We start from the raw sequence: 115,343 nt of genomic DNA, 5'->3' as shown, positions 1-115,343 counted from the left end.
ATCCATGGCTGGTCGGTTCGTTACAACGACTCACGTCATCGCCCCTGTGGAGTTTGGTTTGCGTTCAAGCAGGGATATGGCTGGCGACGGTGATGCTTGCGGCTAGCTTGGCACGGCAGTTTGTCGATGACATGCGTGCCGCCGCGGTGGTGCTCGCGATCGCTGCCGTGATGGTTTCATCGCTGACTTATGTTAACGCAGTTTTAACGGAGACGCTGTTCACGTTTGCCGTGCTAGTCCATCTATGGTTTGTGGCCAGGTTCGTCCGCCAGCCGAATGTCATGCTTGGGGCATTGGTAGGGGCAACATTAGCGGCGGCCATGTTGATCCGCCCCGTCGCGATGCTGTTGTGGGTTGCAGATGTTGGGTTTCTGTTAGTGTCCCGGTGGGCTCCTTTGACGCCAGAAAAACATCAACATTGCTGGCGTCGTACGTTGATCAGTGTGGCAGTCGCCGGTGTGGTCACGCTGGGCTGTGTGACGCCTTGGTTGGCTCGTAATCACGCGATGTTCGGGAAATGGATGATGACGGAATTCGTCGGTCGTAACATCTGGATCGTGACTTTTCAGGACGGCAGCGGAGCAGGCCTGCCGATGCCAACGTCTGACAGTGCGACAAAGTTGAAGTCGGTGATCGGGCAGGCCGGCTGGGAAAAGCTCCGCCAAGCGGACCGCTGGCGAGAAACATGGATGGTGTCCAAGACGCTGACTCGATCGGGGTTGGACGACGCGCAAACCGACCAGTTAATGAAAGCGGTCGCGTTCGACGCCATTGCTCAAAATCCGACATCGTACGCAAAGAAAACGATTCGGCGCTGGCTGAATTTTTGGCGCACCCGGGCGACCGAACTGCCCGAGCCGCTTTCGGTATTGGAACACTCCGGTGGTGGGTTTGATGGCCAGACGAATCGGCAGGAGATCGTCAAGCAATACTTTGCCGGTGAGCGGATTTGGGGAAGGCAAGTCGCGATAATCGATACAGCCCTTCGCCACCGGGCCAGCAATTCGTTGATGGCGACGACCTTGGTGATGGTTCTTTCGGGACTAGCAACGATGCTGGTCGTGCTGCACCGACCGACGCGGCCGGCGGGTGTTTGGTTCGCACTCATCCTGGCATACTTCTCGGCAGTCACCGCGGTTTTGGAAATCCCCGGCTACCGCTACCGGATGATTGTCGAACCGATGATGCTGATCGTGATCGCAATGGCCGTGGTGCTGCTGATCCGGAAATGGGACTCCCGTAGACTCGCACGATGATTCTTGTCTGTAGATGGTTTTATGAATTCAACGCCCGAGTTATCTGTCGTAATGCCGTGCCTAAATGAGGCGGATACGGTTGGGATCTGTGTCGAAAAAGCGGTCCGGGCGATGCGGGATGCCGGTATCAATGGCGAAGTGGTCGTCGCCGACAACGGCAGCACCGACGGTTCCCAGGAGTTGGCACGTGAGCAAGGCGCGAGAATCGTCGATGTCGCCGAGCGTGGTTACGGGGCGGCGCTGATGCACGGGATCGAAGCGAGCGATGGGAAATACGTCCTGATGGGGGACGCTGATGATAGCTATGACTTTCTAGAGCTTCCGAAATTCGTCGATCGTTTGCGCGAAGGTCACGATCTAGTCCAAGGTTGTCGCTTGCCGCGTGGCGGAGGAAAAGTCCTGCCTGGCGCGATGCCGTTTCTGCACCGCTGGTTCGGGAACCCAGTGCTTAGCGCCCTCGTGCGATTGATGTTTCGAATCCCAATTAACGACGTTTACTGTGGGATGCGTGGGTTTACGCGGAAGCATTATGATCAGCTTGACTTACGTTCGCCGGGAATGGAGTTCGCGACCGAAATGATCATCAAAAGCGGGCTTCATCGAAATAGCCATGGAACATCGATGAGCCAAGTGCCGATTACGCTGCATCCCGACGGCAGGCAACAACATGGGCCGCATTTGCGCACGTTTCGTGACGGGTGGCGAACGTTGCGTTTGTTTCTCGTGTTCAGTCCGAAGTGGACGTTCTTCCGTCCCGGCATGGTCTTGTTGGCGATCGGTGTCATTGGCTACGCGATGGCGCTTCCTCAAGTGCACTTGTTCGGTGCGGCACTCGACGTGCACACCTTACTGGTTGCCAGTTTATTCATACTGATGGGGTGGCAGTGCATCTTGTTAGCGACGCTGGCAAGGATTTTTACCGGGCGCGAAGGGATGATGCCGCCGCACGAAAAGCTTGAACATGTCACCGTCGAACGTGGATTGTTGTTCGGGATCGTTAGTAGCGTCGCCGGTGCGGCAATGGTGGCAACGATCGTTTACCAGTGGTGGCAATCGGGGTTTGGTGCCCTTGATTATCCCGAGACGATGCGGTGGGTCGTTCCCGGAGTCACATTGCTGGCGATCGGTTTTCAAACAGCGATGGCGTCATTGATGGCAGGCGTCTTGATGATGCAACGCTCCCGGCGAATCCGGCCGATCGAGTGACCCGTTCTTTCAGACCTAATTTCGCAACGAAGTGACTCGTATGCATGACACCAGCGTGACTCGTCCAAATATTATCGAGCATGTTCCGGCCGGGCAGATGTGTTGCGACCCGATCTGGGAAGCAGCTTATGCGCGATTCGAAACTCCGGAAGAAGAGGTCGCGAAGTTTGTCCGCCGACTCAAACAATTCGGTTTCGAAGGTCTCGACCGAAATTCAAAGATCGTTGAAATTTTTTGCGGACGCGGGAACGGATTGGTAGCGCTTGAGCGATTGGGGTTTGTGAATGTCGAAGGGGTGGATCTAAGTGATACCTTGCTTCAGCAGTACAACGGAACGGCACAGCTTCACTTAGCCAACTGTTTGGATCTGCCTTTTGAAGACAACAGCTATGATGTCGTTATCGTTCAGGGTGGATTGCATCATTTGCCTCAGATGCCCGGCGATTTGGATCAAGCCGCCGGTGAAGTTAAGCGAGTGTTGCGTCCCGAGGGGGCATTCTTTGTCATCGAACCATGGCGGACGCCGTTTCTAACGTTTGCCCATTTCGTCACCGAACTTCGCGTGATGCGATCGCTGTATCCAAAGGGCGATGCCTTGGCGGTGATGACCGAACAGGAACGCGTGACGTATGAACAATGGTTGGCGAAGCCAAGCAAAATCCGGGAAGTTTTCCGGCGGCACTTCCAAGAAGTGCAGTGGAAAACACGATGGGGAAAGCTGGCCGGGGTTTTCCGAGTTGGCTGATCGGAGCAGGCCTGAGGGGTATCGTTAGCTGCTCGCACTGCGGTAGCTAAGCAGGCTGCGACGGAACATCCAGCGACTTGCTGTGACGCTTAGGACGGTCGCGACCGCTGCCCAGATGACAAACCAGTGACCACCTTGCTGGTCCGAAACCGGTTGCGCTAAAATCCTTGCCGGGACGTTAACGACTAACAAAATCGGAATCACAAAGGTAAAGAATCCATACAACGGTCGGCCCCATGATCGATTGTAAATCTCCATCGGGTAGCGACTGAAGTTGGTGATATAAAACCAAAAGTTGTACAACGATTGATTTCGTCCCAGCCAAACACTCGTCGCACTAAGTGCAACCATCAAGCTGTACATCATCATCACGCCGCAGACGACAAAGATGACATACAGCACCACCGACAACGGCGAAGGGATCATCGGGTCGACGTCGCGTGTTCCCAGATTCCACAGGGAGACAACCGCGATCAGGCCGCCGGCGAAAAAGTTCGAAAGTTGGCTCCAATCGATCCGCCGAAACGAAATCAAAAACTGTGTGTCGATCGGTTTGAGGAGTGCGAAGTCTAAGCCGCCTGTTCGAATCATTTCACTGAATTCTTGGGCGTTGGGCATGAAGAACGCCTGTACCAGCGAATTGATAAACCATGTCGTTGCGATAAACAGAAAGAAGCGGTCGCGATCCCAGCCGGTTCCTTCGCCGATTGACCCGGTGTGTTCAAAGATGATCAAGTAGAAACCGACGTTCATCGCCGTCCAACCTAGGCTGCTAACGCACTGCAGCAGAAAGTTGGTGCGAAACGTCATGTCACGCACCAGACTGTTGCGCGCGAATGTCAAAAACACTCGAAGGTAACGCCCGAGTTCATTCATCGTTTTAACCTCCGAATCCACTGTAGCGTTTGACTCCGCGTGCGTAGGCGACGCGACAGAGAACGATAAAGAACACCAGCCATGCCGCTTCGATTCCGATTTCGATCCACAGTTCATCCTCAGGGATCTTGCCCAAGAACACCGCGGCGGGGAAGTATGCCAAGTATTTGAAGGGCAGGAATTGCACAACGGCTTCGATGCCAGATGGCAGCATCGTTAGCGGAAACATGTGCCCCGATAAAAAGAAACTGAACAGCATGACGACAAATAGAAGTGACGTGACTTCTAAGAACCAAAAACCGATCATCCCGATCGCCGCTTCGAGAAAAAAGCCGATTAGGAAACCCATGATCAAGGAAGCACAAAATGCGATCATCACTGGGAAACTCGGCCAGCCATCGACGAAGTAGTCGCGGGCCAGGTAGAAAACCAACGCAAACGGTGCCGCGGCAATCACGTAATAGGCAATTTTATGGGCGACGCGTGTCAGAAGAAGAAATGCGATAAAGTCGATCGGCTGGATGAGATAGCGTTTGATCTCACCATCGCGAATTTGCAGCGCGATACCAGATGCCAGTCCTGGCATACTGGAGAACGCCCGGGCGATCATGGTTAGCAGGTAATAAGCCACCATGTCACGGAACTGAAATCCACCGATCGTCGTCGCCTTTTCTCCCTCGGCGGCACCGATCGCATCGAAGACGGCATACCACAAGAAAATCTGCGTGATGATTGGCAGGAACCGCATTAGCGTGCCAAGGGCAAAATCACCGCGGTAGACCAGACGCTCGCCGAGCGAGGTTCGCAAGATCATTCCCCAGACCGAAAACCGCTGCCAGAAATTTGGCGGTGGCAACGTCGAATTCTCAGCAGTAACGGTGGCTGCGGCGGGCAAGGGGGCACTCGTGATGTCGAGGAAATTCTAATGGTCGTACAATTTAGCTTCGTCCCGCTTCTCTTAGGGAGAACGGAGCGTCGCGAGGAATTCGACTTGCAGGGCTAGTGCTTTGACCTTCTTTAATCTTCGGATTCGGTTCATCAGCCGAAGAGCGTTAGCACCGGTTATTGCATCGAAACCGTGTCGAACGTCATTTGGCTAATCGTAATTTCGAATGTCGACGAAACACTAACTACTACCGAGATTGATGTTGTACGTTGAATCGGTCGCAGCGAAAACCTGGTCGCGGACGCAACACACCGGCCGCCGGGCACTGGCACAGATTTGCGCGGAAGAACCGCACGCTATCGCGTTTACGGCTGATCAAATCGACGAGCTGCCTAGCGAATACCCACCTCGCGTTGATCGAGACGTCGATTCCATCGCGCCCCGACGATGATCAGCCCGCCGACAATCGCGCCGGTAACCAAGGTGGGCCACCAGATCGACACCCGTTCTAAGACCAGCAGGGGCAACGCGATGGTGATGATTCCGCCACCGATAAAGGGGGCCGAAATCGGGACCGCCAACGCGTAGTCATTCGCCGCAGTGGTTTTCAAATCAGGATCGACCACCCGTAGCAGGACAAACCCCGTCGCCGTCGTTCCGGTTGACATACCGTAGTTGATCAGCCCTAGCGGAAACCAGCACTCTGGAGGCAATACCCAGCGTGAGACCACGATCAAACAGATGGCCGTCCAAATTGCACCAAAAAGAAAGAGGACCGCGAATGCCGATGCGTATGAGACGATTGTCTCGATCCGAAGAGAGGTGATCGCAGCGACCACCAAAACCTCCATTGCGGTGGCCGCCAATCGTTGCAGCGTTAGGTTGTCCAGCCAAGACGCGAGTCCGACTTTGGTTAACGTGCGACGCAGTCCCAGCGCCGCCAGCATTGTGTAGATAAATAGCGGGAATCCCAGCAACGTCGACAGGCTCATCCGCTGGCTCAGCTCGGCGTCCGCACCCTCGGCCTCGGCGTATGCCCCCCAGCCGAAACGCAAGTCAAGTCCATCGGCGATCGACCGAACTGTGAGTTGCGCCAACATTCCTAGTCCGACGGCCAATCCAACCCACATGGCTTGTAGTAACAGCGGATCGATCGATTCCGGCGCAATGACTTGGTAGCCGATCGGTTTCTGTTTGGTTGCCGGGACATCGGACTTTGGTGGTTCATCACCAGCATCGCCCGAGCCTTCATCGTGCACGCCGTTGGTTACAGAAGCAAACCAGCCGCGTCGCGAGCCAAGGTTGATCCACAAAATTCCACTGATCACGCCATAAACTAAACCGCAAGTGGCCATCAACATGCCGAGGTCCAGTCCGGCGTCAAGGCCGACGGCGTCACTGGAAAAGACAACCCCCATCGCACCGGCGGTTCCATGTCCGCCGGCGAATCCCGCTTCGATCAGCATGCCGAACGAGTTGGGCACATCCATCATCGGTTGAATCACCAGAGCGGTGGCCAGCAGCCCGACAAACGATTCTCCGAGCACGATGATCCAGACCATTAAACCTTGGCGGGCGACACGAGATGAAGTCGATCGATCCATCGGGCCTCCCGATGATTCTGCCGATTGCAACATCATCGCCGCAAAGACGACGGCGATCAGAGGACCCGGCCATCCGCTTAAATCGTTGGCGAGATGTTGAGCCCAGTCGCGGAAGGAGTTGCCTCCGCTGTGTGGGAGATCGCTGTTTGGAAAATTGAAATTGCTGTGCAGCAGCAACTGCACTACCGCCAAGCCAATAAAGCCGGCAACCACTGATCCGGGAATGAACAACCAGCGAAGCGGTTTGATAAAGTGACGCGCAACGACCCCCATCAATAACAGCACCGCGACCATTGTGAGCGAGACGCTCATCCTGCCGTTGCACCGGAGCGTCGAATTGGACCAGGGCGTTCCATCGCTGGGCGGACCGATGGGGTGCGTTGGCCGACGATTTCCGGCCGTCCCATGCAACGCGCCGTGATCCGCTCGACTTCATCCGGATCGTCGATCTCCGAAAGTGTCACCGGGTCACCCGTTTGAGCTTGGCCGATCACAAGGACTTTGTTGCCGACGCGCAGGAATCTGACCTGGGTGCGTGCATCTAAGCTCGCGCCGCCTAGGACACGAAAGACGTCTTCCGGCATCGTGCCGCCGACCTTCGCCCCTCCGCCATACTTTCGCGAGACCCAGACCAATCCGCCGAAAATCGCTAAGACAATTGCGAGGGCACTCGCGGTGGTGACTAGCGGCCTGAAATTGCCATCGGCGTTCGGATCGCCGGGAGCATCCGGCGCCCCACCCGCTTGTTCGGGGTAAACGAATTCGGGAAATTCAGCAAACGCGGCCGGTCCGACGAACAGTCCGAGCAGCAGCAAGCCACAAATCGACAGGAAAAGGGATCTCGACATAGCCCATTGTTTCGCCGAAAGACGCTCAAAAATCAAGGTCAACGCGTCGGTAAGCGAACCAGCCTATCCGCGGGTAGGACGATATAAATCCAAATCCGCTCGTCCGCCAAGTGAGGCGTAGACGGCGACAATCTCTTTCAGTCCGGTCCAAAACTCCAGTTCGGCATCGCGCCCTTCGCCACCGGCGGTCTGCTCTCCGAGAGAGTTGCCGATCACAAAAAAATAGTCTTGGGGAAGATCAAAGGCTAATTCGATCGCATTCTCGGTGCGGCCCGTCGCTACGATCACCGCTTCGGTGTCGCTGAAGTCGAGTTCACTGGCTGTGTCTTGGCCGGCTGTGTCTTGGCTGGATATGTTACAGAGCACGCGAAAATCCGGAGGCAACGCCTCGCCGGTTTCCTCGTCGCTGACCTCGACTTGTTCGATGCGTGAAACGGTGGTTTGTTCGTGCACGCGCCCACGCAGCAAATCGGTTTGGGCCAGCGGGAGCCATACTTGTTCGATCCAGTCACCGATCGTGACGGGACCGCTCGCAGGTGCGCCACCGGACGATTGGGCCATCAACGCGTTCTTGGCGAGTGGCGACGCGCAGCGATCGGGGCTCATTGGAATCGGATCGGACTCCCGTCCCCGCAGCGAGCGGACAAGTTGATCCGCTTCCAAAAGCGTGACTTGATATCCGAGGAAGCGTCCGTAAAGCGCCGCTTCGATCCCCAGTGGGCCACCGCCAATGATCGTGATCGACCCTGGTGGTTCGAGGGTAGGAAGGTCGTTCAATTCTGGTTCGTTCTCGTGTTCGTTTTGCATGGCGGGGATTGTAGGCATCCGCGCCGGTCGCGAAAGACGTCTGCGAAGAAGCCGAAGACCGCGAGCTGGAAACCAAACACAGAATGGGCGAACGTCCGGCCAGTGCCGCAAAACTTAGCAATCATTGGGCCACACGCAAACGTCTTCGGCTGGCGGGGTGATCGCCGTGTGAGGTTCTTCAATTGATCCGATACCCACGGTCAACCACTCAGCATGCCGTTGTCTGTTGTTGTTGTTTGCCGACCGAAAACGGCTGGATCGAAAGCGGTGGTGTCGCACCTTCGATGGTATCGGCGATGCAGACGGCGGTTGCCGGGGCCAAATGAATCCCGCTCCGGTAGTGTCCCGATGCGACATAGATTGCGTCGCTGTCGGGTAGTTTGCCGATCATGGGAAAGCCATCAAAAGTCATCGGTCGTAGTCCGGACCAAGCGGTGATTTGGGTGGCGCGTGCGAGCTCGGGACAGACGTTGCGAATAAACTCGCGAAGGTCAGCCAGGATCGACGGAGTTGTCCCGTGTTGATGACCGACTTCTTCTTCGCAAGATCCGACCAGCACCGATCCATTTTGCCTTGGCACCAAGTAGCGGTTTCCGAAGTTGATCACACCGGAGAGTTGGCGGTGTCCCATGTCCAAAAGTAGAATCTGCCCCCGAATTGGGATCAGGCTGTGCGAAAGCTTTAGACGCGCGGCGACTGATCCGGTCCACGATCCACCACAGACAACGGTGGCATCGGCAATCAGCTTCGATCTTTTGCCTGTGTGATCGATCGTGACGTGAGTGCTCGCGCCGGTTTCATCAACATCGATGACGTTGGCGCCGCCGATCAGTTCGGCGCCGTTTGCCTGGCAAGCCGCGGTCAGCGCGGCCAGCAGCGACGGCGTTCGGATTTGGTACTCGTCGGGCACCCACCAGGCTTTCGCTTTCGCCGATGATGCCCAGGGGCTCAATAACGGTTCTTTCGTCGCAAGTTCGGCTAGCGATTTTGCTTCGCATTCGATCGCCAGTTCCTGCCAGTAGTTTACCATGCCCATCATGGCGGCAATTTCGCCCGGCGTGTCCGCAAGGTACCAGCCGCCGCAGCGTTCCAATTGGCAATCGATCCCGGTGGTTTGACGCAATTGATCTGCCCACCTTGGGAAGAGTCGATGGCTGTACCCACGCAATTGGTCGATCGGATCGGTTGCGGAGTCAAAATTGGCCGGCGGAAGGATTCCCGAAGCAGCCCAAGACGACGCCGAACGTCGTGTCGCGACCGCGCTTCCGCTGTACGTAGAACTTGACGTCGAACTCGCACGCGAGTCGAACACGTGGTCGCGATCGACCACGGTGACCTGGGCACCACGCTGGCACAACTCGTATGCGATCGACAGACCGATGGCGCCTGCCCCCACGACGATCACCTTTTCTTTCACCCGCGTTTCTCCGCCGATAGGATGGATTCGATTTGTTCGTTCAGTCTTTTTAATCGCTGGTGTGCTTGCGGCGAACCCGCCCCGGCATCGATCGCACCGCGGAGGTCGTCGAGATCGGCTTCGGTATCGACGTCACTGAGTGTGTCCAGCATCGCCACGGTCAGTCCGGCACGGTTGGCGCGATCAAGCGTCGCTTCGAGCACGGATTCGCTGCTCCATGGGATGTCCTCGAACAAACTTTTAAATCGACCGTTCCAAGTCTGTAGACCAATGAGATAGTACCCGCCGTCTCTGGCCGGGCCGAGGACGACGTCATGGGCTTTTGGGGCATTGGTTCCGAGCAGTCCGATCGCTTCGCCGATCAGGTCGGAATCGATCAGCGGGCAGTCGGCACCGATCAGGATTCGGCACGTCTCGGATCGTGTCGATGAGGACGAGCTTTCGAACCAGTGTTTCATGCGATCTCCAAGGTCACCTGGGCTTTGGACTTCGATGTCCCAGTTTGCTTCTCCGGGTGGGCTGACGATAGCGGAATCGAGCCAGTCGCGGAGCAAGGCGGCATCCTCGGGGGGCCAGACCACGATTTGACGTCGGTCGCAGCAGTCGGCTAATGATTCGATCAGATGATGGCAGAAAAGCCGATGCAGCTGCGCCGCCGTTGTGAATCCGATCGAGGCACCGAGTCTGGTTTTCACCCGTCCGGGACGCCAGTACTTGGCCATCAAGCCGAGAGTTCGAATTGCCAAAGGAAGGCGTCTCCGTCGGTGGGTGGGAGGGACAGTGTTAGCAAAAACAATCGCGGCAACCGTTGGATTAACCGGGGGGAGCGAACCTTTATCCGGCGGGCCGGCAATCGATGCAATCACTACTGGGGCGAAAGATCACGGTGAATTCTCGGGAACTTCGTTGTACCGCGAGGTTGCAATCTGGTTACGATGAGAATTGAAACGCGAGTGAAGTTCCGTCGTTTTTTCAAAAAAACTGTTCGTGTTCCTGCCCAACCCTCTCATCCGTCTGGGGTTGTCGCTTAGACTTCGCATCACAAATCATGTCCGACTCGGAAAAAAATCCACGTCAGAACCTTCACACTCGTGGTGACCGACGCATTCGCAATTGAGTTGTCGGAGGACGCGACCGCGCATCGCTCCTTGGATTTCGTACCCTGACCGCCTATGTCCACCTTGTCTCCTGAAAAGTTCTTGGAACTGGTCGAGAAAAGTCGCTTGGTCGATCCGGCCAAACAGCAGCGGCTGGTGGAGAAGATTCGCGAACAACTTGATGGGAAGTTGCCGGGGGACGCAAAAACGTTGGCTCGCGTTTTTGAAAAGAAGGGGTTATTGACCGATTGGCACCTCGAGAAATTGCTTGCCGGAAAATACAAAGGTTTCTTTCTGGGCAAATACAAGCTGCTCGGTCATATCGGCACCGGAGGGATGAGCAGCGTTTATCTGGCCGAGCACACGGGACTGCACGATCGCCGTGCGATCAAGGTACTGCCGAAAAAACGCGTTGCCGATTCGTCCTACTTGGCGCGGTTTCAATTGGAAGCCAAGGCGATCGCGTCGCTGAACCATCCTAACATTGTGCTCGCGCACGACATCGACAACGAGGGTGACGTCCATTACATCGTGATGGAATACGTCGACGGACTGGACCTGCAGGCGTTGGTCAAACGTGACGGTCCACTTGATCCGTCAACCGCCGCCGACGTGATCGCCCAAGCCGCACGTGGACTGTCGCATGCCCATTCCAAAGGCATCATTCACCGCGACGTCAAACCGGCCAACCTGTTGCTCGATTCGAACAACGTCGTTCGATTGCTGGACATGGGGCTGGCATTGATGGGAGCCGAAGATGACGAATCACTGACCGTTGCGAACAACGAAAATGTCTTGGGGACGGCCGATTATTTGGCCCCCGAACAGGCGCTCAACAGTCACTCGGTCGATCATCGCGCCGACATTTATGGGCTCGGCTGCACGATGTATTTCGTACTGACCGGCCAACCACCCTTCAATCAAGGGACGTTGGCGCAGCGGATCGCAATGCATCAAAAGGAGATGCCCAAGGCGATTCGCCAATTGCGCGCGGATGTTCCCGGTGAACTCGAAGGCATCTGTGTCAAGATGATCCAAAAGGATCCAAAGTTTCGTTATCAAACAGCGGATGACGTCGCCGAGGTGCTCGAAAAATATGTCGCCAAGGTGCCCCGAGGCCAAAAGGTCACGATCGGACTTGGTGACAAACCCCAGTTTATCGACGACGGGTCTTCGTCGATTTCACTCGATGACGCGGATCTGCGTCCCAACACCGGGGGCGACACGGTTTCGAATAAGAACAATGATACCTTGGCGAGCAGCCGTAGTCGTTTGATCCAAGGCGAAGGGCTAAGTGCGAGTGACAGCGGTAAAATGGTCAACGTTGCCCGCCGTGATTTCGATTTCAACGAAGGCAGTTTTCTGGATCTACAGGTCGAATCGGGGTATGCCGGCGGGCGAACTCCACACGGATCTCACCCCGGTAGCCGATCTGGTGTCGGTGGGCGGTCGGGGGTTCGCGTCGGCGAGGAGTCCGGAGTTCGCGGGCCAAAGAGTCGCAAGCCACAGCGACAGCCCGGCATGGACAAGTGGTTGATCGGGTCACTGCTGCTGGCGTTTTTCATTGTCGCCGTCGGACTCGGTTTCATTCTTGCCAAAGCGACATCGCAGTAGCGCCTCGAGCCCGTTTCGGGGGCGTTCGAATTGGACGTCGTGTCTGGTGTCATCGACCGCCGCGGTAAATCGCGGTCGGAATATTCCTGATCGATTGAGCTCATCAGCTTCACCAAGATTCGGGCAGCACGACGGCATGCCATGCGTTTGTGCGATCCCCCAGACGCCCGAAATTGGAAACGTCATCACTTCACCGCTGACTTATCAGTGCAATAGGCAGTGATCGGCAGGCTCTTTAAACTCTTGTGGGGAACGCTTTCCGTTTTCGATCGTCGTTGCGGTTGATTTCCTATTCGAGGTCGCCGGGTTCGGACGTTCAAAAGCGAGAACCAATCCGATAAATCGTAAACCGAGCGAGTCTGTCCTGCCAAATGTGTTCGCAGCCGGCCTATTTTTTCGGGCCCATGCGCAAACGGCGGCAGCGGACGGGCCGTGTGGCTCGCGTCGTCGGCTTACAGGTAGGTGGCGCGCCGTGTAGGACTGGTTCAGAGTTTGCCAACCTGCCGAGAGTGTGTCATCGGTAGATCCATCCACTATTGTCTTCAACGTTCCTTACGCCCGACTTGGTTAGTATGACTGTCGTTTTCGATCGGCCTTATGAATTTGTCCCACCGATTCGGTCGACCGTTTGGCCTTGGGTGATCCAACGTCTCCGCTTGTACGATTTTTACTTGCGGCGCAAGGAGGGTGTCGTCGACTACGAATTGCGTGGCATCGAACATCTAAAGGACGCGGTCAATGCCGAGCACTCGATCTTGCTCGCGCCAAATCACTGTCGTTACGCCGATCCGTTGGTGATGGGGTGGCCGGGACGGCATCTGGGAATCCATGTTCACGCGATGGCTTCGTGGCACTTGTTCAACGAAGGAAAACTCGATGCATTTGCGATTCGACGAATGGGCGGGTTCAGTGTGTTCCGCGAAGGGAATGACCGCAAAGCACTCGAGGCGGCGATCGAGATCTTGGTTGACGGACGCCGTCCGCTGATCGTTTTTCCCGAAGGCACGACCAATCGGACCAACGACGAATTAAAGCCGTTGCTCGACGGTGTCGCCTTCATGGCTCGGACCGCCGCGAAGCGACGACAAAAGCTAAAGCAAGATCCGGCGACCGAAGCCACCGCCGGAAGCGGGCAAGTGGTGATCCAGCCGGTTGCGATTAAGTACCTGTGCGTCGAAGAAATTGATCGCTGGGCCAAGGAACAACTTGATCGATTCGAAATGCAAATTGGTTGGAACCGAATGCCGGATCGGGACCTGCGGACGCGGACGATCCAACTCGCCGAAGCGATGTTGGCGCTCAAGGAAACGCAGTACTACGGGCATTCATGTGGTGGCCCGCTGCCGGAACGCCGCGACAAACTGATCGATCATATCTTGACGGTCACCGAGGCAGAGATGGAGATCGAACGCCCCTCAGAGATAGTCCGCGAACGGGTTCGCAACCTTCGCGCGACCGCTTCCAGTCGTTTCTTTAGCGATGCCTACGATGGTCAAGCCAAGCTCGACTTGCGGCGGTACGTCGAATCGGCCGACTTGGCCCAGGATCTGTCGTCATATCCGGACAGCTACTTGATGGAAGATCAAGCTACCGACACCCGGATTGTCGAAACGATTCAGCGACTACAGGAAACGATCAACGGCAAAGCGGACCATTCGATTCCCTTGAAAGCCGTGATCCAATTTGAAAAGCCAATCACAGTCGAAACCGGACGGCCACCCAAAGGTCAACGCGATCCCATGATGCAGTCCCTAGAGGATTCACTGAAATCGATGTTGTCTGACTTATCACAGGAAGCTCGACGGGTTTGATCCAGCAAGAGCTGAGGACGCAAACGGTGATCGCAGGGAATGCTTCCAACGATCGGCTTGGCAGGCAAAGAGGCGGCTCGTTGGCGGCCGATGCGATCATGTTACTGTTTCGCGATGTCGCACCGTTGATCGTGCTGAGTTCGCTACTATTGCTGATGACTTTGCTAATGGGGCCTGGCAACGTTGCTGACGTTCGAGTCCAGCTCATCTGGTTTGTCTTTTTGCTCAATGGTTGGTTCTGGTCGCCGGTCTGGCAACGGTCGACCTCGTCTGTTTTAACGCGTTTTTCAGCAGCCATGATCACATCGCTGGCGTTGTATTCAACGTTGATCGCGGTCTTGGTCGTTGCGGAGCAGCGAATGACAACGGCGCTTGCTTTGTGGGGCATTTTGACTGTGGCGGGGATTTGGCATCGGCTTCGGCAGCTGAGTTCAAGTCAATCAGCTGCGTGGCGGATTACATGGCCGCAGAGCATCATCTTCATGGCGTTGATCGTGGTGTCGGTCTGTCTTTACCAGACGCCGCGGTCAAACGACATACGACAGTTCATCTTGCAGCAACAAGACATGACATTTGTCGGTGACTTGCAGGTTTCGAGTATTGGCATGGATGCGATGGATGTCGAACAACCGATGCCACGGTGGCGAGCACATCACTATCACTTGTTGTCATGCGTGGTCAGTCGAGCAAGTGGAGTAGCTGTTGATCAAGTCTTGTATCGCTACCTCACCATTCCGATGGCGTTTGCGGTCTTGGTTTGTTTGATCCGCTTTACCGAAGTGTTGGCGTTACGGAAAGTCGGCCACGGATTTTGTCTGCTGGCAATTTTCGGACCTGTCTTAATTTGGTTTAGAAATTTTAATGCGTTCAATTACTCGTTTCGCCTGACGAACAATTTTTTGCTTGACAAAGACTTTGCATTGTTCTGGCTGGTGCCCGCAGTCACAGCGCTGTCGCTCTGGTGGATTCGCGGTCGCGATCGGGTATTGATCCCGTTGGTGATGCTGCTCCCTGCAGTCGTCAAGTTCCATCCGATGACGGTCATCTATTTATTACTGGTCTTTCCTGCAGTCGTCGCATGCACTTGGCGATCACGGCGAGCCAGTCGCGGGCGCATGATTTTGGTGATGGCCACGATGTCAGGGCTGTTTATAGTTGTCCTGTTGTTGGGCGACGCTCAGGGCAACCATCAAGAAATTCGAAAAATCATTTTGATGGACTATTGGCAGTCACTTCAGGGAAGACCGTTGCACTATTGGGTTGGTTTTTACAACACGATCCCATCGACCGGACTGCCTTCGGATACGTTGATTTACCGTGATCGGTGGCTGGTGCTACGACCAAGCGTCATCGTTGGCTGCGGTGCATTGCTAGCGATGCATTTGGCGCTCTTGGTACTGGTAGTGAAACAAATTGTCCATAAACGCAAGGATTCGGCGGCCCGTTTGTCTCCTGTGATGGTTGGCGGTGGAGTCGTGATGCTCATCCTATGGGGGATTTGGTGTGCGACGCCCCTTGTTTTGTCGCGAACGCCCTATCTCAGTGGCGGGTATGAGCGACTTCACTGGTTTGCGTATCCGTTTGCCATCGTCACCGTGGCTGTTGGGATCGAAAGCATCGTGCCACGATCGATTCGGCGCATCGCCCAAATGCTCATCGTCGTGTTCGTACTCCTATCGACTCTTGCGGTTCGATTTGATTTTCCAATGCCGTTTGAATCGCTTCGCGGCTGGAACAGCGTGTATGAACAGCGTCGTGCCGAAGTACATTCTCGCCAAGTCAAATGGCAATCTATCTCACCGGAGCGAACGTTGGTTGATCTGCGTCCTTCGTGGCTAAATTCGGTCGACCGGGTTTTGCTATTAGATCTAGCCGCAACGCAAGATTACTGGCTGACCAAGCAGGGAACGTATTGGCCAGACTGTTACGTCGAAGCTTTTGCATGGGATCGAAGGGGAGACGCATTTATAGAAGATCGTGAAAACTTCTACCATTTGCTCGATCGTCAGCCGTTCAGCGACCCCACGGAGGTTAGCGACTTGCGTCGCTGGCTTCATTCAAAACGGGTTACACTGGTGGTCGATCGGCGGCCAGGTGCCGCAGACTATTTAGAGCAGATTGATCCAGCCATGACACGTGTTGACGGCACGACGTTTCGCCTCTCAGAGATCCAAGAGACACCCCTGGAGAAGAAAGCGGCTTCGGCTGAATCAATCGACGTCTCGGCCGCAACGCCGTGAAAAACCTCCGGCACCGTGATTCAGGTTCAAACGCGATGGAGACCAATCCTTATCAACCGCCGTCGACTGGTGTTGATGATGCGTTGGGGGGTGACCAAGCGGACGAAGTCACACCACCTCGATACCGCGGCACCATCACAACGATTGTCGGATCGATTGACCAATACGAGGCAATTGAGGTGTCTCGAAAGTGCCGTCCCGCGACGGCCCCCGGTCAAGATGCTGCCCCACCGAATAGTAAATTCAATGGCTGGGGTGTTGGCATAAGTTCTATCGTCGCGGCGCTGTTGTTTTTTATGATGGATATGCCTTCGTCGCTGCTTTCCTCGCTGGCGTTCTTTAGTCCTTCGATGATCGTGAGTGTCGTGGTTATCACGACCATCTTTGTCCTGCTTTTGTTCACATTGACGTCGCTTCATTCAAGACGTTTTTCACTTGCCGATCCGCCATTGGGTGGTCTGACAACCATTCACCTCAATCGTCTCGGTTACTCTGTCGAAAAAAAAACGTTCGACGGCCGATTGGTCGAAGTGTTTTGTTCGTGGCGACAAACCCAGGTTTTTGTTAGCGAGAAAGCTTGGTTGTTGAATATGAACTATTCCAGCCCCGTATTAATTCTTCGTGATTGGATCGACGATGCAAACGAGCGGACTGTATTCGACGCTCTGATAAACGAGGTCGCTCGATGGCAGGCCGCGCAGCCGATCGCGCATGATATCGAGGTCGTCACGCCAGAGGCTTCGGAGTCGTTTCCAGATTATGCGAACGGCGCGGTAACGCTGGTCGTTTCGACACAAGCCGAACAGAAGACGCGAAGGAAACTTCGACGTAAATTGCAGGCTCGGTTGCCCGAATTTCGTGTCCGTCCGGTCAACTCACCATTGATGGGGTTCGCCATCGGACTTTGGCGACTGTTCCTAGTCGCGTTGGCGGTGTCGACCGTTTGGACCGTGGCCGACCATTGGTGGATCCACTTTGGACAGGGCTATCGTCGACTGGTGACGTTCTTGGCGCCGCAGGTGATGCTACTTGCGATCAGTCTTTGGTTGACGATGAAGGTGGCTCGGCCGGTTGAAGTTGCCGCGGCGATATCATCAAAGGACCTTTGGTTCGATCACCGTAGTTTGCTGATAAGAATCCCATTGGCGACGCTCAAGCATCGCTGGAAAATCGAGAAGGCATTGGTATTGGCGACCGAAAACGGGGCCACGACACTGGTCCTTCCGCGAGAGTCGTTTGCGTCTGGGGCCGATTTTGATCGGGCGGCGGAGTGGATCGAGTCGGACGAGAGGCAAGGGACCGACGCAGGAGAGAAGGACTGACGCGACGAATTCTTCGCCGAACGGTGGGCGAGTGATGATTCGCTCCAAACATGCTTGCCAGCACAGTCCATGCTTGCCAATTCGGTCTTTGGCTCCTAACACTACAGCATGCCTATTCAACCAAGTCGCAACCGATTTCGCCTCTATCGAGAGATGGTCCGCAAACGCAATGCGGAAAAAAAGCCACGCAGTGAGCGTGGGGGTGGATTTCATGGCTCTTCGCGTCCTACCAAGAAGCTTGGGGATCGTGAGCGAGGGTTTCGGGAATTGGTCGGTCAGTTCTGGCGATTGGTGCGTCCCCACAGGCGGCAAATTGTCACTGCACTCGCGTTGCTGACAATCGCGGTTGGCTTGCGGCTGATCCCTCCGCTCGGGACCAAGTTAGCCATTGACTGTGTCTTGACCGATCCGCCGAAGCCGCTCCCCGGTTATTTGTCTGCGGTTGACTTGCCGAGCGATAAGATGTCGCGGTTGGTTTGGATCTCCATTGCAGTCGTCATCACAACCGCGGTTGCCACGGCGGTGCATTTGGTGAGTCGTTGGACGGCGACTAAATCGGTCAATCAAGCCCAGATCACGATTCGTCGAAATGTCTTCGAGCATGCGATTCGGCTGCCGTTGGACAAAGTTTATGATTTGAAGAGTGGCGGTGTTGCCAGCCTGATCCGCGAAGATGCTGGCGGAGTCGCCGAGTTGATCTTCTCGATGTTGTACAACCCGTGGCGGGCGGTGATCCAATTTGTTGGTAGCTTAGTGATCTTGATCTTCGTCGATTGGAAATTGATGGTCGGCGGGATGCTGCTGCTGCCGATCGTTTGGGTTACCCACCGGACTTATATCAACCGAATTCGTCCGCTCTACCGCGACATTCGCAAACAACGCCAACAGATCGACTCGGGGGCGACCGAAACCTTTGGTGGGATTCGTGTCGTCAGGACGTTTTCGCGGTCTCGTAGTGAATCCAACAAGTTCGTTCATGAAGGCGGCTTTCTCGTTCGCCAGCAGTTATTCACTTGGTGGTGGACTCGAATCATCGAAACGATTTGGGAGGTCTTGATTCCGATCGCATCGACGGGGCTGTTGCTTTACGGCGGTTACCAGATCATTCATGGCCAACTGACGCTCGGCGACATGATGATGTTTCTTGTCTATCTGACGATGCTGCTTGACCCGCTGGCGACGATCGCGGCGAGCGCGGTTGGATTTCAAAATAACCTCGCCGGTTTGGATCGCATTTTGGATGTGCTTGAGTCGGACAATGAACTGCCGACCAATCCGAACGCCGTGCATGTCAGCCGGGCGACGACCGATGGATATCTGGAACTTCGCGACGTTTCCTTTCATTATCCCGAGACATCAAGCGAAGTGTTGCAGAGTGTTTCGCTCGAAGTAAACGCCGGAGAAACCGTGGCACTCGTCGGCCGCAGCGGAGCCGGGAAAACGACGCTGACTAATCTGATCGCCCGTTTTTATGATCCGATCGCAGGCAGTGTTCTGTTGGACGGGCGTGACCTGCGCGAAATCAACTTGGAATCCTACCGCAGTTTGCTTGGGATGGTCGAACAGGACGTATTTCTGTTCGACGGAACGATCGCCGACAACATCATGTACGCCCGCCGCGAGTGCAGCCGCGAAGAATTGATCGCGGCGGCGACGGCGGCGGCGGCGCATGACTTTATCGAAAAGCTGCCCGAGGGGTATGACAGTGTGATCGGCGAACGCGGGGTAAAGCTTTCCGGTGGCCAGCGTCAGCGTTTGGCGATCGCCCGCGCGATCTTGGCCGATCCAAAAATACTGATCTTGGATGAAGCAACCAGCAATTTGGACAGCGAAAGCGAACGGCTGATTCAGCAATCGCTTGAGCGGCTGTTGCAAGATCGCACCGCGTTTGTGATCGCGCACCGGCTGAGTACGATCCGAAACGCCGACAAAATCGTGGTCCTGGAAGAGGGCAGGGTGGTTGAAGTCGGCACGCATCAAGAGCTGCTCTCTCGGCAGGGGCGCTACGAGCAAATGGTGCACTTGCAAATGTCCGAAACCCACCCGGCCGGATAGCGGTATTCCCGCCAAAGGCGACCTAAATTGCTCGTTGGACAAAGATTGCGCGTCGGCACGGCGTGTCTGGATTAGCTATGATGCGTCTTGGGCGACCCAGCTGTGTCGGCCAAGCATTCGTGTCGACCAGCCCAATAAGTCTTTCCTCCCCGCCTCCCCCCTACGCCGCTAACCAGTGACGATGATGAAATCAATCCGATTCTTTTGCTTGGTCGCAATGCTTTGCGTCAGCACAATCGCAGAAGCTCAGGATGCCAATTGGCCCCAGTGGCGTGGCGTCAATCGTGATGGCCACGCGGCAAAACAAAACCTACTGCAGTCGTGGCCGACCGATGGCCCCAGTTTGGCATGGTCGGCCAAAGGTCTCGGCACTGGCTATTCGGCTTGCGCGGTGGTCGGAGATCTCGTTTACACGATGGGATCAAAGGACGGCCAAGCGGTGGTTGATTGTTTGTCACTCACCGACGGAACCACGCGTTGGTCGCAAGCGATCGGGCCTGCCGGTCAAGACGATGATTACAACACCGGTTGGGGGGCCGGCCAACGCTCGACACCAACGGTCGATGGCAACCAAGTGTTCGCGTGGACTGACAAAGGCGTGGTGGCCGCACTGAATCGAAACAACGGTGACGTGCAGTGGAGCGTTGACCTGGTGGCAAAGTATGGCGGCAAGGTTCCGACGTGGGGCTACAGCGCTTCACCATTAGTTGACGGTAACCGTGTGATCGTGTGTCCCGGCGGAGATAACTTTTTGATTGGACTTAACCGTCGCAACGGCAATCAAGTTTGGGGAAGCAAAGGCGTCAGTGCATCCGCCGAGTACGTTTCGCCGATCAAAGCGACCGTCGGGAACAAAACCTTCTATGTAACGGCCAGCAAACCTGGTTTGTATGGGTTCGACGTAAAGACGGGCGAAAAACTCTTCGAAGATTCTGCAACGGGCAATAACATCGCGGTGATTCCGACACCGATTGTCTCTGGCGATTTGCTCTATCACACAAGTGCCTATGGTGCCGGAAACGTCTTGCTTCGTTTGGTGCCTTCGGCCGACGGTTTAACATCGGTTTCGGTCTACGCATTGAATTCAAAATCGATGGAAAACCATCACGGTGGCGTCGTGCTTGTCGACGGTGTGATCTACGGGTTCACCAAACAAAGCGGCGGTTGTTGGATGGCTCAAGATCTTGCGTCGGGCGAATCGTTGTGGACCGAGCGGGCACGTCCCAACCGCAGTGGATCGATCTGCTATGCCGACGGGCGTTTGTACTGTTATGGCGACAAGGATGGTAGTGTTGAGCTAGTCGAACCCTCGCGCGACGGATTCAAATCGCACGGCAAGTTGGTCATTCCCCAAGAAACTTCGGTGCCACGGAAGCAAGGTGCGATCTGGGCGCACCCAGTCGTTGCGGGCGGCAAGTTGATCATTCGCGATCAAGATTTGTTGTACGCGTTCGACGTCAGCGCCAAGTAAATGGCTCGCTAACCAGAGCCGCACACGAAATCGCGAGCGGCATGGGAACGCGTTGAGCTAGCGTTGATAGATCGGGAGATAGCCGTAGTCGAGTTGCATCATGATCAGGTTACAGGCGGTGACGTAGACGGGGTGGATTTGGCCCTGGTCCCAAAACCCATCCGAACGCTGCTCGCTGGCGATACGGTCGTACAACCGCGTGCGAAACGGTTTCCAGAGGTCTTCGCCTTGGCGATACACGACTTGGCTGTAGTAAAGATACGTGTAGTGCCAGTGACCAAAGCTGCGGGCGCCGTCGCTGATTCCGTGCAGTTCTTTCTTGGTGTACTGCCACATCTCGGGAACGTGCTCGCTATCGTAATCGCCGGCGTTGTAGAGCGCCGCCAAAGCGGCTGCGGTGATTGCCGGACGGCTGCTGCCACGTTGTCGGCTGCTGTAGCTGATTCCGCCGTCTTTGTTTTTGCATCCATAGATGTAGTTCTTCGCGCGGTCGATGACTTCGCCGCTAACGGGGATCCCCGCGTTGCGACACCCGCGAAGACCTTGGACTTGAGTGATGGTCGTTGAGCCTTCGTCAAAGTCGTTGCCTTCGGCCGCCGAAACGTACCCCCAGCCTCCCGCTTCGGTTTGGGCATAGCCGCTGAACTGAACCGCGCGGGTGAGTACGTCAACGATTTCTTTGCGGCGGTCGAGCAAGCCTTCTTCGCCGAGCACTTGCGACAGGAACAGCATCGCGAAACCGTGTCCGTAGGTGTAGCGTTGATCGGTTTTTGGGTCACCGATCAACCCGTTGCTGCGGCTTTTGCTGATCAGGAAGTCGGCGGTCCGAGCGATTTCATTGGCATACGGTCCCTGAGTGGTTGTTGAACCGTTGCCGATCATCGCGGTGCCCGCCAAGGCCGCGATCGCGGTGGGGTAAACCTGCGTGTTCCAATGACCGCGCGACGATTGGGTGCGGCGCAGCCACGCGAGTCCTTTTTGGGTGGTCGTTTCCCAGTTTGCGTTGCGTTGATCTTGTCCGTTGGACGTCTTCCGGCCGAGTAAGCCCGAAGCAGCCATCGCGGCAGAACCGCCGATCCATGTTCGTCGGCTGAAAGTTGTATTCATCGCAAACTCTTCTCAAACGGACTTTGGTTGGCAAACATCAACACCGGATTAGGCAAGGCGGTACGGCTTGTCGATTCAGTGATCATCGCAGTTCATGCCTCGTGCTCCGTCTCGACCAACGGTCTTGGATTCGACTTATTCACCGACGTGAATTGGCGATCGATGATCGTTTGCCCGGTTATCGCGCGAAAACCGTGGCGCACGCGAAGCGGTTGGTTTCACCCGACACGATGTCCCCAGTTTAGCCGCAAATGCTAGTTCGGCGACACTTCGATTTCGGCAACCTGGGGGTGCAGGCCCCGCTTTTTCTGGCAGCACGGGCAGAAAAAAGTACTTCGTTGGGCCTGGACGATCCGCCGGATGGTGCCGATGCCACAGCGGATACATCGTTGATCTGCCCGATCGTAGACGCGGTGATAGTTCTGATAGCCACCGGACTCGTTGAGCGCGTTACGATACGTGCCGTCGGACAGCGTGCTACCTTCGTGATCGATCGCTTCGTACAAAACGGCGCGTGTGGCGGCAACGATTCGCTCGAACTGTGGCTTCGACAGTTGGTCACAACGACGACGCGGATCGATTCCGGCGACAAACAGAATCTCGGCGGCGTACAAATTACCGATCCCGGCGACGGCGGTTTGATCGAGCAAGGCGACTTTGATTGCCCGTCGGCTGCGAGCCAATTTTTCGCGCAATTCTTCTGCCTCGATCACCAGCGCGTCTTTGCCAAGTTTTGCGCCGACGCGTTGTTCAAGTTCGCGTGGAGTGAGTAGACGCAGGGTGCCCAGTCCGCGTCGATCCCAAAACAGCATCTCCTCGCAGGCGTCCCCTTGGAGTCGCAAACGAAACCGAAGGTGATCAACCGTCGGTGGGTCCGCCAATAAGACCAGTCCGGTCATGCGAGGCTCGATGACAATCGTGGAACCATTCTCAAATTCGATCAAGACGCGTTTTCCCAGGCGATTGATGCCGTTGATTCGTTGCCCGACCAGTTTGCGATTGATCGTCCGGATCGACGGTTCCATTAGGATCGGGCGTCGGTCGCAAGGCGGGCACTCGGCGGCTAGCACCCGGTGTCCGACAATCGGCAAGATTCCGCGCCGCATCGTTTCGACTTCGGGTAATTCAGGCATACATGCGTTTCTTCGTTAGTCGCTCAGGCTCATGTGGCATGTTTTGAGAGGTTCGTTTTCCCGGCCTGATGTGTCAGGCTGGGTGGAATGAGGCAGCCTAGGTGGAAACTGTTCGGGCGGTTTAGCATCGGTCAGCAATAAACATATCCTTCGCGCGGATAGCGGCGATGGGCGGCGATTTGAGAATGATTGACGCGCCGGAACGCTGACCAGGCACCGAAACCGGCGAGCACGGCGTCCAATGCGTCACCGCCCGGATCGCTGAGTAAACAGCGGCGGCGATGGGCGGAGATGTCGACGTACTGTGAAAGCACCGCGAGGATTTCGCGGCGAACGGCACGCTGTGATTTCGTCGGCAATTGGCCGCCCGACTGTTTGTAACCTCGATACGGCAGTTTAAGCCGTTTGAGCGTTGACGAAGGGCATGCTTCGACAAGAATCGAACTGAGCGAAGGGTTCGTCATTCGCCTGTATTGAAATGGAAGGATCGCAACGTTGGGTTCACGCTGAAGGTTGGATAAGACGTCACGCATCCCATGGAACGTTTGGTAAATGATCCGGTAGTGGTAGCAATCAAAGGGCGTCTTGGTTTCTTTGTCGGTGGTGCGGCGAACGTGTAGCGATCCGGTCTGTTGCAGCGATCGCTCGACCAGTGACAATCCAAATTCTTTGGCGTTTCCGTCGAATTGTTGGGTGTGTTTAAGTTGGGCGTTCCAACTTCCGAGTGCGAGTTCGATCGGCAGTCCGAACGGAAAATCGCATCCCCACAGTGTTTCCTTTTGGATCCGAATTCGGTCTGTCAGGTACGCGTTGACCCGTTTACGATCATCACCGGCGGCAAGTCGTCCGAGCGGTTGCAGCGAAACGAGTCGAAATCGAGGGGTGGGGTGGTCGAGCTTTTCCGTCAGATCGCCCTTTCCTAACCAGAACAGTTCCGCGGCCCAGGCGGTCCTCCCGCTTTTGGCCGCGCCGCTGTAGTCGATTCCCATCACGGTATTGATCGGGATCGACGAAACCGCCGAGAGAACCTTTTCTTTTTCCGGTTTCACCCCCGGCTGGCAGCCGGGGGGATGGGATTTCGTTGGCTTACCGATAGCTGCGTTGACCACGGGACTTTAGCGGGGGAAGATGTGCAGGCGAGATGTGCAGGGGGATCGATTCCGGCGGAACCTTTTGTCGGCTTGAATTGTCCGAACCGATGACCGTCCAACTCGTCTCGTGCTTCGGCGATTATTGAAATTCGGATTTGCCGCGTGGAGTTCGCCACGGTTTCGGCGCAATCGCCGAAACTGACGTCCGTCGACTGATGAGCCGGACCTCACCTTTAATCTAGATGAAGCACTAGAACATAACCACAACAAACGATAGCAGTATGAGTACCGTCCCTTCGACCGGCGCCGCATCGGCGTCGGTTCCTGATGAGCGTGGCCGATTCGGAGATTTCGGCGGCCGGTTTGTCCCCGAAACGTTGACCCGCGCCCTCGATCAGCTGATCGACGAATATGAGATCGCGAAAAAAGATCCCGAATTTCAGCGTGAATTGAACGGGCTGCTCAAGACATTCGTCGGCCGTCCGAGCCCATTTTACCATGCCAAGCGATTGACCGAAGCGTGCGGCGGGGCCCAGATATGGCTCAAGCGAGAGGATCTCAATCACACCGGAGCCCACAAAATCAACAACACGCTCGGCCAGGCCCTGCTGACGTTGCGGATGGGAAAAACACGTGTTATCGCGGAGACAGGAGCGGGCCAACACGGCGTCGCCACCGCAACCGCGTGTGCACATTTCGGATTGCCGTGCGTCGTCTATATGGGATCCGAAGACATTCGGCGGCAAAAACCGAATGTGTTCAGCATGCGTTTACTCGGCGCCGAAATCAGTCCCGTCGAAAGCGGTTCGCGAACCCTTCGGGATGCGGTCAACGAGGCGATGCGTGATTGGATGTCGTCGGTCGAGGACACGCACTACATCATCGGCAGCGTGATCGGCCCGCACCCATTTCCCGCGATGGTCCGTGACTTTCAATCGGTGATCGGTCGTGAAACTCGCGACCAATCCCGCGAAGTGTTCGGGAAATTGCCCGAATGTGTGGTCGCTTGCGTCGGTGGCGGTAGCAACGCCGCGGGCATGTTCTATCCATTTATTGAAGACGATGACGTGCGATTGGTCGGCGTCGAAGCCGGCGGCCGGGGAACGAATCCGGGGGACCATGCGGCCCCGATGACCTATGGGGCGCCTGGCGTCTTGCACGGAAGTTTCAGCTATGTGATGCAAGACGGCGATGGCCAGACCTGTGATGTGCACAGCATGAGTGCGGGACTGGATTATCCCGGTGTCGGTCCCGAGCACAGCTACTGGAAAGACACCGGCCGTGTCGATTACGTCCAGTGCGGTGATCACAACGCGATGGAAGCGTTTGACAAATTAGCACGCACCGAAGGCATCATTCCCGCGCTCGAATCCAGTCACGCGTTGGCCCAAGGCATGAAGTTGGCTGCCGAGATGAAGCCCGACCAGCATCTTGTCGTCTGCCTTTCTGGACGCGGCGATAAAGATGCGATGGAGATTGCCCGATTACGTGGTGAAGAGTACTGAGCCGGACCCGCGTAGCCGATAAGTTGTTACGTTGGTGTTCACGGCAAACAACTTGACGCCGCGGTTGCACTGGCGATGTCGAGTGTCCCTCATCGAGTCCACGATAACTGACGCAGAAAGCAAATGATTAAACTGACATGGCTGTCGCACGCGAGCTGGTTGATCGAAACGAAAACCATGCGAATTTTGCTGGACCCGTTTTTCGCGGACAATCCCAAGGCAACCGTCGGCGCCGATGATTTCGCCGACTGCACCCACGTTCTGGTATCCCACGGACACTTTGATCATGTGGGCGATGTTCCCGCGGTGGCGAAAAAATCAGGTGCCCAGGTGGTCGCGATTTTCGAAATCGCCCAGTGGTTTCAAGAGAAGCACCAACTGACAAACGTGGTCGGCATGAACATCGGTGGCCAGATCGAGCTTCCCGACGGATCGCTGAAGATGGTGCCGGCGATCCACAGCAGTGTACTTCCCGACGGCACTTACGGCGGGATGCCCGCCGGTTTTGTTTTGAACCTCGGCGACCGCCGGATTTATTTCGCTTGTGACACGGCCTATTTCAGCGACATGAAGTGGTACGGAGGCGGGGTGGACATCGCGGTGCTGCCGATCGGTGATCTTTACACCATGGGGCCACACGATTGCATTGAAGCGATCAAGATCATTGAGCCGAAAATTGTGTTGCCAACGCACTACGGAACTTGGCCTCCGATCGAACAAAATGCGGCTCATTGGGCCGCAGAAGTTCGGGCCGAGACCGATGCCAAACCGGTCGTGCTTGAAGTCGGCGAGTCCTTTGAGGTCTAGCGTTGGTTTCGCGCGTGACGCCGCGATCTATTCCTTTTCCTTTTCGCGGACGAGCACGTCATCGCCCTCGATTTTGACCTCGAAGCAATCGACTTTGACACGGGGGTTGTCTTCCCAGGTTCCGTCAGCGACACAGAAACGCCAAGCATGCCATGGGCACGTTACCGAATTGCCTTCGACGTACCCCTCGGCTAAAGAGGCACCCATGTGTGGGCACAAGTCATCGATCGCGTGCCAGTCCCCGTCTTCTTGACGAAAGACGGCGACCATGCGGCCGTTGACCGGGACGGCCCGCCCGCGGCCTTTCTCAAAATCATCTACTTTTCCGACTGTTTCGAAATCACTCACCGGTCGATTGCCTGCATCTATTGAGTTTGCCTTGCGTAAATAGCCCCCCAGCAGTCACACTTTAGGCGTTCGCAGCCCGACTGCCCACTCCCGCAAAAACTGTGCGTCTCGCATGATCAATCAAATTCGGCGAAAACAACTTGAATCCCGAGTCTGGCCCCACGTCCAAACGCCCGCCCAATATGTCGGCGGTGAGCGGAACATCGTTGTCAAAGACCACCGCACGTTGCGCGGCAAATTGGCGATCGGATTCCCCGATGCTTACACGATCGGGATGAGCCACCACGGATTGCAGGTGCTGTATTCCTTGATGAATCGTCGCGAGGACTGGTGTGCCGAGCGTGTATTCACGCCCTGGCCGGACATGGAGCAACTGCTGCGTGAGCAGGAGATCCCCCTGTATACCCTGGAAACATTTACGGCACTCTCCGAGTTCGACGTCGTTGGTTTAAGTCTGCAGTACGAAATCAGTTCGCCCAACGTGTTGACGATGATCGATTTAGGCGGCATCCCGCTAGAGTCGAAGGATCGCACGATGGCAGATCCGCTCATGGTCGCTGGGGGACCTTGTTGCCAGAATCCCGAACCGATGGCGGACTATTTTGACGTGATGATCACCGGCGATGGAGAACCCGCCCTGCCGGTGATTTGTGATCTGTGGTTAAAGTTAAAGAATCGTTGTCGCCGCGAGGATGGTTCGTTCGCCGATGGCGAAGCCGGACGCCGGCAACGTGAGGATGCGCTCGCCGAAGTCGCTAAGACGCTGGAATATGCTTACGTCCCACGTTTCTATCAACCCACATACGCCAACGGACGGATCGCGGGGCTGAAGCCAACGCGTGATGACGTTCCTGCCACGATCGCACCGAGTGTGATTAAGGACCTTGATGGCATCCCGCTACCGACCTCGCCGATCGTTCCGTATATCGATTGTGTTCATGATCGAATCGCGATCGAGATCATGCGCGGCTGTCCCCACTTGTGCCGGTTCTGTCAAAGTACCGTGATCAAACGCCCGCTACGAATTCGCGAAGTCGAAACGATCGTCGATGCCGCTTGGGAAAGTTACCTCAATACCGGGCACAATGAAATCAGCATCCTGTCGCTTTCCAGCAGCGACTATCCGCACTTCGAACCGCTGGTCAAACGATTGCATGAGGTTTTTAAACCCTTGGGGGTCAACATTAGCGTGCCCAGTTTGCGCGTGAATGATCAACTGCGATCGTTGCCGCAACTGATCGGAACCGATCGACGAAGTTCGCTGACGCTCGCACCCGAGGTCGCGCGTGACGACATGCGAGAACAGATTCGCAAGAAGATCAAAAACAGTGACTTGATCGAAGGTTGTCGCAATGCGTTTCAAAACGGATTCGATAGCGTCAAGCTGTATTTCATGTGTGGGCTTCCTGGCGAACGCGAAGTCGACCTGGATGGGATCGTTGACCTTGCCGAAACGATCGCCACGGTCGGCAAAGAAGTTCGCGGTCGTTACGCACGTGTGACTGCCAGCGTTTCGAACTTTGTCCCTAAGGCTCATACGCCTTATCAATGGAACGGGATGCGACACCGCGAGTACTTCAAATGGGCCCATAAGTATCTGTGGAATCGACGCAAGATTCGCAGCGTGAATGTCAAATGCCACAACATCGAAACCAGTTTGCTCGAAGGTGTGCTCAGCCGTGGTGACCGACGTACCGGCCATGCGATTCGAATGGCATGGGAACGCGGTGCTCGAATGGACGGCTGGACCGAATACCTTGATCCGGAACGCTGGTGGACCGCGATCAACGATGCCGGTATTGATATCGAACGCCAAGTCCACGAGAACTACGAGATGATGGACAAGCTGCCTTGGGATCACGTTAACGTCAAATTTGGACGTGCGTACCTGGAAAAAGAGCAGGGCAGGGCGACGGTTCAATTGGCTGCAATGGCGAACGCCGTTTAGTCATCTCGTGGCATGCGGTGAGCTTCTAGACGATCGATCCGGCGGCGGTTGATACGTGATTAACAGCGGCTGCTAAGGCCGTGCCGCTGAGCTGGGAATGTGCTCTAAGTGGGGCACCTGCTGATCCGTGGCGGTGCGGTTTGAGGTTACGGTCGGCCTCGGCGTTCGCGTCGCATTTCGCTCCGATCGGCAAATTGTTTCGTCAGGGTGGGTTTCGCGACCTACGGTTGAACTGATTCGTCGGTTTTCCCTTCGTCGCTTCCCCCACGAGTGCCCTTGATCGATGTCTGTCGCCCGTCCACTGCCGCCGCCCATCGCGTCGACAACACCAGGCGTCGGGCTGCAGTTTCGCTTCGCATCCAATCACGAACTACTGACGCTATTGCCGCGATGGGAATCGTTGGTGAATCATTGTTCGTGGTCTAATCCGTGTTACGAGCCGGAGTTCTTGTTGGCGGCTCTCAGAACGCTTGATGACGGTGCGGTCCAAGTTCTCGTCGCCGAGCGAAACGACCGTTTGGTTGGATTGCTTCCGATCGTGACAAAGTCGTTGGGGCCGATTCCTTTACGCATTGCGCAAGCGTGGCGACCGGAAGTAGCGTTTGATTCGACGCCGCTAATCGATGCGGAATGCGTCGTGGAGGTCTTGGAAGGAATTTTGCAGACGCTGCGCGATGTTGGTCACCGGATGTTGGATTTCAACACCGTTTCCGGCGAGCCAGCGTTTGATCTGGCCTTGTTTGAAGCCGCGAGACGCGGGTCACTGAATGTGTTTCGACGTGACCGATTTCAACGTGCCGCTTTACGTCCCCAAGGCACCGCCGAAGACTACTTTCCTCGCGTGTTGTCCAAAAATCGTCGCAAGAAACTTAGCCGTGCCCTTCGAGGACTCGAATCACTCGGCGAAATCAGTTTTGAAACCGCTCAATCGGATTTCCAGGCTCGGGAGTGGATGGAAACCTTTCTGGATATCGAAGCTTCGGGGTGGAAGGGGAACGCGTCGACAGCCTTCGCATCCGAAGACGAAACGTTTCGCTTTTTCGTCGACGTCGTCGGTCGACTGATCGATTCCCAAAAACTCGATTTGTCACGTTTGACCGTCAACTCCGTGCCGATCGCGATGTTGGTCGACGTGAGGTCGAATGGTCACGTCGCCTGCTATAAAACCGCTTTCGACGAACGCTACGCGGAGTATTCGCCCGGAACGTTGTTGGAACGATACAACGTCGAGCGGATGCACGAAAGCGGAATCGAACTCTGTGATTCCTGTGGCGACCCGGACAACGAACTACTCAACACTCTCTACGAAGATCGGTTGACGTTCCAGCATTTGATTGTCGGCCTGGACCGCTGCGGAAGCACATTGACCGGTTTGATTTTGCCGCAGTTGCAATCGCTTTCACGGTTCGTCAGACGCCTTCGCGGTCGATCATAGTCGATCAATAGATCGTCACCGCGTTTCATTTGATCAAGCGTTTTTTGAAACCTACGCTTCCACGTTCATTCTGCCGCCACCGTATCATTGGATCGCTCAGATTTCCAATGTATGGCGGTTGTGTCTCGTTGACTCACACGTGGGATCGTCACCGTACATGTCTGCCCCCGAATCGCTTCAAGCTACTCCATCGCTTCAAGCCACGGTATCGTCGCAATCGGAATGTTCGTCGATCGATGGAGATCATCCCGATGATGTCGGCATCGTCGACTCGCCTCGGGGACGATCGTTGTTGTGGTTTGCGGCGACGACGTTACTGGGGGCATTTTTGGTCTTCCAGGTCCAGCCAATCATCAGCAAGTGTGTGTTGCCATGGTTCGGCGGTACGCCGGCGGTATGGACCACATGCATGCTGTTCTTTCAAGTGTTGCTATTCGGCGGTTACTTGTATGCCCATGTGCTGCGAACGTGGTGTTCGCCGGTTTGGCAGGCCGTCATTCACCTGACGCTTCTTTGTGTTGCGGCGCTGATGGTCCCGATCGAACCGAGCGATGCGTGGAAACCAAGCGGCACCGAATCACCCACGTTTTACTTGCTATTGATGTTAGCGCGACATGTGGGGTTGCCGTACTTTGTGCTTTCTAGCACCGGACCGTTGATTCAGGCATGGCTCAGTTTACAAGACAGCAGCGAGCGTGTTTATCGCTTGTACGCGTTGTCGAATGCTGGGTCGCTATTTGCGCTGCTCAGTTATCCGTTTTTGTTCGAGCCGGTATTGTCGGTTTCCGACCAGTCGACGCTGTGGTCGATGCTGTTTTTAGGATTTGTTCTGATTCAAGGTTACGTCGCGGCGAGTTTACTACGAATGCGTTCACGTGGGCCATCGCGAGAAGCAAATGCGGTTGAATCCGATATCCCTTCATCGCCCGTCACGCGACTACAGATGGGCGTTTGGGTTGCGTTACCCGCACTTGCCAGCGTGATGTTGTTGGTGGTTACCAATCATGTTTGCCAGGACATCGCGGTTGTGCCTTTCTTGTGGGTGTTGCCACTGAGTTTGTATTTGGCCAGCTTCATCGTTTGTTTCGATTCGCCCCAGTGGTATCGACCAAAGCCGATCGCCTCGGTCACTTTGGCGGCGTTGGCATTGATTCAAGGTAAAGCGATGTTGCCTGGCAGCATCCAGCTGATTGCCGAAGCGAGCTGCTACATGGTGATGTTGTTCGGCGCTTGCTTACTGTGCCATGGCGAAGTCGCTCGATTGAAACCGTCGACGAATCATTTGACGCTGTATTACGCGCTTCTGTCGGCAGGAGGAGCACTCGGGGGAATCATCGTTGCGATCGTCTGTCCGTTGCTGTTGAACAATCATGCCGAGCTACCGTTCTTCGTCGCTTTGGTCACCGCACTAACCTTTCTGCTGTTCTTTGCCTGTCGCGGTTGGCGGAGGCCGGACTATGATTGGGCGGCCGCGTCACGACTGAAGTACGGGGCGCTGCTGGTAATGGTGACTCCCATCATCACGATGGCGTTTGTTTCCAAGCATCGCACGATTGCTTCGCAACGCAACTTCTTCGGCGTGTTGACCGTTCGTGAAAAGCCGATCGGCATCTGTCTCGTCCACGGCAGCACGCTCCATGGGATGCAGCGGCATGAACCGCATCAATCACAGCCGACGACATACTACGGTTATGAAAGCGGTGTCGGTCATGTGATCGAGGCTATGCAACAAGAACGCCCGGCGCTAGAGATCGCAGTGGTCGGACTGGGGTGTGGGGTGTTGACGACCTATGGGCGTCCGAACGATCGTTTCGATTTGATCGAGATCAACCCGGCGGTCATCGAGATTGCCGATCGCCACTTTACGTTCATGCGAGATTGTCCTAGTCAACTCGAACGGCATCTCGGCGACGGGCGATTGGTTCTCGAGCGTTTGACCGACAAGCGATTCGATCTCTTGGTGCTCGACGCCTTCAGCAGCGATGCCATCCCCGCACACCTGCTGACTCGCGAATCGATGCGGCTTTACAAACAACGATTGGCCGACGAAGGTGTCTTGGTTATCCATACGTCCAACAATCATTTGGAACTTTCGCCACTGGTCCATCGCCTCGGCGACGACGCAGGACTCGAGAGTCGAATGTTTGAAGGCATTGGGGATGATTCGATCGGGACGACTCATTCGACGTGGATGATACTTGCCCGCCAAGGACACTCCATTTTCCAAGCCCCCGGGCTTGCCGGTGCCACCAGTGCCAGCGCCGAACAGCTTCGTCATGCACCCCTCTGGACGGACCAACATCATGATTTGGTCAGCGTGTTACGGCTGTGGCAATAAGTGACCTGAACCGGGAAAAGTTCTTTTCGAAAAAGGGTTTCAGATTCAGCTTGAAATGCAACGTGGCGGTTTGCTAAGGTCGCTTTCGACGTCCTCAGGATGCGCGCCGAAAGTTTGATAAAAGACTCAGGTTGATCCCTCGGTCCTGCCGAGTACTAAAACTGTTTCCGCTTGCTTTGCGCTAGCAAGAGTCTCTTTAAAGCTGAATGGATTGCATCCTGGGACATGGATCGCGGCGCTCTTGGCCGACGCGGAAACGATTTGAAGGCCATTTACACCTGTCGATAGCTATCAAATCCGGCCCCCGTCGCTCACTACGCCGACCGATGCACGATGCGTTACCGTTGACGGTCATCGGAATCGGCATAATCCTCCCATCGTCACCGGAGCAAAGCTCAGATGCAAATCTACGGCCCCTTTCGGGTTAGCACCACTCAATCTACGTCCAGCGTCCAAGCCACCGGCCAGGTCGCGGGCAACGAATCTACCCGTGCCACCGATCAAGCTGCCAGCCGAGGCCCAGTTGATCAACTGGACCTCAGTTCATCGGCAACGGCCGCCAATCGAATCGAAGGCCAATCGGCGGTTGCCGGCGAAGGCATCCGATTTGATCGAGTGGCGGACATTCGTCGACAAATTGCAGATGGTGCCTACGACACCCCTGAAAAAATGGATGCGGCCCTCGATCGGTTCCTCGATCTCCTTGGCTAGGGTGCTGTCACAAAGACAGATTCGTGTGTGATCGATCCGGCGAGGAGCGTTCGTCCCATTTGTCGCGGCTGAACTGTGGCAAAAGCGATGCGGTCCAACTTAAGAGCGAGCCAGGCATTCTTTGTGACGCCTGGTCGGTCGGCCCCACGGGCCGGACCCGCGTTAATGGAATGGCCCCGATCACACCAATGCTTGGAAAATTAACGACCGCACGCCGACCGGCGTGCGGTTTCGTTTTGGTGGCGGACGACTTGTCACAGCAGCTTGTGTGGCCACACCCCTATCGCACGCGATCGGGCTGATGCTGGATCTAAAAAAATTCAAGGGCCAGGTCGAGGTGTCGATTTTACCTTGCGTGACACGAGCTTTCACTTCGTGTGAGTTCCCCAAAATATCGGGACCGGGCGACAGAAATTTGCTCGGCGTGTAGACTACCGTAACTATTTCTTTTAATCAGCTTTATTGCCCGACACGTCAACGATGTCCGACGAGACCCTAGGCGATTCCGTGACGACCAAGGTGGAACCGCTCCAGGTCTCACTTTCTCCGCAGGAACGGTTCAGCGAGTACCTGCAGTCGCGAGGATTGCGCCAGACCAATCAGCGGAAGTTTCTGATCGATCAGGTGTTCAGCCAGCACGATCACTTTGACGCCGAAGAATTGATTGAGCGATTGCCGCGCCGTGGTGAGCAAAACTACGTCAGCACGGCAACGGTCTATCGGACCTTGCGTGAATGTGTCGATGCGGGACTGCTGAATTGTTTTCAGCTCGACGGGCGGACGGTGTACGACCATGACTATGGCTACCCGCAGCACGATCACCTGTACTGCACTCGATGTCGCAAACTGCTGGAATTTCAAAGCGATGAATTAATCGCGATTCGAGATTCGGTTGCCGCATTGCACGGTTTTCGTGTCGAAAGTCACCGAATGATTATTCAGGGCATCTGCCGCGAGTGTTCACGCAGTCGGCGAAAAAAACGCAAGCAAGATCTCGTCTGATTACGAGGTCTCGATCGCGGAATCGAGGATCTGTTTCAAAATCGCTGACAGGATCGGTTCGTTTTTATCAAAGTCCCGGCTTTCGGCTTGCAGTTGGACAACGAGAACGTCGTCGCCCTGCGAATCAAAAAGATGATCGAGCACGAGCAGGCGGCTGACAATCATGAGGTCCAAGTAGTAAAACCGCAGGTCCGTCACCGGCGTGTTTGTTGGTAGGATCTCCATCGACGTTTCATCACGCTCGACCTGTTCGTATTCTGCTTCGATCGCATCGATGATCCCTTCGATCAGGTGATCCGAACGATCTGCTTGGGTACGTTCGATCGAGAGGAATCCGGCGCCGGGGAAATCCAAAGTGACGCCCTGGTCACCCTCGTCTTCGTCGCGTTGGACGACTTCCCAATTTTCAGGATACAAAAATCGGATTCCAAAACCGTCAAATTGGGAAGGCATAACAAAGCGGGCGGTGCAGGGGGGAAGGAACTTAAAACAACCTCTTGCGGTCGATCGCGAAGTGTTGCTAGACGGTTATTTTGTCAGCAAGTCCGCGACCAATGAAGGCCCTCTCTGGGCGAAAGGATGGCGGTCGGGTTTGAAGACACACTCGTTCATCGAATTTGACGCGGTGATGCCAATTTTTGACTTGAGGATTGGCCGCGAGGCGTTCACCACGGTTGCGCTGCCATCGCCGTGAACCACAAGCGTCGGCTGATGGGCCCAATTCGATTTCCCAATTGATACGAAGCACTCGCCATGGATCAAAGCGTTCGGCAGCATGCTTTTCGCAGGACGTTTGAACGTTCGCGATGGCGATGCGCGAGCGTGTTCGGGATGCTGCTGTTGCTGGTGCCGCTGGGCGGCTGCCGGACGATTCGAAGTAAGATCGGTAACAACGGTGAGACGCTCGGTGCCCGCCGTTTGTCTCGTAGCGGCTTGGAATTTATGCGGCAGGGGCAATGGGACCAAGCCGAGCATCTGTTTCAAGAGGCATTGGTGTTGTGCAAGACCGACGATCGCGCGCACCGAGGGCTATCGGAAGCTTATTGGAACCGCGACCAAAAAGACGCGGCGATCAGACACATGGAAACGGCCGTTAAGCTCAGCGAGCAAGATCCACGTTTGGTCGTACGTTTGGGCCAAATGTATTTAGACGTTGGGCGACTTGACGATGCGGAAAGCCAAGCGAAGACCGCACTGATATCACAGCGTGATAGTGCGGATACTTGGGTTCTGAGTGGTGACTGTTTGGTTGCCCGCGATCGGTCTCAAGAGGCGCTCGCGTCCTATCATCGCGCCTTAGCACTGCAACCCGACATCGTCGATGTAAAGATGCGAGTTGCAGAGATTTACCTAGCGAAAGAACGTTACGACCGCGTGCTGGCAACCTTGGATCGGGCCGAAGATGAAAGCGCACTCGCTTCACTGCCGATTCGCGTGCACATGTTGCGCGGGCTCGCAATGAAAAATCTTGATCGTCCCGAACTTGCGATCAAGCATTTTGTTAAAGCCAAGTTACAGGCCCCGGAGATGGCGGAGCCGTGTTTGCAGATTGCCGCTATCAAACTTGAACAGGGTGATTCGGTTCGCGCGAGCGAAGAGATTGCCGAGGCGATGCGTCTCGACGAAACGCTGGTGATCGAAAGTGGCTGGTCAAACTTTCTCTTGACCCCGGAACAATTGGCCGCCAGGAAAGCCTCACAGGGGCGTGAGCTACGTTAGAGTTGCAAGACCGACTTGCAATGCCGGTGCGGCGGCAACCGAACATTTGTCCGGTGGTTGTCATCGATTCCCGCCCTTCTTTTTGCGACGTCGTGCGACGCCGGTTTGCGATCGTGGGGGGGATGATTTGACCGGTGATAACGAATGAAGCGAATAGTCGGCAGGCAGAATGCCGTCGCGGTCGGATATGACTGATACATGCGGGTTTTCCTTCGGTCGGTCTCGAGTGTTTTCTCCCGCTTCTCAGGGCATCGACCAACCCCATAACCTAGGCTTGGGTGACGAACTGTGTAGGCCGATGCGGCTGGAATGAATGTTTGATCTGTTCGTCAACCGCATCAATGTGGCAGTCACGTTCCTTCAAATCATGGGACCTTTTCATGTCGTTCTCAGATACCGAGTCGCTGCAAACACCCGACCTGGTGACATCTCATCCCCTCAGTTCCACTTCATCGCCGTCAGCTTCCGTGCCGAATCAAAAGAGTGGTTTTGTCGAACGAAGGAAGCAAGGCGGATCACGCGGTGCGGGAGAGCGTCGGCAATTCGGTAGTTCGCACGAAGGGCTCTCCGAGGCAGGACGCGAACTAGCGTTGGCCATTGACCAGTACAAGATGCAGCATCATCGTCGCTACATCACGTGCGATGAAATGTTGCACGTCATTTCTCAGCTCGGTTATCGCAAAGACGACGTTTCCTAGCGAAGGGAGCTGTTCGTTGCGTCTGATCAAGACTTGATCATCGGCTGCAACAGTTGACGTCTCGTGACGACCGATTGCGTGTCGTCGTTTTCATCGCAAAGCAACGCCACTTCGCTCGCGGCATCGTACAACCGTAGCAGCACCTTCAAGTGACGGCTTTGCACGGAGTCACGGATCACCGGTCGCACTTCCGCGTTCGCTCCGGCGGTCGCCAATTCTGAATAGCGAACGTAGCCGACGATGCGTGTTCCGTCTTGAACCAACACGATCGGATGATTTTGTCGCCGGGCACGGTTTGCTTCTTCTTCGCTTAGCGGCATGTCCACCGTTGCCAAGCGGTCGAGTGGAACCGCGAACGAGATTGCCCGTTGGTTTCCAACTTCAAACAACTGCTCGACAAGGGAGCGTTGGCCGGAGTGTAGTACGCCGGCCTCTTCACCGGCACGTAAGACCTGCATGAATTCGCCTCGTGCCATGGCCAGGCGAAGTCGAAACGGGGTTTGACCGGTTACCCAGCTGAGCAGGATTGAGAGACCGGCCAGGACCAGCGATACCGGCAAAAACAGCACGGTGGCGATAAGGATTAACGGACTCACAAGATTCAGTAATCGATACGGCGCTTGGAAGAACCAGTACTTCGGCAACAGTTCTCCGAACACGAACACGATTGGGGTCATCAGCATCGGGCCGATTAGCTCGGCCGTCGAAGAAGCTCCGAACATGGTGCTCACCAGAAGCACGATCGCAAAACTGGTCAAAAAGTTAGCGAGATTGTTTCCGACGAGGGCTGTCGCGACAAAAATCGTCGGCCGATTGATCAACCAAATCATCGCCCGAGCTGGAGGAGATCCGTCGAGCGCATCGAGGACCAATCGTGTCCGGCTGACGCGGTACAAACCGGTTTCACTGCCGCTAAAAAAAGCGCTTAGGACGAGACCTAACATGAAGATGGCGATGCCGATCAAGATCATCAGATGCCGTCTCCTTCACCTAGATTCTCATCGGCGAGGATGATCCGTTGCGCTTCGATACGCATCGTTTCGTCGTCTTGCTCGATAACGGTCAAGCGATGATTTCCTAAGATCGCTTCGTCCCCCAATCGCGGCAAACGCTCGTTATGACGTTGGATGAATCCGGCGACGGTCACGACGGAACCTTCGGGGGCTTCGACACCGAGGTGCTTGGCAAATTGACGAAGCGAGACGCTGCCAGCGACACGGCAACGATCGGGCGAGCAGACTTCGATCGCAAGTGAGACCACTGCCTCGTCTGATTGGTCGTGCTGTGGAGCCAGCATCCGCCGAAAGATTCGGTCGATCGAGAGCACTCCAATGCCGTCGCCATACTCGTCGACAACGACTGCGACGCTGATGTCTTGTTCATTAAGTTGGTTTAAGACCCGCGCGACCGGTGCGGACCACGGGATATAGATCACCGGTTCGACGTATTGGTCGAAGTGATCCATGTGGCTGGGCCGAAGCAAACGAACGGCGAGTGTTCCGACCATCCGGTCACCATCTTCGTCGGTGACGATGACATAGCCACCCGGGATCGGACCTTCGAATGTCAGTGTGCGATCGAGCGGCGGTGCGACCAGTTTTAGTTTGCTGCGAGGACGCATCAATTCGCTCGCCCGCATGTCGGCGATCTCGACCAGGCTACGCAGTGCGACGCGTTCACGTTTAAGTAACGCCGCGTCGTCGGTTCCCAGTTCCACCGCCCGTTCGATATCCGCCAGATCAATTTCTGTCTCTGGCTGGAACGAGGGCCATAAAAGACGTCCGGCCAATAAATTGGATGTCTTGACGATTGGCAAGACATGGCGGAGCACATTGACGGCCACGCCCATCGGAGGTGCCAACAAAATCGATGCTCGTGCCGGCGCGAGAACGGCGATGCTTTTGGGGAGCATCTCGCTGAAAAAAATGATGACCAATAGACTGATCACGGTGAATACGGCGGCAACACTGGTGCCGGCATCGGGATCCGATTCTAACTTTCCCGCGACGATCGACGCGATCGCAAAGTAGGTCATGTTGATCAGCAGATTCCAAAACAGAATCGCTGAGAGTAGGTGCTCGGAATCATCGAGCAGGCGATGTGCGATTCGACCACCGACCCCGCCTCGACGCAACCGCCTTCGATCGCGGGCACCGAGCGAAAACAGTGCCGCTTCGCTCCCGCTAAACAGAGCGCTGAGCACGATAAGGATCGCCATCGGCAACAGCCAACCGGCATACGGCGAAAGGATACTCAATCAACCGTTCCCTTCGGCCCCGCGATCACGTTCAAGCGAAACGTCAAATTCGCTTAAGGCCGGAATCATCAGTGCCGCGATCGTGAAGCCATAACCGACCGCCATTGAAAAGAACACAAACAGGTGATCGGTTTGAAGCAAGAATTGGGTGATCGAATAAAACGTGATGAGAGGTAGCGTGAACGACGCCAAGAAGATGGCGCTCGATGGGTTTCGCCAACCGAGCGACGCGAACAACGCGGCGCCACCGCCGAGGATCATGACTAAGAACGGCGCCAGTTGTAATTGAAATGCGCCACGAAAACTAACCATGATCGTCATGCAGATCGCGACGCCAACGCAGAGAAAGAACACCGTGCCCAAGCTGGCCAAGGTAGCCGTTCGACCGGCCACATAATTCATTCCCGAGTGAATCCCGAGCATCGTTACAAACAAATACAACACGATCGCGCCGAGCACCGCATAAACGGTATTTTCCACCGTCATCACTCCTTGGTAAGCCAAGAAGAGCATCAGCAAAATCGGTAACAAGATCAATTCTTTTCCCACGAAAAAGACGCCGAGCAATTTGCCAAAGACGAACTCGCGCGGACTCAGGTCGGTGACCAGTAACAAGTCGAGCGCCAGGCCATCGCGTTCGCCGGTAATCGAATTCACGGCCAACGCGTTGACCAAGACCAAGCTGATGACACCAATCGCGGCGACCGGGAGGGTCGCCGCGGGTAATGACCTTCCGATCCGCGCCGCTGGCTCGAACGCACTGCCGTCTCGGATTTGGCCATAGATGACTGCGGTGCCGAGCAAGAACAGAAGTGCAAAGGCAACGCGGATAATGACTACTTTGCGGCCGTAAGCCCACGTTCGCACCTCTCGCCAAAGGATTGGGTTGCTCCAGACCTGTCGCGGCTGACGGACTTTCCAACTGCTCGGCGATTGTTGTGCTTCCGCCTCTTCGCTCGTCTCCGGCTCCGGCGTTTTCAATCTTACTTCACGCGATGGGTTCCAAATTCGTACACGTAGCACGCCGACCGTCAACACGGTGACCGTCGCGATAACCGCCAACAAACTGAAAAGCGAGACGCCAAGTGATGTCTCCGGCGATAGGCTGGCCAGTGGTGACGCGGCCGCGGCTAGTGCGCGAATCGGACTGATCGCCAACGCGTATGCCTGGGGAAGTTGCAGCGTGGCCACCGTGATTTCGCCGATTCCGATCAGCATCAACAAGATTAAAACCGTTAATGCGATCGCCTGAAATGTTTTCTCACGCCACAGACCAACGACGGTACCGACACTTCCGGCAAAAACCACCGATGCCAGTGTGACAACGAATACCGAAAGCACTTGAATCGGAGAGACGCCTCCGAGTAGCGGGAGAACCAGGAACAGCGGCAACGCGGCCAGCAGTAGCGAGAGCGGTCCGAGCAGCGTAGCGGTCAGCTTGCCGACCACCACCTCAAATCCACTCAGCCGAGTCATCAGAAGCAGAATCAGAGTTCGGCGGTCCTTTTCTTGGGCAACGCTTGACGCCGAGCCCACCGCGGCCAACGCGGACAAGACCAATAGCTGCAGCGGAGAGAGCAGCGAAAACATCCAGCCGCCAAACCGAGCCGAATCGGACACCGTTGACAGCGATCGAGAACCGTCGAGCACCAAATATCCGGTACAGATCAGCCCGAACATCGCCAAAACATACAATCCGCGTGCCAGGTAGGTCTTCGATCGCTTGGGGAGGACAATGGCTTCTCGATTAAATACAGGTCCGAACATCAGGCCAATCGATGAGATGAAAAAAAGGGAGTCGCAATCGCTGCATCGCAACAGGTTAAGTCTGACGGCCGCAGCGGGCAACGGTCCCACGATTCGTTGGGAACGCCCGGGGGGCGATGTGGCGTCGCAGATCGCAGTGATCCACTCAAACTGTCCGGGGAAAACTTTGAACAACCGGCACAACCGCTTCGAACCGGTGTTGGGCCCCCTGTTCTTTAATACACCCCCGGATTGCTCTCGCTCCCCGTTCGGTTTACGCAGATTGGTGGTCTATGTTTCATTGGCTGCGCCCATTTCCCAGCGAAAATGACTCAAAAAAGCATATTCCATATGAAATCTCCACAACTCGTTTGCTCCATGCTCTCGCTGCTGCGAGACGAGGACGGCACTACCGCGGTTGAATACGCGGTGATGTTGGCCCTGATCGTCGCGGTCTGCATCGGCTCGGTAGCGGCATTGACCACAGAGACTCAGAAGAGCTTCGATAAATCGGGGGCGGCGATCGCAGGAGCGATGGCCAATTAGGCGGGCACAAATTTGCTCGCGTTCGATTCAGTCGAAAAAGCCGCCTCGACCTTTCCAGCCGGTCGAGGCGGCTTTTTTTATTGGCTGTGACTGATTGGATCGCGTAAGGTGCATTTCGATACTGGTGTCATGTACCGCCACCTTGGCGGCCGAATACATTGCTGAAGACAGTGTGTTGCGGATGAGAGGACCGTTCGGTACGGCCTTTTCGTTGGCTGAGATTGACTCGAAGTACGACCTGCCCCAATAGAAATATGCGAATTGCGTTGACCGGAGCGACTGGGTTTCTTGGTCGCTACCTGATCCGAGAACTTGCCAAGACTCACGACGTGCAGGCGTGGCATCGCGGCGAAAAACCTCCCGTCAAACGCTGGCCTGTGCTCTGGATTACGGGACAACTCGGTGATGCTCAGGCGACGAAAGCCTTAGTCGAGGGCGTCGACGCGGTGATCCATAGTGGTCTGCATCGGACGGGCGAGTCGATGATGGATGCCGCAGACGATCCCGTTGAATATTGGCAGCGGAATGCGACCGGCTCGTTGCAGTTACTAGAAGCCGCCCACCAAGCCGGTGTGAAGCGATTCGTATTCGTTTCCTCGGGGGCGGTTCACGACGACGTGCTCCCCCACTTTAAGCTTGACGAAACCCATCCGCTTCGTCCCAACACGCTTTACGGTGCCTATAAAGCGTCCGTCGAAACCTTGGTGCACCACTACGGCAAGTCGAGTGAGATGTGCTGTGTCAGTGTCCGACCGACTGCTATTTATGGTGTCGCCGACCCGGTCAAACATTCGAAATGGTTCGACCTCATTCAATCCGTTGCCGCGGGACAGGCGGTCACCGCAACCGGTGGCAGCAAGAGCGTTCATGCCCAAGACGTCGCCAAGGCCTGTCATCTGCTGATGAACGTCACCGGCGAACTCGATGATGCGGCCATCAGTGGCGAGACGTTTAACTGTTGTGACCGGATGATCAGCGACTTTCAAGTCGCATCGATCGCAAGGGAAATTTCGGGAAGTTCGGCGACAATCGAAGGTCCCGAAAAGGTTGCAAAGAACGCGATCGTCACCGGTAAGCTGCAATCGCTAGGCATTGACTTTGGCGGCGAGCCGCTGCTGCGAAAAACAGTCGAGCAATTGCTCGCCGAAACCTGATAGCGGCATCTGGTCCAGGCAGAGTTCTATCGGCGGCGGCGAATCGCAAATGCCGACAGCGCCATCGTCAACAAGGCAAACGAAGACGGCTCGGGCACGGCCGTGACGAAACGTAGATTGTCGATCGCGGCATAAGCTGGGATGTTGAGTCCCCATTGGGGATCGAAGTCACTCGATTCGATCGAGAATGCCAGCGAGGACGTGCTGCCGAAGCCACTCAAGTCGACCGTCTCCCAGCCCTCGATGTAATCATCGGTATCGAAAATGCTGCCTTCGAAGCGAGCAAGATCGATCGTGGTGCTACCAGACACACCACCCTGGTCATCAAATCCAGTCAATGTCAGCGACAGGTAGTCACCGGTGGAAAACTGGTGGGCCGAATCGGGTTCGAGCCCCAACCCGTCAAGGCCATCACGAAAGTAAAGTGCCGCGTACGTGGCATTGGTGATATCGATGGAGATCAGATCGACTGGAGCATCGAACGACAGCGAAGCGGACGAGGTTGATTCGCCGGTGCTGGTGGTCGAGGCCCCGGTGTAAACCATTCCATACGTTCCGCCAACCATCGTCCCACCGGCTCCGTCGGAGCCGCCTCCGGGCAACGCAGAAAACTGATTCAGAAAGCCGGGGATGTAGCTGTTGCTGAATCGAGAGTAAGAAAACCCAGGTCCGTAAGGGGCAGTTTCGAAAGAGACGCCCTGGCTGCTGAACGATCCGATCGGGGCATCCTGGCCATAACCATTAAACACGTGGCCGCTGCCGTAAAACTGGGTGCTGCCGGCAATGGGCAACATGGCGTCAAAACCATTGAGCTCTTCAAAGTCAACGACCGTTTCAGCGCGAAGTTGCCCCATCAGTGTCAGGCAGCAGGTAATCGCAAAGATTGGGGTTAGCAGACATTTCATTTCAAGAGGGCTTCCAATAAGGTTCCGATGCAGGTAGTTCAATCGATAGATTGGTCATCTCTCGACCAATTGCGATAATCCGCCAGAGTAGACCGCCACTGTGCGAATGTCAACGTAATTGGCCCGTTTCTTCGCCCCCCATCCGCGTTTGTCGTTTTGTCGATGACCAGATTCCAAATTGTGCTTCCAGCTCGGCTGGCATCTTCGCGTTTGAGCGAGAAATTGCTGCAACGGGTGAACGGGAAAACGGTGCTGCAATACACCTACGAATCGGCGAGCCGGGCCAAGGTGGCTCAGCAGGGAGTCATCGTTGCCGTTGATCATCCGCGTTTGGCCGACGAGGTTGAATCATTTGGGGGCCGTTGGGTGATGACACCGGCCGATTGTGCGAGCGGGACCGACCGAGTCGCCCATGTTGCCGCACAGCTTCCCGGCGTGGACGTGTTGGTGAACGTTCAAAGCGATGAGCCGGAGATCGATCCGGACTCAATTGATGCCGTCGCGATGACCCTCAGTGACGACAGTGAAGCGGATCTTGGCACGGCGGCGACCCCGATTATTGATCCTGCGGCGCTCACTGATCCGGGGATCGTAAAAGTCGTGATGGGGCAGCCTGCAGAATTGGCGGCGGCTCAAGGAAGCGGTGCGGGGCAAAGCAGTGCAGTGAAGGGCAGGGCAGTGTACTTCAGTCGGGCGTGCGTCCCGTTTGATCGTGACGGTGATCCGGTCGATCGACTTCAGCAAGTTCCGGCGACGTACTGGCACCACCTGGGGCTTTACGCTTACCGCCCTGACTTTCTTCGTTGGTTCGCATCAGCTCCGCAAAGTTATCTAGAGCGGGTCGAAAAGCTGGAGCAATTGCGGGCGATCGAGGCGGGGAAGAAGGTGGTCGTCGCCGTCGTCGGTCCAGCCGCTTCCGGCATCGACACGCCTGCTGACTTGGCGGCCTTTCGGGCCCGGCAGGCCTGATCGCGCAGTCAGTCCGAATTGTGAAGGGACGCCAAGGGGATTGAGTGGCCTGAGCTACCGAAGCGGGGTTGTTAACGGGTGGCATTACCGCGTCGGTGGTGTGGCAGGAGTTCCTGAGCCGAAAGATAGCAATGGCGGTGTCGAACACCTTCACGTTTGCTGCTGGCGCGGTATGATCCGCGTCCATGACGAAACACATCTTTGTAACCGGCGGGGTCGTGTCCTCGCTCGGAAAAGGCCTGACGAGTGCCTCCCTTGCAATGCTTTTGGAATCGCGTGGATTGCGAGTCCGGATGCAGAAACTGGATCCGTACATTAACGTCGATCCGGGTACCATGAGCCCCTATCAACACGGGGAAGTCTATGTGCTCGATGACGGCAGTGAGACGGATCTTGATCTAGGGCACTACGAACGCTTCACCAGCAGCGTCCTGACACGAGATTGCAACTACACCACCGGTCAGATCTATCTGTCGGTGATTGAAAAGGAACGCAAAGGCCGTTTCTTGGGGAAAACCGTTCAGGTCATCCCGCACATCACCAATGAAATCAAGTCGGTCATTGCCCGCATGGCCGGTGAAGACGTTGACGTGGTGATTACCGAAATTGGCGGTACGGTGGGCGATATCGAAAGCTTGCCGTTCATGGAGGCGATCCGGCAGTACGCACAAGACGTCGGTCGCGAAAATGTGCTTTATATGCACCTGACTTTGGTGCCTTATCTGAAAGCGGCTGATGAATTGAAAACCAAGCCGACTCAGCACTCCGTCGGCCAGCTTCGTGAGATCGGAATTCAGCCCGACATTCTGGTCTGTCGGTGCGAGCATTCGATCAGCCGAGAGGAGCGTGACAAAATTGCCTTGTTCTGTAACGTGCCTTCGGAGGCGGTGATCGAAGAAAAGGACAAGGACTTTTCAATCTATGAAGTCCCGATCTCGTTGGTCGACAACAAACTCGATGAGCTGATTGTCAAGCGGTTGAACCTCCCCAGTAAAGCGCTCGATATCAGTCCATGGACCGATTTGCTTCATCGGCTACGCAATCCTCGCCACGAAGTCAGCATCGCGGTCGTCGGAAAGTATGCCGAACATAAAGACGCTTACAAGTCGATCTATGAATCAATCGATCACGCCGGGATGCACCACCAGACTCAAATTCGAATCGGGCGGATCCAAAGCAGCGAGATCGAGCGTGAGGGTGCCGAACGACTGCTGGCCGGTTACGACGGCATTTTGATTCCCGGTGGCTTTGGCGAACGCGGGGTGGAAGGCAAGGTTCAGTCAATCCGCTATGCACGCCAGCGTGGGATCCCGTTCTTTGGGATTTGCCTGGGGATGCAATGCGCCGTGATCGAATTTGCTCGTCACGTCTGTGGACTCGAAAAGGCACATTCCAGTGAGTTCGACAAAGATACGCCTGACCCGGTGATCTGCTTGCTCGATGAGCAGCAAAACGTGACGCAGCTCGGTGGGACGATGCGTTTGGGGAGCCAGCCGACGGTGCTGAGTCCGGGAAGTAAGGCGCACCAGTGTTACGGCGCTGACGATGTCGATGAGCGTCATCGACATCGTTACGAATTCAACAATGCCTATCGACAAGTGTTTCAGGATGCAGGTTTGGTGATATCAGGAACCAGCCCTGATGGGAGCTTGGTCGAAATTGTCGAGCAACCCGACCACCCATGGTTCGTCGCCGTACAATATCACCCTGAATTTAAAAGCAAGCCACTGAAGGCGCATCCCTTGTTTGCCGGGTTTGTCGAAGCTGCCATCAATCGGGCGAGCGAGCGACGATCAAGTGATCAGCCAGCCATTAGCCAGCGCTAATGTGAGGCGGCCGAAGCGGTTTGCTTCATCCCTAACTTCCCTACCTTCCGTTCTCAAGCAATGTCAGAAGAAAGTAAAGATCCCAAACTGGTTGTCGACGACGATTGGAAATCTCAGGTCGAACAAGAAAAGAATCAGCCCGCAGACGACGCCGTGAGCGAAGCGAATGATCCGACAGGCGCCTTGCCACCGGCTTCACTTGCGATGCTGATCAGTACGTTTTATAGCCAAGCGATGATTGCTCTCGGTGTGATGGCAAATCCGGCAACAGACGAGAAATCAACCGACTTGGTGATGGCGAAGCACTTCATCGATACGTTGGAGATGTTGCAAGAGAAAACGAAAGGCAACACCGACACCGAGGAAGACAAAATGTTCGACGAAGTTCTGCATTTGCTGCGAATGGCTTACGTCGGATCCAAGAACGCTCAGTAGCGAACGGAAATTGATCCTCGCTTAGCGTTCTGGTTCTTTTCCCGTGGAAACGTCGCTGCGAATCGTTCTCTGTGATTCCCAAGGGCTCGCTTCCGGGAGGCATGGCTTCCCGAGGGCATGGGAAATGTGCCGTGAGCAGTGTTGGCTTGATAACGGCTTGTTGTCGGTCAGGCCGGATAAAGCTGGTAGAGCATGAGGTAGACCAGGACACCGGTCACCGACACATACATCCAAATCGGATAGGCCCAGCGGACGAGTTTCTTGTGCGCGACGATGCGGCCTTTCTTAGCAAGATAGACCGCTCGTAAAGCCAAGAAGGGAACGAAGATGGCGAGCACTAAGTGTGTGCCCAGGATCGCAAAATAGGTGTAGCGAGCTGATTGCGGGGCGTCGGTTGGGAATCGCTTGTTGGGTTCGCCAGTCGTCTGAAACAACGCGACCTTGTGAAGCAGGTAAAGCGCTAGGAAGGCAGCGCTGATCCCCAATGCGATCAGCATTAATTTCTTGTGGACCTTGACCCGGCCACGTTTGATGTTCACCAATGCCATCGCCAATACGATCGTTGCCGAGGTATTCAGCAGTGCGGTGCAGTGTGGCAGTCCTGTCGCGAGTGTTTCCCACATCTTAAATCATCTCTTCGATTGCTTGTTCCAGTTTTTCCATCTGCTTCGGTTCGGGCCAACTGTAGAAGCCTTCGATGTTCCCTTCAGCATCGACGAGGACAAAACGCTCGGTGTGGAATCCTTTATTGACCGGCTGTTGGAAGATATCCCCGGCAATGCGGCGGATATACAACAGGTCGCCTGTTAAGAAGAGCCATTGGTCGGCGTCGGCATTGAATCTTGCCGCGTATTCGCGAAGCACTTCGGGAGTGTCTGTTTCGGGGTCTACGGAAATCGCGAGGAACTTGATGCCTTTGCCTTTGTATTTGTCGGCGAGCGTCTTCAGCTTCTGGTTTTGTTGCGGGCAGATGCTCGGGCATGTCGTGAAGAAAAAGCTGACGATATACGGTTGCCCTTTGAGGTCTTCGCTGCGGACGGTTTCACCACTCCGTTCGGTCAGCTCAAACTCTGTCAGCAGGCCAGGGATCGGCGTCGTCTGCGGCGCCGGGCGAGCGATGTCATCGTTGGCGATTTCTGTGCTATCGGTGACCAGTGGTTCTTCACCCGGCGCGACCTCGTTGGTGTGGACGATGTCATCGGGGCCCGGTCCGGACGGGGCAGGCGTTCGCATCGATCGGCCGATGAAACCGAGAACGATTCCGAGTACCAAGATTATGGCGATGTTTCCGGCGGTTTTCATTTGGGTTTGCTCTTACAGTGTTTCTCTGAGGCTATCCGAAAACGGACGCGTTTCTGTTTGCTAGCCGACGGAGCTGCCCGAAGGCGACGCGTATTGCTGGGGGCGTAGGGTCGGTGTTGATGTTTTCGACTTGCGGATTTGGATAGTTTTCAGACTTAGGTGACCTGAGAACGGTTGCGGTCGGAAGTGGCGTCGCTTAGCAGAGCCGCTGGCGTTTGCGAATGAAGGAACGCTTGCGAAATCGCCTTGCCATCTATTGGCGTCTGTCGCGTTGTCGTGGCGCGGTTGAACCGCCGTCCGAAAACTGGCTCTCTGCTTGGCTTGTCGATTCTTATACCGCCAGCAGGGCCGAGGTCGATCTAACGAAATCGCTTCAGGATCATACTCGCAACTTAAGGATTGGTCACCAGAACATTCGAGTGGTGACAACCGCCAGGACGGCCGGGAGGACGAGCAGCGATGATCGCAGTAGCCGACGTGCGGTCACATCGTTGCGTTCGATCAAGAATCGAACGGAGGCTCGAAACATCGGGAAGGTAGCCGCGATCACCGCCAAAGTGGCTAAGACCGATGGCAACAAGGATTGCGATGGAAAGCACAGCGGCAAGCTGCACAGTGCGACCGCCAATGAACCGATCACGCTTTGTAGGCCAGCAGAAATACCCTTGGGTTCTACGGTGGTTGTCATGCAAAACCCCGCTTCGGCGTATTGCCGGCGGTACAGCCATGCGATCGCCATGAAGTGCGGGTATTGCCAAGCGGCCAAGACTCCGAATAGCAGCCATCCGGTTGGGTCTTGAAGTGTGCCACCAAACGCGGTGTAGCCGATCAGCATCGGCAAGGCACCTGCGACTGCTCCCATGGTCGTGTTCCAAGAGGTTCGCGTTTTCATTGGCGTGTACGCGAAGACGTAAAGGATCCATGTCGCAAGACCAACGGCGGCAGGCTCAAATCCGAATCCCATCCAAAGCAACGCCGTGCCAAGGGTCCCAATCGAAGCGGTGAATGCTGTCGCAAGTCCCGTCGATAGTCGTGATGATGGAAGCGGACGGGTCGCGGTCCGGGCCATGCGGCAATCGATCACCCGTTCCCAGATTTGGTTGGCACCGCCGGCGCTTCCGGCCACCAAGGCGGTCGCGATCAGCAGCAGCATGAGCGGCCCGATCGAAACCCAGCCTCCGGCGGCGATCATTGAAGTCGCAACCGTCGTCACCAGGATCATCACCACGATCCGAGGTTTTGTCAGTTGGATTAGGTCGCTGATCAGCTTGGCTTCGTCGGTGGCGTCCACCGAATAGTCGACTGGGATCGGTGTCGCAACCGTCCCCGAAGCGTAAACCGCTTGGCAAGGTTCGTCGGCTTCTAGTCGTCCGAGCGTACGTTCGCTGCCCAGTGAAGGCCCCAACTTGGACTTCTGGCCGGCAACTTCGAGGGCGGGTTCGGCGAGGAAGAGATTGCTTGACATGCTCTACTTAAATCGATGCAACGACCGGACTTTCAGTGCTCGTTTGGCGATCGCTAGGTAGCCCCAAACTTTCACCCGAATGACGTGCCTGTGTACCTGCCCGCTTGGCCAGGTAACGCTGGCGAAAAACCTGCAATAGAACGACCGCACTGGTCGCTAGGATCAATGACCCCATTGCCACGTGCGCAGTGACAATCATCGAGTCGATAAATCCCTTGGACCGTACCAGGAAACCTTCCCCAAACGGTAAAAACGCTAGGACGGTTGGCCATCCGTAATTCACCACCCATGTGCCTGTTCCCAGCAGGATTTGAACGCCCACAAACCATATCAACCAAACGCTGGGCCTGGACAGCGTCAAATCGCCGCATCGCCGCACCAAAATCCATAAAAGTGGCGTCAGCGCCCACAAAACAAACGCACTGGTGATGTGGGTTGCGACAAGCAACGTAAACATTCGTGGGGTGATCCAAGGTTGCACATGCCGGATTTGTGCCCCGAGCGCTAATTGTGTGTAGCTGAAGAGTACGGCAAGGCCGGCAACCGTGACAGCAAACCATCCCAAACGCTTCGCTTCAGGCCATTTCGTCTCCGCGATTTCTCGTCTTGTCCAGCGTCGGCTGGTGACGGCGGCCGCAAGGCAGCACATCACAAAGACTACCGGTCCGAAGCAACCATGGATCATTGCGATGGTGCGGTCGCTTAGTAAGACACGGACGCCCCCGAGAGTGCCCTGTGAAATGACGGCCAATAAGATCGCGATGGCCAGGAACTTCACCCACCGCCGCGATTCTTCGCGGAATGCTGCGATCACCAGGCCAATGCTAACAAATCCCACGACGGCCCCGAGCAGTCGGTGTCCGTGCTCGATAAACAGGTCGAACGGCCCGAAAAGCCAAGTGGAAATCGGGTACAAGAACAAGTTATAGCCATAGGTTCCGGGCCAATCCGGAACCGCCATTCCGGCATCAAATGTTGTGACAAGGCCGCCGACCCAAATCAGTGGCCAAACCAACCCGACCGCAAGGACGGCGAGTCGGTTGGTCCAGGAGGTCTGGCCAAGCGCGGTTTCTGTGTCGGGCTCGTTAGCTGTCATTGCGAGCTCCATGCAGTTGTTCGCCAACGATGCCGCCGATCGTCGCGCCGCTGGCGCCGAAGATGGCTCCATAGATGATCCCGCCAAGCCCCAGCGATCTCATTAAGACGATGCCGATCGCCAATCCGGTGATCGCGCCGATGCTGCGGTAGGTGTCACGCGTCATTGGGTCACTCCTTCGTCCGGTGAGCCGGCCGTTGGCGTATCTCCGCTCGGCTGTGCGTTCGGTTGCTTCGCAGTCGGGCGGGCTCCGCCAAGCGATTGAACGTAGTGCACGACGTCCCACACTTGGTCCGGAGTCAGGCAGGTAGCCGAAGCTTGCTCCTTGACCGGCGACGCGGGCATGGGGGTACCGGCGATCCCGGCGACCACTCGTCGGTACAGCGTTTCCCCCTTCCCGCCACCACGGTAGATCCCTTGATTCAGTTTTCGCGGGAAGATTTGCCGCGGTCGCAAAGCCCCCGCATCTCGAAAGGGTTTAACCGCGTCGCGGTCCTCGGGCGAAATCGACAGCCGAGTGGTGAATTCTTTGGTCCAGTCGTCGAAATCGACCGTCGTCACCGTGCCATCGCCGTCGGGGCCATGGCAACCGGCGCAATTGACGACGCCGCCGGCGACACCGTGGAAGATCTCGCGACCGCGGCGAACAGACTCGGTGTCAAAGGGGGTTTCCGGCGGCACGGAGATGACTTCCTTCTCGGTATGACTCCAGGAATCAACGACTTCGTTCAAGCGATCATGGGCGACCTCTAGCGCGTCGTGCCGTCGGCGATTCGGATCGGCGTCGCCGGCAAGGCTTGCCAGCGACGCAAGGTTGGCGTCGTCGTCGGGGCGCGAGTCTTCGTATCCGAGTTCGTCAACGGCGTCGGCAAGCAATTTGCGTTCGAATTCACCGCGGACGGCAAGGTAGATGATGTAATCGACCAGGGCTTCGCGGTCTTCCGTTCCGACGCTTGAGAACGACGGCATGCCGGTCCCCGGTGCACCACGCAGAAGCAGTTTCGCGAGGTCATCACGCGTGGGTTTAGAAGCCCGCTCGGTCGATTTCCATTTAAAGATTCCGGCACGCACATCGCGTGGGTAAGGATTCTGTAGCAGCGAAGCCGGGCCGTCGCCGCCACCCGCTATCCCATGACAGGTCACGCAGTGTTCGGTGTACAAGCCGAAGTGCCGGTTCTGTTTGTCGCTGTAAACTCGCCCTGAGGCCCGGGTGAGATTCTCCAAGTTCACAAGACGTTTGCCCGCGGAGCTTTCGATCCATTCGGCCGGCCATCGTGGCTCGTCTGGCGTGCCGAACCATGCCGAAACCAATCGCTCGACATCGGTCATCGCGGCATCCGTTGGGACATCGCGGCTGGCCTCAACGACGAGCGCGTGGACTCGATTGGGGGGGAATTGTTTGACGCTCGAATCGCAACCCCAGATCAGCGCGACGCTGATGACTGCGAACGTTCCGGCAGAAAGGCTAATACGCGTGGCATTCATGGTGTTAGCCTAACCGAATCCCGCGGAACTGGCTAAACCAGTTGACGCCAAAAAAATCGTCGCCACGACTACCAGAGAGGTCAAGATACATGCCTTCAGACGCTGAAAACCCGTGTGGGAATGTTGGGACGGCACCGGTCGGTGCGCAGCGTCGCAGAGACGTTGCGACGCAGCGACCGACCGCAGAGACCATGCCGTAGCGACAAGTCGCCGAGGCTTTCGGTGATTCGCAATCGAGACACCACGACAACATCGGCGATGGGGGAAACAAAAAAAGCCGGTCCCGCGATCGAGTCGCGGGGCCGGCTAAATTGTGTGCTTAGGCGTGAATTAGATCACTGAGAAACTAGATTACTGAAACGCAGCGACGGGGACTTCGACCGTCATCTCGTTGACACCGGGTTTGATGTCGACTTCGAAGCGGCTGCTGCGCCAGCTTGTTTCGTCGCCATCGACGACGACTTCTTTCAGCGAACCAGTTTCATGGTTGGCTCGGAAGATGACTTCGCCGACCGGAAGTCCTTCGATTTCCAGGACGCCGTCGTCATCGGTCACGGCGGCGAAGGGGTGATCGACGACCAGAACCTGAGCTTTCATCCAGCTATGGATGTTGCATGCGACGGGGGTCGGAGCGGGTTCCGCGTCTTTCAGTGCAACTTCGACTTGTGCGCCAGGAGGAACGGTCAAGTTCTGTTGCGTATTGTTAAAGAACTGAAAGTTTGCGTTGTGGGTGACGTCGTCGGGGTTGGTCACACGGATGGTGTCACCCTTTTTAGCGATCAACACGTGCGGCTCAAAGCGACACTTGTCGTTGGCCAGAATATGTGTTTCTGGCTTCAATTCCATTTCCGGAAGTTCGGTCCCGCGGCGACCGGTGTAAACGTAAACGATGACGTTTTTGATGCCCTTGTTTTCGTCGTTAACGACAAGTGATTCGTCAGGAATCGGGGCCTTCCCGCAAAACGTTTGGTCAACGTTTGGGTTGAGTGGATCTTTTTTAGGTGCGTCGCCTTTGAGCTTGAAGGTCATTCGCAGCGTCCCGGTTTCTGCGGACGCGGGAGTGGCAAACAAAGACGCCGAAACGGCTGCGGTCGCACAACCGGCGACGAGCAATCGATGAAAGAATGAGGGTGACAGTTTCACACTTCTACTCCTGAGTGGGGAAGTTTTTGACGCGTCAATCTTAGTCACGCGTATCTCGCAAGCGAAGTAGCGAGGCGAGAGGACCGGCCGACAATCGCGACAAAAAAATAAGGCGGCGACCGTCAACGGAGTGGGGAGCTCTGACGGACGCCGCCTTTTTAAAACAAGTCGTCGGGGATCCGCGCCGCCATGGTGGGTGGGGAAGAAAGAAATGGCGGCAGAAAACGTTTCCCGGCGGGACTCAGCGAATTATAGGTGCAAAGGTGTTCTTGTCTACCGCTAAAGCGAACTAAAGTCCAGCAAGCTTCCGTCACGCCACCGCTTCGCCGCCTCGGGAAATTCCGGCAGAGGGGGTTTGGGATCACGCCGATCGCTCGATCGCGGTTGACGGTTCTTGAAAACGAGGGTGATCGCCCGTCGCGAGAGAAACGTTCACGGATTACATTGCTGCCCGCTTCCGCTGATTGACGGCGTCTCGCACGCGCAGACACTTGGCGGCTGCTCGTCTTTGTTGCCCCGTGGCGATGACGGAGGCTTCGGCGACGGCCCTTGACTTGGCAATCCCCGCCGGCACGCGTTTTGAATGTGTCCGGCGTCTTTTCTGGCTTGGGGATCGCCGGAAATATCGAAGACTCGATTTTTGGACTCGTTCGGCCCCCCTCGGGAATGGTTTGATGAAAGTATTGGTGGTAGGAAGTGGTGGTCGTGAGCACGCGTTGGCTTGGAAGCTTGGCCAAAGCCCAAAAGTGACCCAGGTGTTTGTCGCCCCTGGCAATGCCGGGACGGCCACAGAGGCGACCAATATCGAGATCGATGCGTCTGACGTTCCCGCGTTGGTGCAATTCGCGACGAAGAACCAAATCGACCTTACCGTCGTCGGACCCGAAGCACCCCTGGTATTAGGGATCGTCGATGCCTTCGAAGAAGCCGGCTTGCGAGTGTTCGGTCCTTCGCGAGCCGCCGCCGAATTGGAAGGCAGCAAGGTGTTTTGTAAAAACTTGTTGCACACCGCCGACGTCCCAACCGCCGATTACCGCACCTTCCGCGGTAGCGATGACGCGTCCCGGTACATCAAAGACAAATACCCTGAACCCAACGAACCTGTCCCGGTTGTAATCAAGGCCGACGGTTTGGCGGCCGGAAAGGGTGTCATCGTTTGCGAGACTCGCCGCGAAGCTCTCGAAGCGATCGACCGGATTGCCGGACAGAAGGAATTCGGTGACGCCGGAAACGAACTGATCATCGAAGAACGTTTGATCGGGCAAGAAGCGAGTGTGCTCGCAATCACCGACGGCGAAACGATCATTTCATTGCCTGCCGCCCAAGATCACAAACCGGCGTTCGATGGTGACCAAGGCCCCAACACCGGTGGGATGGGCGCATATTGCCCGACACCGATCGTCGATGAGGCGATGTTTGAACGCATCGAATCGGACGTGTTGGTCCCCGTGGTGCATGCGATGAAACGCGCCCGGAAGCCTTTTAAGGGAGTGCTGTATGCAGGCTTGATGCTGACCAGCGCCGGACCGAAGGTGTTGGAATTCAACGTTCGCTTCGGTGACCCTGAGTGCCAACCGTTGTTGATGCGTTTGAAAAGCGATCTATTCGAAGTCCTTTACGCGGCCGCCGAAGGAAAGCTAGCCGATATCGGATCGCTTGAGTGGGATGATCGCCCCAGCATCTGTGTTGTGATGGCCAGCGAAGGCTACCCCGGGAGCTATGAAAAGGGGCTCGAGATTACCGGTCTTGCCGAAGCCGATGAGGTCGACGACGTGAAGGTCTTTCATGCCGGTACGACTCTGCAGGATGGCAAGGTTGTCAACGCAGGCGGACGGGTTCTCGGTGTCACCGCGATCGGCAACTCCATTAGCACCGCAAAGCTGAATGCCTACACCGCCGTTCGCAAGATTCGTTGGCAAGGCGCCTGGTGCCGTAAGGACATCAGCGACAAGGCCATTCACGGCGGTTGATCTCAACAAGCTGTCCAAGTTCATCAGACAAACGTGATAGTGCTTCGTCAGCCTTTGAAATTAGAATTAGCCGCATGGCGTTAGCAACGGTTTCGGTGCAACCACCGGCGCCAGCGCCCGTCGGCTGATGAACCGAACCCAAACATTTGGTCTAGACGGTGCGCTAGGCTGATCAGCCTAGTACCGAGACGTTTAAAGTCGCCTTGGTCAACCGGCGGTGGTGTTACTGAGCCGCCGAGCGACTGCCGCCACCGGAGAAGTTGACATAAATCGGGTTGCCGTCTTTGATCGGCCTAGCCGCCGTGGCATAACCCTTGGCGTAAAACTTTTCGCGCAGTTTTCGAAACGCGCCATAGCTATCGGGATACACGGCGACGGTAATCGTTGAGGTCTCGGGTGAATGACCGGCGAGTTCGATGTCGAGCCAATTGTCACTTGCGAGCACCTGATCGATCGGATCACCGTGAGGTTCTCGTAGCGGTTCAAACGACGCAACCATCACTCGTGCACGCGTCATTCGGGCGACCTTGTTTCCGTCGGTGACCAGTTCGTTACTGCGGTTCATGACATAGCGGGCGACGAAGCCGCGGACCGGTCCGACCGCAGAGTCGGAAACGCCTTCACGTGAGCTGCCAGACGTTCGTCGAAAGTCACGACCAATTTCCTCGGCCAGTTCTTCAAATGGGATCACCGACAGGCGGTTGCCTTTAAGTCGAAAGTAGACTTCCTTTCCGAACACCGTCTTCGCCATCGGCGTGGGCAAGTTTTCGATCTCGATCGTTTGGGGACGACGGCTCGCGAGTTCCTGTTCGGTGTCATCGAGTTCTTTTAGTTGCCGTCGCAACGTTTCCGCTTCCGCTTCGGCCTTAGCAATCGCCCGACGGTCGGCGTCGAGTGACGCTTGTTCTTGCTCCAACACGTCCTCGGCTTCCTTGAGCAGCGCAAGCAGGACGGTACGCCGTTCGGACTGTCGGGCAATTTTAGCGTCGAGTGACTTGATCGTTTTTTCAAGGCGTTTTGCATCGGTTTGCGCCGAAGCGGCGCGGACTGCCATCGTGGCCAGTTCGTCCAGATCGCCTTCGCTTGCCGGGATCAAGTCGGGATCGACTTTCGCTTCGCTTTCTGTCATCGCGCTACTGATGACCGAATGCGATTGGGCGCCCAGGACGACCACCAGGATGATCAGGATGCCGACTAGGTTGGCGACGATATCCAAAAAAGCATCGTGCCCGACTGCGATTTCGCCTTCGCGACGTCGACTCATCGTAGTTCTCCCGTCGAACCAGAATCGGCTTGGCTGGGAACTTCCATTTCGATCGGCAATCCGCTGCCGGTCATCAGTCGTTCCAAGTAAGCAAATTGTCGTTCCGCACCTGGCATCACCGCGACTTTCAAACGCGGCGACCAGCGCGATCCCGGTGCGGTTGCACCCCATTGATCGATCCGATCACGGACCGCAGTTGCCATCTTGATCGTTGCCGGGCCGAAACCATCGGTCGCGATCGAGAACGATTCAACTCGCGGCGCTCCCCGCGCCGCGGGTAGCACCAAGCGGTCGGGGTAGACCATCAGTCGAACGTGACGAACGATTTCGTTCCCCCTGCCGAGTGCGATACTGTCGGGCAGTGCCCAATCCGATCCGCCCGGTTGGACAGGACGCGAGGAGGGCGGCGACAGATTGGTTTGCCGTGATCGCTGTCCGCTCGCTTCGGGAGACTTAGCACTCACGTCGGCGGCTTGTGTTTTCATCGCCTGCGGGTTCGGCGCGGCGCCCGAGCTTCCCAGGTTTCCGATCGAGAATGAGGTTCCGCCTTCGGTAGCAACCGCTTCCTTGTTTTTCATTTGGCGGCTGGCCGTATCGGTGAATCCCGCTTCGCCTGATTGCTGAGTCTTCTCGGTGGCATCGGGAAGATGCATCGCTCCGGGGGCAAACAATTCAAGTTGACGGTCCGATGACGAAGCCATTGCATCGGGTGACGCTGCATCGGGTGAGACTACTTCGGCCGAAGACGACCTCGCAGACTCATCCGGAAAGGCCCCATCAGGAAATTGCATCGAACGATTCGCCGATTGATCAGCAAACGCTTGCTCCGACATTGCTTGCTCAACGGAATCTTGCCCACGGAAAGCGTCTGGGTTTGCCGGATTCGCATTGGAGTTAGCATACGATTGGGCGCCGTGGTCCATCATCTGTTCCAGTCGTCGCTTGGCGGCTTCCGCGGTGATCGACTGATTGCTCGAAGACGACGAAGAATTCCCGTAGTTGTAGCCACGCATGGGTAGTGCGCGGTGATCGCGGAAGCCACTGTTACGTCCGCGGCGATCCATTTCCGCGACCGACAGTCTCGGGACCGGTTTCGAAGTCGTGGGGGGCTGCGGTGCCGTCGCCGACCCGCCCCGACCGGCCGAACCGCCATACTGCGATCGCGGCATCGTATTTTCGTGGCCCAACCGATCGGGAAGTGTTCCCTGGCCATCGAGCCTGCGTCGACCATCGGCGACCGATCGAATGATCGATGCATTTTGTTGGCGCTCGGTGGCCGACCGGATCGCGTAAAGCATCTTGTCTTTCATCGCCGGATCGGGATCGGGGTAGGCCAGTTCGATGTCTTGCGGCACCAACTCGTACCCGAACTGGTCATCCCATTCGGTCATCGCCGCGCGGGCCGCGTAATATGACTCGACCCCGGCCGGTCGGACCAGCAACATCGGGTACGGAGGAACTTCATCGCCGTATTGATTGAGGGCGTGATAGCGTGCCGCACGCAGGGCGTCATCAAGTGGGTTCGCGTCGGGCGAGGATTGTTCCAGTTGCCACTTGGTCAGCGTGATCTCTTCCGGCCAAATCGTGATCCCTTCGTCATGGCATTCCAAATAGATCGGGCGCCGGCTGGTGCCGTTTTGACCTTGGTGCGGGACGATCACAAAGCGAGGTTTTTCGGTTTGGACTTCCTCTCGCAGCTTCTTGACGGCCGACTCTTTTTGGTCGAGTTGATCTTGCAGCGTTTGCAGGTCTTCGGTGGTAACGCCATCGACGGATTCACCACGGGACTTTTTCAGTGCGTCGGCGATGACTTCTAAACGAGTTTGGATGCGCCGCATGTGATCTTCGACGTGTGCCAATTCATCACGACGACGCTCCATGTCACCGGTTTGGGCATCGCGCATGGAGATCAGTTTCTCCAAACGAAACGCTTCTTCTTCGACCAAGTCTTTGACCTCGCCGACGGTCAGACCTTCGTCTGATTGATCGACTTCATTGGCGGCCGTCTCGGCGATTTCCCGAGCGGCGGATGCAGTATTCTGCGCCACCAACGCCAACAACAAGATCAGAGTTCCCAGGGTGCAAACGAGCACGGCAAGGAACGGGAACAGGTTTGGCGAGAGCGACTGGCGCCGACGCCCACTCATGCAGCTTGCCTCGATGGTTCGGATTGATCGTCATCGCTGTCACTTGACCGTATCGCCGCACCGGGGGATTCCAGCGTGTCTTTGAGTTCGGCGATCTCTTCGTTGAGGACATCAACCGCGCGGGCCAAGATGATCATCGCATCGGCCATGCCTTGACCGGCGGCGGCACCCAAGTTGTCATCGATTTTGCGATTGGATTGTTCCAACAACTCGACGTTGGTCGCCAGTGTTTGCTGAAGCTGAAGCACCGATTGGGCTTGCTCGCGAACCAACGCGGCCTCGTCAACTTGCTCAAGCATCAAGCCTTGCTGTTGGGTCATCGCTTCGGCGCCGGCCAGGATCGCTTCTTGCCAGTTGCCGAGTTGACTTTGCCACTGCTCGAATTGGTTTTCCATCAACGTGCGGTTGTGCCGTGACGCGGCGGCCATTTCGGAAGCGTGATCCCGCAATGCCGGCGCCAACGATTGGCTGATTGCGTCGACGACCGCATCGGTGGTTTGTTGTTGATGGTCTTTCCAAAAACCTTGGGCTTCGTCGATCGTTTCACGCCAAAGCTTGGTCTGATTGGAAAGCGATTCGGCGACCGCGGCACGTACGCCGTCGCAAAGGTTGGCGAGCAATTCGAACTGATTATCGGCCGGTTCATCGCCGGGAAGATGACGACCAGTCAGTGCCCCGACGCGTTCATCGATCGCGGCCAACAGTTGCTGTTCGCTACGCTCGACGGGAAACTGCAAAAAGATCGCGGCAATCGACAATACCAAGCCGAGCGCGGTGGTGTCGAACGCGACATAAAGGCCGCTCTTCAAATTGTCGACTGCGGCCGTTCCGTTGGAAAAATCCAAGCCACCGAGTGTTTGTGTGATTCCGATCACCGTCCCTAAGAATCCCAGCATCGGGATCGCCCAGACGATGATCCGAACCAACGAGAACGACGCGTGAGCCATGTCCGCGTCACGTGCGGAAAGCTCTCGCAAGTCATCGGAAAGGTGTTTGGTGGTGCCGCGTCCGGATTGACGATGCAGCACTTCACGTAAACGAAGCACCAAGTGGCTTCGTGACAATCTGCGCGGCAACTTGGCGAGGTACCGATCCCATTGCTGGGCGACAAAACCGGCATCGTGTCGCGAACGAAAGTCGTCGCCGGGCGAGCGTTCTTCGTCGCGTGGCGCGAGCGATTGGTCGCTCATGCTGCGAAACGCTTTCCACTGACGACGGACGTCCCAGAGCTTGATCGCCAGGATCGCCAGTGCCACACAGAACAGCACCGTCGCGGCGATCGCGACGGGGTGTCCCATGAAGTATCGCTGTAACGGACCCCACCGAACGGTCAGGACAATTCCATAAAACAATCCCGCGACCACGCCTCCGGCGGCCAACGCGATTGGCCCCATCCATTCGGTTAGGATCTCGTCGGATTGTTGCGTCGTCTGTTGGGGCGACGGCGTTTCGACAGCATTCTTTTCGGTCAGACTCACGCCAGCTTCCTTGCCAGAACTTGAGGGAGGATTGTGCCGTCGACGTGGGCCGACGGCATAGTCTCGTTATTTGGATCGACCGTGTTATCGATTCAGCTTCACCTAAACCGCAAATTTTACCAAGCAGTTTCAGGACGCTAGTGGTGCACCTAGAATTGACTTTTGGGGCAGCCGACTGGAGCTAACCACGATTTTTCGGTGCAGCAACCAAGGCAGCCCCCAATCGGCTGATGAGCCGAACCCAACCACTCGATCAAGACGGAGCATTTGAGGCGATACTCATGCGTGTTGTTCGCTCCGGCTCATTCTCCGATCGCATGTTTGTCCAGCATTTCTCCGTCTTCCGATGACGTGTCGGTTTGACAGAGATCCCGATACCAAACGTCCGCTGGCTTGAGAATGCCGGTTTCGCTTAACGATCCGACGCGGTGTCTTCGTAAATCGGTAGGTGCCGGTAATAAACTTCCAGATTCAATAAGTTCATCGTCGTCACATAGACGCGTCCCGCATGCACGGCCCAGCGATCACGGACGGGAAGTTCTGGGTCCCACGATCCGGCCTCGGGGCCGACCTTGATCTGTGTTTCCAACAGCAACGGGTTAAGAAACTGATTCCAACGATCCCAGTAATCGCCGCCCATGTGAAACATGAATTGCGTCGCGTAGTACCAGTAGTAACCGTCGCGTTCGGGCCGACGTCGTTCACCGAGTCGTGGGGGATGGGTCAGCAAGTAATCGGCGGCAGATTGCATCGCCGGAACCTCGCGGCTCCAGCCGTTGTACATACGCATCAGCATTCCGACGGCGGTCATCGTCGGGGTCGGCATTCGCCCATGTCGCTGCTCGGGCGTATCCGGTGCGAACGGGTTGTACCGATAGCGATCTAGCCGATCGGAGCTATCCCGCGCCAGCGAAAGCCAATGGTCGATTCCGTCATACGTTTCCTGGGGGACGATCAGACCGGAAAGCTCACCGCTTTTGAGCGCCATCATCATCCAACCGGTCACGCTGGTATCGCTGCTGACCTGCGGCGAGTAACGCCAACCGCCTCGCTGGCGGTGTTGGGTTTCGATGATGTAATTCAGTGCGTCCTGGGCTCCTTGGCGTAGTTCGCGATCTTGTGTCATGCCGTATGCTTCGCATAAGGCAAGCGATGCGATGCCGTGGCTGTAGAACATCACGTTGCGATCACTGGTTGGGTTTTCGCTGCGATACAGGTTTCCACTAGAACGCTGGTTGTCGAGTAAGAATTTCAGCCCGCTGCTGACCGTGCTGGCATATTGATGCTGGGTGTGGGTATAGCCAGCACCTTGAAACGCCAGCAAGCACAGGCCCGTTGCTGCGGTGTCGCTACGCAGTAAAACGGCTTCACCATGGCCTTGCAGCGACCAGCTACCATCGTCGTTTTGAATGCTCGCCAGGTAGGCCAGTCCGCGTTCGATTGCTTCTTCGGTCGCCGGGCCACCCATGCCAGGTGCGCTTGATGCGGCACCGCCGCTGGTGCGCATCACTCGCCGCGAGAACGATTCGACGGCAGCGATCTTGGTTCCCGCCGGGGTTGCCGGACCGCCGACACGGCGTCTCGGACGCGCTTTTCGTGGTAGCTCCATCGCCGAAATTTCCGGTTTCATTTCGCCGGGCATCAATCCCGCGCGTTCGGCCGGCTGATCGGCGATTCCGACCGGACCGATATCGGCTAACAGGTCGAGCGCCATCGCCGGGCCTGCGGCGGGTGTCAATTCAGATGGCGATCGTCCGGTGCGTCCGCCACTGCGATCACCATCGATTTCGATGTCCGCTTCGGTCAACCGATCATCCAGAGTTCGCGGCCCGCTCGATCCGGTGGCACCGTCGGAAGCGGAGGGGATCGACGCACTTGGATTGATTGAGCCGACCGGGGACAAGCCACTCGCGACATTCATCCTGCGCGAACGGCCGGGTGCTTGGGGGGCCGACCCGGCGGAAACGTGTGGGCTGCCAGCGGCGGCCATGATCGCGTTGCGAGAAAGCTGGGCACCGCCGGTCGGTTCGGGTAAACGCTGCTCAGCCATAAAGCTTGGTGCCGGTCCCTGGCTAAGCTGGGCACCGGTCGTTTCACCCAATCGCGTCGTCGGAAGCTCGGTCGGGTTTAACATCATCGCGGCGTCGGCGCTTTCTTGTGCCACGGCGACCGTCACCGGAGCGGGCGCCGAACCAGCGATCGCAGCCGGTTTTGAGATCGATCGCGAACGTCGCGCTCGCGCTAACCCGGCGTCACCGATGGTCGGCATCGCCGGCGTCGGGCTCATCGCAGCGGCGGCGGGTGTCATCGGCGACGCTGCGGGGGTTGGACTTGGGGCCGGCGGCGCCGAAGCCATTTTCAAGCCACTCGATGACGGGTTACTCTTTCGCGGCGGTGAATTGTCTTCGGCGGTTCGTTCGGTAGGCGAGGCCTGCACGGGGGATTGCACCGAACCGGATGACGCGGGGAGGTCGATTGATTCGGTAGCCGGTGTGATCGGCTCGGAACGGCTCTGCCGCCGCGCGAGTTTGCCGGGGGAATCGGCAGGCGTCGGCATCGCTTCGCTCGCTTCCTGGCGTTCCATCAAGTACTTCTGCATCGGCAGTTTCTCGGGCTGCCGAGGCTTGGGAAGTTCCATCCGTGCCTGTGATCGATGGACCGGCGGCAACTGGCGTTGCTCTTTGGGAATCACACGCGACTTCGTTTCGGCCTCGACCGGCGTGGACCAATCGGGGGTTTCTTTGGTTTCGCGCTGAACCTGAAAAATATGCTCAGGCACCGTTTTGCGAATCGGCGAACGTTCTCGCTTTTTACCCTTGGACGCCATCGGCTGGTATGCCGAGATGACGACAATGTTGATGGCGAAGATCAGCAACAAGAGATGCAAGCAGACGCTGAACAAAAATCCCAGTTGAATCGATTTTTGAACGTATCGATTTGTGAGCATCCGCAGGATGAACGCCAACGCCAGCGAAACACACGGAACGGCAACCAAGTAAGTCGTTCGGTTGTACAGCCAACGTGGATCGTCCGCACTGAATTGGGTGACGATCAGAAACAACACCAGCCCGCCGAGTGCGATAGCCGACAAATCGAGCGGCCACATCCGGCCAGAGTCTTCCGGAGTGTTGTCGACACGCGGGCGATGCAAGTGACGATTCAATTGGCTGTATCCGGCGGCGGGCCTTCTTGTGTTGTGACCGAGTAATCACTGATGCCGGTCTGGTTGCACAAATCCATCACACTGACGACCGGCTGGAACGACGTGCCTCGGTCGGCTCGAATCACGGCGGTTTGTTGGGTCGGATTGGACGCAACGCTCGCTTTGAGCAGACGTTCCAACTCCTGGAGCGAAGTTTTTTGCCCACGCATGTAGATCTCGCCCGTTTCGTCGATGTCGATCACGATCTCACGAGGTTTTCCGACCATCGGTACGGCGCTGGTCGCCGTCGGAAGCACGATATCTAAACGACGTTCTTCCTCTTCGAATTCGCTGGTTACCAGGAAGAAAATCAAGAGCAAAAACACGACATCGATCAGTGGTGTCAGGCTGAGTGTTCCGGCGACGCTGGAGCGTTTTATTTCGACCGCCATGGTTATCCCGCCTTTGACGATGGGTTCGATGACGGACCATGTTCTCCACGCGCCGTCGGCGGAGGTGGTGGAGGCGGCGATTGTCGTGAACTTCCCGCGGTAGTTTCGTTGGCGCTCTCCATCGTCGTTAGCATGCCATCACTGGTCAGTTGTTGACGGCCGATGTAACGCGTTAAGCCTGGGGCCAAATCGAATGCCAGTTGCTCAATTTGGTGAAATAGCTTGGCGATACGGTTTTCCAAGTACTGGGCCAAGATTGCCGCGGGAATCGCGACGATCAAACCGGCCAGCGTGGTGACTAACGCGGTGTAGATCCCTTCGGAGAGTTGTTCGCTGCGCGAGCGATCGGCCGAAAGTGAAGTCGATTCGTGAAAGGCGACGATCATTCCCCAGACGGTTCCCAGCAGCCCCATCAACGGTGTCGCCGCGGCGGCCAAGGACAGCCATCGGACCGGTGAGGCATAGCGGTCTGCTTCGCGAGCGACCGTCTCGCCGGCGGCGCGTTCGATTTCGCCGAGCGGCTGGCCGGTCCGAAGCAACATCGCCCCCACCACGCTGGCTGTCGGTGAGGGGTGGTTTAGGCAAGCCGCGTATGCTTTGGAAGGGTCGAACGTTTCGATCGGATCGGCGAGACGTTCTAGTTCACGTACCAACCGTTTAGGATAAACCTTGCCGCGGCGGAGACTCAGCATTCGCTCGGCGGCCAGCGTGACCACCAGCAGACTCATCAACGCGATCGGTATCATGAATCGACCGCCACTGGCGAGTAGGGTCAGCATGTCGATTCCCGAAGGCTCGCTGACGGTCGGCGTCTCCGTCGCCTCGTCGGCCATGATCGCCTGAATATCGCCGGCCCCGATCGTTTGACTCGGCTCGGTTTGCCCATTCTCTGGCTGACTCAGCTCAGGCTGCAAAGACGGCTCTTGCGCGGCGGCAGGGGGCTGACCGATTCCGAATGTGACCATCACCGCAGTCAATACGATCGTGAAAAAAGACATTCGTGGCCGAGTCTTCGTCACGGCAAAGGCCACCGAGTCGGATTTCAGAGACTGCCAGTGGGCAACCGGAATGCTGGGCGTCTCTGTTCCGCCAAGCCGTGCTTGTCGACGCGTCGACTTCGCCTTGGTAAATGCGATTCCGCGATACGAAGGCAGCGTCAAGTGAATCGTTGGGCTGGTTTCGAACTTCATAGTGCTCTGTTCGGTCGGCGATCACGTTGGGGACGCCGAGTGATTAAATCGAGAGGCGGCATCAGTCCTAGAATATCGGAAGCCGTCCGGCCGGGTCCAGATTCTTCGGCGTAGGTCGATTCCGTCCCCTTCAGGTTCCCTGCAGTGCCTTTAAACGTGCCGCTGATTTCTCGACCAGTTCATGGCCGGCATGTTTGTCCACGACATACTGGTAAAACTGCGTTGCGAATTTTTTGGCTCGATTGCGGGCATCTGTCGTCTTGGCGCTCTGCATCAATAACTCGCTGCATCGACCCGCTTCGAAACCGCTCTTGGCTTGCCAGTTCTTGATTTCGGCGGGCGCGTTCTCGCTTCCAAACCCAAACATCACCGCTTGAAATTCTGGGATTGCTTTGTCGAACTGTTTGTTGCCAAAGTAGATTTCGCCGGACATGAAGCGAGCCCGCGCGCCAACTTCACGGCGACGATACCGTTCGGCTACCTGTTTAAAGTATTCCAGGGCGCGATCCGTATCACCTTTTTGCTGGTAGGCAACGCCTGTCTCGTAGTAAACCTGGGGCAAATAGGCAGTCGCGGGGAAGCGGGTTTTCAATTCGTCATACCACGCGATCGCATCGTCCCATTGTTTCAGTTGCGCGGCGGATTGTCCGCCGTGTAGCAGGATCAATTCGCGGACCTGTCGTTCGGCGGCTTCGTTAATCGACTTGGCAGAGTCATCGTTGGTTTGAATGTGTTTGCGGCCTTCGGCATAGGCTGCCATCGCCTCTTTATAGTTTTTCGACTTGAAGGCACATTCGCCGACCATCATTTGGGCATCGATTGCCATTTTGCCTTGGGGATGCTTATTCGCTTGTTCTGCGAACGCTTGTTGGGCTTCCCCCAGTTTGGCGTCTTTGAACAGTGACCAGCCTAATCGGTACAGGGCTTTTTCGCTGGTCGATGCATCATCGGTTTTTTCGGCGGCGGTACGAAAGTACTTCGCCGCAGTCGACCAATCCGCTTGACGATAAGCGTCTTGGGCAACGAAGTAGGCGGCTTCTCCTGCATAGTTCGATTCGGGGTAACGATCGAACAGTTGTTTGAATTGTTTGACCGAGGCGGAATCGTTGTTCGCTTGCCGGTATGACCAAGCCAATTCGTAGATCACTTCGTCCAGCCCCGGATAGTCGGGGACTTCGTTGATCAGTCGGACGAGTCGTTCGGCGGCTTGGTCATTGCGGTCGCTCTTTTGGTCGACGATCGCCATTTCAAACAAGGCGTGCCCCAGGTTCTCACCGGTCGGTTTCAATTCCAGGTATTGCTCCAAGTCTTGCGTGGCCGCGGGCAGGTCGTTGACCGTGCGGTGGCTGATCCCACGGGCGATCAAGGCATCATCGAATAACGGGTGGTCGGCAGATTGATCGATCAATTCACTAAGCGGCGCGATCGCTTCTTGATGGCGATTGAGTTCCATGCTTGACCAGCCAAGTCCATACAAGGCATACGGAATCAAGCCAGGGTCGCGTTTTGCATCGATGATTTGACGATACAACGCGATTGCGTCTTCGTGACGCAAGGCGTCCGCGGCTTGTTGGGCAAGCTTGTATCGTGCTTGATCGGCCATCCGGGTCGATCCGTTTGCGTCGATCAGAGATTGCCATTCGGTCGTGGCCTGATCACTTTGGCCGGCAGCAAGCAATGCGGTGCCACGCAAAAGGGTTGCTTCGTCACCACGAGGGGTTCCCGGAACAAGCGACGCACAGCGAGAAAACGACACCGCGGCGTCGGCCGGACGATCGGAGAGCATGTGGGCTTGGCCGACCAGGAACTGTGCCTCCGCTTTTTGAGAATCCACTTGAATGGTTTCGTATTCGTTCTTTAGCAACTCGATACAAGCGTCATAGTCTTGTTTGCGATTCAAGGCCATCGCGGTGCGAAGCACCCAAACGGGGCGTTGGGGTTCGTCGGCGTTCGATTGATCGAGCAAGCTCCGATACTTCGTGATTGCGTCGTCGATCTTGCCGGTCATCAGGTCGCTCTCGGCGGCGATAAACTTGACGTCTGCCGCCAACGGGTCACCCGAGAAACGCCGCAAGAACTCGCCGGCAAGCTCACCCGCTTTTGGGTAGTTGTTAAGTTGCAGCAGTGAAAATGCGGCGTTGTAGAGAGCGCGGGGGGCGAGCGGATCGTCGGGCGCGCTACGGTAAGCTTCTTCGGCGACCTGGATTGATTCGGCTACCGTCGCGGGGGTCGCGGCGAGTGCTTCGGCGAAGTCCACCTTCAAGTCAAACAGGAAGTCACCTTCGGCCCCGCGATCGATTTGTTCTCGTGCAATTTTTGCGGCCGCCTCCGGGGCGTTTTTGGCGATCGCGATACGCGCAAGCCAGTGGGCTGCTTCGGTGGCCGCGGCCGGATTGTTTTGCGTGATCACCGCCTGGAACCGCTCGGCTGCTCGGTCCGTGTCACCGGCTCGATAGAGACTTTGCCCGGCGGCCAAGGTCGCATTGGCCGCATACGGTGTGTTTGAAAACTCCTTTTCTAGCCGGTCGTAGCGGAGTGCGGCCTCACTCGGTTTCCCCGCTTGCACCAATGCGTACGCTTGGCGAAAGATCGCATACGCTTTGTCTTCATCCGCTTGAGCTTTAGCGAGGACTTGGTCGAACGATTCGATCGCCGCTTCAAAATTCTTAGCGGCGATACTCAGGTCACCGCGGCGCAACAAGACGTCAGCAACCAGCGGGCTATCGGCACAGCTTTCCAAGAGTTCGTCAAACGAGGCGATCGCTTTTTTCGCTTCGCCCAGTTCTTCGTAGGCGATGCCTCGGGCATAAAGGGTATCGCAGCGAAGCGGAGAGTCCTTGGCTTTCGCGAGTTTAAGGAACCGATTGTAGGCGTCGACAGCTTTCTCTAGGTCGCCCAACCCGTAAGCTGCCTCGCCGGTGTAAAAGAGCGCGCGATCGGCATAGTCGCCTCGGGGGCTTTCCTTTCGCAACAGATCAAACGTGTCGATCGTTTTGCGAAGCAGTGTTTCGTCACGCTTGGGGCCATCACCGGCGGCGGCATAGTAGCACCACCCTAGGTTGGCGAGACTTTCCTCACGCAGCTCATATTCTTTGTCTTTCAGCGCAAGTGCGAACGCCTCTGCGGCGGCGACGTAATCGGGCGTTTGCTTTTGCATGTGACAAACCCCGAGGTAGTGCGCCGCCTTGCTGGCCAGCTTGTCATCGGGGTATTTGTCAAGAAACTTTTTCCAGTTGTCGATCGCCAATGGGTAGGCACCGCCCGTTTGGGCGTTTGCCGCGTCGGCGTACAGCGCGATCGATTCCTCGGTAGATTCCGCAGCGACCGCCGTTGCTGTTCCAAAATCACCACATCCGACCGGGGCCAGGCCTCCGGTTAATCCGATCACAATGGCGATGAATCCGGTACGGACGGTGTCATGTTGAATCATGGCAATCAATCGTTATCGGAGGGAAGGGCGTTGGTCGACGGCGGAATTATTGAGCCGATGACGGCGATGGGGGAAGATTAATCCAATTTAGCGGTGGAAAGTTTCCATCGATACCGGTGAACCATCCGGCTTAGTCGACGCGTACAACTGTGCTTTGGGTTGCTCGGAGGTTCGATTTGGGCCCCCATTCGCCTGAACTGCCCACTGTCCGAACTCTTGAACGGCATCTGAAGAAGTGAACGAAATCGCTCCCACGGGAAAAACACAGCTGATCACCGGTGGAGCCGGGTTCATCGGGTCGCACCTTGCGCAGAAATTGCTTGACCGCGGCGACCACGTTCTGATCGTTGACGACCTTTCGACCGGCAATCGGGCCAATCTCGAAGCAATTCTCGGCCACCCGCGGCTAGAGTTTATCGATGGCGGTGTGGAGGACGACCGTTTGGTCGCGGAGGTCGTCGGGCGTGCCGATTGTGTTTATCACTTAGCCGCCGCGGTTGGCGTCGCATTGATCGCGAAGCAGCCCATCCAAACGATCGAGCGCAACGTTTATCCGACACAATTGATTCTCGACCGTCTCGGCGAACGCGCCCGACGCGGAAAACTTGTCCCGTGCTTTATCGCCAGCACTAGCGAAGTGTATGGAAAGAATCCTAAGGACACGTGGTGTGAAGAAGACGACTTGGTGTTTGGTGCGACAACGAAGCCGCGTTGGAGTTACGGGGTCAGCAAGGCGATCGACGAGTTCTTAGCCCTCGCGTTTCATAAGGAACGCCAACTACCTGTCGTCGTAGGTCGCTTCTTCAATGTCGTCGGGCCTCGTCAAACTGGTGCCTACGGTATGGTCTTGCCACGATTCGTCGCCGCAGCCCTGCGAGGCGAATCGTTGGTCGTTCACGACGACGGTAAACAGATCCGGTGTTTTGCCCATGTCGATGACGTCGTCCATGCCGTCGTCAGTTTGGTCGAAAAATCCGGTGCGCACGGGCGGGTTTACAACATCGGCAGTGATTCGCCAATCTCCATTCTTGATTTGGCCAAGCGTGTGATCGAACGTGTGAATCCAAAGGTCGACATCAAGTATCAGTCATACGCCGATGCGTATGACGAATCGTTCGAAGATATTCGTCGCCGTGTGCCCGATCTGACTCGAATCAAAGAAACGATCGGTTTCATTGCATCAAAAAACCTTGACGACATCATCGATTCGGTAGCCGAAGAAATGCGTCAGTCGGGGCAGCTTTGATTTGTTGGTTCGACGCCCCGCGAAGTCGCTTCTACACCGGCTTGCCTTCCATTCCTGCGCCACCAAACCCGGCACGTTGTTGGGGCATCACGCACATCGATCGGCTAATTGGTCAAGCCCGATTTTTAGATAGTGATGAACATCGCATGACAGGGTGACATTGCGAAAGCCGTTCGCCGGTCAGTACGTGCGTTCTGGTGTCGCGGTATCCCGTTTTCTAAGCGGATTCACGCGTCGTCAATCTTTTTTCTCTGACCAGAATCTTCGCGGCTACTGGTTCGAAAAAGTTGTTCAATTTTTTGACGTCTCTGCGACCCTGGGCGGTGTTGTCATCGCAGTTCATATGAAACCAGTTTGGTAGCTGAGCGAGCAACCAAACCGCATCGCGTTAACACTGGTATTCGCGGAAACGTGAATTCACCGTGTTTGACGGCGTCATGATCAATGGCCAGGGCGCCGACTGCGGCTTGTTGGCTGCTCGGAAAAGAAGCAGATGCGGAGAACAATGCCTGGTCATTTGCACGGAGAACGTCCGACGCGTTGTGGCAACAAATTCGTGTAACCGCTCGCAGAACGTTGCGTTAACACCGCGCCGGAGAACTTTTTTACCAAGCCTAAGTCAGTAAGAAGTGAGCGAACGAATCGTCTTTATATCTGTCGGTCAAGCGTTCAAAAAAAATCTCTTTCGGCGACCGTTTTTCACTTGCCGTGGTCGCACAGTTCGATCGCACCCCAAGCGAAGATCGGGTCGCCGCGAAGGTTTCATCATCCCTCCATCGCAAGCACGTTGCCTTGCGAAACTTTCGCAGACCATCTTCCAAATCGAAACGTGGAGAGAACGAATGCGTAAGATCATGAGCATGGCAGTGGCGTTTGTATTGGCTGGCACCGTGGCCGTTCAAGCCTTTGCGGGAACCGCAGACAAGACCATCGTCGAGAACGCTGTCGAAGCGAAGAAGTTCAATACCTTGGTTGCCGCGGTCAAGGCAGGCGGGCTCGCCGAGCTGTTGTCGAGCGAAGGTCCATTCACTGTCTTTGCGCCGACCGACAAGGCTTTCGAAGCACTGCCCGATGGAACCGTCGAAACATTGCTGAAGCCAGAGAACAAGGAAAAGCTTGTCAGCATCCTGAAGTATCACGTCGTCCCGGGCAAAGTGATGAGCAGCCAAGTGGTGAAGTTGGAGGACGCGAAGACCGCTCAGGGGTCGACGGTCAGTATCTCGACCAAAGGCGACGCGGTCATGATCAACAACGCCAAAGTCACCAAGGCAGACATTGAGTCATCCAACGGCGTGATCCATGTCATCAACAAGGTCTTGTTGCCGAAGGAGTAGTTCGACCCGCGATCACGGATCAATTGGATCGTGTTTTGACGACATCAAAAGATTACTAGTGCAGACTGGTCGGGCGACGGCCTGTTAATCTTGCTTCGCGAGGTTGACAGGCCGTTCGGCCGTTGTGAACTCGGCTGAGTTTCGATCCGGTTGGCTTCTTCGCCAGCCACGCAGTGGTTTCGCGCAGGTGTATAGGATTTTGCTCAGGCAGGACGGGATTTTGCTCAAGCGTGTACGCGGTGCACCCGATTTTGTTCCTGAAGTCCGATGCCGTGACTCATTCGCTTCCGATCAAGCGAACGCTTTGATCCAATTTGGGATACGGGAGCGAGTCTTCAGTCGGCGGTCACGAGTTCTGCCTGTTGCTGCTCAGCCTTGGCGAATGTCGTTCGGCTGGTCTTGGGAATCAATCCGGTCCGGGCGAGAGCACAGGCCTTTCCCCCACTTCAGTGGCCGTTCTGATAAGCTTGCCGGGACCGCAGCTATTTAGCTTGCTGCATGCTCGCTGGTGGCGGAAGGCAGCGGTGCTTGCGGGGAACACCGCTGGCTGGAACGATGTTTGCGTCAAAAAGCTGAATGGCACTTGCCGATTCGGTAGTCGTTTGCCTATCCTTTGGGGCTTCGTGGTCCTGTACATTCGCCAGGCCACCCCCTCCATAGAATGACATGTGAGAATTAGTGCCATGAAAGAAGGCATTCACCCTAAGTACGAAAAAACTACCGTCGTCTGCGGTTGCGGAAATTCCTTCGAAACCCGTTCGGTTCGTCCTAGCGAGATGAAGGTCGATATTTGCAACGCTTGCCACCCGTTTTACACCGGTAAGCTGAAATTTGTGGACACCGCGGGACGAATTGACAAGTTCCAGAAGAAGTTTGCTGCGGGTTCCTACGGAAGTTTGCAGAAGAAAGGCAAGAAGAAGAAATAGCGACGCCATTTTGGCCGCGTGAATTCCCCTTGGTCGGGAGTTCACGACAAGGCAGACGTAACCGCATGGTCCCTTGCACCGGTACAGGATCATGCGGTTTTTGTTTACAGTCAGCATCGGATCGATCCGCGTTCAGGCTTTCATGACGCAGGTCTCAACACGATGCACCGGTCGGCCAAGCCCCCGATCGATGGGCGTCTTCTCCTTTCTTTCTCTTTAATCTCCGAGACCCATGAGCGGCATCCGCGACCTGCTGGAAGAAAAACTCGCACGCTTCGAGCAACTCGAACGCGATATGTCTGATCCCGAAGTACTCGGTGATGGCGCGCGGATGAGCGCGACCGCGCGCGAACATGGCGGACTGGCCCGTCTCGCAGGAAAGTACCGCGAGTTCAAGCGGATGAGTACCGAGATTGGCGAGTGCAAGGAAATGGCCGAAGCCGCCGAAGACGTCGATGAGCGTGAGATGGCGGAAGCGGAAATGTCCCAACTGCGGCAGCAACGCGAAGTGCTTTGGGAGGATCTGCTGTCGATGACCGTCGGCGGTGAAGATTCGCACCGAACCCGCTGCATCATGGAAGTCCGCGCAGGGACGGGCGGCGAAGAAGCCGCACTTTTCGCGCGGGATTTATTCGAGATGTACCGTCGCTATGCAGAAATTCGCGGTTGGAAGGTCGAAGTGCTCGAGAGCAGCGTTTCCGACATGGGCGGGTTCAAGGAAATCACATTGAATTTGGAAGGCGAAAACGTTTTCCGTGATTTGGCTTACGAGTCAGGCGGTCATCGCGTCCAGCGGGTTCCCGAGACGGAAACCCAGGGTCGTGTTCACACCAGCGCCGCAACCGTTGCCGTCATGCCGGAGCCTGAAGACGTCGAGGTTGACCTGAAATCGGACGATTACCGTGTCGACAAGTTCGGTGCCAGCGGTCCGGGCGGGCAGCACGTCAACAAAACCGAATCGGCCATCCGATTGACTCACCATGAAACCGGCATCGTCGTCCAGTGCCAGGATGAAAAGAGCCAGCACAAAAATTTGGCCAAGGCACTGCGCGTTTTGAAAGCGCGGATCTACGAAAAGAAACGCGAAGAAGAAGCGAGCAAGCAGGCCGAGCAGCGCAAGGGCTTGATCGGTTCGGGAGACCGTAGCCAGCGAATCCGTACCTACAACTTTCCCCAAAATCGCCTGACCGATCACCGAATCAATCTCACGATTTACAAGCTCGACCAGATCATCGCTGGCGACCTCGCTCCGGTGACCGAGGCTTTGATCGAGTACGATCGTGATCAAATGCGTGGGGACATGATCGATTAATGTCTGAGAATCAAACGTCTGCCGAAACGTGGACCGTCCTGCGATTGTTGCAGTGGACGACGGACTTCTTTTCCAAGCACGGCAGCGATTCGCCGCGACTGGATGCAGAAATCTTGCTCGCCCACGCCCGGCAGTGCAGCCGAATCGAGCTGTATACCGCGTTCGAGCAGGAACCCGATGCGGAGCAACGCGCCGCGTTCCGTGAACTCGTCCGGCGACGTGGTGAGGGTACCCCGGTCGCCCTGTTGGTCGGGTACAAGGAATTTTATTCGTTGCGATTTCGAGTCAACGAACACACGCTGATCCCGCGACCCGAAACCGAGCACTTGGTGATCGAAGCACTTGATTGTGCGAAGTTGCTGCAAGGCAAGTCGCTACAGGCGGCAAGCGGCGACGATCGAGGCGCACCGCTTCAGGTCGCCGACATTGGAACCGGCAGTGGGGCGATCGCAGTTTCGTTTGCCGTACATTGTCCATCAGCCAAATTATCCGCCGTTGACATCAGCGAGCCCGCTCTGGAGATCGCTCGCTGGAATGCCGATCAACACGAAGTTGCCGATCGGGTCGACTTTGTCGTGAGCGACTTACTTGAGAGCATCGATTCGTCACAGCAGTTCGATCTGATTCTCAGCAATCCGCCTTATGTCAGTGAGTCTGAATTTGCCGAGTTGGACCGTACGGTTCGGGACTTTGAACCCAAGACCGCGTTGGTTTCCGGGCCTGCAGGGACCGAAACGATCGAGCGGTTGATCGACCAGGCTCGTGGCCGACTGAAGTCGGGCGGGCGGCTGATCATCGAACTGAGTCCGATGATTGCCGACGCTTGCGTTAAGATTGCCGAACAGTTCGAAGAGTACGGTCAGACCCGTTTCGTCAAGGATTTGGCCGGACATCGACGCGTTTTGTCGATTGAGCGTCGATAAAGATTCGAGATTGCTTTATCCGGAAGGCAAAATGGTGACAGGGAAGGATGCCGCGATCGACTAAATTACAACGGCGGTGCCGCACCACTGCCACACGATGCTCTTTCAGGCGTTTGCGACGTCAGCCGGGATCCGCCTTCATTGAACACCATGCTTCAATCGAGTTCCCTGTGGAACCATTCGACAAACTTTACCAACGATTTCGACGAACGAGTTGATGTCGCCGGTGCGGTTCGTCCTCATTGGAGCTTGATTTCATCGGAGCTAGAGCAACTTGGTCCGTCGATCCTGAAGCTCCGTTCGCAATCGGTCGATCAGTTCATCCACGACAACGGGGTGACGTTTCAGCCGGCCGAGCATGCACCCGGCTCGGCACAGCCACATGCCAATCGTCCATGGCGTCTGTCTGTGATCCCGTTTTTGTTTCAGCAGGCCGAGTGGCAGCGGCTTCGAGAAGGCTTGGCCGAACGCACCATGCTGCTCGAAGCGGTACTCGGGGATCTGCTCGGTCCCCAACGATTGATTCGTGAGCGGATCATTCCCGGCGAACTGCTGTGGTCAGATCCTACCTACGATCGCGCGTATCATGAATTGTCGCCGAACGTGCAGAAGTTACACGTTTCGGCGACCGACTTGGCACGTGACGCCGATGGCCAATGGAAGGTGATTGGTGACCGCACGCGAGCGCCGAGCGGGCTTGGGTACTTACTGGAAAACCGGATCGTGACCAGCCGGGTAACGCCGACTCTGATCCGCCGTACCAATACGCAGCGGTTGGCATCGTTCTTCGAATCGCTCAACGACCATCTTCGCCAATTGGCTCCGTCTAAAAAAGACAATCCAAGGATTGCGCTGCTGACTCCGCCGAGTGGGAGCTACCGAGAATTCGAAGATACCTATCTGGCGCGCTATTTAGGTTTGCTGCTTGTTCAGGGAAGTGATCTAGCGGTCCGCGATGGCGAGCTACACATGAAAACGCTTGGCGGATTAAAGCCGATCCAAGTGTTGTGGCGTCATATCAGCGATCGTCGCTGCGATCCGTTAGAACTTGATCCCGCGTCGATCGAAGGCGCTACCGGACTGCTACGATGTATTCGCCGACGGACGGTTTCGGTGGTCAACACGGTGGGCAGTGTGCTCGCCCAAACCCCGGCGTTGATGGCGTACCTGGGCAAGGCCAACGAGTTCTTTTTCGGGAAGCCGTTGTCCCTCGCTTCGGCGGAAACGTACTGGTGCGGCGCTGCCGAAGACTTGGCGGCGGTGCTACAAAACCTGGAAGAGTTTGCGTTTCGCGAAGCCTACATCGTTACCGGGAAACGTCCGATCGTCGTGTCCGAGCTTGATCGAGCGGCGAAAGAAGAGTTCCTTGGGAAGCTGAACCGAAATCCGGAACGGTACATCGCGCAGCGTCGATTGCGGTTCAGTCGCACGCCGTTGTGGACCGGAGATTCGATCGAATCACAAAAGGTCGTGTTGCGTTCGTTTCAGTTGAATACGCCCAAGGGAATCGAAGTGCTCCCCGGGGGACTTGCCAGGGCAGGGCAAGACGAACTGGAGTTGGCTCGCTCGTTGACCAGTGGCGGGACGACGTTGGATTGCTGGGTGACCAGTGATAAATCCGTCGACCAACACAAGACGCTCTTAAAAGACACAAAGTCAACGATCACCATTCGTCGCGGCGGCGCGGATTTGCCTAGCCGTGTCGCGGAACATCTGTTTTGGCTCGGACGCTATGCCGAACGCGCCGAGTCGGCCGCACGATTATTGCGAACGACACTCAATCGAGTTTCCGGCGAAGATAACTGGGAAACACTGCCTGAGGTTCGACGATTGATTTACGCCCTCGCTTCGGCAGGGCAGATCGAACCGAGTTATGCCGTCGAACCGTTTTCGAGCAACCTTCCGGCGATCGACCAAGTTTTACCGGCGGCGGTGCTAGACCGGGTTCAGTCGCGTTCGCTTTGTCGATCGATGGACGCCATCTTGCACAACGCGGCTTCGGTCCGTGACCGATTGTCGATCGATGCGTATCGGATCATCCAACGCGCCGCGCGAGATCTGAACCGGCCGATCGATTTCGATGACACGATCGATTTTGATGAGTCACGAAGGGGCGATCGTGACGCAAATCTTGAAGTGGTAAACGCCGCCGCGAAGTCCTCAACCCCGCCGGCGAAACCGAGCGCCGACGCGGGCACCGCACAGGGGTTGACCATCAACGAAGCCCTCGATCGTTCGGGGCGATTGATCGTCGACTTGCTCGCCCTCGCAGGGCTGACCAGCGAAAGCGTCGTACGCACGCATGTCTGGCAGTTTATTGAATTGGGGCGACGGATCGAGCGCGCCGAAAGTATCTGTGATTTGGTAACGACGATGTTGTGTCCGCCGACGGAGAACGGCAAGCAAATTTGTGAAGCCGCCCTAGAGGTTTCTGATTGCTTGATGACCTACCGATCGCGCTACATCAACCTTGTCCAGCTCGCACCGGTGATCGATTTATTGGTCACCGACGAAACCAACCCTCGTTCGTTGCAGTTTCAGTTCGATCGAATCGCCTCGTTGATGGACAAGCTTCCGACGGTCGAAGGACCGGCGGGATTGGATGCGATCCTTCGGCTCGTGTCGGGACTACAGTTTCGGGTCACGACCGCCGATCCGATTAAGCTCTCCGAACTCGCCAAAGACGGTCGGCTGGAAAACCTCCAGAGATTGCTCGAAGAGATCGCAGCAGAGCTGCCAGAGTTGTTCAACCAGATCAACGCGCGTTACCTGATCCATACCGAATCAACGCAGCAATTGACGGGGACGGAGCGATGAACAACGGTCATTTTCATCCAACAGAGTCTTCCGCGAATCAACTTCGTTCGCCACAGCCTCAGCCGATTCAGATGCAACCGAATCCGGCTCAGCCGTTTCAGGCTCAGGCATTTCCGGCACCGATTCAAACAAACGGGCAAATGGCGGCGCCGACGCCACGCTCTGCCGAATCGCCACGTCAGATTTCCTATCGAATCAGTCACCAAACCGAGTACCACTACAGCGAGCCCGTTGCGGCTTGTCAAAACCAGATTCGGATGCAGCCGGTCGATGGCGGGAACCTCGTTTGTCATGATACGTTGGTGCGGATCGACCCCGATCCGAATAGCTGGGACGAACACTCCGATTACTTTGGAAACCTCGTCACCACGTTTTCGATCGAGTCGATTCATACCGCGCTGCGGGTAGTGGTGGAGAGCCGTGTTACGGTGACAAAGCCGGTGATCTCTGACGCCGAAGCACTGATACCTTGGGAGCAGGCGCTTCGCGAGCAAACTGGATGGCTGAATCCACACATCGAAGAGCACCGATATCGATCGCCAAGGATCGTGCCGTCGGATTCCTTTGCCGCGTATGCCGGCGAGTCGTTTGCACCGGGACGCAAAATTGTCGAAGCGGCGCTCGATCTGACTCGACGTATTAACCACGACTTTCGCTATGATTCCACGGCAACGACTGTCGACACGACGACCGAAGAAGCTTTTGGGTTGCGTGCGGGCGTTTGCCAGGACTTCGCCCATGTCGAAATCGCTTGTCTACGATCGATCGGATTGGCCGCCCGTTATGTCAGTGGCTACCTGAGAACGGAGCCGCCGCCGGGGAAAGAACGCTTGGTCGGGGCGGACGAGTCGCATGCTTGGTTAGAGATTTACGCCGGTGAGGAGCTCGGCTGGTTGGGACTCGATCCTACGAATGCCTGTTTGGTTTCGACGGATCACATCCCCATTTGTGTCGGTCGAGACTATGGCGACGTCAGCCCAATGCGTGGCGTGGTGCTTGGTGGCGGAACGAACACGCTAAAAGTCAGTGTCGATGTTGCCCCGGTCGAGGCGAATTCCGCCCCGGCAAGCACCAACGGCAAAGACGTCGGTGAAAGCTCGCTCGGAAAACCCTAGGTCGCACGCGTCAGCAGAGCCGAACGACAATGTCGTTCAGCTCTCCGAGCTGAAAACGCTTCCAATCACGATAAATTAAAACGTCTCTGACTTGGTCGGCCGATCGAGGGTACTTCCGCTTCGGGTTCGGGGAACTGAGCGACACTGAGGCAGCGCCGAACGCAACCAAATAACTCGCACGATTACGATCGAATACAAGACCATCGCCGAATCGAACCACTTCATCATCCCGGACAGAGACAACCGGGAGCGGATGGTTGCCATAAGCTACCCGAGTAGGGCATCGTCGACAGGATTCGCGAGATTCGAGACGACTGTTCGACGTACGACGACATGCACGATTGGTCGCTGCGAGAGAAAGGCGTGAGTCTGCGAGGGAGAATGGCACGGAACTAAAAGCACTCTTGCCGAAAATGAGTCCGCTTGATCTGCAGTGCCTTGCGAAAACGCAAAGCGTGTTCCAGGAAATTTTTAGCCTTGGTGGACAAGTTCAAAGCGGGGCTTGGTTCTGCGTGCGTTCGCACTTCGTTTGTCGTTTTTGATCCGATTGCCATTGCACGCAGGCAGTGGAATTGCGTACCGATCGGTTTCATTGAACAACGACGATGGCAAAAAGGGAATCTTGCCGATGCGAACCCGACGGATTAACGATCGCCGTGTGAAACTCATGGCAGCCGCAAAATGTTTCACGCTGGTGTGGATAGTGCTCACCGTTGCGACCACTGGGTGCGCCCCGCTGATTGCCAACTTCATGCATGTCACCGGTGCCGACTTGACGCCTGCGGCTTACGAAGGCTTAGAAAAGAGTAGCGTCGCGGTTGTGACGATTACCGAAAACAGTCGCTTCGGTGACGACATCTCCGCCACCATGCTCAGTCATGCGGTCGGAAAGATTTTGACCAGCGAAGTCAAAGATATCGAATTGGTTCGTGACGACGAGGTCGCCAATTGGCGCGACGTTCATGGCTGGGACCAAATCGATTTTGCCGAGATCGGACGAGGCGTCAAAGCAGACAAGGTCGTGGCGATCGAGGTGCTCAATCTGTCGCTCCAGGAAGGGCCGACGTTGTTCCGCGGGCAAGCGAATATCCACCTTTCGGTCATCGAATCAAAAAGCGGCGAAGTGCTCTTCAGCACCGATGTCGAGGACTTCACCTATCCGACAATTGCCGGCGGCGTATCGACCAGCGAAACGACCGAAGCAAGATTTCGAAAGCTGTTCGTCGGCAATATTCTGGCCAAGCGAATCGCACGACAGTTTCACCCGTTCGATGCTCGGGATGACTTTGCACTCGATTCGATCACCGCTCGATAAGTCATCGCGGCGATCGGCACATGGCTCGGCGCTAGAGCACGCCTTTGGTGCTCGGTACCGCATCGCTCCGCGGGTCTGATTCGGCGGCCATACGGATCGCTCGGGCAAGCGTTTTAAACACACATTCGGCAATGTGGTGTGAATTCTTGCCGTGGTGCAAGACTACGTGCAAGTTGCAGCGGGCGTTGGCGGCGAACGATTGCCAAAAGTGCTCAATCAATTCGCTGTCGAACGTGCCGATCTTTGCGGGTGCGATTGGGGCGTGATATTCAAACGCGTACCGACCACCAAGGTCGACGGCGGCGGTAACAAGGCACTCGTCCATCGGCAGCGTGAAGTGACCGTAGCGTCGAATGCCGGCACGATCACCGAGGGCTTGATCGACTGCCGCCCCGAGTGCGATCCCGATGTCTTCGGTCGTGTGGTGATCGTCAACGTGCAGGTCGCCTTTGGCGGTGACATCAAGGTCAATTAGCGCATGGCGGGCTAACAAGTCCAGCATGTGATCGAGAAAGCCGACCCCTGAATCCCGCTGGCCATCTCCATTGCCGTCTAAATTCACGGTCAGTTGAATGTCTGTCTCGCCGGTTTTCCGGGAGATCGATGCGGTTCGTGCCATGAAACGTCAATGTTGAAAGTTTGGAAGTGACAGTGGTGACCAGGACGGCAGCACACGGGGGCGGTTGCCGTTGGTGGTTTCCGCTACTGAAACGGTAGAGCCTAGTTTTGGCAAACGAGTTCGTCTATTCCAGCAGCGTCCATTCGGCATCAAAATCGTCGATGGAGTCCGAGGAGACGACGGAACTGTGACGCTCGACAACGATCGACGCCTGGTGTCCCGTTTTCGGCAACCGGGCTTCGATCGTCATCAGCCCGTTGTGGGTATAGCGGAACGTCACATCAACCGGGGTTCCCGCGGGCAACCCTTGGGGAAGCCCACCGAGCACACACCGGCCCAGGTGCGTCCCATAGCGACCGCGACGGTCACCCCCTTCGACGACTTCGACGACGACGCTTCGTTGATTGTTTCTCAGCGTTTCAAAGCGAGCTGTTAAAGTCGTCGGGATCGGCGTGTTCCGTTTGATCATGACGTAGTTTGTTCGTAGCTGTGTTTCGACGTCGATTCCCAGCACCCCGAGGTCATGCGCATTGACGTCCGAAATGTTCAATCCAGGTTCGGGTAAATGCGATCGGTCGGTGGGGATTTTTCGACGAGAGATTGCGTCGGCATAGAGCGCCGCGCCGTGGGCGATTGCCTCGTCCGGGGAAACCATTTGATTTGGTTCGATGCCGCTCAGGCTGGTCAGCATGGTCACGACTTGCGGCAAACGGGTGCTTCCGCCGACGAGAACGATCTGGTCGACCTCGCTCCATTCGGTTTCGCTTTCCTTGATCAGTTTCCGGACGGTGAAACGTGTGCGATCCAAGAGATGGGCGGTCAGGTCTTCGAACTGTTCACGCGTCAGCTTTGTTTTTAGTGTCGCCGTTTGATAAGTCAGCAACACCTTGACTTCGGTTCGTGACGACAAGGCATGTTTCAATTCGTTCGCTTCGTGCATTAGGAATGCGACGCCACTGTCGGTCTCGCTCAATCGGACTCCGCAATGGGAGGCAAACTGATCGTCCAGCCACCGAACCAAGCAGCGGTCCCAGTCGACACCGCCCAACATCGCATTTCCATCGGTCGCCAAGACCTTGATGTCGGTGTGATCGACGTGAACGAGGGAGACATCAAATGTCCCGCCACCGAGGTCATAGACAAGCACCGTCTGCGGCCCAAGGATTTCGCTTTGTTTGCTAAGCCCATAGGCGATCGCGGCGGAGGTGGGTTCATTGATGATTGCCAATGTTTCCAGCCCGGCGAGTTCTGCGGCTCGCATCGTTGCCCGGCGTTTCGGTTCGTTGAAGTAGGCCGGGACGGTGATCACGGCTTGTTTGACATCCACGCCTAAGCGTTTTTCGGCATCACGTTTCAAACGCTGTAGGATCAGTGACTCGACGACCTCGGGTTTTAATTGTTGTCCGTTGACCGTTCGCGCGATCGCGTCTTTTCCGATGTCACGCTTGGCGAACGTCGCGACTTGACTGGGGAGCGTCAACTGTGCTTTGAGTGCTTGCTTACCGACGGTGACCTCGTCATTTTCGATCAACGCCGCCGAAGGTGTGACCAAATCGCCTTCACTGTTCGGGATCGTTTGCGGTTCGCCACGGTGATCGACATAGGCGATTGCGCTGAACGTTGTTCCCAAGTCGATGCCGACGACTTGTGGTTTAGCATTCGGTTTGACGGTAGATTCCGATACGGTTGGCTCGGGCATGACAACAGATCCAATGAAACAAACATCTCGCCGAAAGCGGTGGCCCAAAAATCACCGGGCGGTAAAGAAAAGGCTTTCGTGCGAACCAGACGTCAACAGTTTACCGGATCGCAGGGGCATGATCATTCACCAACAAAAGATCCGCGTCGCCACGATCGTGGCGACGCGGATGGACGATGTCGAACCGACTTATTGATTGAAGTAACGTCGCGCCTAGAACGACACTAAATCTGCAGGCCCGCGGGAGTTCATCGGGTCCGAAGGGGGGGCAAACTTGGTCAGTTGAATTCCCGTGACGGCCGCTTTGTATTCGGCGATCGTTGGGGTTCGACCAAGGATCGCGGCGAGCACAACGACGGGGGTCGATGCGAGTAACGATTCGCCTTTCTTGCGTTCGGAGTCCGCGACGACTCGGCCCTGGAAAAGTCGCGTCGAGGTGGCGAGTACGGTGTCACCCTTGGCTGCTTTTTCTTGGTTTCCCATGCATAAATTGCAGCCCGGACGCTCTAGGTACATCATGTTTTCATACTCGGTGCGAGCGGTTTGCTTGGGAAGCAAATCGTTAAATTCGAAGCCGGAGTATTTCTGCAGGACGTCCCAGTCGCCTTCTTGCTTCAATTCGTCGATGATGTTGTACGTCGGCGCGGCAACGACGAGTGGGGCTTTGAATTGCACCGTCCCTCGGTCGGCCTCGAGGTTGCGAAGCATTTGAGCGACAATTTTGAGGTCGCCTTTATGCACCATGCAGGAACCGACAAACCCCAAATCGACATGCTTCTCGCCGCCGTAGTACGTCAGGTCACGGATCGTGTCGTGGGTGTAACGCTTGGAGACGTCCTCGTTGTGGACGTCGGGGTCGGCGATCATCGGTTCGTCGATCTGACTGAGGTCGACTTCCAGTTCGGCGAAGTACTTTGCGTTGGGATCTGGGGCGAGCGCCGGTTTTTCACCTGACTTGATTTCCGCAATCCGTTGTTCGGCCCGGTCGATCAATCCTTGGAGAACTTGTTTTTCGTTGTCCATGCCTTTTTCGATCATGATCTGGATTCTGCTTTTGGCAATTTCCAGAGACTCGATCAAGGTGTCGTCTTGTGAAATACAGATCGAGGCTTTCGCCTTCATCTCTGCGGTCCAGTCGGTGAACGTAAAGGCCTGGTCGGCGGCAAGTGTGCCGATGTGGACTTCGATGACTCGGCCTTGAAACACATTGTCGCCGCCGAATTTTCGTAGCATCTGTGCTTGCGTTGAGTGAACGACATCACGGAAATCGATGTGTTCTTGCATCTCGCCGGTGAAGGTGACCTTCACCGATTCCGGGATCGGCATCGACGCTTCACCGGTGGCGAGCGCCAAAGCGACCGTTCCCGAGTCCGCACCAAAGGCCACCCCTTTGGACATCCGGGTGTGCGAATCGCCGCCGATGATGATCGACCAATCATCGACGGTGATGTCGTTTAGCACTTTATGGATCACGTCGGTCATCGCATGGTAGACGCCTTTGGGATCACGCGCGGTGATCAAGCCAAAGTCGTTCATAAACTTCATCAGTTTTGGGATGTTCTCTTGAGCCTTTTTGTCCCAGACCGATGCGGTGTGGCATCCCGATTGATAGGCGCCGTCGACGATTGGCGAAATCACCGTCGCCGCCATCATCTCCAGTTCCTGCGATGTCATCAGTCCGGTCGTGTCCTGAGAGCCGACGATGTTGACTTCGACTCGGACGTCCGAGCCGGCATGCAGTACTTTGCCGGGGGTGTTTCCGACGGCATTCTTATTGAAGATCTTTTCGACCGCGGTCAGGCCTTGGCCATCATGCGAGATTTCTTTCGAAGGCGCGAATACCGGCGGGACATCGACGCCCAGCGTTTGCGCCGCGAACGTTTGCAGTTTCTTGCCGAAGACGACGGCGTAAGAGCCACCGGCCTTCATGAATTCCATTTTTTGCGGCGTCAGTGCGCTAGAAATATCGATCAGTTCTTGATCGCCTTTGTAGAGCTTTTTCTCTTTGGTGTTGATCGTCAGCACGGTCCCGGTGTCAACGGAATAGGCCTGCTCCAAGATCGGTTCGCCGTCCGCGTCGACGACGACCTTGCCATCGGCATCGGTCTTCTTGACCCAGTTTTTCAGGTCAATACCGATGCCACCGGTGACGCCGACGGTGGTCAAGAAGATGGGCGAGATGCCGTTGGTTCCGGCGACCACCGGGGCGATGTTGATAAACGGGACGTAAGGGCTCGCCTGTTTACCGATCCAAAGTGCGACGTTGTTGACGCCCGACATCCGTGACGAGCCGACACCCATGGTGCCTTTCTCGGCGATCAGCATCACTCGTTTGTCCGGATGCTCTTTTTGAAGTGCGACGAGTTCCTCTTGAGCTTTGGTGTCGATCAAGCATTTACCGTGCAATTCACGATCGGATCGCGAGTGGGCTTCGCTACCAGGCGAGAGCAAGTCGGTGGAAATATCGCCTACGCCGGCGATGTAGGTCACCACATCGATTGTTTCGGGGACATCGGGAAGGTCGGTAAAGAACTCTGCCTTCGCGTAACTTTCGATGATCTCGCGAGCGATCGGGTTGCCTTGTTTGAACGCCTCTTTCAGTCGTCCCGTGTCCGCTTCGTATAGAAAGACTTGCGTCTTGAGTACCTTGGCCGCTTCTTGCGCGATCGCTTGGTCATCACCGAGAGCGAGATCCAGGAGGACCTTAATCGACGGCCCGCCTTTCATGTGTGACAACTGTTCAAAAGCAAACTCCGGAGAAATCTCGGCAACGGTCCACTGACCGAGAATGATCTCCTTTAAAAATTCAGCCTTCACGCCGGCGGCGCTGGTGGTCCCGGGAAGGGTGTTGTAGATGAAAAACTTCAGCGAGTCCTCGCGGTGAGGATTTGTCGCATCCTTAATCTGCTCAATGATTTCTCTGATTAGGTCGGCACTGTCGATCGGTTTGGGGTGAAGACCTGCTTTCTTGCGTTCTTCGATTTCGTCTAGGTAACCAGAATACATATTCATTTAGGTGAAAATTCAAAGGTTGGGAGCACATGACTGGGGCGTCCTTGTCAGTCGTGGGTTCCACGGATGGATGTTGCTTGCCGCGTCGGGGGAGTCGCCTATTATCAAACGTTCGCCGCAACAAGGGTACCCCAGTTCGTTTCATTGGTGTGCCGCAATGATTTCGGTGCGTCATCGAAGTCACGTAAGGACGACGTTCGATAGGTACCGTGATGGATTTCGCGGACGCTTCCGCTGATTCGCCGTTCCGGCGCCGCAAAGTCAGAGGCCGGCAAGACGCTAATCGTCTTCTCGGGGGACCATGCGGCCTTGCCATTGCAGCGTCGCGGTCAGGGCACGCTCTGAACCGGCGTCTCGCATGTAGACCGAAAACCAAGCCGCACCGGTCCAGTTGGCAGGGGCGGTGTCCTGGATATCAAAAACGTACTGCGAACGGCTAGGATAATTCAGCACTTGATCCGGCACACGCATCGTTCCCCACGGGGGATTTTGGGTCGAAGACACACTCTGGCCGGAACGCGGTGCGTTCCCACCGACATTGATCAACACCCGTTTTTCGTACCCGGCATCGGTTTCATAGTCGACAATAAAGGCGACTTGGTTGGTGGGGTACATTTGGTCGAGCGATGGATGCGAGGCATTGCAGACGACTGCGATCGACCCAACATCCTTGAGCCCAATGCCGGCCGCCGCTTCACCCGACGAGGTTCGCCGCCCCATCCCCACCGTCAACACATTGCCAACGGCGCGGGCCGCGTTCGCCGGGGTTCGGGTGTACGTGCGATAGTCAAACACCTGCGGTCGCAATCGACGCAGCCGAGGTTTCGTGGTTCGGCGGCGACTTCCGATCGGCTGTTCGCTAGGTAGTTCCCGCAACCGCGTGAAGGGGGATGCACCGGTGATCGCATCGAGTGACTCGATCCGTTTGTCGATCTTACGTGACTCTAAGCTACTCGCTTGCTGGCGCGCGACGAGGTACAGTCGCTTTGATTGTTTTGCGATCGCATTTTTTTCCAGGCCATCGTCGACTTGTGCGATCGTGTCAAACCAGCGATCGGCAACGTCTAGGATCGAAGCTCGTCCCGATCGACGTTGCAGGTCGACCGTCGCCGTCTGCTTGAGCACCGCATCGGATCCGGCGGCAAGGTAGGGCATCCCTTCGTCCCAGCGGTCTTCGATAAAACAAAAGTATCGACCGACGACCGTGTTCGCCTCGGCGTTCTCCGGGTTGGATTCCAACGTCATCGCGGCGTTTTCATAGTCACCGTACAGCACTTGTGCCGATCGAAGGCGAGCTTCGATATCACTGAGCAATGCTTGAGCCTCCGGAGGCACTCGATCGAGTCGCTCACGAACGGTTTGGCACGCCTCCAGGCCGACGTCAATCTTTCCTTCCGATCGTGCGTCGTCGGCAAGTCGTCCTGCTTCCTTGACCAGTGCCATCGTGGAGTTGGGGGTTAACGCGATCTCTCGAAGAACTTCGTGTCGCCGTTGCAAACTGTCAAACCCGCCGAACGACTCGGCCAACATGTCTGTCGTTTCGAGTGCCGCGTCCAGATCGCCTTCTTGTTTGTAAATGGCGAGCGCGACGGTGAAGAGCGCGTAGCGGCCTGCCGGATCGTCATCGGTTTCGATTGCCGCGACTTGCATTTGATCTGCGACTGCGATTTTCTCGTCAGCCGTCTTGGCTTTTTCGTACTCGTCGACGAATAAGTCGCGAACCGTTTTCTGCTTCTGACGGACCGATTGTTCATCGGGGATATTCCAGCGACCGTCCGGCGTACGCTCTTTCAGTTCAGGGGCCCCGCTTAATAGCCTTGGACTTGCCGGGGGCGAACGCGAGTCTTCCGCTGCAATGGTGGTGGATTGATTGGATCCTTGTCTCGCGGGGGAACGTCGCGAACCGACGGGCTCGGTCGCAAAATTCTCGGCTCCCGCGGTCATGGTCGGATCGGAAGGGATGGAAGAATTGACCGAGCCGTTCGGTCCCGTCGACGATGTCGCCTTGGGTGCCGATGACGACGGACCGGTGGGTGCCAACGCGACGTTTGATTCGACGGCATCGGCTTGATTCGTTACCGCTTCAGATGGCGTCGCTTGGTCGGACGCCGAGTTTCCCGAGCTTCCGGCCAACTGAGATGCTTGTTCCGGAGGGATCCCTAAGCGTTCCAGTTTGTCTTGGTCGAGGTTCAGCCGACCGGTGGCGATCAGGTAGATCAGCGTGCCAAGGACGATCAGGCCTGGCACAACCCCCACCAACCAAACTAACAGGTTCCCGCGAGGACGCCTGCGTTTCGTCGGTTTGTATGACTTCGCCAGAGAAGCCATTGGCATCGTCGCGGGGGCGACCGGAGCATTGGAAACCGGTTGCGACATCTCCGGCTGTCTGGCGTCAGGGCCCGATCGTTGTTGCGAGTCTTCGGCTCGTGAGAGGCCCGGTTGAGAGAGGCCCGATTGAGGTGGGGCCGTCGGCGATGACAGGTGCAGAACGTCGGATACGTTTATCGCGGTCGCTTCCTCCGAATCGAGCGACCTCAGCACATCGTCGACATCGGCGTGTTCGGTCTGCAATTCACGTCGCAACTGTGCGTCGTACGCCGCCTTTTTCTGCGGATTGAGCAGGCGCAAACGAGCCGCCGAGATCCGATTAGCAAGGTCTTCGGCTAATTCACCATGCTCACCGCTAGAGAGGTGGTGCAAAAACGTCAGATCGCGATCGGCGGCCGAGTCGATCACTTCGGGGTCACTTTCAAAGTTCGCCAGCCCGAGTAACCGATAGTCGTTCGGCGGCTGTTCCGATGGCGGGATTCCCAGCCACTTGTGGAGTGGATCGAACATCAATGATGAAGTGGTGGAAGCATCGGCGTATCAGAATCACCTGTACGGATTATCTTAACCAAAAAGGGGGGCGATGCTCAACTAACCCCAATCGCAGGGGCAGGGGCGAACGTCCCCCAAGACACGAAGGTCTAACTCAAATATCGTTCCAGCAACATCAAGCAGGCGTCGACTTGTTGGTCCGTTCCGACTGAAATTCGCAGGCCATCGCCCCAATCGGGGAAATTCATGTAACGGACAAGCACCTGATTTTTCTTAAGAAACTGGTGCATCGCTGCGTGTTCACCGCTGGGGTGGGTACACCAGACAAAGTTGGCTTTCGAAGGTGTGACGTTGAACCCCAGTTCCGCCAGGCGTGTTTCCATCCGGGCGCGGGTTTGATTCATCGTCTCGACGGTTTCACGCAGCCAGTCTTGGGCGCCGATCGCCGCCGTCGCCGCCACGGTGGCAAGGTAGTCGCAGTTGTAGCTGTCTTTGATGTTGCCGAGCTTGCCGAGAATGGCAGGTGATCCGACTAGGAATCCGAATCGAATCCCTGCCAGCGCGTATGACTTGCTAAGCGTTCTTGTGACCAGGATGTTGTCGTGCGAGCGGACGAGATCCAAACAATTGTCGCCGGCAAAGTCCGCGTAGGCTTCGTCGACCACCAACGGGCAGGGTAAAGACTCGGCCAGCTTGGCGATTTCGTCTTTGGGGACGATGGTTCCACTGGGGCTGTTCGGATTAGGCAGCAGTACCAGTCGCAGGTCGGCGTCGCCTTGGCCGAACATCGTCGGCAGATGCCAGCCATCTAGGAACGGCGTTTGTTCCCAGCGGGCGCCCTGGATGTCCGCCAGCGTGCGATAAAGGATATAGCTAGGGTAGGGCAGACGTAATTTTTGGCCTTCACCGACAAAGCCGCGGACCAAGATCGTCAAGATTTCATCACTGCCATTGCCGGCAAGGATCCAATCGGGACTGGGCAAGCCAAGCACTCGGCTGGCTTCGTTACGAAATGAACGCGCGGTCGGATCGGGATAGCGATTCAGCGGACCGGTCGCCGCATCTTGGATCGCCCGGATGACTTCTTGGGGCGGCGGATAGGGGCTCTCGTTCGTGTTCAGCTTGATGAATTTTCCCGGCGGGGGTTGTTCGCCGGGCGTGTAAGGCAACATCCGCGAAAGGGCAGGGCGGAGGTCTGTTTTGGACATCGAGTCGTGATCCGGTGAAGTTGTTTGACAAAGGTTTGCGGCACAACACGAGCATGCGTGATCGCGTATCGCCGGACGCCATTGGCGGTGGACGGGAAAATATTAGCGGCGAATCGAAACGCTGCGGGCGTGTGCCGTCAGGCCTTCTTTTTCGGCAAGTCGCTCGACATCATCGGCGATCTGTGCCATCGCTCCCTGCTCAAATTCGGTCACGCTGCCACTGCGAAGAAAGCTGTTGCTGCACAGTCCTGCCGCCCACGTGCAGGTTCCACCAGTGGGGAGTACATGGCTTGGTCCGGCGGCATAATCACCCAAGGCAACCGGCGTGTAGTGACCCAGGAATGCGGCCCCACTATTGTTGATCGATTTCATCAGTGTTTGTGGGTCAGCGGTTTGGATGTGCAGGTGCTCCGGTGCGAAGGAGTCGGTTAACTCGCACGCGTGTTTTTGGTCATTGACTAGAATCAGCGCGCCGAACGCTTCCAAACTATCAAGGGTCAAATCACTCCGCGAAAGTTCGCTTAGCTGTTGTGTCAGTTCCGCTTCAACGGCAACCAGCAGAGACTCTTCCCAGGTGATCAAGATCGAACTACCCGGAGAGTGCTCAGCTTGAGCTAACAGGTCGGCGGCAATGAAATCGGCGCGGGCGGTTTCGTCGGCGATCACGATAACTTCACTGGGGCCGGCGAAGGAATCGATATCGACAGTGCCATACACATGTTTTTTGGCCAGGGCGACGAAAAGGTTCCCCGGTCCGACGATCTTTTGCACTGCCGGTACGTGTTCGGTTCCGTAGGCGAGAGCCGCGACCGCTTGGGCGCCGCCCATTCGGTAGACCTCGGTGATCCCCAGTTCGTGGCAGGTTGCCAGCATGTCTTCGTTGTAGGCCCCGAACGGAGTGGGGGGCGCTACCACGGCGATATCCTTGACGCCTGCGACCTGTGCCGGAACGGCGGTCATCAGAACGGTCGACGGATAGGCGGCCGCGCCTCCGGGAACGCAAACGCCGACACGTCGTAGCGGGACATACCGTTGCGTCAGACGAACACCGGGCGAGGGTTCGATCGTGACATCCTGATGCAAGATCGCCGATTGGAAACGCACAATGTTTTCACGGATACGGCGGACCGAATCGATCAACGCGGAATCGGCGGCGGCATGGGCCGCGGCCAAGTCTTCCTCCGGAACTCGCAATTGTTCGGCGGAGAGATCTGCCTTGTCCAGCTGTTTTAGATAGTGCAGCAATGCCGACGTGCCGGTCGATTGCACTTCTTCGCAAATCTTGTCAACGACTTCCACCGGCGTTAACGGCGCACCGAAAACTTCTTCGGTTAACGCTCGGCCCCGGGGAGAAACCACATCACCGCGAGGACTGAGTTTTTCCCGTAGTTGGTCGAGAATCTCGGCGGAGCCTTGGCGAGCGTCGACGCGAGTGATTTTGGGAGATGTTTGCGACGTGTTCATAGGAGGGCGGGAATCGGACGCGACGGGGTTTCTCGTTTTTTGTCAAAGACACCCCATGATAGGCAGCGAAGGCAAACTGGTACACTGCGGCGGAAATGACAACGCCCCATGCTTCGATGACTTTGATCGCCAACGACGGACAACCAGCGCAAACTTCCCCAGCGCCTATTTCCCCAACGCCCACTTCCCCAGCGGCGAATGCACATTCGGCAAGTTCTGCTTCGCCCATTTGGTGGTTGATCGCAGCGGTCATCGTTGTGGCCGTCACCATTGCGATGCGTTGGCCGGCCGGTGGGGAGAGTTTCTGGCTGGACGAATTGCACTCCGCTTGGGTGGTCAGCGATGACTTCGGCAGTACGTCCGATCGCGCGGCGGACGGGAATCAGACGACCGGCTACTTTCATTCGCTATGGATTTGGAAGAATCTGGTGACGCTTGCCGGACTCGATCGTGTCTTCGGGTTCGAGTGGGCGATGCGATTGAGCAGTGTAATCGCCAACGCTTTCGCGGCTCTAGTGTTGTTGGTCGGTGTCGCCAAGTCGAGTCGTTCGCTGGTCGGCGGGACGGTGGCCGCGCTGATGCTGGCCTGTGATCGAAACGCCATTTTTTTTGGTGGGGAGTTACGTTCGTACGCGGTCATCATGCTGGCGTCGGCCGTTTCGGTGTTTGCGTTCATGCGGTCGATCGGCCGCATGGACCTTTTGTTGGACGCCGACGGTGGGGCTGGCAATGAACAGGGGCCCCACGACGACGAGGTCGATCGAGCAACTCGGTGGCGATTGATCCTATTGTTTAGTGTTTGTGTCGGCGCGCTGATTCATCCGACGTCGCTGGGCACGCTCGGGTTGCTGTTCCCCACGGTGTTCGTTCTTAGCATTCGAACAGGCCGTTTTCGGCTCGGGGCCGGGGATGTCACCGGGGTCATCGTAGGGTTGGTCACTCTTGGTTTACTAGCGATGTCCTCGTTGCCACATTCATGGCAACGTCGTGATTTGTGGCGGGCCTTTGGAAGAGCGACGGATCTGTCGCAGTGGTGGTTCGCGTGGGATTGGTGGTCGTTATTGATTTTTCCAGCCATCGTGGTCGCGATGATTTCAGCGGCCTGCTTGTTGATTGATTGGTCGCGCGGCTTAAATCAAGAAATCCATGACGAACGCATCGGTCCCGTCGGCGGTTGTGTCCGCGGACGCCTTTGGATGGGCAGTGTTCCGGGGGCAATTGGGACGCTCGCGACGGCGATCTTCTTTGCCGCATCGTATCTTGACTGGGTGCCGCTTTGGCACCGGCGTTACTTTATTGCCGCGCTCCCACTGTTGGCTTGGACCACGGGTGAATTCGCCGGTCACTGTCAGCAGGCATTGCGGCAAATCACCTTGCGGTGGGGCGGCAAAGGATCAGGAATCGTCCGGCGTCACGGGACGGGACTGGTTGTGTTGCTGATTTTTGTCGGAGGATTGTTGTTCCACCAAGGTGTGCTTTCGACAATTGTCGCGGGACGATTTCCGATGCAACTGCGTGGCGAAGCTTGGCGTCAGGCAGTCCAGCGGGTGAACTCGCAACGCGACCATGGTGATCACGTTTGGCTTGACAGCGGTTTGATCGAAGCGAGCGTTTTGAGCGCGCCTCCGGACCGCTGGCCACAGGAATACGATCGGATTTGGGAATACTTGCAGTTTCCCGTTCGTGGCCCGTACCGAATCGATGGGGTGAAGTTGGTTTCGCCAAATGCTGATTCGGCATGGCTCAAAAGACTGGTCGATGGACTGCCCACGGGCCAGTCGCGAGTCTGGTTGGTCACCCGAAGTCACCCAACTTCGGTCGCACTGTTATTGAAGCGATTGCGTGTGGCCCGCGAGTGTGACGTTGTCTGGCAGACGAAATTGAGGCCGGCAGTGCTGCAGATCAATTTCCCTTCGACGCAACCCGATCCGAAAAGCGAAGCACGAACGCGATGACATCGTGACCGCGTTACAAACCGCGTTGCAAACCGCGGCACGCTGGGAGGCCGCGTCGCGCGCCGTTTTTGTACCGAGAAAATCGTGCCACTGAGAAAAATTTCGCATTCGTTCTCGATACCTCAGCAGATAAAAGCTGGCCCGAGGCATGGAGAGGAGAGCGTTCAGAATGTCCGGTGAAGTCTGGTTCTTTTTTGCGGTCCTTACCCCGCCGGTATAAAGTCAACGTAAGGACGACTGGGAAAAACTCCGCATTTCGAATGCCTGATGGTCAACGCGAATTTGAAACAAACGTTTGATTGCCGCCGTTGTTTGGTCGTGTTGTGTTTGTCGGCGATCCTTGGCGCCGGTCATTCGTGTCGATCTTTCACCTGCGCGGAATCACCTGGGCGCAATGCCGATGGGGCCGAGTCAACTGACGATTCGTCGATTGGTGATGCCCGGCGAGGTTACCGTTACTTGACCGAAACAGCCGTGCTACCGAGCGATTTTCATCAATCGACCTTTGACGAACTATGGAAAGTTTGGCCGGAGGAGCTGCGTCATCAAGCAGAGCAGGCCGATCCGCAAGAACGCCGTCAACTAGCGTATCAACGATATGGCTTGACGGTGCGTCCGGACGACGACTCCGGCAAACCGTTGCAGTACGTCGTCGACGAAAAAGGCGCGTGGACGATGAACTGTTTTTCGTGCCATGGGGGGAGTGTTTATGGCAAGCCAACGCCGGGAGCGCCGAACAATCGTTATGCGTTGCAGTCATTGACCGAAGAGCTTACGAAGGCGAAAGCAAGACTGGGATTGTTGCCGGGACGGATGGAATTGGGCGCTTTGTTCATTCCTTTGGGAACGACCAATGGGACGACGAATGCGGTGGTGTTCGGGATGGGCCTAATGAATGGTCGCGACGCGAAGTTGAACGTGGTTGCGAAACTGCCGCGGTCGTTCACCCATCACGATATGGACGCACCGCCTTGGTGGTACTTTTACAAACGTCCGTCGATTTATATCGATGGGTTTGCCCAGAAAGGTCATCGGGCCTTGATGCAGTTCACGCTCGTTCCCGAAAACGGTCCAGACTTTTATCGCGATAACGAGCATCACTTTAAAGATGTCTATGCATACCTGTCGTCACTTCGGCCGCCGACGTACACCGGCGAAATCGATCAGCGATTAGCGGAGCGGGGAAGGGGGGTGTTTAACGACAATTGCGCCGAGTGCCACGGCATGTATGGCGAGGATTGGATCTACCCCAACCGCACCGTTTCGATCGATGAGATTAAGACCGACCCGGTGCGATTGACGGCGCTGACCGCGGAAGGGCGAAAACGGTACGCGGAGAGCTGGTTCGCGCATGCCGGGGAAGCGGATGAGCATCAGACTGTGCTCTCACCCGACGGCTATGTCGCTCCGCCTTTGGACGGCGTTTGGGCAAGTGCTCCGTATTTTCACAACGGTAGCGTCCCGACACTTTGGCATGTCTTGCATCCCGAGTCGCGGCCGACGGTTTGGAGGCCTCTCTCTCAGGAACTTGATACGGAGCGTATTGGTTTGACAGTTGAGGAACTCGATCAAGTCCCCGCGGGAATTAGCGATATCGTTCTACGCCGAAGTTACTTCGACACCAGAAGTTTTGGAAAGAGCGGCAAGGGGCACGATTTTGCGATCCGACTTAGCGAGCCAGAAAAGCATGCGGTCTTGGAATACTTGAAAACGCTGTAGTGTTTCATCAGCATCTGATATCTGGATCAGCCGAATGGCGTTAGCCACGGTTTCGGTGCGGTAACCGGGGCTGACTTCGGTCGGCTGATTAGCCGAACTCAAATACTTGATCTATCCGGCAGGCGTAGTTCTGTTCCTGTAGCGAACGTTGGGTGACTAATCCTGAAGCATGCCGAGTGGCTAATTCGTTTCGGCGGTTGTAGCATCGGAGCCTTTTTCAAGCGATTGTTCGCGGGACACCAGAATCCCGGTCCCACGCAAACGCCATGTGAAAAAAGCCGCGCCGACCAACATTAACACGCTACAGAGATAAAAGATTTTTTGCGGCGCATCGCCGAATCCGGGACGCATCAACGGGTACATCACACCGGCAATGGTCATGAAAGCGAACGAAACAGCATTCGCTGTCCCCAGGAATTGCCCGCGTTCATCGTCGGGTGAGAGTTTCTGTAGCAATGCTTGAAGGGGCACGATGTAAAACCCGGCTGAGAATCCGGCCAGTAAGATCAGGAGCGAGACGTTACTGAGTGCGACGCGAAGTAGCGGTTTGGTGTCAGGCATCGACGGAGGAATAGCGGCGAGTAGGAAAAAAAATACAACCAATCCGATCGCGCCGTAAAACGTCAGCCTTGGTCGTATCTGATCACCCGATAAAATTCCCGCCGCGGCGCAACCGAGCCCGATCGCAACGCCGAGCACTCCCATCAACACGCTTGCTTCGGTATGGTTAATTTGCAGCACTTCGGTGTACTCGGGGACGATAAACAATGCCAAGCCCGCGAGCATGTAAAAGTATCCCCAGGCCATCATCACCATCAGTAAACGCGTTTGAGCCATTTCACGTATTGCCGTGATATAGGTGCTGAAGGGATTCAGCTTTACCTTTAGGTTTTTGTCACCTCGATCGAGCGGTGGGATCAGAAAGCTGGCGAATAGACCGAGGATTGCCGTTCCGACAAGCAAGGCTCCGGGGAGCCAGCGAATTCCAGTCGCCACACCATCGGGGGCGTAATGATCGCTGGCGACGCCGGCGACCAGTGTTCCGACGATGACGGCGACATTGGTCATCATGTTGATCGCTCCGTTAGCGCGGCTCAGGTGCCGATCGACAACCAGTTCTGGGATCATGCCATACTTGGCGGGACCGAAGAACGAACTTTGGCAGGTCAGGGCAGTCAATGCGACAAGGGTGACGGTGAGATCCTGAGTGTAGAAACCGATTCCGGCTAGCAAGGCGATCGGGATCTCGGCAATTTTGACCCAAAGCGTCACACGCTGTTTCGAATACCGGTCGGCGATCTGCCCGGCAAGCCCAGAGAGAATCATGAAGGGTACGGTGAAGCATATGCTGACGATCCCTTGGCCACCGGGTCCCAGGTCTCCACTCCAGGCTCCGTTGATCACCATGAAGGTCAAGATCACCTTCAGGATGTTGTCATTCATCGCCCCAAAGAACTGGGCGATGATCAACCCGATGAAACCGGGGTTAAATAGCTGTGTGGATCGTTCTTTCACGATGGCAGCGCCGGGTTGGACAGGTTGGTAGATGGCAGGTGAGTCGCTGGAAGGGTTCAAGCTACGTCTACCTTAAACAATCGTTCCACTCAATCGATCGACTTGTACAAGCAACCGTGCCCGCGAGAAAAGTGCAAGCTCGACTAATAGAACCTACCAGAACCGCGCCAATGCGCCCCGCACCCGTTTCTTTTGCCATAACGCACTAGCGATAGCGATCGGCGACTTCCGGCAACGGATACTCGGTCAGGTCTCGATCGCCATCCCAGCCGATAATTTCCTGCAATCGGCGGTATCCGGCGGTGATTAGACGTGTGCGCTCGGTAACGAAATCCTCATCGAGCTGTGATTTGGACATCCCGCCGTCGACAGCGATCGGCGCGAAATCTTCATCGTCGATGAACTGTGCGAGCACCGGATTGCAACGAAGGTGGCGTTCTGGGCTAGTGTGAAGCGTTTCTGGATCGAGTTCGCCGATGACAAATCGAAGGTATAGATCGCTCTCTACGATGGAGGTCACGTCTTCGCCACAGACTTCACATCGATAACCTTCGTCGCATTTCATCGGTCACATTGGTAAGGAAAAGATGCAGAGAATTTGCGGGCTAGTGCTCCGTCTAAACCAAATGTCGGGTTCGACTGATCAGCCGACGGGGGTTAGCCCCTGGTTATAGCACCGAAACCGTGGTTAACGCCAATCGGCTATTCCTACATTTCAGAGGAAAACGAAGCACTGGATGGGGTTCCGTCGCTACTCGTTGGCTCAACTGTTTCCTACCCAAGAGTCGAATAGGCGGATGGTTCGTCGCCTATCCTTCGTCGCAGTGAGGTCGTTGTGAGAGCTCAGCGTCTACATTTCCAAAACGTCGAACATGTCGTACATGCCAGCTGATCGACCGGACAGCCATTTTGCCGCTGCGAGCGATCCGCCCGCGTAGCAATCTCGGTTGCTTGCCGCGACGTTGAGTTCGATGCGTTCGCCTAGCATTCCAAAAACGATCGTGTGCTCACCGGGATTGTCACCGACACGGACGGCATGATAGCCGATTTCGTTTTGAGTTCGCTTTCCGGTGTGGCCTTCACGGCCATGGACATGTTTGGTGTCGTCACCAAGTTTTTCGGCGATCATGTCACCAAACTTCAATGCCGTACCGCTAGGAGCGTCGGCTTTGAATCGATGGTGTCGTTCGATGATTTCGACATCTAATCCACCGGGGACGCTCATCAGTTTTTCGGTGATCTGCTGAGCCACTTTCATCGACAGGTTGACCGCCAGCGACATGCTAGGGGCCCAGACGACGGGGATTTTGTCCGCCGCATCGCGCAGCCGTTCGACTTGTTCGTCTGTCATCCCGGTCGTTGCCAATACAAGCGACGTGTTGTGTGAGACACATTTGTCGATGCAGCGATCGATCGCTTCGGGCAATGAAAAATCGATGACAACGTCGGCATCGCTCGGCCACTTCGACGACAGTGGAACATCGATCGCGCCGATGCCTGCCAGTTCGCCGGCATCGGTACCTAAAAGATTGTGCTGATCGTGTTCGATCGCGGCAACGACTTCGATTTTCTTGTCGGCGGTTGCGAGTGCGATCACGCGGCGACCCATGCGGCCGGCGGCGCCGTGCACGGCGATACGGAGTGGAGCTGACATTGGAGGTTTAGTGAGGGTTCGGGAAGGGGGCCCGTCGATGATGAGTGATGGCCTAGGGCGTGGCAAGCCCAACGACGCGTGCCATCGATGGGCCGTCCGTCATCGGCGTACCCTTCGCGGTCACGCCCGGAAAGGCGCCGAGCGGCCCGCACTTAGTAGGCGTTCAGACGATTACGCGTATCGACGATTACGCGTACAACTGGATCGCTTTGATGATGTCGTCCAATTCATTTGGGACGGCGATCGCTTTGTTCGCGAAGGAGGCTTTGCTGACACCGCGACTGCCCAGGGTTTCGTTAAACAGGTCTTGGTCGGTGGTGTGGTAGGCGACGGTCGCCGTGGGGTCTTTCAGTTCGTGGCCGGTCAGCACACAGACGACTCGATCGCTCGGAGCGATGACACCTTCGCGGCGCAGGATTTTTGCCCCCGCGACGCTGGCCGCCGAAGCTGGCTCGCAGCCGAACCCGCCGGATCCGACCATCGCTTTGGCATCCAAGATTTCTTGGTCGGAAACCTGCCGGACGACGCCGTCGCAGAACTCCAGAGCTCGCAAGCATTTCTTCAGGTTGACGGGGCGATTGATTTCGATCGCGCTTGCCAGTGTGTCCGCTTTGATCCCGTTTTGATCCATGTAGTCCATGTACTCGCGGATCGGATCCAAGTTTACATGGCCTCCGTTCCAGCGAACGCCGCGACGTTCGTGCAGTTCATAAAGCGTGTCGGCACCGGCGGCATTGATGATTGCCAAACGCGGGACGCGGTCGATGAGGCCGAGTTCCTTCAGTTCCATGAACGCCTTGCCAAACGCGCTGCTGTTGCCCAGATTGCCACCGGGGACGACGATCCAGTCGGGGACTTCCCACCGCAACGCTTCGAGCACGCGGAACATAATCGTCTTTTGGCCTTCCAAGCGAAACGGATTGACCGAATTAACCAGGTAGATCCCCAGTTCTTGAGCGACTTGGCGAACCCGGATCATCGCGTCATCGAAATCGCCGGCGATCTGGACCGTCAGGGCGCCGTAGTCGAGCGCTTGGCTGAGTTTTCCGTACGAAATTTTGCCGCTGCCGATGAAGATAATCGCTTTCATCAAGCGGGTCGCACTGCAGTACAGTGCCAGCGACGCCGAGGTGTTCCCGGTGCTCGCACAGGCGGCACGCTTCGCACCCAGCATATTGGCGTGGGTGATCGCGGCGCACATGCCGTTGTCTTTGAAGCTGCCCGACGGATTCATCCCTTCGTATTGCAGGTGCAGTTGGCCGGCGTCCATGCCCACAAATTTTCCGACCGCGTCGGTTTGTTGCAGCAACGTTTGGCCTTCGCCGACCGTCACGATTTCACTTTGCGGGACGAACGGCAGCAATTCATGGAAACGCCACACGCCCGAAAATCGGACCGGATTGGTTCGCTCCGACCACCGGGCTTCGAATTCACGCAGGTTTTTTGGGACTTCCAGACGGTCCCAGTCATACGCCACATCCAAAAGGTAGCCGCACTTGGGGCAAGACGTGTGAAGCTGGCCGGTGTCGTAGCTCGCACCGCAATCGGGGTTGATGCAACGCTGAAACGCCAAATCGGTCTTGATGGACGATTGATCTTTTGCGGATTGAATCATGGCTACGTAAGGTGAATTGTTGCGCGATGGTGGCGTACCGCTAGGCAAGCATATCTGGCATCGGTCGTTTTGTCGCTACTGCTTTCCTCATTCTTCCCAGCCGAACTGATCAAGTTGATCTGGGCAAGCTGCAGAGACAATTCTACGGTGTAGATGTTCGCCAAAATGGAATTTGAGTGTTTGCCTTATGATTGCCACCGGTTGTCCCACCTCACCCCACCGCACCTCTATGTCGGATCGCCCTGTTTCGGAGGAATCTCACCCCGAGGACTCTCGCGAAGCGGATGCCGTGTCCGTGACACCGCGTCCCGTTTCGCTCGTTCAACGCGCGGCGCTGTTCATTTCACTGGCCGTGGTCGGAGGAATCGTTGACCTGTGGACCAAGCATGCCGTGTTTTTGAGGCGCGGTTTACCAGGTGAAATGGACATTTGGTGGGTTTGGGAACCGTTCTTTGGCATCGAAACCGCTGTCAACATCGGGGCCGTGTTCGGAATCGGTGCCGGCAAAGGTGCCCTCTTCGCCACCGCGTCGGTGCTTGCGGCAATCGGCATCGTGGTCTGGCTATTCGTGTTTCGTGCTGCCGAGTCGCTTTGGCTGACCGTCGCATTGGGGCTTGTCGGCGGTGGAATTATCGGCAACCTGTACGATCGTCTGGGCCTGTGGTGGCAGCCGGGATACCCAGACGCTTGGCAAAGCGGTGTACGCGATTGGATTTTGTGGCGGATCAACGAACGTTGGACATGGCCGAATTTTAATATCGCCGACTCGCTGCTTGTCGTCGGAGCGTGCATGCTGCTGTATCAAAGTTTCTTTCTGCAGCCGGTGCCGCCTGCACAGACAAAGTCGGCTTCGGCAAAATCAACGGACCACCGGGACGACAAACCGGCCGAAGACAGTGCTTAGAAAGTAAGGCATTGCTTAGAAAATACTGCTTGGACGGCACCGTTTAGGTCGAAGGCACTGCATTAAGTCGGCTTTAATCAAACCCTCATTGCTCGATTTCAATCGAACCCCAAAGCAACCCAATCATGAGTGACGCCGACCGTACCCCCGTCGATCCCGATCAGTGGCATTCCTTCGAAGGCGGACGCCTGGCCGCGATGGTTTCGATCGCCAAGGCTGCCGGAAACCACACGCTGAAGTACTTTCAAAATGATCAATTGCAGGTCGACGCCAAGACGGATGACTCACCGGTCACGATTGCCGACCGCGAAGCCGAGCAACTCGCCCGCAAGCTGATCACCGAGCAGTTTCCCGACGACACCGTTCAAGGCGAAGAGTTCGCCGAACGAGAAGGCAAGTCGCCATATCGCTGGGTGATCGATCCGATCGACGGGACGAAATCATTTGTCTGTGGTGTTCCACTGTATTCCACTCTGCTGGCAATCGAAAAGGACGAACAGCCCATTGCCGGCGTGATCTTGATCCCCGCACTCGACGAAATCGTCGCCGCTGCCGATGGTTTGGGAAGCTGGCATCGGCGTGGCGATTCGTCCTGGACCAAGACGCAGGTCTCCAGCAAAGAAAGCCTGTCCGAAGCCGTCTTTCTGTCGAGTCAATTTGATTCGTTTGACGAACGGGGCGCCACGGCTAGCTTCAAAGAACTCGAACGTCAGTGCTGGATCACCCGAACCTGGGGTGATGGCTATGGCTACCTGCTGATCGCGACCGGTCGAGCCGAGGTGATGGTCGATCCCATTTGCAATGCGTGGGACGTAGCGGCGATCCTGCCGGTGGTCGTTGAATCCGGTGGAAAGTTCACCGATTGGAAGGGGAACCCGACCGTTCGCGGTGGCGACGGGATCGGGACCAACGGACGCTTACATGACGCAGTGCGGGCCTTGCTTGGGTAGTCAATCTTGCGTTCGCATCGGCCGAACCGTTACGTATCAGCCTAGCGCCGCGTTCCAGTTTGGTCGTGGTGGCGAGATTCACCAGGAGATTCGGTTTCCCCCGGGATCGCGGAATGCGGAGTGCCGAAAGCCAGCGGCGGGTTCCGATACGTCCCGAGCCCAGATTTTGAATCGAGAGAGATTTTCTCTCCGGTTGGGGATTCGGCGAACGGCGGGCGAATTGCCACGCTGTCATATCCGGGGACAACGCGGGGCGGCTAACGAAAGGAACTGAAATCCAGATTGCGTCGCCGCCTAGGGAAACTTCAAGCGAAACGAAGGGAAGGTATATGAGATCGCGGCAAGGATGGTTCACGATCATGGTCACCGGCCTGATCGCGATGGTCGGCGTGGGCCACGGAGTTGGCCAGCAAATCGAAGGCCAGCAAATCGAAGGACAGCGAGCCGGCGGAGATCGGTTCGGTGGGCCACCACAGTCGCCACAATTTGGTGGTCCATCGTCTCAAGGGCTTCTGCCGGGCGGCGCCATTGAGTCCGATCTGGGACAATCGGGTGTCGTCCAGGCCCGTCCGTTCGGTACGACCATCGTTCCCAACGTGACCGGTGCGACTTCTACGAGCAGAAATGCCTCGACAAACGGACCAGAATTTAATCCTTTGCCCCCTCGTCGTGGTGGTGCCGTGGGAGAACCATTAACGGCGGAAATGGCTGCCGCACTGCTTCAAAACGATGACGCATCGGGATCTCCGGGGATGTTGCCCCCCGCTAATACGGGTCAACGGAGTGCACCGCAAGCGGCTGCGGCAGGCGATCTCGTCTGCTTTTTTGGGTCCGATGGGGCGGGAAATCACACAATCGCGGTGGTTAATGCGGGAGAAATGCAAATAGCCGTGTATCATATCGATAGGTCCGGCATGCTCCGCCTAGTCAGTAGCCGACCGATCGGCGCCGATTTCTCTGTCACGCTCAACGCGACCGACCCGCTTCCTAGTCAAATCCGGCATCTGCAGAGTCGGGTGAAGTGAGGGATCATCTAATTCCGAGCAAAGAACAGTAGCGGCGTTGCCCCACGTAATTAGTTTATGACGTCGCGACATCGACTTCACTGTTCTCGACTTCACTGTTCTCGGAATCGAAGACCCCACCGACCATGTCTTATCTTTCACTGGACGAAGCAGCCGCCAAGCTGGGTATTTCCACCGACAAACTTGTTGAATTACGCAGCCAAGGTCAGGTGCGTGGATTTAAGGATGGTTCGAGCTGGAAGTTCCCCGAAAACGAGATCGAGCGGCTCGCCGACGACCTTGCCGCCGACGATAATTTCGGGTCTGGGATTTTGGTCGATGAAGTCGATTTGGGTGAATCAGGGGCTAGCATTGGTGCCGTAATCGGCGGCGACCAAGGCGATGACAATGACGGCAGCGATGTCAATCTGGGCTCCGAGCCGCTCAAAGAGGGCAGCACGGGCAGCGACGTGAATCTCGTCACGGGAACAGACAAAAGCGGCAGCGATGTTTCTTTGGTGGCCAACGACGGCGGAAAGGAAATCGAGATCGATTCGGTATTCGAAACCGACGAAGAGTTGCTGCAAGAGATTGATTCGGCAGAGTTGAAGCTTGACGATCCCGCGCTGCTCCGTGATAGCGCCGACTCGATCGATGTCGCGATCGACCCGAAAGAAGGCAGCACCGGCCCGGTCGCAAAGGCCGAGATCAATGAGGAAGTCGATAAAATCTCAATCAGTGACGTCGATGTCAGCGAAGAGCCTTCCAAGGCCGCCAGCGAAGAGGAATTCATGCTCTCGAGTGACCTTTCGGAGGACGACAGCAGCGAATTGCTGCTCGCCGACGACTCTGATTCTCTCGATTTGGACTCGGTGAGTGATGCCAGCCCCGCCGGAGCGAGCAGCTTGGCGTTGATGAACGAACTCGATGGGCCGAGCACCGACAAACCGACCGATCAGCCGATGAAGTCGTCCGGCGCGGACGTTCTCAGCGAGCTCGATCTGCTCGGCGAGCAAGCCAACACCGGTAGCGGGCTGATTTCCGGTGATAGCGAAAAACTGCTCACCTCATCGGGCCTGGGAAGTGGTCTCGACTCTGGTGTCATCAACGAAATGGATGACGCGTTGAGCGAAGACGACGACTTGGTCATCGCCGACGATGATGCCGATCTGATGCTCGACAGCGTGAGTGACATTTCGGTTGCCGGCGATAGCGGAATCAACCTGATGAGCCCAAGCGACAGCGGATTGTCGCTCGAAAGCGAGCCCCTGGACTTGGCCGGTAGTAGCCTTTCGGCGCTTGATTTGGGGGCGGAGTTGGCCGATGGCAGCGGTATTGCTAGCGGCAAAAGCGGCACCGGTTCGGCTGCCGACGAAGAATTTCAGCTGTCGCCTTCGGGGGTCGGGCTGGACGCCGATATGGACAGCAGCTCACAAGTCATCGAGGTCGAAGATTCCGAAGTCGTCGATTTGCAAGCCGATTTTGGTGACGAAAACGCCTTTGCCGATGCCGGATTCGGTGACGCCGATGCCCAGCCGGCCGGAGACGCATTCGGTGCGGCACCCGAAGCAGGCGTGGCGTTCGACGACGGTGGACTTGGTGCCGATGCCGGATTTGGAGCGGAAGCGGATGCCGGCGATGCCTTCGGTGCTGACGACGAAGTCGTGGTCGAAGATGGCGAGATCGCCAGCCCAACAGCGGGGGCTGCCGTCCGCGGTTACGAAGTTCCGTTCAGTTTGTTTCAGTGCCTCTCGCTGATGTTCATCATTCTGGTCCTATCGCTCGGCGGTATGCTGATGACCGATTTGGTCCGCAACATGTGGGCTTACAGCGAAACATCGGCCCCGGTTAGTTCGCTGACAGATTCATTGATCAGCATGGCTGGGCTCGATTCATAGTGTTTCGTCAACACTTGAAGTCAAAATTGCTCGAACGGCATTAACCACGGTGTCCGTGCAACACTCGGGTTTCGGTCCGATGCATCAGAACGCCCTCTCAATCCCGACGTCGACGACACCTGGCGCTGGTGTTCTGTCGGGTGGTCAAGTCGATTTGCCACAGCGACAAAGAGACACGTTGTCTAATTTGGACACAGTTAGGTGGGTACGATATTAGGGAGCGGCGCGTCTATACTGACGGCGTTAGGAGACGCTCCTTCCTTCATTCCGAAACGGAATTCGATCCCCCCCGCCTACCATCGCTATGCACTCTGGTTTTCAACCATCGACGCTCAATCTGCGCGCCCCGGTCACGACATTGGGACGAATGCCAACCCGCTTGCCGTTGATCTGGCTGCTGGCCTTCGGTCTGGTCGGATGGATCGGCGGTTGCGGTAGTGAACCGGAGATCACGACGTACACGATCCCCAAGAACATGCCGGAAGAGCTGGTACCGGGTAAACAGCGATTGTTGGCAGTCATGGTTCCACGGGGCAGCGAAGCGTGGTTTTTTAAGATCCAGGGCCCCGAAGAAGCGGTCGACGGGGTCGCTCAAGCCTTCAAGGATTTTGTCCAGTCGATCGAGTTCGGCGAGTCCGGCCAACCGATTTTGGATCCTTTGCCGGAATCATGGCAACTCGGCGGCGAGAAACCAATGCGTTTCGCAACTGTTTACATCAACACCGCTAAAAAGCAGCTGGAACTGACTGTTTTGACGCTTCCCATCAACGGTGACTACCCCGAATACGCGGTCCAAAACGTGAATCGTTGGCGTAATCAGGTCGGATTGAAACCGTCCGATGATACCTGGGCCGGCGCCGAGCCACTGGAGATGGAAGTGGCCGACAAGCAGGCTCTTTTGGCCGATTTCGTTGGCGAGCCAACCTCCGGCGGCTCGATGATGCCGCCAATGATGGGCGGTTCGATGATGGGCGGTGGTGCGATGACGGGGGACGCGCTCGCCGGTGGAAGTGCAGGCAAGGGCGGCGAATCGTCAGGTCAGGCTACCGAGACGCAGTCGCCAAAGTATGACTTCGAAACACCCGAGGGTTGGCAAGAGCAGGAAGCACGCGGCATGCGAGAGCTTTCCTTTGTCGTCGGTCCGGAAGATGCGACCGCCGAGGTCACCTTGATCACCGCCGGCGGGGACCTGCGCAGCAACGTCGCCCGCTGGATGGGCCAAGTCATCAAGGGTACACCGGAAGACGAGGCGGTGGATCAAATGCTGGCCGACGCCGAGCGATTTGATGTTTCCGGTTTCGAGGCTCAGCGGTTTATCATTGAAGGGGACGCAGGGCAGGGACAGTTTTCGATCGATGCGACGATCATTCCCACCGAAGGTAACTTCAGTAAATTCGTCAAGATGACCGGACCACCCAAGACGGTGTCCGAGCAACGTGACGCAATGAAATCATTCCTCCAGTCGTTGTCCTTTTAGTCAGCGATTTTGATCACGATCAAGTCAACCGACCTTTCCGCCTGGATTTCTTATGGCAACTGTCAACTCAACGTCAAAGTCCGTCGCCGCAAACCAAACGTCGATCACGGCCAGCACGGTGCTCACTGCCTTGGGGTCGCTGAAGATGACGGTGGCATTGTTTGCCGCGTCGTTGGTCATTGTGTTCGTCGGCACCTTGGCCCAAGACGAACTGAACATGCAAGCGGTCAAGTCGCGATACTTTTTGACTTGGATCGCGATGATCCGGATCGACGATTTCTTTCCCCAAGCGTTTTACAACCACAGCACTCCGATCCCCGGGATCATTCCGTTCCCCGGGGGAGTGACGATCGGGATGCTATTGATGGTTAACTTAATCGCGGCCAAGGCGACGCGATTTCGAATCCATGCCAAGGGCAGCCGATTGGTCGCCGGTGTGCTGTTCTTGTTGGCCGGTGTGGTCGTCGCCGGTGTGATCGTCGCGAGCGGTAACAGTTCGGACGGGCTGCAGGGCGCGCCGCCGTTTTCCTACGAAACCCTGTGGCGCTGCATGCAAGGGGTGACGGTCGGATCCGCGTTGGGCTTGATCGCTTGGTCGATGAGTTTCAAACAAAAGTCGCTGCGAATCGTCGGCTATGTGATCGCCGCGATCACCTTGGGAGTGATCGTCTACACGTTGGTGACTGGCGGGCGGATCGGGGACCCAGGGATGCGAATCGTTTGGCAGTTGGCCAAGGGACTGTTGGCCGGATTGATCTTGTTGGTCGGCTGCAACTTGGTCTTCGGTCGACAGGGCGGCAACATGCTGCTGCACCTTGGCGTTGGTTTGCTGATGCTTGGGCAATTCGCATTCGGTGATCGCCAACTGGAACAACGGATCAACCTTGTCGAAGGCGAATCGACCAATACCCTGATCAACCTCGATAAGGTCGAGTTGAACTTCATCGTCACCGGCGAAGGGGAGGACGAAGTGATCGCCGTTCCGGCCGAAAAACTCATTGCCGCCAAGCGAAATGACACGGTCATCAGTGACGATGCCCTTCCGGTCGATATCAAAGTTCTCGAGTACTTTAAAAATTCTGACCTCCGGCGCGTTTCTGATCAAGCTTCGGTCGCGACAACCGGCCAAGGTCTCACCTGGCAGGCTGTCGAAGAACGTGAACGCGGTGGTGCCGATGGTGAAGAAAACATGGGCTCGGCCTACATCGAACTGCTCGACAAAGACAGCGGTGAATCGCTGGGCAAGCACCTTGTCAGTCAGTACTTGTCCGACGCGCACTTGCTTGACCCGGTGCGATTCCCCGAAGATGATTTCGACGAGATCACAGTTGGCGGGACCGATTACCAACTCGGGTTGAAGTATGGCCGTGAAGTCAAACCCTACTGGGTCCATCTCGAAGACGTTCAACGCCGGACTTATAGCGGGACTGAAACGCCTCGCGATTACAGCAGTTTCATCCGCATCGTCGATCCAGAAACCGGCGAAGATCGACGAGAACGCGTCTGGATGAACAACCCGCTGCGTTACCGTGGCGAATCGTTCTTCCAAAGCAGTTACAACACGCTGCCGGGCGGCAAAGAATTGACGGGCCTGCAAGTCGTACGTAATAGCGGTTGGCTGATTCCGTATGTGGCTTGCAGCATCATGGCGCTGGGGATGCTGGCGCACTTCACCGGCACGCTCAAGCGATTTGTCGGTCGCCGTGAGCGCGAGCGTGTGAATGAACTCGCGGGCCTCAGTGACGAACAGCGTGCGCGAGCGACGTCGCCGAAAAGCTTGATCGCGGCCTTCGCCGTCACCGTCGGCTTGGGCGTTGTCATGCTGGTCCCACGCGCCGCGATGGTGAATGCGATGCGTCCGGCAACTCGCGATCAAGGCTTTGATTTTTACACCGCCGGACAGATCCCGACGCAGTATGGTGGTCGAATGATGCCGCTTGATGCGTTCGCTCGATTGACGCTCAAGTCGATCAGTGGCCGTGAATCGATTCCCGTCGAAGGAGCCCCGGATGAAGTCAAGGCTCGCGTCGATGGCAAGAAGATGTCGGCGATGCAATGGTTGATGGAAGTCGCCAGCGATAAAGATTCACTGCGTGACCTGCCAATGTTCCGCATCGACGCCGAAGAGGTGCGTAGTCAGCTTTCGCTACCTCGCCGCAAAAGCAAGTTGTACACCCTGAACGAGGTGCTGGAAAACTGGGGTGCGGCGCAGAAGCTGATCGATCTGGCTCGTGATAAAGACGTCGCCGACCATTCGTTTAAAGAGAAGACGCTACTGGAACTTGATCAACGTACGCGGCAGTTCATGCTGGTCGCCGAGGCGTTTCAGTTTCCAAGACCACGGCAAGCCGACGTCGAAGCGTTGCCCGAAGGATTGCCGGCGAATTTGCAAACGCGATTCTTGGTCATGAAGATTCTTGAACGGATGCAGCGTCTCGATCAAATGCAGGTCGCCCGAATCATCCCGCCGACCGAGGCGGACATTGCGGCCAGCGTCAACGATCCGAAATGGAAGGCGTACGCGCCGGTATTCTTCCAAGACTCGGTCAAGAGTGTCGAAGACGAAGATGCTAAGTTGGCATCGACGCCGTTCAGCAACATGGTGACCGCCTATTCCGATGGCAAAGGTGACTACGCCGCCTTCAACAAGGCCGTCGATGAACAGATTGCATTGTCAAACGCCACCGCAATCGATGGGCTGAACGAAAACAAGATCGCCGTAGAGCGTTGGATGCAAAATAACTCACCTCGAACGGTCGCATTCGTCTTCTATGTGATCGCATCGATCTTGGGTGTGCTTTACTTTGCGTTCGGCAATCACAGTCTTCGAAACGCGACGTGGGGCGTTTTGTTGGCAACGTTTTTGATTCACTCGGTGACCTTGATCAGTCGGATTTACATCACCGGTCGTGCGCCGGTGATCAACCTGCACTCTTCGGCCGTGTTTATCGGCTGGGCCGCGGTGTTTGGCGGGTTGGTGATCGACCGAATTTTCCGGTTGGGCTTTGGCAATATCATGGCCGCCGTCGCCGGAACGTTGTCATCGTTGGTCGCGTATAGCTTGGACAAGGGTGACACGATGCCGGTTCTGCAAGCCGTTTTGGACACGCAGTTCTGGTTGACCACCCACGTCATCAGCGTCGCTCTCGGCTATGTGGCCACGATGGTGGCCGGCCTGCTTGGGATTCTCTATTTGGTTGCCGTATGGGCTGGCAAAGACAAAGGGACTCAGGCCGTTTACCGAATGACCTATGGGGCAACCTGCTTTGGCATCCTGTTCAGCACCGTCGGTACGATTCTGGGTGGTCTATGGGCCGACGATAGTTGGGGGCGATTCTGGGGCTGGGACCCGAAGGAAAACGGTGCGCTGCTAATCGTGATTTGGAATGCCTTGATGTTGCACGCCCGTTGGGATGGGATGGTCAAGGGTCTCGGTTTCTCGATCCTTGCGATCGCCGGCAACATCATCACCGCTTGGAGCTGGTTCGGAACGAACGAACTGGGCATTGGATTGCACAGCTACGGTTTCACCAAAGGCGTGATGTTCTGGTTGGGATTGTTTATCGCCAGCCAGATCGTGTTCATCGTCGCCGGTGTGATCACCAGCCGTTTCAAACAAGCCCGCATGACCGGCTAGCGGACGGCGCGAACCGCGGGCCTTCCATAAGATTGACCGTCGCCTCCTCCGGCTCGTTAGACCGGCTTGCTGGGGAGCTGCCGTCGGCCGAGGTTGCCGTAGCGGTGGTAATCGTGCGAGATCGATTGTTCGAGAACGTAACGCAAACTTTCGACTTCCGGATCATCGACCACCGGTTCAGCCAGCACGGTCACAAACGCGGATCGGCAAGCTTCGAGGACTTCGTCGGAGAGTGCTTTCTCGGATGAGAGTAATCGAAGGCGGTCGACGCGGCCGTCTTCGATCTCCGCGGCCAGCGCTGATTCCGATTCTTCGATCCATTCGATCCGCCACGGGTGTTTGCTGTGGCTTGCCAGACGCAACGCCGCGTGTTCGAGTAGTTCGCGGAAGTCCTCTTGTTCGAATGCGAGCGAATAAGAGGCGTGGCAATTGGAGGCACTCGCCGCGATGATTGAAATCGCCACGTCGGTAAGTGATTCGTTTCCATTCAAGCGGATCCGTAACTGGTGCGGCGGACGATAACGCCGCAGGTTATCCTGGCCGACCAACTGGACATGGTCATGAGTTTGATTCAGGGTCAGGTCGGCAAACTCGGACGCGCGATGGGCAAAGCGTTCGAGTCGTTTCGTATCGATCACCAATTCGTGTGCTTCGGCAACCGATTCGATCGCGTCCAGTGCGTCTTTGATGGGCGAGACTGTCACGATGCTTTTGCGATTCGTCGCGTTTGCCGGTTTATTTTCGACATGCATCAACGGCAAGACATAATGCGGGCCGCCCGCTTTGGCACCCGGGCCGTAAGCACTTTTTCCGATGCCGCCAAACGGTTGCCGCAGTACGATCGCACCGGTCGTCGGGCGATTGATGTAAAGGTTCCCGGCGGGAATCGACTCACGCCAAAGCTGCTGCTCGCGATCGTCTAGACTTTCCAGGCCGCTGGTCAAACCATAGCCCGTCGAGGCGACCCATTCGATCGCTTGTTCAAGCTTGCTGTACTTCATCACGCCGAGGACCGGGCCGAACAATTCGGTGCTGTGGGTGAAGCTTCCCGGACGGACGTTCCATTTGATTCCCGGCGTGTAGAGCTGCGGGTTGTCATCAATGTGCCGGGGGCGGGTGAGCCACTCTTCGCCGCTCTCAAGATCCTTGATGCCTTGTTCGAGTTCACCCGACGGCGGTCGGATCAAAGGCCCCAGTCGCGAATCAAGTTTCCATGCCGACCCGACGGTCAGGCTTTCCGCCGCATCGGCTAGAGCGTCACGGAAGCTTGCGTCGTCGTAAAGTTCTTGGTCGAGCAACAGCAGTGACGTCGCGCTGCATTTTTGTCCGCCGTGGCTAAAGGCGCTATGCAAAATATGCTTGATGGCGAGGTCTCGGTCGCACATCGCACTGACGATCGTTGCGTTCTTGCCACCTGTTTCGGCGATTAAGTGCAAGTCACTGCGAAGTTTCAGCATCTCCTTGGCTGTTTCTGTTCCTCCGGTCAAGACAACCGCGTCGACACGGCGGTCGGTGACCAGTCGTGATCCGGCGCCGGCACCGCTGCACGGAAGTAACTGCAATACATTGGGGGAAACCCCGGCGTCCCAGAAACACTTGGCGATCAAATACGCAGGCAAGACGGTATCGCTAGCGGGCTTCAATAGCACCGTGTTGCCGGTGGCCAAAGCAGATGCGATTCCGCCGCACGGGATCGCCAAGGGAAAGTTCCAGGGGCTGATCACGGCGACCGTCCCACGCGGCTGACAATGCAAGTCGGTGCGATCGTAATAGGCCTTGGCGGTCAGCGGGTAAAATTCGGTGAAGTCGATCGCCTCGCTCACTTCCGGGTCCGCTTCGGTGATCAGCTTTCCTCCGTCAAGCATCATCGATCCGATCAGGTCACCGCGTCGTTCACGCATCAGTTGGGCGGCGTTTCGCAGTAGCTCATAGCGGTGACCCCACGCCGTCTCTCGCCAGCCATCGGGATCTTGATCGGCGATCGCAATCGCGTCATCGACGTCTTGTTCGTTCGCCATCGTGAAGCGACACGAGACCACGCCGGGACGTGACGGGTCGAATGATTCACGTTGCTTTCTAGATGCATCCACTTCGCGGATTTGATCGCCAACTCGAAGCGGGACGTTAATGTTTTCAGGACTTTGGTCGCTCCATCGTTCGACGATCGACTTGGCCCATTGGCTGTGCCGCGGTAATGACCAGTCGGTATCGGGCTCGTTGACATAGCTAGCCCAGTCCGACGCGGGTTTTGGTTGAGTCGGTGGCATGAACCGATCTTGCAAGCGACGAGGGCTGCAATCGATTTCGTCGATCAGTTCAAGAGAGGATCGGAAGCCGTCGGCCAAGGCCAACCAAGTTGATGACTTAGGCGACAAATGAAACGAGTAACGCAGGAAATTCTCCGGACCGGTGTTTTCGTCCAAACGACGAATCAGGTATCCGATCGCATTAAGAAAATCTTCGCGTTTACAAGCCGGTGCATAAAGCAACATCCGTGGCGCCGATTCAAACAACGCACGACGCTGGTGGTTGGCCATGCCTTCGAGCATTTCGAATTGCATGTAGTCGAGTGCCGTTCCCGTTGTTTCTGATTCCAAGTCGAGCGGGGTTTGGGCATCGATCCGCTTCGTACGAGCTCCCCATAGCAGCGCGAGTGAAATGTCGAATAAGTTATGGCTAGCGATGCCCACACGCACATGTCCGGCCCCGGCAGCCTCGATCAGCAGACGCAGCATTCGTTTGAAGTTTGCATCGGTGAAGACTTTTTGATCGAACGGGGTCTGTGGCAGTCCCGCCAATGAGGCTTCGACCCGTTCCATTTCCATGTTCGCGCCTTTGACCAGACGCACCGTGATCGGAGTACCGCCGGCTTTGACGCGCTCGGCCGACCACGCGATCAAGTCGGCAAGTACGCCATAGGAGTCCGGCACATAGGCTTGCAGTGCGATCCCGGCGCGGGCGTGTTCCAGCCCAGGACGCGAGAGAGCCTTGCGAAACACGTCGGCCGTTAGATACAAGTCGCGGTACTCTTCCATGTCCAAGTAAACGAACTTGGGCGACTGCTTTCCGTCGGCTTCAAAACGTTCACGAGCCGCGGCGCGATAGAGAAGTTCCATGCGATCGGCGACGATGCGGATGGTCTCGTCTCGGGCGATCGTCGAAACCTGACTGTAGACCGTCGACAATTTGACGCTGATGCAGGCGATCTCGGGCAGTTGCAACGCGTGCAGGTAGTGACGCAATCGCCGCTCGGCTTCCTTTTCGCCCAGTAGGGCTTCGCCAAGGAAGTTGACATTCATCAGCAACCCGGATTGCTGACGAGCGGAAAGGTGCTCGCACAAGCGGCGTTCCTCGGCCGGCAAGATCACGTTGGCTGTTTCGTGCCGCATCTTGTCTTTGACCAGCGGGACGGCGACCCCGGGAAGGTAACCGCCAAAAGTTTGAAAGCCGCGGAGCATGGTTTGCTCCAGGGGGCTGAAAAACCTTGGAATCCCTTGGATGTCAAGCAAGTGTGTCAGTTGGTCGGCGACCCGCGCCGAACTGTGCGTTCGGAATGCTTGGTCGGTCATCTCAACCAGCGTCGCCTTATCGCTAGGATGTTGAATCATCCGCGCCAGTTCGGCCTGTTGGCGACGCTCCTGAGGGGTTTGAAGGTCGTGCGAGCGATTCAGCAGTGCCCTTGCCATCGCGATTGCCGCGTCGGCATCGTTACCGTGTTTATCGGCGATGGAAACTAACTCAACAAGATTCAACAACGTTTCGGCGACAGACATAGATTTCTCCCTGGGTCAACTTCCATCTTAACAGTGGTCGACCGGAAATAAATCAATCGCCAGGACGAGTTCAGCGAAGTCCGCCGGCCGGCACCACTACCGCTGCCGAATGGCCGGACCGCCGCTGTACGGCGTCGCATCGCGGATCTCAACGCGGGGGTCTGCGGCGATTGAAACGGACGGTGATGACGGGAGAAAGACTTGATTGAAGACGCTCAGTGAACGTCCCGGTGGATCAACGAAAGCCGTGATTTGTCGCGAGGCAATGGTTGTACCGCCGGTCCAACCGAGTTCTTTGCCGAATCCAAACAGTGCGACGCCTTGGCCAAGCGAGTCACGATGGCGGTGGCAGATGCCGGTCAGTGTGGTGGTTTCATCGACGATTTCAAAATGTACCGCGGCAAGCTTGCACTCGATCCCGTCACGACTTGCTAGGACCTGGGGGTCGATCTGCCAGCCAAGTTGATTGCGCATCGCCAAGAGGACTCGCTGGGGGAGCCCCAAATCAGTCGCGTCGATTTCACCCACCGCGCTAACCCAGCCACCGGGCGAGATTTTGCAGCGGGTTAAATGTAGGTTCGCACTCCCGACGACTCGATATCGCAGCGTTCGCGTCAAGTCGACCAACTGGAGATTGGTCAACGAGCAGCCGCCGAGGTCGAGCGTCCAACCGTTTTCAGTTTCTTCGCATTTCATCGTTCCCGACCACAAGGCTTCGCTACCGAGCATCCCGGCCACCGGTAGGTATTCGGCGACCGCAGAGCAGGGTAGGGCGGTGCCGTCGGTCGACAACACGACGCGGCTCGTCGGGCGATCGCCGCTACGGTCGCGATGGATCTCCGCACGCAAGCTGGGTTGATTCGGATCCATCCGGTCGCGAGCGGCGGCGACTAAACGAACGCCGTCAGACTCCGGAGTGATCGTCGCGGAAAGATGATTGAAAGGGAGCGATCCCGATGAACTGACGATGCTCACGTCACAGGCTTCGACCTTGATCGGCAGCGTCGTTTTGCTGGGGGATGACAGCAGTCGCCCGTGCAACAGCGACCAGGCACGACCGAGTCCCGAAGAACGCAAGGTCACCTGGTGGAGCAACATCCCGATCTGATGCTCGCCGCGATGGAAGTCAATCACGCGGACATCGGCGATCGTGGCATTCGTCTCCGGGTCATCGACGCGAACTTGGCGAAGCACATATTTTCCTGGCGCGACTTGGTCCATGGCGTCGATGTGAACGAGCAGCCCAGTTTCGCGACCGAGTTCGTATTCGATACGTTCTCGTTGACGCTGGGTGAACCACGGCGTCCAGGTCACCAGGATCGTCGACGCCACCAGGAACGTTGGTACCGCGCAGCAGAAAACGAACAACAATCGAGCAACCGCTCGCTGGGTTCGTTCATGCATCCATGCACCTTGTAGATTACGATTGCAGCCGGCCGCCTGATCTTAAGTTTCCCGCCTTGTCACCGGTAGACCGGTTCTGATGTTACGCAAGATTCGTTCGCAATGGTTTTTGCTAGCACTTGCGGCGGTCTATCTGATCGGTCACGCGGGGACAGAGCACTTCGCTCAAATTGCTAGCAAGAGCTGGATCCGATCGGGCGTGTTGTTTACGGTCATGTGGGCGATGGGCATCACGCTTCGGCCCGACGCGATCCGGCGGAGTGTGCGGCATCCGACCGCAAGTTTGCTCGCGATCGGCATGAACATGATCGGCGTGCCGCTGCTATGCCTGCCGGCGATGTGGTTTTTGCCGACCGAGTATTCCGGCGGACTGTTCGTCGCCGGGTTGGTGCCATGCACCTTGGCATCGGCTTCGGTCTGGACGCGAAAGGCCGGTGGCGATGACTCGATCGCGATGGTGACGACCGTGGTGACAAATTTAGCTTGCATTGCCGTCGTGCCGATGGGGGTTCAAATGGTGCTCGCCATGCACACCCGGATTCCGCCGCTGGCTCAGATGGAAAAGTTGTTTTGGTTTGTGGTGTTGCCGCTGTTGCTAGCGCAAGCAATGCGGCGAATGGGGGCCGCAGGGTGGGCCGACCGCAACAAGTTCCGATTGGCCGGTGCCGCCCAAATCGGCATTTTGACGATGGTGTTCATCGGGGCGGTGGTCAGTCAGAGCTACGGAGATCGGTTGACGTGGTCGAATCTTGATACGGTTGCAATGGTGGCGATCGCGGCGGTTTCGGTTCACTTGCTTGCATTCGGAATCGCGTACGGCTGGGCCAAGCTGCTTCACTTGCCGCCGGGCGAACGTTCGGCAATCGGGATCGCCGGCAGCCAAAAGACGCTCATGGTGGGGCTGCAGATCGCGATCGATTGCGGCGTTAGCGTATTGCCGATGATGATCTATCACGGCGGCCAATTGCTTTGTGACACGATCATCGCCGATCGATTGAAGAAGTGAAGCGGACCAGAGGCTGCCGCCGCCTCGTCCTTATGTTTGGTCTCTCTTGGTTTCAAGGCCGCGGAAGAACCGCACGCTATCGCGATTGCGGCTAATTGAATCAACGAGCCGTCGGCGGCATCCGCTACGAGCGAATCTGAGAACAAAACGCTACTCACGCGACGCGAACAGCGATGCTTGCTCCAAGGTAATCACACCTTGGAATGCTTTGCTCAGCGCGCTGATTCGAAGTGTTCGCATACCGTCCTTCACCGCTTGCCGTTTGATCGCTTCGACGGATCCATTTTCAAAAATCAAGTTTCGGATTTCATCGGTCATGTCTAGCATTTCGAAGATAGCGATCCGGCCACGCATTCCGGTGCCGTTGCACTTGGTACAACCTTGGCCTCGGCAGAACGTTGCTTTAGCGGCTTGCTCCTCGCTGATCCCGAGTGCTTTCAGTTGGGCGGCAGAAACCTTTACCGGCGTGCGGCAATGTTGGCAGATTCGTTTGACCAACCGTTGAGCGATGATCAAATTGAGC

The 115,343-nt window shown here is 56.5% G+C and carries 85 protein-coding genes (2 of these 85 running past the window's edge); 41 read left to right on the top strand and 44 right to left on the bottom strand.

Features of this window, described 5'->3' with window-relative positions; translation table 11 throughout:
- The 3 genes in view from FYC48_RS17360 to FYC48_RS17350 are tightly spaced (at most 51 nt apart) and all read left to right on the top strand, a layout consistent with a single transcriptional unit that may run on beyond the window.
- Positions 1–1,256 carry the 3' portion of a glycosyltransferase family 39 protein gene (locus FYC48_RS17360; RefSeq protein WP_149497989.1) on the top strand. Its footprint begins 223 nt before the window's first position, so only the last 1,256 of its 1,479 coding nucleotides appear in the window; its start codon lies off the left edge, out of view; it ends in the stop codon at positions 1,254–1,256.
- A gap of 51 nt (positions 1,257–1,307) precedes the next feature.
- Complete coding sequence (locus FYC48_RS17355) at positions 1,308–2,462, top strand: glycosyltransferase family 2 protein (RefSeq protein ID WP_200836633.1); 1,155 nt, start codon at positions 1,308–1,310, stop codon at positions 2,460–2,462.
- Positions 2,463–2,502: 40 nt separating this feature from the next.
- Positions 2,503–3,207, top strand: a complete 705-nt coding sequence (locus FYC48_RS17350; protein WP_149497987.1) for a class I SAM-dependent methyltransferase — start codon at positions 2,503–2,505, stop codon at positions 3,205–3,207.
- 24 nt (positions 3,208–3,231) lie between these two features.
- Here FYC48_RS17350 and FYC48_RS17345 read toward each other — a convergent pair whose 3' ends face one another.
- The 7 genes from FYC48_RS17345 to FYC48_RS17315 form a co-directional block, all read right to left on the bottom strand.
- Positions 3,232–4,083, bottom strand: coding sequence for an ABC transporter permease (locus FYC48_RS17345; protein ID WP_149497986.1), 852 nt, complete (start codon positions 4,081–4,083; stop codon positions 3,232–3,234).
- Positions 4,084–4,087: 4 nt separating this feature from the next.
- Positions 4,088–4,897: an ABC transporter permease gene (locus tag FYC48_RS17340; RefSeq protein ID WP_149497985.1), complete on the bottom strand. Its 810-nt coding sequence runs from the start codon at positions 4,895–4,897 to the stop codon at positions 4,088–4,090.
- A 464-nt stretch (positions 4,898–5,361) separates the two neighbouring features.
- Complete coding sequence (locus tag FYC48_RS17335) at positions 5,362–6,885, bottom strand: sodium/glutamate symporter (RefSeq protein WP_149497984.1); 1,524 nt, start codon at positions 6,883–6,885, stop codon at positions 5,362–5,364.
- Entirely contained in the window at positions 6,882–7,421 is a 540-nt protein-coding gene (locus FYC48_RS17330; protein WP_149497983.1) for a FliO/MopB family protein, read from the bottom strand. Before FYC48_RS17330 ends, FYC48_RS17335 begins: the two co-directional genes overlap by 4 nt.
- Before the next feature lie 63 nt (positions 7,422–7,484).
- Entirely contained in the window at positions 7,485–8,228 is a 744-nt protein-coding gene (locus tag FYC48_RS17325) for a hypothetical protein (protein WP_149497982.1), read from the bottom strand.
- Between the two features lie 208 nt (positions 8,229–8,436).
- Positions 8,437–9,645 (bottom strand): NAD(P)/FAD-dependent oxidoreductase, encoded by a 1,209-nt coding sequence (locus FYC48_RS17320; RefSeq protein ID WP_230627888.1) that lies wholly within the window; start codon positions 9,643–9,645, stop codon positions 8,437–8,439.
- Entirely contained in the window at positions 9,642–10,391 is a 750-nt protein-coding gene (locus tag FYC48_RS17315) for a TIGR04282 family arsenosugar biosynthesis glycosyltransferase (protein ID WP_149497981.1), read from the bottom strand. The genes FYC48_RS17320 and FYC48_RS17315 overlap by 4 nt, the downstream gene beginning before the upstream one ends.
- Positions 10,392–10,817: 426 nt before the next feature.
- On the opposite strand from FYC48_RS17315, the gene FYC48_RS17310 reads away from it, so the two are divergent.
- The 6 genes from FYC48_RS17310 to FYC48_RS17285 all read left to right on the top strand — a co-directional run bounded on the left by FYC48_RS17310 (position 10,818) and on the right by FYC48_RS17285 (position 21,255).
- Positions 10,818–12,356, top strand: coding sequence for a serine/threonine protein kinase (locus tag FYC48_RS17310; RefSeq protein WP_149497980.1), 1,539 nt, complete (start codon positions 10,818–10,820; stop codon positions 12,354–12,356).
- A gap of 572 nt (positions 12,357–12,928) precedes the next feature.
- Complete coding sequence (locus tag FYC48_RS17305) at positions 12,929–14,167, top strand: lysophospholipid acyltransferase family protein (RefSeq protein ID WP_149497979.1); 1,239 nt, start codon at positions 12,929–12,931, stop codon at positions 14,165–14,167.
- Positions 14,168–14,265: 98 nt separating this feature from the next.
- The gene (locus FYC48_RS17300) at positions 14,266–16,407 is read left to right on the top strand and encodes a hypothetical protein (protein ID WP_149497978.1); all 2,142 of its coding nucleotides are present in this window, start codon (positions 14,266–14,268) and stop codon (positions 16,405–16,407) included.
- Between the two features lie 35 nt (positions 16,408–16,442).
- The gene (locus FYC48_RS17295) at positions 16,443–17,729 is read left to right on the top strand and encodes a hypothetical protein (RefSeq protein ID WP_149497977.1); all 1,287 of its coding nucleotides are present in this window, start codon (positions 16,443–16,445) and stop codon (positions 17,727–17,729) included.
- A gap of 108 nt (positions 17,730–17,837) precedes the next feature.
- Positions 17,838–19,784 (top strand): ABC transporter ATP-binding protein, encoded by a 1,947-nt coding sequence (locus FYC48_RS17290; protein WP_149497976.1) that lies wholly within the window; start codon positions 17,838–17,840, stop codon positions 19,782–19,784.
- 181 nt (positions 19,785–19,965) lie between these two features.
- Positions 19,966–21,255 (top strand): outer membrane protein assembly factor BamB family protein, encoded by a 1,290-nt coding sequence (locus FYC48_RS17285; protein ID WP_235034301.1) that lies wholly within the window; start codon positions 19,966–19,968, stop codon positions 21,253–21,255.
- Positions 21,256–21,312: 57 nt separating this feature from the next.
- On the opposite strand, the gene FYC48_RS17280 is transcribed toward FYC48_RS17285, so the two are convergent.
- The 3 genes from FYC48_RS17280 to FYC48_RS17270 form a co-directional block, all read right to left on the bottom strand.
- Positions 21,313–22,362, bottom strand: a complete 1,050-nt coding sequence (locus FYC48_RS17280; protein ID WP_149497975.1) for a prenyltransferase/squalene oxidase repeat-containing protein — start codon at positions 22,360–22,362, stop codon at positions 21,313–21,315.
- A 254-nt stretch (positions 22,363–22,616) separates the two neighbouring features.
- Entirely contained in the window at positions 22,617–23,495 is an 879-nt protein-coding gene (gene mutM, locus FYC48_RS17275) for a bifunctional DNA-formamidopyrimidine glycosylase/DNA-(apurinic or apyrimidinic site) lyase (protein ID WP_149497974.1), read from the bottom strand.
- A gap of 131 nt (positions 23,496–23,626) precedes the next feature.
- On the bottom strand, positions 23,627–24,604 hold the full coding sequence (locus FYC48_RS17270) for a DUF429 domain-containing protein (RefSeq protein WP_235034300.1): 978 nt from the start codon (positions 24,602–24,604) through the stop codon (positions 23,627–23,629).
- Positions 24,605–24,867: 263 nt separating this feature from the next.
- Between FYC48_RS17270 and trpB the strand changes: the two genes are divergently transcribed.
- Together trpB and FYC48_RS17260 are read left to right on the top strand one after the other, a co-directional pair.
- A complete protein-coding gene (gene trpB / locus FYC48_RS17265; RefSeq protein ID WP_149497973.1) occupies positions 24,868–26,091 on the top strand; it encodes a tryptophan synthase subunit beta in 1,224 nt (407 codons plus the stop codon).
- A 123-nt stretch (positions 26,092–26,214) separates the two neighbouring features.
- Entirely contained in the window at positions 26,215–26,898 is a 684-nt protein-coding gene (locus FYC48_RS17260) for a metal-dependent hydrolase (RefSeq protein WP_149497972.1), read from the top strand.
- Between the two features lie 27 nt (positions 26,899–26,925).
- Here FYC48_RS17260 and FYC48_RS17255 read toward each other — a convergent pair whose 3' ends face one another.
- Positions 26,926–27,246, bottom strand: coding sequence for a Rieske (2Fe-2S) protein (locus FYC48_RS17255; RefSeq protein ID WP_149497971.1), 321 nt, complete (start codon positions 27,244–27,246; stop codon positions 26,926–26,928).
- Positions 27,247–27,358: 112 nt separating this feature from the next.
- Here FYC48_RS17255 and FYC48_RS17250 point away from each other — a divergent pair, with 112 nt between their 5' ends.
- From FYC48_RS17250 to FYC48_RS17230, 5 genes are all read left to right on the top strand, one after another.
- Entirely contained in the window at positions 27,359–29,194 is a 1,836-nt protein-coding gene (locus tag FYC48_RS17250; RefSeq protein ID WP_149497970.1) for a TIGR03960 family B12-binding radical SAM protein, read from the top strand.
- Positions 29,195–29,477: 283 nt separating this feature from the next.
- Positions 29,478–30,629, top strand: coding sequence for a GNAT family N-acetyltransferase (locus FYC48_RS17245; protein ID WP_149497969.1), 1,152 nt, complete (start codon positions 29,478–29,480; stop codon positions 30,627–30,629).
- A gap of 157 nt (positions 30,630–30,786) precedes the next feature.
- A complete protein-coding gene (locus FYC48_RS17240) occupies positions 30,787–32,967 on the top strand; it encodes a fused MFS/spermidine synthase (protein WP_149497968.1) in 2,181 nt (726 codons plus the stop codon).
- 399 nt (positions 32,968–33,366) lie between these two features.
- Entirely contained in the window at positions 33,367–33,678 is a 312-nt protein-coding gene (locus FYC48_RS17235; RefSeq protein ID WP_149497967.1) for a flagellar biosynthesis anti-sigma factor FlgM, read from the top strand.
- 480 nt (positions 33,679–34,158) lie between these two features.
- Positions 34,159–34,680 (top strand): Fur family transcriptional regulator, encoded by a 522-nt coding sequence (locus tag FYC48_RS17230; RefSeq protein WP_149497966.1) that lies wholly within the window; start codon positions 34,159–34,161, stop codon positions 34,678–34,680.
- Here FYC48_RS17230 and FYC48_RS17225 read toward each other — a convergent pair whose 3' ends face one another.
- Positions 34,681–35,133, bottom strand: a complete 453-nt coding sequence (locus tag FYC48_RS17225) for a hypothetical protein (RefSeq protein WP_149497965.1) — start codon at positions 35,131–35,133, stop codon at positions 34,681–34,683.
- A gap of 300 nt (positions 35,134–35,433) precedes the next feature.
- Between FYC48_RS17225 and FYC48_RS17220 the strand changes: the two genes are divergently transcribed.
- Positions 35,434–36,399, top strand: a complete 966-nt coding sequence (locus FYC48_RS17220) for a tetratricopeptide repeat protein (RefSeq protein ID WP_149497964.1) — start codon at positions 35,434–35,436, stop codon at positions 36,397–36,399.
- Between the two features lie 380 nt (positions 36,400–36,779).
- Positions 36,780–37,097 (top strand): hypothetical protein, encoded by a 318-nt coding sequence (locus FYC48_RS17215; RefSeq protein ID WP_149497963.1) that lies wholly within the window; start codon positions 36,780–36,782, stop codon positions 37,095–37,097.
- A 26-nt stretch (positions 37,098–37,123) separates the two neighbouring features.
- Here FYC48_RS17215 and FYC48_RS17210 read toward each other — a convergent pair whose 3' ends face one another.
- From FYC48_RS17210 to FYC48_RS17200, 3 genes are read right to left on the bottom strand one after another with little or no spacing between them, the layout of a single operon-like run.
- A complete protein-coding gene (locus tag FYC48_RS17210; RefSeq protein ID WP_235034298.1) occupies positions 37,124–38,068 on the bottom strand; it encodes a CNNM domain-containing protein in 945 nt (314 codons plus the stop codon).
- On the bottom strand, positions 38,068–39,354 hold the full coding sequence (locus tag FYC48_RS17205) for a CNNM domain-containing protein (protein WP_235034297.1): 1,287 nt from the start codon (positions 39,352–39,354) through the stop codon (positions 38,068–38,070). Before FYC48_RS17205 ends, FYC48_RS17210 begins: the two co-directional genes overlap by 1 nt.
- A complete protein-coding gene (locus tag FYC48_RS17200) occupies positions 39,355–41,121 on the bottom strand; it encodes a hypothetical protein (RefSeq protein ID WP_149497962.1) in 1,767 nt (588 codons plus the stop codon).
- Between the two features lie 330 nt (positions 41,122–41,451).
- Between FYC48_RS17200 and FYC48_RS17195 the strand changes: the two genes are divergently transcribed.
- Together FYC48_RS17195 and FYC48_RS17190 are read left to right on the top strand one after the other, a co-directional pair.
- Entirely contained in the window at positions 41,452–41,646 is a 195-nt protein-coding gene (locus FYC48_RS17195) for a Flp family type IVb pilin (RefSeq protein WP_149497961.1), read from the top strand.
- 254 nt (positions 41,647–41,900) lie between these two features.
- On the top strand, positions 41,901–42,800 hold the full coding sequence (locus FYC48_RS17190; RefSeq protein WP_149497960.1) for an NAD-dependent epimerase/dehydratase family protein: 900 nt from the start codon (positions 41,901–41,903) through the stop codon (positions 42,798–42,800).
- 26 nt (positions 42,801–42,826) lie between these two features.
- On the opposite strand, the gene FYC48_RS17185 is transcribed toward FYC48_RS17190, so the two are convergent.
- Positions 42,827–43,705: a DUF4465 domain-containing protein gene (locus FYC48_RS17185; protein WP_149497959.1), complete on the bottom strand. Its 879-nt coding sequence runs from the start codon at positions 43,703–43,705 to the stop codon at positions 42,827–42,829.
- A 162-nt stretch (positions 43,706–43,867) separates the two neighbouring features.
- Here FYC48_RS17185 and FYC48_RS17180 point away from each other — a divergent pair, with 162 nt between their 5' ends.
- The 3 genes from FYC48_RS17180 (at position 43,868) to FYC48_RS17170 (ending at position 46,935) form a co-directional block, all read left to right on the top strand.
- On the top strand, positions 43,868–44,674 hold the full coding sequence (locus tag FYC48_RS17180) for a 3-deoxy-manno-octulosonate cytidylyltransferase (protein ID WP_149497958.1): 807 nt from the start codon (positions 43,868–43,870) through the stop codon (positions 44,672–44,674).
- A 185-nt stretch (positions 44,675–44,859) separates the two neighbouring features.
- Entirely contained in the window at positions 44,860–46,500 is a 1,641-nt protein-coding gene (locus FYC48_RS17175) for a CTP synthase (protein ID WP_149497957.1), read from the top strand.
- Positions 46,501–46,560: 60 nt separating this feature from the next.
- Positions 46,561–46,935: a DUF1844 domain-containing protein gene (locus FYC48_RS17170; RefSeq protein WP_149497956.1), complete on the top strand. Its 375-nt coding sequence runs from the start codon at positions 46,561–46,563 to the stop codon at positions 46,933–46,935.
- 167 nt (positions 46,936–47,102) lie between these two features.
- Here FYC48_RS17170 and FYC48_RS17165 read toward each other — a convergent pair whose 3' ends face one another.
- From FYC48_RS17165 to FYC48_RS17140, 8 genes are all read right to left on the bottom strand, one after another.
- A complete protein-coding gene (locus FYC48_RS17165) occupies positions 47,103–47,558 on the bottom strand; it encodes a DUF420 domain-containing protein (protein ID WP_149497955.1) in 456 nt (151 codons plus the stop codon).
- A 1-nt stretch (position 47,559) separates the two neighbouring features.
- Positions 47,560–48,237: an SCO family protein gene (locus FYC48_RS17160; protein WP_149497954.1), complete on the bottom strand. Its 678-nt coding sequence runs from the start codon at positions 48,235–48,237 to the stop codon at positions 47,560–47,562.
- 403 nt (positions 48,238–48,640) lie between these two features.
- Positions 48,641–49,702, bottom strand: a complete 1,062-nt coding sequence (locus FYC48_RS17155) for a protoheme IX farnesyltransferase (protein WP_149497953.1) — start codon at positions 49,700–49,702, stop codon at positions 48,641–48,643.
- Between the two features lie 7 nt (positions 49,703–49,709).
- Positions 49,710–50,798: a COX15/CtaA family protein gene (locus tag FYC48_RS17150; RefSeq protein ID WP_160149588.1), complete on the bottom strand. Its 1,089-nt coding sequence runs from the start codon at positions 50,796–50,798 to the stop codon at positions 49,710–49,712.
- Positions 50,788–50,964, bottom strand: coding sequence for a hypothetical protein (locus FYC48_RS28165; protein ID WP_200836631.1), 177 nt, complete (start codon positions 50,962–50,964; stop codon positions 50,788–50,790). Before FYC48_RS28165 ends, FYC48_RS17150 begins: the two co-directional genes overlap by 11 nt.
- A complete protein-coding gene (locus tag FYC48_RS17145) occupies positions 50,961–52,283 on the bottom strand; it encodes a cytochrome c (RefSeq protein ID WP_149497951.1) in 1,323 nt (440 codons plus the stop codon). The genes FYC48_RS28165 and FYC48_RS17145 overlap by 4 nt, the downstream gene beginning before the upstream one ends.
- A gap of 4 nt (positions 52,284–52,287) precedes the next feature.
- Positions 52,288–52,536, bottom strand: a complete 249-nt coding sequence (locus tag FYC48_RS27845) for a hypothetical protein (protein ID WP_160149587.1) — start codon at positions 52,534–52,536, stop codon at positions 52,288–52,290.
- Positions 52,537–52,634: 98 nt separating this feature from the next.
- Positions 52,635–53,426, bottom strand: a complete 792-nt coding sequence (locus FYC48_RS17140) for a methylamine utilization protein (RefSeq protein ID WP_230627943.1) — start codon at positions 53,424–53,426, stop codon at positions 52,635–52,637.
- Positions 53,427–54,100: 674 nt separating this feature from the next.
- Here FYC48_RS17140 and purD point away from each other — a divergent pair.
- A complete protein-coding gene (gene purD, locus FYC48_RS17135) occupies positions 54,101–55,396 on the top strand; it encodes a phosphoribosylamine--glycine ligase (protein WP_149497950.1) in 1,296 nt (431 codons plus the stop codon).
- A gap of 223 nt (positions 55,397–55,619) precedes the next feature.
- Here purD and FYC48_RS17130 read toward each other — a convergent pair whose 3' ends face one another.
- The 7 genes from FYC48_RS17130 to FYC48_RS17100 form a co-directional block, all read right to left on the bottom strand.
- The gene (locus tag FYC48_RS17130) at positions 55,620–56,660 is read right to left on the bottom strand and encodes a hypothetical protein (RefSeq protein WP_149497949.1); all 1,041 of its coding nucleotides are present in this window, start codon (positions 56,658–56,660) and stop codon (positions 55,620–55,622) included.
- On the bottom strand, positions 56,657–58,807 hold the full coding sequence (locus FYC48_RS17125) for a hypothetical protein (RefSeq protein WP_149497948.1): 2,151 nt from the start codon (positions 58,805–58,807) through the stop codon (positions 56,657–56,659). Before FYC48_RS17125 ends, FYC48_RS17130 begins: the two co-directional genes overlap by 4 nt.
- Positions 58,804–60,285 carry a MotA/TolQ/ExbB proton channel family protein gene (locus tag FYC48_RS17120; protein WP_230627950.1) on the bottom strand — a complete coding sequence of 494 codons (1,482 nt, stop codon included), beginning with the start codon at positions 60,283–60,285 and terminating at the stop codon, positions 58,804–58,806. The genes FYC48_RS17125 and FYC48_RS17120 overlap by 4 nt, the downstream gene beginning before the upstream one ends.
- Positions 60,286–60,697: 412 nt before the next feature.
- A complete protein-coding gene (locus FYC48_RS17115; RefSeq protein WP_230773021.1) occupies positions 60,698–63,448 on the bottom strand; it encodes a prenyltransferase/squalene oxidase repeat-containing protein in 2,751 nt (916 codons plus the stop codon).
- Positions 63,445–63,879 (bottom strand): ExbD/TolR family protein, encoded by a 435-nt coding sequence (locus FYC48_RS17110; protein WP_149497947.1) that lies wholly within the window; start codon positions 63,877–63,879, stop codon positions 63,445–63,447. Before FYC48_RS17110 ends, FYC48_RS17115 begins: the two co-directional genes overlap by 4 nt.
- Before the next feature lie 2 nt (positions 63,880–63,881).
- The gene (locus tag FYC48_RS17105) at positions 63,882–65,069 is read right to left on the bottom strand and encodes a MotA/TolQ/ExbB proton channel family protein (protein WP_235034296.1); all 1,188 of its coding nucleotides are present in this window, start codon (positions 65,067–65,069) and stop codon (positions 63,882–63,884) included.
- 130 nt (positions 65,070–65,199) lie between these two features.
- Positions 65,200–68,499 (bottom strand): tetratricopeptide repeat protein, encoded by a 3,300-nt coding sequence (locus FYC48_RS17100; protein WP_149497946.1) that lies wholly within the window; start codon positions 68,497–68,499, stop codon positions 65,200–65,202.
- Positions 68,500–68,734: 235 nt separating this feature from the next.
- On the opposite strand from FYC48_RS17100, the gene FYC48_RS17095 reads away from it, so the two are divergent.
- The 8 genes from FYC48_RS17095 (at position 68,735) to FYC48_RS17055 (ending at position 79,487) form a co-directional block, all read left to right on the top strand.
- Positions 68,735–69,745: an NAD-dependent epimerase/dehydratase family protein gene (locus FYC48_RS17095; RefSeq protein ID WP_149497945.1), complete on the top strand. Its 1,011-nt coding sequence runs from the start codon at positions 68,735–68,737 to the stop codon at positions 69,743–69,745.
- Positions 69,746–70,587: 842 nt separating this feature from the next.
- Positions 70,588–71,079 (top strand): fasciclin domain-containing protein, encoded by a 492-nt coding sequence (locus tag FYC48_RS17090; RefSeq protein WP_149497944.1) that lies wholly within the window; start codon positions 70,588–70,590, stop codon positions 71,077–71,079.
- Between the two features lie 683 nt (positions 71,080–71,762).
- Positions 71,763–72,005, top strand: coding sequence for a 50S ribosomal protein L31 (gene rpmE, locus FYC48_RS17085; protein ID WP_149497943.1), 243 nt, complete (start codon positions 71,763–71,765; stop codon positions 72,003–72,005).
- 232 nt (positions 72,006–72,237) lie between these two features.
- On the top strand, positions 72,238–73,317 hold the full coding sequence (gene prfA / locus FYC48_RS17080) for a peptide chain release factor 1 (RefSeq protein ID WP_149497942.1): 1,080 nt from the start codon (positions 72,238–72,240) through the stop codon (positions 73,315–73,317).
- Positions 73,317–74,240 carry a peptide chain release factor N(5)-glutamine methyltransferase gene (gene prmC / locus FYC48_RS17075; protein WP_149497941.1) on the top strand — a complete coding sequence of 308 codons (924 nt, stop codon included), beginning with the start codon at positions 73,317–73,319 and terminating at the stop codon, positions 74,238–74,240. Before prfA ends, prmC begins: the two co-directional genes overlap by 1 nt.
- A 150-nt stretch (positions 74,241–74,390) precedes the next feature.
- On the top strand, positions 74,391–77,057 hold the full coding sequence (locus FYC48_RS17070; protein ID WP_149497940.1) for a circularly permuted type 2 ATP-grasp protein: 2,667 nt from the start codon (positions 74,391–74,393) through the stop codon (positions 77,055–77,057).
- The gene (locus FYC48_RS17065) at positions 77,054–78,172 is read left to right on the top strand and encodes a transglutaminase family protein (RefSeq protein ID WP_315853781.1); all 1,119 of its coding nucleotides are present in this window, start codon (positions 77,054–77,056) and stop codon (positions 78,170–78,172) included. Before FYC48_RS17070 ends, FYC48_RS17065 begins: the two co-directional genes overlap by 4 nt.
- Before the next feature lie 592 nt (positions 78,173–78,764).
- A complete protein-coding gene (locus tag FYC48_RS17055; protein WP_149497938.1) occupies positions 78,765–79,487 on the top strand; it encodes a hypothetical protein in 723 nt (240 codons plus the stop codon).
- A 31-nt stretch (positions 79,488–79,518) separates the two neighbouring features.
- Here FYC48_RS17055 and hisB read toward each other — a convergent pair whose 3' ends face one another.
- From hisB to hisD, 6 genes are all read right to left on the bottom strand, one after another.
- The gene (hisB, locus tag FYC48_RS17050) at positions 79,519–80,106 is read right to left on the bottom strand and encodes an imidazoleglycerol-phosphate dehydratase HisB (RefSeq protein ID WP_149497937.1); all 588 of its coding nucleotides are present in this window, start codon (positions 80,104–80,106) and stop codon (positions 79,519–79,521) included.
- 124 nt (positions 80,107–80,230) lie between these two features.
- Positions 80,231–81,805, bottom strand: coding sequence for an Hsp70 family protein (locus FYC48_RS17045; protein WP_149497936.1), 1,575 nt, complete (start codon positions 81,803–81,805; stop codon positions 80,231–80,233).
- 213 nt (positions 81,806–82,018) lie between these two features.
- Positions 82,019–84,817 (bottom strand): bifunctional aconitate hydratase 2/2-methylisocitrate dehydratase, encoded by a 2,799-nt coding sequence (locus tag FYC48_RS17040; RefSeq protein WP_149497935.1) that lies wholly within the window; start codon positions 84,815–84,817, stop codon positions 82,019–82,021.
- Positions 84,818–85,096: 279 nt separating this feature from the next.
- Entirely contained in the window at positions 85,097–87,655 is a 2,559-nt protein-coding gene (locus FYC48_RS17035) for a hypothetical protein (RefSeq protein ID WP_149497934.1), read from the bottom strand.
- Positions 87,656–87,786: 131 nt separating this feature from the next.
- Positions 87,787–88,845: a histidinol-phosphate transaminase gene (gene hisC, locus FYC48_RS17030; RefSeq protein ID WP_149497933.1), complete on the bottom strand. Its 1,059-nt coding sequence runs from the start codon at positions 88,843–88,845 to the stop codon at positions 87,787–87,789.
- A gap of 102 nt (positions 88,846–88,947) precedes the next feature.
- Complete coding sequence (gene hisD / locus FYC48_RS17025; RefSeq protein ID WP_149497932.1) at positions 88,948–90,309, bottom strand: histidinol dehydrogenase; 1,362 nt, start codon at positions 90,307–90,309, stop codon at positions 88,948–88,950.
- Positions 90,310–90,566: 257 nt separating this feature from the next.
- Between hisD and FYC48_RS17020 the strand changes: the two genes are divergently transcribed.
- Positions 90,567–92,264: a hypothetical protein gene (locus FYC48_RS17020; RefSeq protein ID WP_149497931.1), complete on the top strand. Its 1,698-nt coding sequence runs from the start codon at positions 90,567–90,569 to the stop codon at positions 92,262–92,264.
- A gap of 267 nt (positions 92,265–92,531) precedes the next feature.
- Positions 92,532–93,983, top strand: a complete 1,452-nt coding sequence (locus FYC48_RS17015) for a c-type cytochrome (protein WP_149497930.1) — start codon at positions 92,532–92,534, stop codon at positions 93,981–93,983.
- A gap of 180 nt (positions 93,984–94,163) precedes the next feature.
- Here the strand turns inward: FYC48_RS17015 and FYC48_RS17010 are convergent, their stop codons facing one another.
- From FYC48_RS17010 to thrC, 4 genes are all read right to left on the bottom strand, one after another.
- Entirely contained in the window at positions 94,164–95,498 is a 1,335-nt protein-coding gene (locus FYC48_RS17010) for an MFS transporter (RefSeq protein ID WP_149497929.1), read from the bottom strand.
- A 205-nt stretch (positions 95,499–95,703) separates the two neighbouring features.
- Positions 95,704–96,063, bottom strand: a complete 360-nt coding sequence (locus FYC48_RS17005; RefSeq protein ID WP_149497928.1) for a hypothetical protein — start codon at positions 96,061–96,063, stop codon at positions 95,704–95,706.
- 285 nt (positions 96,064–96,348) lie between these two features.
- Positions 96,349–97,152, bottom strand: a complete 804-nt coding sequence (gene dapB / locus FYC48_RS17000) for a 4-hydroxy-tetrahydrodipicolinate reductase (protein WP_149497927.1) — start codon at positions 97,150–97,152, stop codon at positions 96,349–96,351.
- A 187-nt stretch (positions 97,153–97,339) separates the two neighbouring features.
- Complete coding sequence (gene thrC, locus FYC48_RS16995; protein WP_149497926.1) at positions 97,340–98,767, bottom strand: threonine synthase; 1,428 nt, start codon at positions 98,765–98,767, stop codon at positions 97,340–97,342.
- 229 nt (positions 98,768–98,996) lie between these two features.
- Here thrC and FYC48_RS16990 point away from each other — a divergent pair, with 229 nt between their 5' ends.
- From FYC48_RS16990 to ccsA, 6 genes are all read left to right on the top strand, one after another.
- Positions 98,997–99,671 carry a signal peptidase II gene (locus FYC48_RS16990; protein ID WP_200836630.1) on the top strand — a complete coding sequence of 225 codons (675 nt, stop codon included), beginning with the start codon at positions 98,997–98,999 and terminating at the stop codon, positions 99,669–99,671.
- Between the two features lie 125 nt (positions 99,672–99,796).
- Positions 99,797–100,621, top strand: a complete 825-nt coding sequence (hisN, locus tag FYC48_RS16985) for a histidinol-phosphatase (RefSeq protein ID WP_149497924.1) — start codon at positions 99,797–99,799, stop codon at positions 100,619–100,621.
- A gap of 329 nt (positions 100,622–100,950) precedes the next feature.
- A complete protein-coding gene (locus FYC48_RS16980; protein WP_149497923.1) occupies positions 100,951–101,646 on the top strand; it encodes a hypothetical protein in 696 nt (231 codons plus the stop codon).
- A gap of 125 nt (positions 101,647–101,771) precedes the next feature.
- A complete protein-coding gene (locus tag FYC48_RS16975) occupies positions 101,772–103,523 on the top strand; it encodes a helix-turn-helix domain-containing protein (protein WP_149497922.1) in 1,752 nt (583 codons plus the stop codon).
- A gap of 304 nt (positions 103,524–103,827) precedes the next feature.
- Positions 103,828–105,000: a hypothetical protein gene (locus FYC48_RS16970; RefSeq protein ID WP_160149586.1), complete on the top strand. Its 1,173-nt coding sequence runs from the start codon at positions 103,828–103,830 to the stop codon at positions 104,998–105,000.
- A 52-nt stretch (positions 105,001–105,052) separates the two neighbouring features.
- Positions 105,053–108,637, top strand: a complete 3,585-nt coding sequence (gene ccsA, locus FYC48_RS16965; RefSeq protein WP_149497920.1) for a cytochrome c biogenesis protein — start codon at positions 105,053–105,055, stop codon at positions 108,635–108,637.
- A 56-nt stretch (positions 108,638–108,693) separates the two neighbouring features.
- Here the strand turns inward: ccsA and FYC48_RS16960 are convergent, their stop codons facing one another.
- Together FYC48_RS16960 and FYC48_RS16955 are read right to left on the bottom strand one after the other, a co-directional pair.
- Positions 108,694–112,410 carry a bifunctional proline dehydrogenase/L-glutamate gamma-semialdehyde dehydrogenase gene (locus FYC48_RS16960; protein WP_149497919.1) on the bottom strand — a complete coding sequence of 1,239 codons (3,717 nt, stop codon included), beginning with the start codon at positions 112,408–112,410 and terminating at the stop codon, positions 108,694–108,696.
- A gap of 96 nt (positions 112,411–112,506) precedes the next feature.
- Positions 112,507–113,814: a hypothetical protein gene (locus FYC48_RS16955; RefSeq protein WP_149497918.1), complete on the bottom strand. Its 1,308-nt coding sequence runs from the start codon at positions 113,812–113,814 to the stop codon at positions 112,507–112,509.
- Between the two features lie 79 nt (positions 113,815–113,893).
- Here FYC48_RS16955 and FYC48_RS16950 point away from each other — a divergent pair, with 79 nt between their 5' ends.
- Complete coding sequence (locus FYC48_RS16950) at positions 113,894–114,820, top strand: bile acid:sodium symporter family protein (protein ID WP_149497917.1); 927 nt, start codon at positions 113,894–113,896, stop codon at positions 114,818–114,820.
- Between the two features lie 150 nt (positions 114,821–114,970).
- Here FYC48_RS16950 and FYC48_RS16945 read toward each other — a convergent pair whose 3' ends face one another.
- Positions 114,971–115,343 carry the end of a GspE/PulE family protein gene (locus tag FYC48_RS16945; protein ID WP_149497916.1) on the bottom strand. 866 nt of this gene lie beyond the right edge of the window, so the window shows 373 of its 1,239 coding nt (coding positions 867–1,239); the start codon falls outside the window, past its right edge; it ends in the stop codon at positions 114,971–114,973.

Source organism: Roseiconus lacunae (genome assembly GCF_008312935.1).
GTDB classification, from domain to species: domain Bacteria; phylum Planctomycetota; class Planctomycetia; order Pirellulales; family Pirellulaceae; genus Stieleria; species Stieleria lacunae.
Note: the sequence above shows the minus strand (reverse complement) of the source record. Positions and strands in the feature narration are given on the sequence as shown.

Bases quoted from the DNA above. Each gene is read 5' to 3' on its own strand.
- FYC48_RS17155 (WP_149497953.1), bottom strand. From the start codon at position 49,702: ATGTCAAGCAATCTCTTCCTCGCCGAACCCGCCCTCGAAGTTGCCGGC.
- FYC48_RS17300 (WP_149497978.1), top strand. From the start codon at position 14,266: ATGTTACTGTTTCGCGATGTCGCACCGTTGATCGTGCTGAGTTCGCTA.
- FYC48_RS17250 (WP_149497970.1), top strand. From the start codon at position 27,359: ATGATCAATCAAATTCGGCGAAAACAACTTGAATCCCGAGTCTGGCCC.
- FYC48_RS17200 (WP_149497962.1), bottom strand. From the start codon at position 41,121: ATGTTCGGACCTGTATTTAATCGAGAAGCCATTGTCCTCCCCAAGCGA.
- FYC48_RS28165 (WP_200836631.1), bottom strand. From the start codon at position 50,964: ATGACGCGTGACACCTACCGCAGCATCGGCGCGATCACCGGATTGGCG.
- purD (WP_149497950.1), top strand. From the start codon at position 54,101: ATGAAAGTATTGGTGGTAGGAAGTGGTGGTCGTGAGCACGCGTTGGCT.
- prmC (WP_149497941.1), top strand. From the start codon at position 73,317: ATGTCTGAGAATCAAACGTCTGCCGAAACGTGGACCGTCCTGCGATTG.
- hisC (WP_149497933.1), bottom strand. From the start codon at position 88,845: ATGTCCAAAACAGACCTCCGCCCTGCCCTTTCGCGGATGTTGCCTTAC.
- FYC48_RS17295 (WP_149497977.1), top strand. From the start codon at position 16,443: ATGGAGACCAATCCTTATCAACCGCCGTCGACTGGTGTTGATGATGCG.
- FYC48_RS17185 (WP_149497959.1), bottom strand. From the start codon at position 43,705: ATGAAATGTCTGCTAACCCCAATCTTTGCGATTACCTGCTGCCTGACA.
- FYC48_RS17130 (WP_149497949.1), bottom strand. From the start codon at position 56,660: ATGAGTCGACGTCGCGAAGGCGAAATCGCAGTCGGGCACGATGCTTTT.
- FYC48_RS16970 (WP_160149586.1), top strand. From the start codon at position 103,828: ATGCACTCTGGTTTTCAACCATCGACGCTCAATCTGCGCGCCCCGGTC.
- FYC48_RS17230 (WP_149497966.1), top strand. From the start codon at position 34,159: ATGTCCGACGAGACCCTAGGCGATTCCGTGACGACCAAGGTGGAACCG.
- FYC48_RS17305 (WP_149497979.1), top strand. From the start codon at position 12,929: ATGACTGTCGTTTTCGATCGGCCTTATGAATTTGTCCCACCGATTCGG.
- hisN (WP_149497924.1), top strand. From the start codon at position 99,797: ATGAGTGACGCCGACCGTACCCCCGTCGATCCCGATCAGTGGCATTCC.
- FYC48_RS17005 (WP_149497928.1), bottom strand. From the start codon at position 96,063: ATGAAATGCGACGAAGGTTATCGATGTGAAGTCTGTGGCGAAGACGTG.
- FYC48_RS27845 (WP_160149587.1), bottom strand. From the start codon at position 52,536: ATGTTGTCGTGGTGTCTCGATTGCGAATCACCGAAAGCCTCGGCGACT.
- FYC48_RS16960 (WP_149497919.1), bottom strand. From the start codon at position 112,410: ATGTCTGTCGCCGAAACGTTGTTGAATCTTGTTGAGTTAGTTTCCATC.
- FYC48_RS17150 (WP_160149588.1), bottom strand. From the start codon at position 50,798: ATGACAGCTAACGAGCCCGACACAGAAACCGCGCTTGGCCAGACCTCC.
- FYC48_RS17340 (WP_149497985.1), bottom strand. From the start codon at position 4,897: ATGATCTTGCGAACCTCGCTCGGCGAGCGTCTGGTCTACCGCGGTGAT.
- FYC48_RS16980 (WP_149497923.1), top strand. From the start codon at position 100,951: ATGAGATCGCGGCAAGGATGGTTCACGATCATGGTCACCGGCCTGATC.
- FYC48_RS17170 (WP_149497956.1), top strand. From the start codon at position 46,561: ATGTCAGAAGAAAGTAAAGATCCCAAACTGGTTGTCGACGACGATTGG.
- trpB (WP_149497973.1), top strand. From the start codon at position 24,868: ATGAGTACCGTCCCTTCGACCGGCGCCGCATCGGCGTCGGTTCCTGAT.
- FYC48_RS16955 (WP_149497918.1), bottom strand. From the start codon at position 113,814: ATGCATGAACGAACCCAGCGAGCGGTTGCTCGATTGTTGTTCGTTTTC.
- FYC48_RS17350 (WP_149497987.1), top strand. From the start codon at position 2,503: ATGCATGACACCAGCGTGACTCGTCCAAATATTATCGAGCATGTTCCG.
- FYC48_RS17220 (WP_149497964.1), top strand. From the start codon at position 35,434: ATGGATCAAAGCGTTCGGCAGCATGCTTTTCGCAGGACGTTTGAACGT.
- hisB (WP_149497937.1), bottom strand. From the start codon at position 80,106: ATGGCACGAACCGCATCGATCTCCCGGAAAACCGGCGAGACAGACATT.
- FYC48_RS17285 (WP_235034301.1), top strand. From the start codon at position 19,966: ATGATGAAATCAATCCGATTCTTTTGCTTGGTCGCAATGCTTTGCGTC.
- FYC48_RS17105 (WP_235034296.1), bottom strand. From the start codon at position 65,069: ATGAAGTTCGAAACCAGCCCAACGATTCACTTGACGCTGCCTTCGTAT.
- FYC48_RS17015 (WP_149497930.1), top strand. From the start codon at position 92,532: ATGGTCAACGCGAATTTGAAACAAACGTTTGATTGCCGCCGTTGTTTG.
- FYC48_RS17355 (WP_200836633.1), top strand. From the start codon at position 1,308: ATGCCGTGCCTAAATGAGGCGGATACGGTTGGGATCTGTGTCGAAAAA.
- FYC48_RS17210 (WP_235034298.1), bottom strand. From the start codon at position 38,068: ATGATCTTGATCGGCATCGCCATCTTCATGTTAGGTCTCGTCCTAAGC.
- FYC48_RS17345 (WP_149497986.1), bottom strand. From the start codon at position 4,083: ATGAATGAACTCGGGCGTTACCTTCGAGTGTTTTTGACATTCGCGCGC.
- FYC48_RS17260 (WP_149497972.1), top strand. From the start codon at position 26,215: ATGATTAAACTGACATGGCTGTCGCACGCGAGCTGGTTGATCGAAACG.
- FYC48_RS17110 (WP_149497947.1), bottom strand. From the start codon at position 63,879: ATGGCGGTCGAAATAAAACGCTCCAGCGTCGCCGGAACACTCAGCCTG.
- FYC48_RS16950 (WP_149497917.1), top strand. From the start codon at position 113,894: ATGTTACGCAAGATTCGTTCGCAATGGTTTTTGCTAGCACTTGCGGCG.
- FYC48_RS17235 (WP_149497967.1), top strand. From the start codon at position 33,367: ATGCAAATCTACGGCCCCTTTCGGGTTAGCACCACTCAATCTACGTCC.
- rpmE (WP_149497943.1), top strand. From the start codon at position 71,763: ATGAAAGAAGGCATTCACCCTAAGTACGAAAAAACTACCGTCGTCTGC.
- FYC48_RS17290 (WP_149497976.1), top strand. From the start codon at position 17,838: ATGCCTATTCAACCAAGTCGCAACCGATTTCGCCTCTATCGAGAGATG.
- FYC48_RS16975 (WP_149497922.1), top strand. From the start codon at position 101,772: ATGTCTTATCTTTCACTGGACGAAGCAGCCGCCAAGCTGGGTATTTCC.
- FYC48_RS17175 (WP_149497957.1), top strand. From the start codon at position 44,860: ATGACGAAACACATCTTTGTAACCGGCGGGGTCGTGTCCTCGCTCGGA.
- FYC48_RS17160 (WP_149497954.1), bottom strand. From the start codon at position 48,237: ATGAAAACCGCCGGAAACATCGCCATAATCTTGGTACTCGGAATCGTT.
- FYC48_RS17335 (WP_149497984.1), bottom strand. From the start codon at position 6,885: ATGAGCGTCTCGCTCACAATGGTCGCGGTGCTGTTATTGATGGGGGTC.
- FYC48_RS17035 (WP_149497934.1), bottom strand. From the start codon at position 87,655: ATGTTCGATCCACTCCACAAGTGGCTGGGAATCCCGCCATCGGAACAG.
- FYC48_RS17225 (WP_149497965.1), bottom strand. From the start codon at position 35,133: ATGCCTTCCCAATTTGACGGTTTTGGAATCCGATTTTTGTATCCTGAA.
- dapB (WP_149497927.1), bottom strand. From the start codon at position 97,152: ATGTCAGCTCCACTCCGTATCGCCGTGCACGGCGCCGCCGGCCGCATG.
- ccsA (WP_149497920.1), top strand. From the start codon at position 105,053: ATGGCAACTGTCAACTCAACGTCAAAGTCCGTCGCCGCAAACCAAACG.
- mutM (WP_149497974.1), bottom strand. From the start codon at position 23,495: ATGCCTGAATTACCCGAAGTCGAAACGATGCGGCGCGGAATCTTGCCG.
- FYC48_RS17240 (WP_149497968.1), top strand. From the start codon at position 30,787: ATGTCTGCCCCCGAATCGCTTCAAGCTACTCCATCGCTTCAAGCCACG.
- prfA (WP_149497942.1), top strand. From the start codon at position 72,238: ATGAGCGGCATCCGCGACCTGCTGGAAGAAAAACTCGCACGCTTCGAG.
- FYC48_RS17125 (WP_149497948.1), bottom strand. From the start codon at position 58,807: ATGAGTGGGCGTCGGCGCCAGTCGCTCTCGCCAAACCTGTTCCCGTTC.
- FYC48_RS17045 (WP_149497936.1), bottom strand. From the start codon at position 81,805: ATGCCCGAGCCAACCGTATCGGAATCTACCGTCAAACCGAATGCTAAA.
- FYC48_RS17195 (WP_149497961.1), top strand. From the start codon at position 41,452: ATGAAATCTCCACAACTCGTTTGCTCCATGCTCTCGCTGCTGCGAGAC.
- FYC48_RS17190 (WP_149497960.1), top strand. From the start codon at position 41,901: ATGCGAATTGCGTTGACCGGAGCGACTGGGTTTCTTGGTCGCTACCTG.
- FYC48_RS16990 (WP_200836630.1), top strand. From the start codon at position 98,997: ATGTCGGATCGCCCTGTTTCGGAGGAATCTCACCCCGAGGACTCTCGC.
- FYC48_RS17330 (WP_149497983.1), bottom strand. From the start codon at position 7,421: ATGTCGAGATCCCTTTTCCTGTCGATTTGTGGCTTGCTGCTGCTCGGA.
- FYC48_RS17040 (WP_149497935.1), bottom strand. From the start codon at position 84,817: ATGAATATGTATTCTGGTTACCTAGACGAAATCGAAGAACGCAAGAAA.
- FYC48_RS17180 (WP_149497958.1), top strand. From the start codon at position 43,868: ATGACCAGATTCCAAATTGTGCTTCCAGCTCGGCTGGCATCTTCGCGT.
- FYC48_RS17310 (WP_149497980.1), top strand. From the start codon at position 10,818: ATGTCCACCTTGTCTCCTGAAAAGTTCTTGGAACTGGTCGAGAAAAGT.
- FYC48_RS17245 (WP_149497969.1), top strand. From the start codon at position 29,478: ATGTCTGTCGCCCGTCCACTGCCGCCGCCCATCGCGTCGACAACACCA.
- FYC48_RS17070 (WP_149497940.1), top strand. From the start codon at position 74,391: ATGCTTCAATCGAGTTCCCTGTGGAACCATTCGACAAACTTTACCAAC.
- hisD (WP_149497932.1), bottom strand. From the start codon at position 90,309: ATGAACACGTCGCAAACATCTCCCAAAATCACTCGCGTCGACGCTCGC.
- FYC48_RS17090 (WP_149497944.1), top strand. From the start codon at position 70,588: ATGCGTAAGATCATGAGCATGGCAGTGGCGTTTGTATTGGCTGGCACC.
- FYC48_RS17215 (WP_149497963.1), top strand. From the start codon at position 36,780: ATGTCGTTCTCAGATACCGAGTCGCTGCAAACACCCGACCTGGTGACA.
- FYC48_RS17145 (WP_149497951.1), bottom strand. From the start codon at position 52,283: ATGAATGCCACGCGTATTAGCCTTTCTGCCGGAACGTTCGCAGTCATC.
- FYC48_RS17065 (WP_315853781.1), top strand. From the start codon at position 77,054: ATGAACAACGGTCATTTTCATCCAACAGAGTCTTCCGCGAATCAACTT.
- FYC48_RS17325 (WP_149497982.1), bottom strand. From the start codon at position 8,228: ATGCAAAACGAACACGAGAACGAACCAGAATTGAACGACCTTCCTACC.
- FYC48_RS17280 (WP_149497975.1), bottom strand. From the start codon at position 22,362: ATGAATACAACTTTCAGCCGACGAACATGGATCGGCGGTTCTGCCGCG.
- FYC48_RS17165 (WP_149497955.1), bottom strand. From the start codon at position 47,558: ATGTGGGAAACACTCGCGACAGGACTGCCACACTGCACCGCACTGCTG.
- thrC (WP_149497926.1), bottom strand. From the start codon at position 98,767: ATGATTCAATCCGCAAAAGATCAATCGTCCATCAAGACCGATTTGGCG.
- FYC48_RS17100 (WP_149497946.1), bottom strand. From the start codon at position 68,499: ATGATTCAACATGACACCGTCCGTACCGGATTCATCGCCATTGTGATC.